Genomic DNA, 100,970 nt, shown 5'->3' on the forward strand with positions numbered 1-100,970 from the left:
TCTTCGACGCACCACCAGCCGACCTGACCCTGGTGCTGCGCGAGCAGGGCACGCTGCGGGTGCGTGCCTTGCTCCCGGATGGGTCCCTGAAGCGGGCGCCCGAACTGGAGCTCAAGGCACTCGATCCGGTGTCGAAGCAGGGGGCGTGGATCGATGCTTCCGACAAGGATGCCCGGGTGTACCGGGGCGTCGAGGCAGGACGCTACCGGGTGACGTTCGTGCATCCGGTGGGGGAGTTCTCCAAGTGGACCACCAACTCCGAGGTCACGATGGAGGCGGGTCGAACCCGCGACCTGGACATCGGCTTCAAGGGGCTGCCGGAGCGCGCGCCCCTGCGGGGCCGGCTCGTTGGCGGCGATGGCCGCCCGTTGTCGGACATCGGGATCCACGCCTTCTCGGGCGACGCGACGCAGGACGCTTTCGCGAGTGAGGCCTGGGGCAGGACCGATGCGGACGGGCGTTTCGCGCTGGAGCACCTGCTGGAGGGGCCGCTGCGAGTGGAGGTCAACGCGGGCAACGCGAAGGTTGAACTCGACGCGAGCGCGAAGGATGCGTCGCTGCGCTTCGACTTCAGACCCACGGTCGAGGGACGTGTCGTTGGGCCGGACGGGAAGCCGCTTCGCCGGTTCTCGGTGGACTGGCGAACCTTCGAGAGTCCGGAGGGACGCTACGAGGTCGCCTTGGAGGGCACCTGGCCTCGGACGCTGCCCTTCAAGGCGGAGGGATTCGCGACCACGCACATCACGGTGACGCCCAGCGCGGAGCGCACGTTGCTCCCGGATATCGTCATGGATGAGGGCCGCACGGTGCGCGGCCGAATCGTGCGAGAGGATGGAAAGACCGCCACGCCGTTGATCCCCGTGGCACTGATTGCTCTCTGGGACATGGAGGCCTTTCTTGCCGGATCCACGATCACCACCACGGCGGATGCCGATGGCCGGTTCGTGCTGGAGCATGTGCCCCGCGAGTCGATGATCCTCCATGCCAGCAACGACCTCAGTGGCACGGTGTCACGGCCATTGGGCGTGGAAGAGGACGCGGTGTCGTTGCGACTCGTGCCAGACACCACCGCCGTGGGCACGGTCGCGGACGAAACGGGACGTCCCCTGGAAGGGGTCCGCCTCAGGTCCTGGTGTAAAGGCAGTTTCGGTGGGAGTGACGAGTCCGATGCGGAAGGCCGTTTCTCCCTGCGCTCACCGGCAGGATGCGAGTGCGTCGTGAAGGTCACCCAGACTGAACGTCGCGCGGATTGGCCATTGCCACCGCGGCGGAGCTTCTGGCCGCTGCGATTCAAGGGGCGTCCCGGGGAGTCGGTCCCGGTGCATCTGCGGCTGCGCACGGGGCCGGCTTCGGTGCATGTGTCGTTCCCTGAGGCAGGGGAATGGCGCCGGGTCGTCCTCGTCCAAGGCGACGTTCCAGTGCCGTCGACGGCGGAGGCGATGAACAGGCTGGTCCTCGACGCCGTTGATCCGGAAGCAGAGTCCGCCGAGCGCAGGCCTGAGCGCCGAATGGACGACGATGACTCGATCATCTACAGCGGCATGCGCGACAACCACTTCAGCTCCTTGCCGCTGGGTCGCTACACCGTGTTCGTGGTCGAGGATCGGATGGGGCTGGCGGTGCGCCGCTACCCCCTGAACCTCACCTCTCCCGGCGTTCATGCCTTCGAGGTGAAGCGCCCCTTCGACGAGGGCGCCGTGTACCTCAGCCCCTGAAGGGGCCGCGGTTCCGTCGCAGGGCCTGCCCTACGTCGCGTCCGCGGGCAGCGTCACCACGAAGGCCGCGCCGCCACCGGGCGCGTCCTCCACCCAGACACGTCCGCCGTGCGCTTCCAGGATCTGCCGCACGATGTAGAGCCCCAACCCCAGGCCCCCCGTGCGCGCGGAGCCCTGGACCTGGGCGAAGCGCTGGAAGATGCGCTCGCGCTCCACCTCGGGGACGCCTGGACCTCCGTCCCGCACCTCCAGCCTCAGTTGATCGTCCTGCTGGCGCAGCGACACCTGCACCGGCGAGCCCTGGCCGTAGCGCAGCGCATTGGCGATGAGGTTGCTCACCACCTGCTCCATCCGGAGCCGGTCGAACCGGCCCGGCGCCGGCGCTTCCAGCCGCGCGGCCAGCTCCACCCCGGACTGCTTCGCCTCGTCCGCGAAGCGCGCCACCAGGTCCTCCGCCACGGTCGCCAGGTCGCCTGGCGCCAGGTCGAAGTCCAGCTTGCCCGTGCGGATCCGGCTGACGTCCAGCAGGTTGTCGAGCAGCGCCCCCAACCGCTTGAGCTGCCGGTCCGCCGCGTCCAGCCGCGTCGTCGCCTTCGCGGTGCCCAGCGGATCGCTCGTGGGGTTCTGGAACATGCGCCGCAGGAGATCCACCTGGAGCCGCAGCGACGTGAGCGGCGTGCGCAGCTCGTGGCTCGCCACCGACAGGAAGTCGTCGCGCGTCCGCACCGCCTCCTGCAACGCCTCCTCCGTCTCCTTCAGCGCGGTGATGTCCAGGATGGCCCCGCGCACCACCATCACCTTTCCGTTCGCGTCGCGGATGACGCGCGCACGGCTGTTCAGCCAGTGCCACGTGTCGTCCGGCCAGTGCGTGCGGAACGTGGAGGCGTACGACAGCACGTCGTTGTGGAAGATGGACGTCACCTGCGCTTCCACCGCGGGCCGGTCGTCCGGATGCAGCGACGCCAGGAACCGCTCGTGCGTCCACTCCGCCAGGGGCTGCATGTAGCCGTAGAGCCGGTCATGCCCCTCCGAGCGGAACACCTGCCCGGTGACGAGGTTCGTCTCCCAGACGGCCATCTGCGCGGATTCGAGCGCCACCTGGAAGCGCTCGCCCAACTGGCGGAAGCGCTCGTCGGTGCGCGCGGCCTCGCTCTCCGCGCGCTGGCGGCGGGTGATGTCCGTGGCCAGCACCCAGGTCTCGCCGCCCACCGGCCGGACCGACACCTCCAGCCACACCCCCGAGGGCAGCTCCGACAGGAACCGCGACGGCTCGCGCGTGGTGAGCGCGTCCAGGAGCCGCTCATGCAACGACGTGCCCGCCAGCATCGGCTGCGCTGCCCACGGCGTCATGCCCTCGCAGCGGCCGTATGGCAGGCCCAGGAGGGACGCGGCCCGGTGGTTGAGCTCATGGACGACTCCCTGCGCGTCCAGCGCCAGGAACGCCTCGGCCATCATCTCCCGCAGGACCTGCAAGCGGGTCTGCGCGGACATGCCGGCCTCGTCGGCCGGGAGCGGGGGCTGGGTCGCGTCCTTCTGCACACGCGCGGACGCCGCGTCCGGCGACGACGGCTCGTCCTTCGACGCGTGGCGAGCGGTTTCGAAAGGACCGCCGGGGAGGGGACTCATCGGGGATGCACGCTCCCGCACGCCCCCCGCGCCCGTCAAGCGAGCGCGCGGAGCGCACCGGCCGTGTGTCAGCCCAGTGGATCCATGAGGGGTTCGGGCATGACCCACAGCTCCGTGGGCCGGGCATAGGCGGCGTCGAACGCGAAGAGGATGCCGTTCCAGCGATCCCAGAAGTCCGCCCAGCTGTACTCGCACGGCCGGGGGGTGAGCGGGTTGCCGTCTCGGTCCGGTTGCGAGTTGGCGTAGTCCGCGTACGTCCAACGCACCGTGCCGAAGTCCGTCATCAGGAGCGGCGTCAGCATCTGGAGCACGCCCGCGCGGGACACCTCGTCGGTGGGCGAGCCCGTGGGCGTGAAGACCGGCTGGGCCTGGTCGCGCTGTTCACGCCACGCGACGAAGTTCGTGCCCATGGCGATGAGCGCGTCACGGCGCGCGGGCGTGGGCGCGAGGCGGGCCTCCTCGTAGACGGCGAAGGCCGCCACCAGCAGGCTCTTCCAGTGCATGCCGGGGAAGAGCAGGTCCATGCGGGTCGCGCGCGGCGTGTCCTCGGCGTGCGCGACGGCGAAGTCGTATGCCTGCCGTGCCTCCGCGGCGAAGGCATCCACGAGGGTGAACTCAGTGAGCACTCGCTCGGGGGTGATGGGGCCCGAGGCGTCGCGGCGCCAGTCCAGGTACAGCCGCGCCGAACCGCCGATGTCGTTGAAGATGGCGAGGTTGCCCTCGTGCAGCGTGCGCTCCAGCGTGATGACGACGACCTCCGTCTTGTCGAGCGGAGAGCTTCTGGGCGCGCTCCAGTACAGCGCGCCCATGCGCGCCGCGGTGGTCAGCAGGGTGCGGGGATCCGCGAGCACCTCGATGTTGAGCGAGGTCGTCATCACGCTGAGCGCGGTGGCCGCGTCCACCGTCAGGCCCTGCGCGATGAGCTGGAGCGACAGCTCCTGGAGCCGCTGCCGAGGCACGCCGTCCAGCCCCAGCCGGTCCAGCGCGTTCGTCAGTGACAGCGAGGATTGCAGCCGTGCCGCCGCCAGGAAATGCCGCGCGAGCGCCGTGCCATACATGCCCTTTCCACCGGCCTGCGAGGCATGCGGCGCGAAGGTGAACCAGTTGGGACGCGCGCTGCTGCTGCCACCGGGGAGCAGGGAGGGATCGATGATGCCGCCCAGCTCATACGCGATGTCGATGTAGCCCAACGTGATGGTGCGGTTGTCCTCCAGCGGCGTCGGCGCGGGCTGCGCCCAGGCGGCGCGGGTGGACAGGAACAGCAGCGCGCCGAGCAACACAGGGAGGCGCGTGAAGGAGGCGGGATGGGCGTCGGTGCGAGGAAGAATCGCCACGGAGAGAGTCCAGGGTGGGGGGATGACAGACCAAGCTAGGCACTCGGGCGGCGGCTCAAAACCCCGGGCTTCGAGACCGCGCCCGTGCAGCGTTGAGTGGACGACCCTCCGGGCAGAGGCGTGCGGCGGTGACGCGCGCGGTCAGCGCCCGTCAGCGGCGGGTGCCCCGGACTTTCGGGGCGAACGGCGGCGCCAGCCCTCGGCCATCACCAGCCCGAGCCACGTCGCCGCGCAGAGCCAGAGGCCCGGCTGCACGCCCGGCGCGCGGTAGCGCAGTTCGACCCGGTGGGGGCCCTGGGGCGCGGGCACGGCGCGCACCGCCACGTTCGCGGGGAGCAGGAGCGTGGGGGCGCCATCGAGCCATGCCGTCCAACCGGCTTGCCACGCGTCGTTGATGACAAGCACCGAGTCCTCGGGCGCGTCGACATCGACGACGAGGTGTTCGGGGTCATCCCGTTCGACCCGGAGGCGGCCATTCAGTGGCCCGGTCCCAGTGGAGGGCAGGCGCATGTCGCCGCATTCCACCGCGGCCTGGGGGCCGGCGCGGAAGGACGCATCGCGCAGCAGTTTGAGCGCGGCCTCCGCGTCCGCGACGCATCGGGGCCTCGCCAGCGAAAGGCGTGGGCGTGCCTCCGGGTGTTCCACCAGCAGCAGTTCGAAGACGGTGTCGCGCGCCACCACCGGTCCGGGTTTGTGTTTCAGGGCGTCGTAGTCCGCTGGCGTGTAGGCGCTGACGCGAACGCCGTAGAAAGGCAGCAGCTCGGTGAAGAGGCGGGGGTCCGCGTCCTGGAGGCGCAGCAGGCGCGGGCTCGCCGCGGGCAGATAGGCCTCCGCGGTGCCGATGCCCCACAACGCGGGGCTGTCCGGCACCAGCGTGGCGCGCGACATCAGCGCGACGCTGTCCTGGTATTCGAAGCCTTCGAAGCGCGGCAGGCGGTAGCGCTGGATGCGCGATGCCACGCGGGGCACGGGGTCTCCATTCCGGTCCGCCCACGCCCGCACGGTCTCGATGAAGGTCGGCGGGCTGTCCAGCAGCTCCTCGGAGCCGAGGAGGATGAGCGGTTCATTCGCGGTGAAGGACGTGCCCACCTGGAGCGCGAGCAGCACGGCCATGCGAGGCCATGAGTCCGCGAGCCCTGGCAGGGCGCACGCGCAAGCCAGCGCGATGCCCGCCGCGATGAAGCCCGCGGTGCTGAACGCCTGGGAGAGCGCGGCCAGCGTCTCCGCCGGAACCTGGGGCCAGCGTTCGAGCACGAACAGGTGGGACCACGCGCCCGCCGTGCGCTCCACCAGGGCCACGAGGGCGAGGACCCCGGCGAGGGCCCCGGCCGCGCGAGCGGTCCAACGCTGGCGCTCCGGAGCCTCCACCACGGCCTTCCATCCGAAGCCCGCGAGCAGCGCCAGCCCCAGCGTCAGGTGCACGACGAGCTTCTCCGGATAGCGGAACGGCCGCCACAGCGGCAGCACGCGGTAGAGCAGCGCGTAGACGGGAAGCGCGGATCCGAGCGCCAGCGTGAGCACCGCGCTCCACGCCGCGCCGAACGGGGCCCACCGGCGGAAGGGGATGAAGCGAAGGCCCGCCACCGCGAGCACCATCACGGGGACGCCGATGAACAGCGACTCCGACCACAGCGTGGAGAACCCGCCCGTTCGCAGCAGCGACTTGACGAGCTCCTCCGGCGCCGCGCGCTCCACGGTGGGGTTCGCGAGGAATGGCCCCAGCAGGAACTCCGCGAGGCGCCAGGGCTCCACCGACCAGCGCTGCGCGTCCTCGACGGAGCTCGCGCCGGGAGCGCCCCGCGCGAACACCGCCACGCCTGCGAACAGCTGGGGCGCGGACATGCCAATACCCAGCGCCACGAGTCCCAGCGCCCGCCGCAGGAGGACCGCCCGGGCCCCGGTCTCCGTCAGCGCGAGCAGCAGCACGAACGCGTTCGCGAAGGCATAGGCCCAGGTGTCACCGGCCAGCAGCACGCCCGCGAGCCCGAGCGCGGCGATGGCCCCGCGAGCGGGTGTGGCCTCCCGAAGGAAGCGCACGGCGGCCCAGAGCGCGAAGGGCAGGGTGGCCCCCGCCATCAGGTACGCGAGGCTGCTGGTGAGCGACACGAGGTAGCCGCTGTACGCGAACGCCACTCCCGCGAAGAACGCGCCCGCCCGGGGCACCGCGTACAGGCGCAGCAGCGCGTACGTGCCCAGCAGCGCCAGCGGTGGGCACAGCAGCACGGAGAGCTTCATCGCCATGCCGGTGGACAGCACCAGCCCCGCCCACTGGGAGGGATGGAACGCTGCGGAGAGCATCATCCCCGGGAACGACTGCCCCAGTCCGTCGAAGGGATACCAGCTCGGAAAGCCGCCCGCCGCCACGCGCTCCGCCCAGTAGCGGCGCAGGGGCGCGTAGACGAGCAGCATGTCGCGTCCGGTGAAGACCTGCGCGCTGAACACCGCCCGGTAGAAGAACAGGCACGTCAGCCCGAGCGCCCCGCCCACCACGGCCCAGGCCGCGCGCGGACCCGGGACTCGTGGTTCAGCGCGCGCCAGCGGTGCGGGGGGCTCCATCGGGGCGCGGATTGTTCCCCGTCGGGGGGCTCCCGTCCACCCGCGCGGTCACGCGCCCTTCGCGGGGGCGAAGTACGAGCAGAACGTCGTGACGTCCCGGTAGCCCATGCGGCGGTAGACGGGCGCGCCGGCGGCCGTGGCATGCAGCACCGTGCGCTCCAGCCCCCACGCCGCCTTCGCCTGCTCCAGCGCGTGGCGCAAGACGGTCTCCGCGGCGCCCTGGCGGCGGTGCTCGGCCAGGGTCGCCACGAGCGCGATGTAGACGACGCCCTCCACGCGCAGCGCCGCGGTGGTCGTCGTGGGGGCGCCCTCGTGGCAGCCCACGAAGGCGCGGCACTCGGGGCCGAAGATGCCCGGCGCGGCCAGCGCCTCGCGCCCGAGCACTTGCGGCATGTCGTAGCTGGCGGCGTTCACGTCCGCGATCGCGTTGTGGCCCCACGCATCCCGCACCGGCCGCAGGTCGAGCGGCGGCAGCGGGCGCACCGGTTCGAGCAGCCGGTCCGCCACCATGCCCGTCGTGACCATGCCGGGCTTGAGGCCCCGCGCCGCAAGCACGGCGTCCGCCCGCTCCCGCAACGACGGCGCCAGCCAGTCCTGCGTGAGCGTGAAGGCCCATCCATGGGGCCCTCGCGCGAAGTAGCGCGCGGCCGAGTCCACCGCGCGCTCCAGCTCCGCCTCCGTCTCCACCGGCTTCGGGAGGAACGCCATGTTCATCAGCGACCACGCCACGTGGCCCGCCGTGATGAACACCTCCGGCCGCTCCACCACCTCGCCACCGGGCAGCCCCAGCGCGAACAGCCGCCACGCTCCACGGAACTGCGCATGCGATTCGTCGATTTCGGCTCGGGACATGGGCTTGCCTCCACGGGTGGGCAAAGAAGTTGGATTCTCCGCATTCTCCGAGGTCCGCGTCTACGTGCGCGAGGGCAGGGGCCCTGCTAAAGCGAGCGCGGACGCCGGGCGCGAGGAGCCGGAAGTGATGAATCCCCCCGAAGGACAGCCCTGGCAGACGACATGTCGGGTGTGTGGCAGGCAGACCTGTCCGCGGCCAGAGGCGGTGGCCTCGTGGATGCGGACGATGTTGGATCGCGTGCATGGCGCGCAGATGCGCGGCGCGGGCCGGCGGGGGCTGCGCGAGGCCCTGGCCATGGAGGGCGTGCTCATCACCACGCACCTGGAGGTCTGGTCGCGCGCGCTGGAGGGCGTGTGCCCGGATTGCATCGCGCAGGTGGCTCCCGAAGCGGATGCGCGCCTGCAGGACCCGGAGGCGATGCATGAAGCGTCGCTCGAGCGCTGGCGCACGTCCGCGCCGGAGCTGGTCAGCGACGCGGTGGAGTCCGCGGTGGACGACGTGCTCGAAGCCGCGCGGGAAGCCGCCACCCGCAAGCCGACGACCTGAGCACGCGTCCTCCGGTGGGACTCAGGCCCAGAGCTCCTGCTCCAGCGTGTCGAGCATCGCCAGCGCGGCCTCGGGCGTGGGCAGGCCGGCCTCGGTGACGAGCGCGGCGTCGACGGGCATCGCGACCTCCGCGCGCAGCAGGGCCACGGCGTGCCGCTGGGCCTCGCGCAGCGCCTCCCGCTCCGGCGCGGACAGCCGCGAACGGACCCACCGGTCGATGTCCCAGGAGAGGCCCGCGTGCCGCGTCTCGTCCTCGGCGATGCGGACCAGGGCCTCGCGCACCTCGGCATCGCGCGCGTGCAGGGCCTGGTGGTGGGCCACCAGCGCGCCGAACGTCTCGCGCACGCAGCCCTCCACGGCGTTGTCGCGCGCCACGGCGTCCAGGGGCCGCGGCGGCACGTCCGTGACGGACGGCGGCGGAGGCGTGGCCCCGAAGCGGCGCGCGAGCCGCCCCGTCATCTCCGCATGCGCGACCTCGTCCACGGCGCTCGCGAGCGCCGCGTCCAGGAGGCCCGCGTCCGCGCCATGCAGGGCCAGCTCCTCACGCAGGCGCAGGAAGGCGTGGATGGACGCGGCCTCCAGGTGCGCGGTCGTCGCGAAGTATTGGCCCAGCGCGTCCTCGCAAGCCTCCGCGCCCGTGTCCTGGAGCCCGGCGGGCCGGCGGCCCACGGCGCAGTTGCTGCTGCCCTTCTCCAGCACGTGCTTCTCCACTTCGTGGACCTCGCCATTGGCGGACACCTTGACCACGTACTGCGTCAGGTTCGTGCCCTCTCCGCATGCGAAGCCCTTCGTGCCCACGACGTTGAAGCTCCCGTCGTCGTTCCGCCGCACCGCCCCCTTCTCGAGCGTGTCGCAGCTCAGCTGGTATCCCGCGGCGAACGTCAGCAGCGCCGCATCCTGCGCGGTGTCGACGGCGCCCAGGAGCTGCTGGAGCGCTTTCAGCGACGACCAGGTCTTCACCTCGTCGCCGCGCGTCGTCGCCAGGAAGTAATCCGAGCAGACCTGGATGCAGGCGCCGTGGAAGCCCTCCGTGGACCGCGCATCCGTCAGGGCTTGCTCACAGGCGGGCACGTCGGAGGCCGTCGCGCAGGGCTGACCCACGGAGGCCTGGTTCGAATACGTCGTCGGCGTCTCGTCGCCATTTCTCGTGATGAGGCGAAGCGCGACCGAGTCCTGCGCGGGTTGGATGCTCAGGTCCGTGATGGCGGGCTCGCCCCGCGGCGTGCACTCGATGTTGGAGTAGCCGTCCAGGACCGCCGACTGGGTGCCGCAACCCGCCAGCACCAGGGGCGTGGCGAGCGATGCCCGCAGGGCCCGAGAGAAGAGATGCCGCAACCGATTCGTGTTCATGGACGACTCCCGTAGGACGTGGTGTCCCGCGAGCAGAGCAATGGGAATGCCATCGCCGTGCCCGTCAGGAGCGCTGTCCTGGGAGGGGTCCCCGTGCTCGGAAAATTGAGGAGGCTTCAGAAAGCTGAGGCCGGGCCCTGGCCCTAGAACGACTCCTTGAAGGGCCGCAGGTCCACCTCCTGCGTCCACGCGGAACGATGCTGGCGGTGGAGCTGCCAGTACGTCTCCGCGATGGCGTCGATGTTCAGCAGTCCGTCCTCGCCGAGCGCCTTCACCCGCTCCGGGGCGAGCGTGTGCACCCGCTCGCCGTCGATGCCGCCGTCGATGAGGACATGGGCGACGTGCAGCCCCTGCGGGCCGAACTCGCGCGCCATGCCCTGGGAGATCATCCGCAGCCCCGCCTTCGCGGCGGCGAAGTGCGCGAAGCCGGCCTTGCCGCGCAGGCTGGCCGAAGCGCCGGTGAAGATCACCGTGCCCCCGCCCTGGGGCACCATCCTGCGCGCCGCCTCGCGCCCGACGAGGAACCCTCCGAAGCAGCCCACCCGCCAGAAGTCCTCGAACATCGCGGCGTCCACGTCGCGGAAGGGCATGGGGCGGTTGTTGCCCGCGTTGAACACGACCAGGTCCACCGGGGCGAAGCCACTCCCCGGCGCCATCGCCCGGTCGAAAAGCCGGGCGACGTCCGCTTCCTGGGTCGTGTCGGTGACGATGGCCTCTCCGCTGCCGCCCGCGGCCGTGAGGGTCGCGACCACTCGGGACAGCTTCTCCCGGGTACGCCCGGCGGCCAGCACATGGTGCCCTTGCGCCGCGAACTTCCGGCACAGGGCCGCGCCTAGGCCCTGTTCAACGCCGACGCCCACCACGACCGCGGTGGGCTTGAGGGGGGAGGTCATCGCCACGTCCAGGGGTTGAGAGGAATGGTCGCCAGTATCAGGCCGGCGCGGGCGCGCGGAACAGGGCCGCGCCCAACGCGGCACCGTTGACGCCACCGTCAACGTAGAGATCCTGACCATTCACGTACGACGCGTCATCCGAGGCGAGGAACAACACCGTCTTCGCGATCTCCTCGGGCTCGCCCATGCGGCCCATGGGGACGGTGGCGGAGATGCGCTTGTGCAACTGGGCATGGGCCGTCGGGTCGGGCGCGGACTTGGCCCAGATGGGCGTGCGCGTCGCGCCGGGCGATACGACGTTGACGCGGATGCCCTGGGGCGAGAACTCCGCGGCCAGCACGCTCGCCATCGCCTTCAGCGCGCCCTTGCTCGCCGCGTACGCCGAGTACCCCGGCATGCCCAGCTCGCTGTGCACCGAGCTCGTGAGGATGATGGACGCCCCCGCCTTCAAGTGCGCCGCCGCGGCCTGCACCGTGAAGAACACGCCGGTGACGTTGGTCTCCAGGATGGACGCGAACGCCTCCAGCGAGGTCTTCCCCACGAACGTCTCTCCGGCGATGCCCGCGTTCGCGAACACGATGTCCAGCCCGCCGAACCGCTCCACCGTCGCCGCCACCGCGCGCTCCAGCGCCGCCGGCTGGGTGGCGTCCGCCTGCACCGCCAGCACGTCCCCGCCCAGCTCCTTCACCACCGCGTCCAGCGTCCGCGGATTGCGCCCGGTGATGGCCACCCGCGCTCCCTCCGCCACGAACAGCCGCGCCGTCGCCAGCCCGATGCCGCTGTTGCCACCCGTGATCAGCGCCGTCTTCCCCTTGAGCCGCATCCGATTGCCTCCGGTTTAAATGGTTTCATGATGAAACCAATTGGCGGATGAATAAACGCGGTGGTTTCGTTATGCAACCCGATGCGATGAGGTCCCCGGCGACGGGGCCGGCATCTCCCCGGACGGAAGGAGGCGGCGATGAAGCGGACGAGCATGGAGGGGACGGTGTGCCCGGTGGCCCGGTCCCTGGATGTCATGGGGGACTGGTGGTCGCTGCTCATCGTTCGCGACGCGCATGCCGGGCTGCGCCGCTTTGGCGAGTTCCAGAAGAGCCTGGGCGTGGCGAAGAACATCCTCTCGCAGCGCCTGCGCCACCTGGTCTCGCACGGCATCCTGGAGGTCCGCCCCGCGTCCGACGGCAGCGCCTGGAGTGAGTACGTGTTGACGGAGAAGGGGAGGGGCCTCTTTCCCATCCTCGTCGCCCTGGGAGAGTGGGGCCACGCGCACTGCTTCGAGCCGGGCGAGGCGCGCACGCGGCTCCTCGACAAGGCCCATGGCCAGCCGCTGAAGCCGCTGGAGGTGCGCGCGGCGGATGGGCGGCTGCTCACCTCCCAGGACACGCGCCTGGGCCTGGAGGCGCCAGAAGGCAGGCCCCACAAGGCGAGCCGGGCTGATTAGGGTGAGGCCATGACGCGTCCCGTGCCTGAATCGTGGTCCCTGCCCTGGCTGGGGCTGGGGCTGAGCAGCAACCTGAGTGCGTCGGACGTGCCGCATCCGTACCGGCTGCTCGACAGCTCGCCTGGGCTCTTCGACTTCGTGGAGTACAGCGCGCCCATCGCGTTGGAGGAGGCGAGGGCGCAGGCCACGCTCTTTCCGGAGATGTGGCGTCGGCGTGAAGAGGTGCCGGTGCTCTTCCACCCGGTGCACCTGAACCTCTGGGGGCCGGAGCTGGAGCCCGCGTCCGCGCTCGCGGCACTGGACGCGCACGCGCGGGCGGTGGGCAGCCCCTGGGTGGGCAACGACGTGGGGTGGTGGCACGCGGGCGGGCAGCCCTTCCCGGGCTACCTCTATGTGACGCCGCCGTTCAGCGAGGCGGGCGTCCGGGACTGCGCGGCGCACGCGCTCCACATCCAGGCGGGGTTGAGCGTCCCGCTGGTGGTGGAGAACCCCGCGGTGCTCGCCACGCGCGGCGGGCTTCACGCGCTGGACTTCATGGCCAGGCTGCACGCTCGCACGGGCCTGCCGTTGCTCCTGGACCTGGGCCACCTCCTCAGCCACCAGCTGTCCGCGGGGCTGCCTCCGCGAACGGGGCTGGACGGCTTCCCGTTGGATCAGGTGGTGGAGATCCACCTCGCGGGCGGGGTGGTGACGCGCCGGGGGGCGCGGACCTTCTACGTGGACGACCACACGCAGCCCGTGCGCGAGGAGCTGTTCGAGCTGCTGGCGGAGGTGCTCCCGCGCTGCCCACGCCTGCGCGCCGTCACGTTCGAGGGCGACGGCCATCCGCCAGAGGTGGCGCTCGTGTCGCTGCGCCGCCTGCGGGCGCTCGTGCCGAAGGAGTCCCGTCCGGCCCTCACCCTTCCTTCGGCGAAGGGGCCCGTGCCCGCGCTCACTGGAGAGAGCCGTCCGTGGGCGCTGTTCGACGCGGGGCATGGCGTGACGCCCGCCGCGGAGGATGAGGACCCGGAGGGCACGAGCGCGGACCGGGACTTCCGGCTGGCGGTGGTGGCCGAGCAGCTGGACCGGGACTGGCCCCTGACGCGGCTGTTGCTCGCGGCGACGCCCGAGGGGCTCGAGGCCTTCACCCGCTCGCGCGAGTACCGGGGCCTCTTCGACGGCCTGGGCCGGTCGCTGCCGCACGCGTTCGCGTCCTGGGCGCGCAAGCGGGTGATGGCCGCGCCGTCGGACGGGGTGGCCGCCGCGCTGTCGCTGGAGATGATGCTCCCGCACGCCTTCCTCCAGCCGCCCGAGCCTCCCGCCCCGGGACAGGTGGCGCTGGCCGAGGACGTCCGCCTGGGCGCCTTCCCCGCGGACCTGACGGAGCTGGTGTTCGCCGCACGCGCATTGCGGCGGCACCTCACCGGCCGTGCGTGGGCCTGTGGGGCCCTGGAGACGTCTGGATTGGAGGCCCTGGCCCAGGTGGCGGCCCGGCCTGGACCGGGGCCCTGGCGCTTCGCCATCCGCCGGAAGGGGACGGGCTTCGAGGTCCTGACGCTGCCGCCGGAGGTCGCGGAGGGGCTGCGGATGCTCGCCGAAGGCCCGCGTCCGTTGGAGGACTTGCCCGCGTGGCTGCTCGCGGAAGGGCAGGGTCGAGGCCTCTTGCGGCGGGGGTGAAGGACGCCTGGCGAGGGCCCGTCAACGGATCCTTGCGCCCACCTGTCTGGTGGGATACTGCCCGCCGCATGTCGTCTCCCCTCGTCGTTGGCATCGCGGGCGGCACCGCGTCCGGTAAGACCACGGTGGCCCGCAAGGTGCGTGAGGCCCTCGCCGACTGCCGGGTCGCCTTCATTGATCAGGATTCGTACTACCGGGACCTGAAGGAGATGTCCCTGGTGGACCGGCGGGAGGTGAACTTCGACCATCCCGACGCGTTCGATACGGAGCTGCTGGTCAGCCACCTGCGCGCCCTCAAGCAGGGCCACGCCATCCAGAAGCCCGTCTACGATTTCGTCACGTCCGGCCGCCAGCAGCACACGCACCGCGTGGACCCCGGGGACATCATCCTCATCGAGGGCATCCTCGTGCTGCACATGAAGGAGGTCCGCGACGAGATGGACGTGAAGATCTACGTCGACGCGGACGACGACCTGCGCATCCTTCGCCGCCTCACGCGGGACATCAAGGACCGCGGCCGCGACTTCGACCACGTGGTGGGCCAGTACCTGCGCCACGTGCGCCCCATGCACATGGGCTTCGTGGAGCCGTCCAAGCACCACGCGGACATCATCATCCCGCACGGCGGCAACAACGACATCGCCATCGGGATGCTCGTGGGCGCGCTCCGGGCGCGGCTCGCCTCCCAGCACCAGACGCCGCGCTAGCCTCGCAGCCAGCGCAGGAAGTCCTGCACCGGCCCCTTGAGCCGGTGTGCGTCCGCCAGCAAGGTGCCGTGATCTCCCGGCCCCTGCAGCTCCACGAACCGCGCCTGCACCCCGGCCGCCGTCAGCAGGTGGTACGTGTCGCGCACGCGCCCCGCTGGCGCCAGCGCGTCCGTCGCGCCCGCGAGCAGCAGCACCCGCGCCTTGATCTTCGGGAACGCGTCCGTCAGGTCGCAGGCCGCGTAGGCCGAGCACAGCACCGACCACGCCGCCGGATCGAACGTGTCCGCGAATGACGCGGCCTCCGCCTCCAGCGCCGCCTGCGCGGTCGCGCTGTCCGGATACGCCGTGCTCAGGTGGTCGCGTCCGTAGAGCAGCTTGAGGTAGTCCAGCCGCAGCCGCGCCAGCGTCCGGTTGGGGACGCGCTCACGCAGCGGCGGGGTGTCCTCGTTGTCGGGGGCCATGCGCAGCACCTGGGACGTGAGGCCCAGCTTCTCGCGCAGGCCCTCCGGCAGCGCTCGCGCCGCGCCCAGCACGATCACGCCGTCCGCCAGCTCCGGGAACAGCGCCGCGAGCCGCAGCGCCACGAGCCCGCCCAGGCCCACGCCCACCAGCGCCCGCACGCGCGTGAGCTCCCGCGCCCGGAGCAGCGCGGACACGCCGCGCGCCATGTCCAGCACGGTGATGGGAGGCAGCGCCGCGCCCCAGACCCTCCCGCTGTTCGGCTCCGGCGTCACCGGCGACGTGGAGCCGAAGGGGCTGCCCAGCAGATTGGGCACCAGGACGGGCGTCACGTCCGGATCCAGCGCCTTGCCCGGCCCGATGAGCTCACGGCCCCAGCCCGAAGGTTGGTAGGGCCCGTTCACTTCCGTGCTCAGCGCTTGATGGGAATGCGACAGGTCGTGCAGCACCACCACCGCTTTGCCATCAGACGGTTTCCCATAGGCCTGCCAAGCGATCTGGGGGCTTCCCAGCAGATCCCCTTCCTCCAGGGGAAGGGGGACGGTGAACAGGTGGATTCCCTCGGCCTGGGGCACGATGATGCAGGCTCATATCATTGCCTGCCCGAACGCACAGGAGCCTGTCGCTTGAAGCGCTACTTCGGAATCATCGTTGTCATCGCCCTGGTGATCGTCGCCGCGGTGGCGAGCCATCGCACCGCCTCCGCCCGGGCGCAGGAGGCGGAGCGGGACGCGGACTTTCGCCGCATCCAGGCCGTCTACCTGGAGCGCGTGGGGTGGATGCGCTCCAACCCGGACGAGGCCTCCTACCGGGACGAGCTGAAGCCCTTCCTCAAGGCGTACTTCGATGACATCGACGCGCACCTGACGCGCTTCGGGGGCAACAAGAAGTTCGACGGCTACCTCGCGGAGCTGGACAAGCGCGCGGAGTCGGGCGGCGACAAGAAGGACACCCGCGCGAATGACCGCAAGGCGTTCTACGAGTACGCGCGCAAGCAGTTCGACGCCCTGCACGAGGGGCGCTACCGCCCGGTGTGGACCGCCACCGACAAGGGCATGCGCCTGGACATCGTCTCCAACGACGTGGTGATGGTGATGGGCAAGCCGCAGGTGCGCCTGCAGCTGGTGCTCTGGGGCGCGCAGCGGGTGGAGAAGGACGAGGGCAAGGTGAAGAAGATGGTCACCAGCGCCGCGTTCGACACGGTGTGGAAGCTCACCGACGCGAAGGGCAAGCTGCTGGGCGAGATGCGCGGCGGGGACCCGTCGATGAAGATCGACTACCCCGAGCGCCTCGTCACCGAGTTCCCCCCGCAGATGGTGCTGGGCCACTACGACCTGGACCTGCTGCCCGCGGACGTGTCGAAGCTGGAGATGACCATCAACGTCTCCTCGCACGCGGCCTCTGGCGGCAACGCCAACGCCACCTACGTGTGGAAGATGGAGGTGCCGTCGGAGTGGAAGCTGGGCGCCAACGAGACGTGGGAGGGCGCCACCCAGGAGGAGCGGCCGGAGGAGGACATCGACCCGGCCAAGGCCTCCGCCAAGAAGGGCGGATGAGCCCTTCGTTCTAGCGATGGGCGGATGAGCCCTTCGTTCTAGCGATGGGCGATGGGCGGATGAGCCCCGCCCGCGCTACTTCACGACGGCGAAGTGCGAGCCCAGCCGGTACGCGGACAGCGTGCCGGCGTCGTCCAGGAAGTACAGGTTGAGGCGCACGTCGGCCTGGAGCGCGACCAGCCCCGCCCCCGCGCGGACCTCCGCGAGCACCTGACCGCCGCGGGGGTCCACCGCGCGCACCACTTCTCCCGCCACCAGCGTCACGTCGCGCGCGGTGCGCGCCGGCAGCGCGGTGATCAACGGTTCGCCGGCGGCCCCCACGCGCCAGTCGACCTGCCCGGACAGCGCCACCCGGGTGGCGGCTCCGGACGCGCTCGTCACCACCACTGCGCGCGGCAGGGGTGCCAGGGCGTAGGGCCCGGGCCCCAGGTGCAGGGCGCGCTCCCAGACCTTGCGCCCGCGCGAGTCCAGGCACAGCAGGAACCCGTCGTCGTCCCGCATCCCGGCCAGGAGCGCCCGCGTGCCCACCGGCAGCGGCTTGGAGGGCTGGGTGAGGCCCGGCTCGTACGTCCACTGCGCTTCGCCGGTGTGCGCGTCCGCGAGCAGCAACGCCTGATGCGAGCCGCGCCCCAGGAGCGCCAGGAAGCGCCGGCCCCACGCCACCGGAGGCCCGTGGAAGGGCAGGGGCGAGCGCAGCCGGTAGCGCACCTGTCCATCCTCCAGGTCCAGGCCGTAGAGATAGCCCGAGTCCGTGGACAGGAGCGCCCGGTGCCCCTGCGTGGCCAGCCACCCGCGCTGCGTCCGGGGCGGGGCCAGACGCCATTGCTCGCGGCCCGTGGTCTCCGAGAAGGCCACCGCCGTGCGGTCCTCCGACAGCGTCAGGAGCAGCCCGTCCTTGCGAAGCAGCAGCGGCCCCAGGGGGATGCCGTCGTGGTCGTGCAGCCAGCGCGCGCCCGGGCCCCGGCCGGTGAAGCCGTACACGCGCGCGTCGTCCGCCGCCACCGCGTAGCCGTCCGCGGATGCCGCCACGCCCAGTGACGCGGAGCGCCGCCACAACACCGCGCCGTCCTTGCGTGAGAACGCGCCCGCGAGCCCCGGCGCGCAGTACACCGGCCCGTGGCGGCCCAGCAGCAGCCGCGCCTCCTCCGGCTCCTCCAGCCCGCGCTGCTCCCACAGCTTCTCGAAGCGCAGGCGCCGCAGCTTCCCGGACACCTTCAGGGGGCGGGACTCGCCGCGCGCCGGGGGGCTCCTGCGCTCGCGCGCCTCGCCCTCCGCCTCCGGAGGCTTGTGGGCGCCTCGCAGGTGCGACAGCCCCTCACGGCAGCGCTCCGCCAGCTCCACGAGGTACGGGTTGGAGACCTGGACCCGGTGGGCCTCCGCGAAGGCCAGCCCCAGCGCCTCCCCCAACTGGAAGAGCGCGGAGAGGAGCGCCGCCGGCTCCAGCTCGAAGTACGCCCCCGTGGGCCCGAGCTTCGCCCGCCGGCCTGGGAGGTCCAGCGTCAGGACGGGGCGCACGCCCGCGGGCTCGAACTCGAAGCGGGCCTCACCCAGCTCCACGGCCCGCGCCAGCTCCACCGCCTGCCGGGACAGCTCCAGCACCGTGAGGAAGGGCGGCCCCTGCGCGCGCCACGCCTGAGGCCGCCCGGGCAGCGCGAGCCACACCTCACCCGCGCCCAGCAGCGGCGCCAGCGCCCCAGGGGGGCCCTTCGAGGGGGCCTCGCGCGAGGCGGGGGAGATGTCCTTCAGCTCGAAGCCGAACCCCGGCACCGACACGGGCTCGATCCGGAGCGGGGTGGGGGGCGCCGGCGCGTCCTCCCTCTGCGGGGTGGCCTTTCCCAGGCCCTTGAGCGCCTCGCCCAGCTTCCGGGCGGCCGCGGCCGACAGGGCCTTGGGGGCGAGCTTCGTCACGTCCTGGAGGAAGCGTTGGCCGCTCTGGCGGGTCGCCCGGGTGAGCTCCTCGGCGTCCACCCGGATGGGCGGGCGCAGGAGGTGAGCCGGTCGGGCCAGGCTCGCCACCGAAAGTTCGATGTCCGGTCCGATGCGCCGCAGCACGAGCTCCAGGTGCGCTTCGGTGAGCGAAACCTGCGCCAACCGCCGTCGCCCCGCGTGCAGGGCCGCCACCGCCTCCACCAGAGCGGGAATGACCTCCGTCAGGGGCTCCTCCACCGCCCCGGACAACAGGTTCACGCCGTCCAGTTCCAGCGCGATGGAATCGAGCGGGGAGGCTGACGGTTCGCGCTTCCAGTGGTGTCCGATGCGTAGCCGGGTCATTGACGTTCGTTGACAAGCCAGTTTAGCGGTGGCTAGCATCCGCCGCCCATACGGACCTACATTTTTGTAACCGTTCGGAATTCTTGGGGAATACTCGATGACATTTTACGAGGCCGCGCTCAGGGTACTGGAGAGCGAAGGTCGCCCCCTGCATTTCCTTGAAATCACGGAGAAGTCCATCCAGCTGAGCCTGCTGTCCCACATCGGCAAGACCCCAGAGGTGACGATGTTGTCGCGTCTGGCTGCCATGGCGAGACGGACGCGGGATCGCAAGGTGATTGTCACGGCGAAGGATACCTTCGCGCTGACGGACTGGTCGCTCTCCGAGGATGCCGAGGCACTTGCTCAGACGGGCGTGATGGAGCCGCATCCGGAGGAGGATCTCCCTCCGCTGCGGCCCGTGGAGCGCCACCCGGAGCCGCGCACGGACAACGTGCGCGCGTCGGGGCGGGGCACGGAGCGCAAGCGCCGCAGGGACGAGGGCGACGAGGAGCGGGGTGGACGCCGCAAGCGCTTCCCGCCGCTGCCGGAGGTGGTGTTCGAGATCCTCAGCGAGGCGGACGTCGCGCTGCGCACGGATCAGCTCATCGAGCGCGCCAAGGCGAAGGAGCTGTGCGCCGAGGAGACCACGGTGGAGGCGGTGCTCACCGCCCTGCTGGAGGATAACCAGCGCCGCATCGACGCGGGCCGCCGGCCGCAGTACGCCTTCAACCAGGAGACCGGCGAGGTGTCGCTGGAGCGCGCGGGCGCGCCGAGCGAGGCGCCGCCCCTGGAGCTCCAGGCCGCCTTCGCGCAGGCGCTGGGCATTCCGCTGGAGGGGGGCCGCCCGGTGCTGGGCAAGCCCGCCCCGGGTGCCGAGCCGCTGGTCGACGAGGCCCTCATCACCACCGCGCGCACGGCCCTCAAGGACGCGCGCCGGGCGGTGGCGCGCGGGCTGCGCAAGCGGCTGGGCGACGCGGACGTGGGCACCTTCGAGAAGTCCGTGGTGAAGATGATGCACGGGCTGGGCTTCCGCGAGCTGAAGGTCGCGAAGCGCTCCAAGGAAGGCCCCCTGCTCACCGCGCGCAAGCGCGAGGGCAGCGTGGAGCTGCGCTACGCGGTGCGCATGCTCAAGGGCGTGCCGGGCATCGACCGCAAGACGGTGCAGGAGCTGCGGCGCGACCTGGGCCACTACTCCGCGCAGGTGGGCCTGCTGGTGAGCGCGGGCGAGGTGCGTGGCGACGCGCGCTCCGAAGCGCAGGCCACGGGCTCGCTCGTGATGCTGTGGTGCGGAGACGCCCTGGGCGAGAAGTTCCTGGAGGCGAAGACGGCCGTCACCGTCACCCAGGTGGAGCTGTACGACATCGACGAGCGCTTCTTCGAGGCCGCGAAGCTGGACGCCGAGGAGGCCCAGCGCCGCCGCGAGGAGCGCAAGAGCGAGAAGCAGGCCCGCGAGGAGGGCGGCGAAGTGGAGGCCGCCACCCCCGCCACGGACCGGCCGGAGCGCGCGGAGCGTCCCGAGCGCGGTGACCGGGCGGAGCGCTCCGAGCGGCGCCGCGACCGTCAGCGCGAACGGGCCGAGGCCCGCGACGCCGCCGCGTCCGGTGCCGAGGCCCCCGAGTCCAAGGCGTCTCCGGTGGCCCCCGCGCCGCCGGCCGCCGCCGGGTTCACGCCGACGTCGGAGGAGGACGAGTCCGAGGACGGTGACGACGAGGGCGAGGACGATGACCTGGAGGCCGCCAGCGCCTTCGTGGGCGGAGCGAAGGAGGGCGCCGAGGGTGGCGCCGCGACCGACGCCAACGCCTCCGAGCGCAAGCGCCGCCGCCGCCGCCGCCGGGGCCGTCGGGGCCGTGGCACGCGCGGAGCGGAGGGCACGCCCAACGGCGAGGCCGCCGCGCCCAACGGCGAGGCCGCCGCAGCTTCCGGGGAGAGCGCCGCGCCGTCCGCGGGTGGCGCTGAAGGGCCTGCCGCGCTCGCGGGCGAGGCCGTGACCCCGGAGGTGCCCGCCAGCCCTCCTCACAGTGAGGCCGCCGCCGCGCCGGAAGGCGTGGGCAATGCCTGGCAGGCGGGCGAAGCGGTGCAGGCTCCGTCTGGATCCGCGCCGGAGTCAGGCGAGGCCCGGGCCGAAGCCGCGTCCGACGCAGTGACCCCGCACGCGACCGCGGCGTTGCCCCACGAGGAGTCGTCCGCCGAGGCGACGCCCACCGGGGAGCCCGCGGAGATCCGCGAGGCCCGCGAAGTGCACGAGGCGCCGGTGTCCTCCTCCACGGAGGGTTCGTCCGAGGGCAACAAGGAGGGCTGAAGCCCGCACGGAATCGGGTGCGGTGGACGCGGGAGTGTTAGCCTGGGGGGGCCATGAAGCCGGCCCTGCTGCTTACCTCCTGCGTGCTGTTCCTCGGGGCCTGCCGCTCGCAGGCCCCGCGCTATCCGGTGGCGCCGGTGGAGCTGGCCGGGGCCACCGTGCAGGACAACGCGCTCCTGGGCTTCGGGCAGGACGGCGTGAAGGAGCTGCTCTCCGACGCGCTGGCGACCTCCGGGCGCTTCGAGCTGCTGGGCGACGAGGTCCCCAAGAAGGCCCGCCCCTGGCGGCTGACGCTGGACGTGCCCTTCACGCGAGAGGTGCTGAAGGACGGCAATCCGCACAGCTTCGCGGAGGTCGGCGCCAACCTGTCCCTGGAGCGCTTCGGCGGCAACACTCCCCAGCGCTACGAGGTCGTGGGACTGGGCGAGGCGCCCGTGGCGGAGGACTCGGTGGAGGGGCGCCAGGCCGCCATGCGCGCCGCGCTGGAGAACGTGCTGCGCCAGGTGACGGAGTCGGCGGTGCTCCAGCTGTCCGCGCTGGACAGGACGGATGACGCGCTGGTGGCGGACCTGCGGGCCGCCGACTCGCGCATCCGCGAGTTCGCCCTCCGAACGCTGGCCGAGCGCAAGCACCCCGCGGCCGCGCCGCTCCTGATTGATCGCCTCAAGGACACCAGCGACGCGGATCAGGTGCGCCGCACCATCGGCGCGCTGGCGGAGATGAAGGCGAAGAGCGCGGTACCGGCGCTCATCGATCTGGCGCGCGGCCGGGACTCCGGCTTCCTGCAGGAGATCGTCTTCGCGGTGGGAGAGATTGGCGGCCCGGAGGCGGAGGCGTACCTCTACACGGTCGCCCAGGGCCATGACACGCCGTCGGTGCAGGCCGCCGCGCAGCAGGCGCTGGACACGCTCTACGCATCACGCAACCACGCAACGTTGGAGGCGCGTGGCCAGGGCCACGCGGACCCCTGAACATGAAGCAATCGCTGTCGATGGTGGGGGGCGTGGCCCTCCTGGCCGCCACGCTCCTGGGCTCCGGCTGCGCGAAGCGCGTGGAGACGGACGCACGCCCCTCGCCCGAATCCATCGCCCAATACTACCCGCTGGCGGTGGGCAACCAGTGGACGTACCGGCTGGACGGGCGCGACGACAAGCCCGTCACGGTGGAGATCGTCAAGGAGCAGGACGGGTACTTCCTGGACAACCAGGGCGGCCAGCTCGCCGTGGACGGCTTCGGCCTGCGCGACCCCAAGCGCTACCTGCTGCGAGGCCCGCTGGAGGCCGGGCGCGGGTGGAACAACGTCGTGTCCGTGTCGTCCACGGAGCGCTATCAGCTGGTGCAGGTGGGCTTCGCGTGCAAGGTGCCCGCGGGCTCCTTCTCCAACTGCGTGAGCGTGGAGGGCCGCAACCGGGTGGACGCGCAGACGACGCTCGTCAACACGATGACCTTCGCCGCGGGCGTGGGCCTGGTCCGCGTGGACGTGGCCACGGAGCACGAGGGCAAGCGCGTGCCGCAGACGGAGCTGGAGCTCATCTCCTTCAAGGCGAACGCACCGGGCCCGAGCGCCGAGCCCGCCGCCACGCCCGCCCCGAACTGAGGTCCCGCTTCCGTGGAGACTCCCAACGAGCTCACGCAGGATGCGCGCATCCTGAACTTCCTCGCCGAGGGCGGGGAGGCCTTCATCTCCGGCGAGGCGCTGTCGAACCGCCTGGGCCTGTCGCGCACCGCCGTGTGGAAGCACGTGGAGTCCCTGCGCCTGAAGGGCTACCGCATCGAGGCCGTCCCCGCGAAGGGCTACCGGCTGGTGGGCCGGCCGGATCGGCTCTCCGCGCTGGAGGTCCATCCGCTGCTCGGCACCCGCGCGGTGGGGCGGGTGTTGCACCACCACGACTCCATCGGCTCCACCAACGCGGCGGCCTTCCGGCTGGCCCAGGACGGCGCGGTCCACGGAACGGTAGTGGTGGCCGAACAGCAGACCGCGGGCAAGGGCCGCCGGGGCCGTGCCTGGGTGTCGCCCCCAGGACTCAACCTGTACTTCTCCGCCATCCTGCGCCCGGAGCTGTCCCCGCAGCGTGCCCCGGAGCTCACGCTGGTGGCCGCGGTGGCGCTGGCGGAGACGCTGCGCGAGGCGGGCACGGACGCGGCCATCAAGTGGCCCAATGATGTCCAGCTGGGAGGGCGGAAGGTCGCGGGCATCCTCACGGAGCTGTCCGCCGAACCCGAGCGCGTCCACTTCGTCATCGTGGGCGTGGGCGTCAACCTCAACGCGGGCGAGGAGCACTTCCCGGAGGAGCTGCGCGTCACGGCCACGTCACTGGCCCAGGTCCTGGGGCGGCCGGTGGCCCGTGCCCCCTTCGCCGCGGCCCTCTGGACGCGGCTGGAGCATTGGCTGGACGCGTACCTCGCCTCTGGCTTCGACGCGGTGCGTACCCGCTGGAAGGCCCTCTCCAGCACCCTGGGGCAGCAGGTGCGGGTGCGCACGGACCGGGGCGACTGGGAGGGGTTCGCGGAGGACATCGACCCCTCGGGCGCCCTGATGGTGCGCACGGCGGACGGCCGCGTGGAGCGCGTGCTGGCGGGGGACGTGGAGCAGCTGCGTCCCCAACGCTAGAGTGCGCGCGTGATGCTCCTGGCCATCGACGTTGGCAACACGAACACCGTTCTCGGCGTGTACGAGGGCCGGCGGCTCTTGGACCACTGGCGCCTGGAGACGAGCGCGCGCCGGAGCGCGGACGAGTACGGCATCCTGGTGCGCCAGCTCTTCGGCTGGAGCGGCATCGACGCGAACCAGGTGAAGGCGGTGGTGGTGTCCAGCGTGGTGCCGCCGCTCCAGTTCAGCCTGGAGAAGATGAGCGAGCGCTACTTCAAGACGCGCCCCATGTTCGTGGGGCCGGGCGTGAAGACGGGCATGCCCATCCTCTACGACAACCCGCGGGAAGTGGGCGCGGACCGCATCGTCAACGCGGTGGCCGCCTACGAGAAGCACCACCGCGGCCTCATCGTGGTGGACTTCGGCACCGCGACGACGCTGGACGCGGTGACGCCCAAGGGCGAGTACCTGGGCGGCGCCATCTGTCCGGGCGTCAACATCTCCATGGAGGCCCTGTTCCAGAACGCCTCCAAGCTGCCGCGCGTGGAGTTCGCGCGGCCGCCGCACGTGGTGGGTCGCAACACCGTGCACTCCATGCAGTCCGGGCTCGTCCACGGCTACGTGAGCATGGTGGACGGCCTGTGCGCGCGCATGGAGGCGGAGATGGGCTTCTCCGCGAAAGTGGTGGCCACCGGGGGCCTTGCCCCGCTGGTGGCCAGTGAATCGAAGGCCATCCAGGAAGTGGATGAGTTCCTCACCCTGGAAGGGCTGCGCATCATCTACGGAAGGAATCACGCGTCATGAGCACCGCCACTGATCCCACCATTCCGGCCCCGCCCCCGGGCTGTCCCTTCAACGCAGAGTTCCTGCCGCCCAACCTGCGCAAGCACGTGGACCCCAACGCCCCCGTGCCGCTGCGGATGATGGCGGCCAAGTCGCTGGTGCCGCTCAATCCGGCGGACATGCTGGGCGCGCTCTTCATGCTCACCTTCGATCCGGAGGCGAACGTGCGCGAGACGGCCGCCAAGACGTGCGCGTCGCTGCCGGACCGCATCCTGGGCTCCGCGCTGCGCGACGAAGGCGTGCCTCCGCCCGTGCTGGGCTACTTCCTGGGCCTGCTCAAGGACAAGGAAGCCTACGCGGAGATGCTGGTCCTCAACTCCGAGACGCCGGACGACGCCGTGGCCGACGTGGCCGCCACGTGCAGTCCGAAGGTGGCGGAGATCATCTCCCAGAACCAGCTGCGCCTGCTGCGCAACGAGTCCATCGTTCGCAACCTGTGCGTGAACCCCGGCGTCCCGGCGTCGCTCGTGGACGGCGTCTGCGACTTCGCGGTGCGCAGCGGCCTCATCCTCGCGGACGTGCCGGCGATGCAGGCGGCCCGGGTGCGCATCTACGGCCCGCAGGCCGCCGCGGCGCCGCCGGATCCGGGCCCCACCGCGGAGGAGGTGCTCCAGGAGCTGGGCACGGAAGCGCAGGCGGAGGACGCCGCCCCCATGGAGGAGGGCAAGCGCCTGACGCTCGCGCAGCGCATCATGAAGATGTCCATCGCGGAGAAGATCAAGCTGGGGACGCTGGGCAACAAGGAGGCGCGCTCCGCCCTCATCCGCGACACCAACAAGCTCGTCTGCGTGGCCGTCATCCGCAGCCCGCGCATCACCGACGGCGAGGTGCTCGCGAGCGCCGCGAACCGCGCCGTCAACGAAGACGTCCTGCGCGTCATCTACAACAACCGCGAGTGGACGAAGATGCAGAAGGTGAAGCTCGCGCTGGTGAAGAACCCCAAGGTGCCGCTCACCGTCACCATGAAGTTCCTCAACACGCTGCGCGACGCGGAGCTGAAGGACCTGTCGCGCGACAAGAACGTGCCCGCCGCCGTGCAGTCCTTCGCGAAGAAGCTGCATGAAAAGAAGACCGCCCCCAAGAAGGACGGCGGCAAGTAGCCCGGGCCGTCCCCGGGCTTCGGGAGGGGAGGGCGGGTGCTTCCCGCGCCTTCCCCCGCCCGCGGGTGCTTCAGGCCGCGGCTTCCTCGTCGGCGTCGTCGCCCACGGAGGTGCCGGGCTCATCCAGCAGCTGCTGCGCGATGGCGAGCGCCTTCTTCGTCTTCTCGCGCAGCTTCTCGTCGCCCTTGATGCGCGCGTAGAGCTTCGTCACGCGCTCCTCGTTGCGCACCGCCGCCTGCTCCAGCTCGCTGATGCGCGAGCGCAGCCCGTCCGCCTCCGTGGCGGCCTGGGCGCCCTGGGCGGAGAGATCCGCCTGGGACTGCTCCAGCTGCGAGCGCAACCCTTCGGCCTCCACCTGCGCCGCCTCCACCTGGGCGCGCAGCCCTTCGGCCTCCTCGCGCGCCGCCTGGAGGTCCGCGTCCTGCTGGGACAGCTGGGCGCGAAGGGACTCGGACTCGCCCTGGAAGGCCTGGGCCTGGGCCTGGTGCTGATCCAGCTCCGCCTGGAGCGCGCCCAGCTTCGCGGTGGCGCCGCGCGCCTCTTCCTTGGCGGTGGCGAGCTGCTGGTCCACGCGCTTGCGCTCCGTGGTGAGCTGCTCGGTGCGGCTGGTGAGCGTCTTGATCTGCGCGTCGCGGCGGCTCAGCTCCTCGTCGGAGGTGCTGGCCTTCTGCTCCAGCTCCAGGTGCTGATCCTTCAGCTCGATGATCTCCTGGTCCTTCTGGTTCAGCTCCGACTTGAGGCGGAGGATCTCCTTGTCGCGCTTGTTGACGGTGTCACGCAGCGCGAAGGTGTCCTTGTCGCTCTTCCCGGCGGTGGACCGCGACGCCTCCAGCTCCGTGGTCTTCGCCTGGAGCTCGGACTCCAGCGACTGCACGCGCTCCTCGGCCTGCGACGCCTGGCCGCGCGAGTCCTCCAGCGCGCTCTGCAGCTCCGCCACCTTCGCGCGCAGGTTGCGCAGCTCCGCGACGTCCGCGGCGGACGGTCCCGTCGAGATCGGCGTCACCGCGACGGCGGCCACCGCGGGGCGGGCGGCGGCGGGCGGGGGCACCGCGCGCAGCGGCGCGGCGGGTGCGCGGGGGGGCGGGGTGGGCGCCACCACCGGCTCCGGATCCACCGGCGGCATGAAGCCGACGACGGTCTTCTCCTCCGGTTCGTCGCCCAGGTCTCCCAGCACGTCGAGCGAGTCGTCGTTGTCCGGCCCCAGCGAGTCGAGCGCCGAGATCTCCTCCAGGGCGGACGGCGTCTCCGCCTCCTCCGGCGGGGCCACCACGGGCTCCTCCTCGGGAGTGCCCGTGACGGGCTCGGACAGGTCGCCGAAGGCGTCGTCGAGCATGTCCAGGTCTTCGCCGGCCACCGCGGGCTCCTCGCCCGTGTCGACGGCGATCTCCTCGCCGAAGTCCGTCGCGGGCTCGCTGCCCAGCGAGTCGAGGGTGAGGCTCTCGTCCACCACCTCTTCGCTGACGGGCGGCTCCGGGAAGCCGATCACGCCGCCCACGCGGTCCACCAGCACGGAGGTGTCCACCGGCTTCGCCACGTATTCGTCCGCGCGCGCCTTCAGCTTGCTATGGGCCGCGAAGCCGTCCGGGCTGCCGATGATGACGATGGGCACCGTCTTCAGCTCGTCGTCCTTCTTCAGCTTGCCGCAGATGAGATAGCCGTTCTGTCCCGCGGACAGGTCCACCGCGAGCACCACGAGGTCCGGCCGCTCACGGCGGATCAGCTCCACGCTGCCCTTTCCGTCGCCCGTCGTCTGCGCCGTGAAGCCCCGGGCTTCCAGTGCCTGCTGCAGGGTGGCGGAGAGGGTGGCGTCGCTTTCGACGATCAGGATTCGCTTGGACATGAAGGGACGGCCATCCTGGGGGTGCGGCGCGCGGTGTGACACCGAGAAAACTCAGCGGTGGCGCGCGAGAGGAGAATCGCCGTCGAGGCTATCGGCCATGCATGGGACCGTCAATCTTCACACCGGGCGCAACGCCCGGTATTCAGTTGAGCAGGCGACCACCCGGCCCCCACGATGTCCGGCTACTTCAGGGCTGTAGCGAGACGGGCTGGATGCTCACGGCGGGCTTCACCTGGGCGGGACGCACCAGACCGTTGGAGCGCAGCTCCTGATCCCTCAGCATCTGCAGGATGGCGGCGTCGTCCATGTCCGTCACCAGCTCGTAGGTGATGTCCTGATCACGCCAGGTGACGACGTTGTACGCCTGGCTCGAGTCCACCGCGACGTTCTCCACCGTGGGGCCCTCGTCCTTGATCACCCGCTGGCCCGTCGCCGGATACACGAACACGCCGATGTTGCGCTTGGGCTCGTTCGCGCGGTGCGGCTGGGTCTCGTAGCTGACGTAGACGACCTCCTGGCCGTTGAGCGTGGAGAAGCGCGCGCCCACGGGCCGGGCCTGCTGGAGGCGGGGCAGGGTGATGCGGTGTTCGACCTTGTCGTTGAACCACGCTTCAATCTGCTCCGGCGTGCCCGCGACGAACTCCAGGGGCCGCTGGCGCGTGTGGCGCTGCACGGCCTCCAGGATGGTCGCCTTCTGCGCCCTCCCGGACTGGTACATCATCCAGCCGCCGCTCACCGTCACCACCACCAGGGCCATGGCCCCGGCGCGCAGCCACTGGCTCACCTGGGCGCGGCGCTGCTCGCGGTGCAGGCCGGACTGGATGCCCGCGCGCAGCGACGCCGGCGCGCGCGTGCCCTTGGACGCGACGGCGTGCTTCGCCGCGCGCCGCAGCGTCTGACGGAGCTGCATCTCCTCGTCCACGCGCGCGACACACGCGGCGCAGCCTTCGAGATGCGACTCCACATCGTGGCGTTCCTCGGGCTGGAATTCGCCGTCGAGGTACGGATACAGCAACCGCTCGAGTTCCTGGCAGGTCATGGGCGCTCGATGAGGCGGGTCGGAGAGAAGACGACGCCCCTCCAACTGCTTTTTAGCCTGCCTTCTTCCGGCGCCGGTACTCTTCCAGATCCGCGGGTACCTGGACCGGGTCTCCGTCGTGACGGAAGACACCCTGGCCCTCGGCGTACTCGCGCAGCGTCTTCTGCAGCAGCTTGCGTCCGCGGAACAGGCGGCTCATCACCGTGCCCACGGGGCACTCCAGAATCTCCGCGATCTCCTTGTAGGAGAACTCCTGGAGGTCCGCGAGGATGACCACCAGCCGGAAGTCGATGGGCAGCGAGTCGATGGCGCGCAGCACGTCGTCCGACAGGAGCCGGTCGAAGAAGTACTGCTCGGGGTTGGCCGCGAAGTCCGTCGCGTCCCGGCTCACGAAGCGCTCGTGGACCGCCTCGCGCTCCACGCCCTCCACCACCGTGCGCTCCTTCACCTTGCGGCGGTAGCGGTTGATGAAGGTGTTGGTGAGGATCTTGAAGAGCCAGGCCTTGATGTTGGTCCCGCGCTCGAACTTGTCGAAGAAGCGGTAGGCCCGCATGCAGGTGTCCTGCACCAGGTCCTCGGCGTCGCGCTCGTTCTTGGTCAACCGAAGGGCCGCCGAATAGAGCGGATCCAGGTGCGCCAGCGCCAGCTCTTCGAATTCCTGCTTCGTCCGGTTGGGTTGCCTGAAGTCCAGCATCATGCTCCCGCCTTCCAGGGGCCCGAAATGATTGGGGAATGCGTCGCCTGCCTAACGGTCAATCTATGCACCGGAACAGACGGGTCAACAACGCTTTCCCCTGCCGCGCCGCCCGCATGCCCGCTTCTGGAGTGCGGAGACGCCCGGCGGGATCATTTATTCCACAGGGTGGGAACCGGTGGGGACCCCCGGACGAGGGTCCCCGCCAGGCAACCGGCCAGCACAGGGCTGGCCGGTCGGGGGGCAGGCAGCTGCTAGCGCTTGCCGCCGAGCGCGTCCATCAGGGGCACGTAGTCGTACCCCATGTCCTTGGCGACGGCCTCGTAGGTGATGTGGCCGTTGTAGGTGTTGATGGCGCGCTGGAGGGCGCGGTCGGACTTGATGGCCTCCACCAGGCCCAGGTCCGCGATCTTCCGGGAGTAGGGGCGGGTGGTGTTGGTGAGCGCGAACGTGGACGTCTGCGGCACGGCGCCGGGCATGTTGGCCACGCAGTAGTGGACGACGTCGCTCACGGTGAACGTGGGGTTGTCGTGCGTGGTGGGCTTGCAGGTCTCGATGCAGCCGCCCTGGTCCACCGCCACGTCGACGACGACGGAGCCGGGCTCCATCTCCGCGATGAGCTCGCGCGACACCAGCTTGGGCGCCTTGCCGCCGGGGATGAGCACGCCGCCGATGACGAGGTCCGACTCGCGCACGGTGCGCGCGATGGACTCCGTGTCCGACGCCAGCGTCTGCGCGCGGCCGAGGAACACGTCGTCCAGGTAGGTGAGGCGCTCCAGGTTCACGTCCAGGATGGTCACTTCCGCGCCCATGCCGACGGCGACCTTGGCGGCGCACAGGCCCACCACGCCACCGCCGATGACGGCCACGCGGCCGCGGCGCACGCCGGGCACGCCGCCCAGCAGGATGCCCTTGCCACCGTGGGCCTTCTCCAGGCACGCGGCGCCCACCTGGATGGCCATCTTGCCGGCCACCTCGGACATGGGCTTGAGCAGCGGCAGGCTGCCGTCGTCCAGCTGGAGCGTCTCGTAGGCGACCGCCGTGACCTTCTTCTTGATGAGCGTCTTGGTGAGCTCCGGATCCACGCCCGCCAGGTGGAAGTACGTGTAGACGATCTGCCCGGGCTGCATGCGCTCGTACTCCGGCGCGATGGGCTCCTTCACCTTGACGATCATCTCCGCGCGCTTCCAGACCTCATCCGCGCTGGAGATGATCTGCGCGCCGACGCGCTGGTACTCCGAATCCGGGATGCCGGAGCCGACGCCAGCGTTCGTCTCCACCAGCACCGTGTGGCCCGCGCTGGTCAACGCGCGAACGCCCGCGGGCACCATGCCGACACGGTACTCGCGGGTTTTGATCTCCTTGGGAACTCCGACGATCACGACTGCCTCCGACGAATGGGGGACTGCGGAAAACGTGGCGGACCCATAGACCAGCGCACCTGCGCTTTCAAGGCGCGCTCCGGCGCCAGGAGTGTCGGCTGTGATGGACTTCATTCATCCATCCACATGACGCGAGGCGTTGGACGCATCGCGGTCCACCCGTGTTAGTTAACGGCCCATGACGCACGCGCCGAAATTGCTCTTCGCGGACCCCAAGGGCCGGGTGATGGAGCATCCCTACCTCATCGCCACCCTGCGCAGCGGCGAGGAACTCGTGCCACCGCAGGACAAGCCCATCGCCCTGCCGGCGGCGGGGCGCCTGGTGCACCTGCCTGGCCGCCTGCCCGTGGGGCTCAACCCGGACTCGGGTGAGCTGGAGCTGGTGCGCGAGATGAAGGCGGGGGGCAAGACGTTCGTGCCCAACGCGGTGGGCGCGCTCTTGCCGCCCGGCTACACGCGCACGTTCCTGCCCGGGGAGGTGAAGGGCAGCGGGCCCGTGTTGCCTCAGTGGGCATACACGGCGGCGGCGTGGGGCAAGGTCGGTCCGGTCGCGTGGGCCATCCACACCGACCGGCGCTCGCACTGGGAGCCGGAGGCGTACTCCACGCCTGAATTGAAGGGGCTCGTCAGCGCGCACATGGAGCGCTTCCCGGACAGCCGCGTGCTCAAGCAGTTGAAGACGTGCGCGCTCCTGTACCGGTGCTTCACGTCGCAGAACATCTTCTACGCGCGCGACGAGGGCGCCATCCCCGCGTCCGTGATGTGCAATGCGCGCTGCGTGGGCTGCATCTCGGATCAGCCCGCGGACGGCCCTCCGGCCTCGCACGAGCGCATGGATGACGGTCCCTCCGCGGAGGAGATGGCGGCCATCGGCCTGTACCACCTGGAGCACGCGCCGGGCCGCACCATGGTGAGCTTCGGCCAGGGGTGCGAGGGCGAGCCGCTCACGCGCTGGAAGTTCATCGCGGAGTCCATCCGCCTGATGCGCGCGAAGACGGACCGGGGCTCCATCAACATCAACACCAACGCCAGCCTCACGCACGGGCTCGAGGCGCTGCTGGACGCCGGGCTGGACGCCGTCCGCGTGTCGCTCAACGCCGCGACCAAGGGCCTCTACGAGGCCTACTACAAGCCGGTGAAGTACGGCTGGGAGGACGTGGAGGCGTCCATCGCGCTGGCGCGCGAGCGCGGTGCGTACCTGGCGCTCAACCTGCTCCTGTTCCCCGGCGTCACCGACCGCGAGGGCGAGGTCCAGGCGCTGGAGAACCTGGTGCGCAAGTACCGCGTGGATCAGGTGCAGACGCGCTCGCTGTGCATCGACCCGCTCCAGTACCTGGAGGTCGCGCGAGGCCAGGGCGCGGGCGGCGAGCCGGTGGGGATCCGCACGCTCCTGCAGCGGCTGAAGACGGCGCGGCCAGGGCTCATCATCGGCAACTTCGCGCGGGGCCTGGACGAGCGCGAGAACGCCGCGGGCACGCCTGGGGTTTGACCCTCCGGGAGGGGACGGCTACAGAGCCGGGCATGTCCGTCTCCTTCTCGTCCGCGTTCCGCATCGCCGTCATCTGTGTCTCCTCTGGCGCCGTCACCGTCCTCGGCGCGTGCAGCAAGGCGCCCGAGGAGCCGGAGTTCGACTACGGCTTGAAGAAGCCGCTCGTGCGCAAGCTGCGCGCGGAGCTGGAGGAGACGCCCTGCGACAAGGCGAAGGCGCAGGAGTACGCGCAGCTGCTGATGAGCGCCAACGACCTGAAGGGCGTCGCCCGGGCGTCGGACACCTTCGTCGCCGCGTGCGGCCCCAACGTCGTCCTCCTCCAGCTGTCGTACACGGCCAACGCGAGGCAGGGGGAGAAGGCGAAGGCGCTGAAGGACGCCACGGCGCTGGTGGCGGTGCAGCCGGAGAACGCCAGCTACCACGTGTGGCGGGGCCTGTCGCAGGAGGCCCTGGGCCAGAACGAAGGCGCCGCGGCGGACTTCCAGAAGGCCTTCGACCTCCAGCCCGCCCAGCGGCCCATCCTCAACGCGCTGCTCAAGACCTATGACGCGCTCAACCGGCCCTGCGACTCGCTGGCCGCGCTCCAGCGGTACGTGGAGGCGAAGCCCAGCGAGGCGAAGTCGGCGGATGTTCAGAACCAGATGAAGGCGCTGGCCCAGCAGGGCTCCTGCGCCGCGGATGCCGGGAAGCCCGAGGCGGCCAAGATGCCCTGAGGCGAGCGGGGACTACTCGGCGCCGGGGGGCATCAGCTCCTTGGCGACGAGGTTGCCCATCACGGCGTCCTTGGGGATGTAGCCGTCGGCGCCGGCCTCGCGGCAGATGCGCTGGAGCTCCTCGACGTTCTCCCCGGAGCACAGCAGCACCTTGATGCCCTTGAAGAGGCTGTTGCTCTTGATGAAGCGGCAGAACTGCTCGCCGTTCACGTTGGGCATGCGCACATCCAGGAGCACCAGGTCCGGGCGCGTCTGCTTCTTCAGGATGATCTTCGTGGCCTTGTCGGCGGTGTCCGCGACGTGGACCTCGAAGCCCTTGGACACCAGGTCCGCCTCGATGATCCGCGCCGTCATCTCGCTGTCATCCACGATGAGGATGCGCGGCTTGCGGGCGCCGGCGGCCACCGCCTTCAGGGCGCCGGCGGCGGGCGCGGCCGGGGGCGCCGCGGCGGGGGCGGCGGGGCTCGCGGCCGGGGCGGGGGAGGGGACCGCGGCGGGCACGTTCAGCGCCGGGGCGCCGATGAGTCCCATGACACCCCCCAGGACGCCTTCCAGGCCTCCACTCTTGAGGATGTAGCCGTCCGCGCCGGAGTTCTTCGTCTTCGCGTCCAGCTCCGCTTCGGAGATGTCGGAGTAGAGGACGAGCTTGGCGGTGACGCCCTTCTGGCGGCGGAGGTATTCGACGACATCGTCGCCGAACATCTCCGGCATGTTCACGTCCATGAGGATGAGCGCGAACGGGCCCTCGGTGAGCTTCTGGTCGAGCGCGGCCAGGTCCTGGGCGCCGCTGGCCTCGTAGCCGGCGGCGGTCAGGGCCCGGACGGTGAGCTCCAGAAGCATCGGGCTGTCGTCAATGACCAGTACGCGGGACATCGTCCTCCTCAGGGGCTCCCAGCCCACAACCCTACACCTTTGGTCCACGGCGGACCATCGAAACGGAGAGCAGGCGGCCGGTCCGCTTGGGACGATGGACCCTTGACCCCCTTTCTCCCCGTCCAGGATACTTCGCTGCCTTGACCCCGACCTCCACTCCCCTCCAACGCGCGCTGCGCATGGCGCCAGACCGCACGGTGGCCGCCCAGGCCCGGCCGGAGCAGGAATTCTTCTGCTTCCGCGTGGGCGAGCTGCGCTTCGGCGTCCCGAGCGAGAACGTGCTCGAGGTGCTGCGCGCCGGACTGCTCACGCCGCTGCCGCGCACGCCGTCGTTCATCCTGGGCGTCACCGGCCACCGCGGTCAGGTGCTGCCGGTGGTGGACCTGCTGCGCTTCCTCAGCAAGGGCGAGGCGCGCATCGGTCAGCGCACCCGCATCTTCGTGGGCGTCAGCGGCAGCTACGTCTCCGGCGTGGTGGCGGACACCGTGCTCGGCCTGCGCCGCGTGCCGGTGGCGGACATCCTCCCGCCGCCCCTGGGCGGTGATCAGGCCGCCGAACACCTGCTGGGCGTCGTGCAGCAGGGCACGGGCCCCCAGGACAGCCTCAACCTGCTCAACTTCTCCAAGCTCCTTCAGACGGCCCGTCAGCGCGCGGTGATGCGATGAGCGCCAACGCCTTCCTGGACGAGCCGGTGCCCGAGCTGGATCCGGACGCACCGTTGGGAGAGGTGGACATCCTCTTCTTCCAGATTGGCGACGCCGAATACGGCACGGACGCGTCGCAGGTGTTGCGCATCGACCGGGCGCTCCCGGAGGACCTCACCGTGCCCGCCCTGGGCCTGCCCCACAAGGGCCTGCGCGCGCTGGTCTTCGACACCCCCGAGGGCGAGGGCCACCTGAAGGTGGACGGCGTCAACGGGGTGCGCTCCGTGGCGCTGGGCGTGCTGCGCCGCATGCCGTCCGCGGCGGCGGCGGCTTCCTACGCGGTGGGCGTCTGCCTGGAGGGTGAGGCAGGGCGTCCGGTGTTGCTCATTGATTTGGCGGAAACCTTGAAGACGCAAGGAAGGCACTGACACACATGTCCCTGGAGAGCCCCAACGAGAAGCCCGCGGCGAAGTCCCGCGGCGCGAGGAAGTCCCCGGGCGCGAAGGCCGCCAGCGCCAACGCGGTCGTGGATCCGCTCAAGCCCTTCACCGACACGCTGATGTCGGTGCTGTCCGGCAACCTGAACGCGCGCGTGCCGCAGGATCGCGTCCAGGCGGACCCCACGGGCTTTGGCCACCTGCTCAACCAGGTGCTGGAGCAGTTCTCCTCCGCTGAACACCGCAAGCAGGTGGCGGCCCAGGAGATCGATCAGGCGCTGGATTCGCTGATCATCCTGGTGCGCGAGGGCGACCTGTCGCGCTGGAACACGTCCACCGAGGACCCCCAGCTCGGGCCCCTGCTGGAGGGCTTCGGCAAGGTCATCGAGACGCTGCGCATCTTCGTGCGGGAGATCAACGAGGCCGCCCTGCGGCTGTCGTCCTCCGCCAACCAGGTGCTGGCGGCGTCCACGCAGCACGAGACGTCCTCCACCGAGCAGGCCGCGGCCATCCACGAGACGACCGCGACCATGGAGGAGCTGAAGCACGCCTCCGCGCAGATCGCGGAGAACGCGGGCAGCGTGGCGCGCGTGGCGGAGGAGACGCTGGGCGCGGCCCGCGCGGGCCGTGGCGCCATTGGCGAGTTCATCCAGGCCATGCAGCAGATCCGCAGCGACGGGGTCGCGGTGGCGGACTCCATCTCCAAGCTGTCCAAGCGCGTGGAGCGCATTGGCACGGTGGTGGAGGTCATCGACGAGATCGCGGACCGCTCCGACCTGCTGGCGCTCAACGCGGCGCTGGAAGGCAGCCGCGCGGGCGAGGCGGGCAAGGGCTTCTCCATCGTCGCGGCGGAGATGCGCCGGCTGGCGGAGAACGTCCTGGAGTCCACCAAGGAGATCAAGAACCTCATCACGGAGATCCGCGAGGCCACGGCCGCGGCGGCGGGCGCGGCGGACGCGTCCAAGCACGCCACGGAGTCCGGTGAGAAGCTGGGCGCGGTGGCGGCGCAGGCCGTGGAGGGCATCCTCGCCGGCGTGCAGGAGACGAGCGACGCGGCCCGGGTCATCAACCTGGCGACCCAGCAGCAGCGCACGGCCACCGAGCAGGTGGTGGCCTCCATGGCGGAGATCGAGGACGTGACGCGCCAGACGACGCAGGCGTCGAAGCAGGCCACCGGGGCCGCCGCCGAGCTCACCCAGCTCGCGGGCCGGCTCGCGGAACTCATCAAGCGCTTCAAGGCCGACTAGACGTTCTCCTGAGGGGAGAAATGGGTCGACGGGCGCCTCGCGCGCCCTGACGCCCGCGACCCATGGACACCGAGGCCCTCAAGAAATCCCTCCTGAAGAAGTTCCAGGAGGTCACGGCCGACCGACTCCAGAAGATCCAACTGGGAGTCATCGACCTGGAGAAGGAGACCGCGGAGCAGGCCGCGGACGACGTCGCGCGCGAACTGCACACGATGAAGGGCGAGGCCCGCATGTTGGGCCTGGCCGCCATCGGGCAGCTCGCGCACGCGGCCGAGGACGTCCTGCGCGCCGAGCGCGAAGGCAAGACGGCCACCGAGACCGCCACGGACGTCATGCTCCGCGCATGCGACGTGCTGTCGGACCTCCTGGAGGACCTGGACGCCGCCCACACCGGCACGTCCGCCACCGAGGAGATGGTCAAGGCCCTGTCGGAGGTGTCCGGCCATCCGGTCCCCGCCCTGGGCCCGGTGCGCAAGCCCGCCGCCTCCGCCGCGCCGCCCGTGGCCCCGCCAAAGGTCGTGGCTCCGCCACCAGCGGCCACGCCCGCGGTCGCCGCGGCTTCGTCCGCGGTGGCCGCGATGCCGCCCGCGCAGGCCGCGCCCGTCGCACCGCCCTCCGCCCCGGCGCCCAGCCCCGCGCCCGCGAAGGAGGACGAGGCCCCGAACCCCGCGAAGGCCAGCTCCATCGCGGATCGCAGCATCCGCGTGAACGTGGAGGTGCTGGACTCGCTGGGCCTGCTCGCCGGCGACCTGTTGGTGGAGAGCGCCCGTGGCCGGCTTCGCAGCACGGAGACGGCGCAGCTGTTCGAGCGCTTCAGCCGCCTGGGCGACCGCTTCCTGCGGATCTCCGAGGACGTGGAAGTGCCGGACGCGGTGCGCACGGAGCTGGAGCGCGCGGAGGCCGACCTGCACATGCTGCGCGACGACGCGTTCCGCTTCGTGCGCCGCAACGGGGACGGCATCAACACCCTGCACGGCAACCTGGCGCAGCTGGCGGACCACGTGGCCGAAGCGCGCCTCGTGCCGCTGTCCACCGTCTTCGACGCGTTCCCCCGCGCGGTGCGCGACATCGCGAAGACGCAGAACAAGGAAGTGGACCTGATCATCGAGAACGCCGACATCGGCGTGGACCGGTCCATGCTGGCCGACGTGCGCGACGCGCTGGTGCACCTGCTGCGCAACGCGGTGGACCACGGCCTGGAGTCTCCGGACTTCCGCCAGCAGATGGGCAAGCCCGACACGGGCCGCATCCGCATCCGGGTGCGCGTGGACGGCGACATGCTCCACATCGAGGTGGAGGACGACGGCCGGGGCATGGACACCGACCGGCTCAAGCAGGTGGCCGTCAACAAGCGCCTCCTGTCGCCGGTGCAGGCCGCGGCGCTGTCGGAGCGCGAGGCCATCGAGCTCATCTTCCGCCCCGGCTTCTCCACCCGCGAGACGGTCAGCGAGCTGTCCGGCCGCGGCGTGGGCATGGACGTGGTGAAGCGCAAGGTGGAGACGCTGGGCGGGTCCGTGGGCGTCACGAGCCGCCAGGGCCGTGGCACCACCGTCACGCTGCGGCTGCCGCAGTCGCTCGCCCTGATGAAGGTGCTGCTGGTGCGCCTGGGCGACGACGTCTATGGCATGCCCGCAGCGGACGTGGTGGCCGTCATGCGCATCAAGCCGGATGACCGCATGGAGGTGTTCGGCACGCTGGCGGTGCGGCACCGGGGGAAGCCCACGGCGCTCGTGGCGCTGGGGCCCTTGCTGGGGCTCAACGGCGGCAACCGCTTCGACAAGCCGCCCGCGGTGGTGGTGCGTCACGGCGACGACTACGCCGCGTTGGTGGTGGACGGCTTCGTGGACGAGCGCGAGGTGGCGGTGAAGCCCTGCGGCGGTGAGTTCCTCAAGGGCGCGCCCTTCATCGCGGGCACGGCGGCGCTGGAGGACGGGCGCATCGCGGTGCTCCTGCACGTGCCGGACATCATGACGGAGGTGCGCCGCATGGCCCGCCCCGTCACCCAGGCGCCCGCCAGCCGCCGGCTGCGCGTGCTGCTGGTGGACGACTCGCCCATCGCGCGCGCGACGGAAGGCGCGCTCGTCAAGGCGCTGGGCCACTCCGTGGAGGAGGCGCAGGACGGCGAGGAGGCGTATGCGAAGGTGCAGACGAACACGTACGATCTCATCCTCACCGACGTGCAGATGCCCAAGCTGGACGGCTTCTCCCTCACGCGGCGGCTGAAGGGGACGCCCGCCGTGGCGCGCATCCCGGTCATCATCCTGTCGTCGCTCGCGTCGCCAGAAGACAAGAGGCGCGGGCTGGACGCGGGCGCGGATGCGTACCTGGTCAAGGGCGAGCTGGGCGTGGAGAGCCTGGCGCAGTCCATCGATCGGCTGACCTGAGGAGCCTCTCGTGGGCGGCGGCACGGCGGTGACGGGACTCGCGTTCCGGGTCCTCCTGGTGGGGCGGGGCCTGCGCGCGCTGGTGCGCGGGCTCTTCGACGGGGAGTCCCTGGTGGCCGTGGGGCCCCCGGAGGCGGAGTACGCGGGCGCGGAGGGCGTCGTCCGGCGCCACTTCCCGGACGTGCTCCTGGTGGACCTCCTCTCCTCGGAGGCGCTGGGCGCCATCGAGCGCGTGATGGCCGTGCGGCCCACGCCCATCCTCGCGCTGCACCCGGGCGTGCTCACCGGACAACAGGCGTTCCAGGCGCTGGCCCTGGGCGCGCTGGACGTGATGGACCGGCCCATGAGCCCGGGGCCGGACTTCTGGGCGGCCGTCGGCCGCAAGCTGGTGATGCTCGCGCAGGTGAAGGGCGTGCGCTCACCACCGGCCTCACCCCGGGCCTCCCGTGCGCAGCAGGCGCAGGAAGGACCGACAGCTCCGTTTCCCCTGGTGGCCCTGGCCGCGTCGCTGGGCGGGCCCAAGGCGGTGGCGCAGGTGCTGCGGATGATTCCGCGGGGATTCCCGGCGCCCATCGCCTACTGTCAGCACATCAGCCAGGGCTTCACGGAGGGCCTGGCGCATTGGCTGTCCACGGAGACAGCGCTGCGCGTCGTCGAGGCGACGCACGACGCGTGGATGGAGCCGGGCACGGTGTACATCGCGCCTTCGGGAGGACATCTGCTGGTGAAGTCGGATGGCCGTCTGGAACTGGATTCGGGACCCGCCCTGCGAGGCTTCCGCCCATCGTGTGACATGCTGCTCACTTCGGCCGGGGAGGCCTTCGGCTCGCGGTGCATTGGCGTCATCCTGACGGGAATGGGCCGTGATGGCGCCAGGGGCCTGAAGGAGATTCGCGAGCGGGGAGGGCGTACCATCGCGCAGGACGAGGCGACGTGCGTCGTCTACGGCATGCCTCGTGAGGCGGTGCTCCTGGGCGCGGCGCAGCAGGTGCTGCCGCTGGATGTCATCGCTCCGACGCTCGTGCAGTGGGTGGACGCGTGCTGAACGTGGGCAACAAGGTGCTCCAGCAGCTCTCCTCGCTCCTCCTGGAGCGGGCAGGGCTGAAGATCACCCTGGATGGCTATCACAGCCTCCGGCTGGCGCTGTCCACGCGCATGCCCGCGCTGGGCCTGAGCGACCCGGAGAAGTACCTGCAGAAGTTGATGAGCGCGAGCGGCGAGGAGGAGCTGCGCGCGCTCTTGCCGCTGGTGACGGTGGGGCACACGGAGTTCTTCCGCGACGCGAAGCAGTTCCGGGCGCTGGAGCAGAGCGTGCTGCCGGAGATGCTCGCGCGGGCCCGCCGTGAGATGCGCAGGGTGTCCATCTGGTCCGCGGGCTGCGCCACTGGCGAGGAGCCCTACAGCCTGGCGCTGGTGATGGCGGAGCTGGGGGCGCTCGCGGTGGAGGTGGACCTGTGGGCCACCGACCTGAACCTGGCCGCGGTGGAGGCCGCGCGGCAGGGGCGCTTCTCCACGCGGCGGGCGATGGCGATTGGTCCGGAGCGCCTGCAGCGCTTCTTCCGCTCGGTGGAGGACGGCTACGAGGCGTCGCCCATCCTGCGCGAGTACATCCGCTTCGACGGCCAGAACCTGGCCGCGCCGGTGTTCGACAAGGTGTCGCCCGCGTCGCTGGACCTCATCCTGTGCCGCAACGTCATCATCTACTTCGACCTGCCCACCATCCGCGGGCTGATGGACCGGTTCCTCGCGGCGCTGCGCCCGGGCGGGCTGTTGTTCCTGGGGTACTCGGAGAGCCTGTTCAAGGTCTATGACCGCTTCGAGATGATCGAAGTGGACGGCGCGTTCGTGTACCGGCGCCCGCTGGGGGAGCGCCCCCTGCCGCCTCCCCGCGTGTCCCTGGCCACGGAGCCGCCGCCGCGCCCGGGCAGTCCGGAGTCCTTCGCGCAGGAGCTGCGCCAGCGGCTCCAGGCCAGCGCGGAGGCCGCGGCGAAGCTGCGCGCGGCGGGCATCGCCGAGGCGTCCGGGGTCCGCTCCGGGGACGCGCCCCGCAGGCCCACCACGGAGATGCCCGCGGTGAGCCCCCTGGCGGGGCGGCGCACGGGGGAGTTCCCCGCGCTCCGGACCGAACCGCCTCGCGCCGTGGACGCGCCCCGCCGCGCGACGACGGACCGGCCCTCCGGTGCGTTCCCGGTGGTGCGGGTGGAGACCGCCGCGTCCCGCCCCGGGGTGGACGGCGGCGCCGTGCGCTCCAGCGGTTCGTGGCCGCAGCTGCTGCCGCCCGCGGAGCGCCTCAACATGGCCGTGCGGAAGATGGTGCAAGGGGACTTCGCCGGCGCCATCGATGGGGTGAAGCGCCTGCTGGTGGACGAGCCGTCCGACCTGGACGCGCTCCTCACGCTGGGCAACCTGTACTCGCTCACCGGCCACATTGGAGAAGCGCGTGACACCTTTGGCCAGGCGCTCCAGCGCGAGCCCCTGTGCGTGGAGGCGCGCGTCTTTGGCGGGGTGGCGGCGATGCAGGCGGGGAGCCTGGCCGAGGCCCGCTCCGAGCTGAGCAAGGCGCTCTTCCTGGAGCCCACGCTGGCCATTGGCCACTACCTGCTGGCGCAGGTGCAGGAGCGCACGCAGGAGTTCGAGGCGGCCCGCCGCAGCTACCGCAACGCGGTGGCGCAGCTGAAGTACCCGCAGCGCCCGCTGGCGGGGCACTACCCGGAGATGCTGGATTCGGCGGAGGCCATCTCCCGCGCGGCCCGCTATGCGCTGGCCGCGCTGGAGGAACAGCCGGGCTGAAGGGCCCGGCGGGGGGTCAGTCCTTCAGACCGCCCTTGACCTGCTCCAGGCTCTTGGCTGGATCCAGCACGGAGCCGAACTTCTTCTGCAGGTACGTCTTCGCCTGGCTGCGCAGGAGCATGCCGGGGTCGGTGCCCTCACCGGACACGGCCTTGTCGGTGATGACGAAGCTCGCATCCAGGTTGATGCCCATCACCTTGCCGGCGAGCTTCGCGCCCTCGTCGCCCTGCCAGTCCGACTTCACGCCGTACTTGCTGCCCCAGTACTGGAGGAGCTGTTCGACGCGCTTCTTGACCTCGTCCTTGGGAAGGTTGTGGGGGACTTCGAACTTCAACGTGCCCATGGCGTGACTCCTGTATCCGCGGATGAAAGAGGGTGCGTCCGAGCGGTTTAGTGACACCGGGCCGGAAAGTGAACCGCCGTCTTCGCGCGTCTGTCATCCGCCGGCCGGGCGGGGGGCCTTCTTCCGGGGGCGCCGCGCCTTCGCGGGGGCGGGGGCCGCCGCTCCGGGTGGAGCGCCCCAGCGCTCCAGGTACGGGGCCAGGTCGAACTTCTCCGCGGTGCGCAGCGAGCTCATGGGCCGCACCTTCCCCAGCACCGGGCGCTCCTGGAAGGGCCGGTCGTGCAGTCCCAGGACCCACATGAAGTTGGCGACGCTCGCCGGGTCGCGTCCGTCCACGGCGTAGGTGTCGTTGAGCCGCGCGATGCGGTCCAGGGCCTCCTGCGGCGTGGGGCTCCATTCGAGGATCTTCTTTCCCCAGAGCATGCGCAGGTAGTTGTGGATCCGGCCGCGCTCGCGCAGCTCGCGCTGGGCCGCGTTCCAGAGCGGGTCCTCGGTGCGGCCCTGGTCCAGGTCCTCGTAGGTGTAGCGGTGTGGACGCGGATCCTTCTGGTGGCGGGAGAGCGTCTCGCGCGCCCAGGCGGGCAGGGAGGCCACGCTCAGTTGCTTCGGGCCGGGCGTGTGGAAGCAGTAGTTGAAGCCCAGCTCGCGGCGCACGAGCAGCTCTTCCAGGAAGGATTGGACCGAGGGGTGGTCCTTGCCCTTCGCCGCGATGGCCGCGCGCGCCGCCTCGCCCGGGAAGAGGTTGCCCCAGTGGTAGTAGGGAGACAGGTTGGACTGCATGCCCCGCCCCGGATCATTCCTGCCGGTGTCGTAGTCCTTCAGCCGCTCGTGGAGGAAGGCGTCCAGGGCCTTCAGGCCCGCCTTGCGGCCGCCGCGCTCCGCCAGGGGCTTCACGGCGTGGTCCACCGCGAACGTGTCCAGCGCGGCCCGCGCTTCGGCCGCGTCGGAGAGGTCGAAGTCCGGCTGGAGCGACGCTCCCGAGACCCGCGCCTTGCGCTTGGGCAGGAGGTGCTCCAGGTACTCCGGCCACAGCTTGCGCAGCTTGGGCCGCAGCGCGTACGCCCCCACCTGCGCCGCGGGGATGCGCTGCATGGGCACCACGCACGACGCGTCCACGGCGATGAGCGGCACGTGCAGCGCCTTCGCCGCGCCGCGGAGGTGTCCCGGGATGATGTACGTGGGGAAGAGGTCCGACACGACAGCCGCCGCGCGCTTGCCCAGGCTCGCGAGCCGGTGCTTGTGCTCCTTCGCCGTGCGCGGCAGCTCCAGCCAGTATGGCAGCCCCCGCGCGGCGCAGCCCCGGGCCATGTCCGCCATGCCCTCCAGCGCCCACGCGTGAAGTCGCTCCGACGCATAGGGGTAATCCGGGCGGATGGCCTGGTAGACGACGACCGGCAGGCCCAGGTGGTTGCCCAGCGCGATGGCGGCGTCCAGCGCGTGGTTCTCCTCCCAGCGGTGATTGACCATGCACCAGTAGAGAACGAAGTCCCGCTGTCCTGGAGGGAAGGGGACGTCCTTCACCACCTGGATTCGAGCGGAGTCGACCGCGAGTTCGGACCACGAGATTCCTTCAGGCATGGGCTCGCGAGAATCTTTGACGCGCGGCGGAAAACCAACACCCGCCAACCGGTTGTGGTTTTCTGCCAAACGGCCGGACCCAAGGAGCCCTACGCGTGTCACACCGTCGAACCTGGAACCTCCCTGTCACCGTCCTCGCTGTCGCGCTGATGTTGCCCGGCATGGCCTTCGCGCAGGCGGGAGGGACGGGCGTGTACCCGGCGCCCCAGCCGCCGCCCGCGCCCGCGCCGCCGATGTACGCGGCGCCGCCGTCGCAAGAGGCTCCGCCGTCCCAGCCCGCGGCGCCGTCCGACGACGCCTACGGACGGCCCTCGTCGAGCCCGGACGCGGATGGGTCCGCGCGGCCGACGGACCCCTTCGACACAGGCGCTCCCGCGAGCGACGCGCCCCGCCTGCCGCCGGAGCCGGACCGCCTGCGCACCGAGCCGCAGGCCCCGCTGACCGAGCGGCCGTTGAGCGTGCACCAGGAGTCCACGTCCGACGCGGAGGCCGCGGCCGCCCGCATCCGCCCGCCGCCGGAGAACAGCGGCATGTACCTGGACGGCCAGCGGCGTCGGGGGCCCTTCCTCTCCGGTCCCGGAAGCCTGCGGTTCGTGCTGCACCACACCGCGATGGGCGCGCTGGGCGGCTTCTTCACCCAGGCCTTCGCCAAGGACTTCAGCTTCGACCGCAGCTCGCGCGAGTCGATGCTCGCGGGCACCCTCATCGGCGCGGGCCTGGGCTTTGGCGCGTCCGCGTGGTGGCAGTTCAACAACTGGGTGGACACGCCCATGGCGAACTTCAGCATCGCCAACTCGCTGGTGGGCGGCATGTTCTTCGCGGGCTTCATGGACCTGATCACGCAGGACCCGGGCGTGCTCACCTGGTCCGCCTTCCTGGGCGCGGAGCTGGGCGCGTGGCTGACGGCGGGCATTGGCGGCGGACAGCTTCCGCTCGCGGACGGACTGCTGGTGGCCTCCGGCGCGGGCTGGGCGGCGGCGTACAGCGCGCTGCTGCTGGCCATCGTCCACTTCTCCGGCACGTCCATCTCCGGCAAGACGTGGAAGGACATGCTGCTCATCTCGCCGGGCGTGGGCGCGGGCGTGCTGGCGCTGGCGACCATGCGCTACAACCCGACGCCGTCCCAAATCCTGCGCGCGGACTTCTTCGGCGCGGGCGTGGGCGCGGCGGTGCTGCTCCTCTCCGGGGTGGTGCTGGGCGGCTTCAACCAGTCCACGCCCTACGTGCTGTCCTTCCTGGGCTCCGCGGGCGCCATCACCACCGTGAGCCTGCTGTGGGAGGAGAGCGTGGACCGGTCCGCGCTGCGAAGCGGGCACTCCGCCAAGGACCGGCCCTACAAGAACGTCTGGTGGTAGACGGCCTGGAGGACGGGCGAGCAGGCGTCCTGGCGCGTGGGGAGGGGCGGCACCACCTTTCCCCGGTATGGCGCGCGTCCTCCCGTTCTCGGCCCTCCTGGCCTCGCTGGACTCCTCCCTGGAGCCCGGTGACGGTCCTCCTCGCGGAAACGCGGCCCCGCTGCCCACGCACGTGCGGCCCCTGCTGGAGGCCGCGAACCCGAGCGCGGAGCTGCGCCGCCTGCGCGACGCCGGTGGCCTGCTGAAGGATGCCCGTCCGGCGCTCTACGTCGTGGAGCTGCACGGGCCCGCGGGCCGGTTCTCCGGTCCCCCGGTGCGATACCTGCTGTGCGCGCTGACACCGGACGCGGTGCCGTCGCTGGAGCAGGACCCCTACCGGCCGCGCGCGTGGGAGGTGGAGCCCGCCGTCACCCTGGTGGCGGATGACCATGGCGCCCTGCGCGCGTTGCTGGCCGAGGCCGCCGAGCGCGGCATCTCCGTCTGGAAGGGGCAGTACGACGGCAGCCCGGTGTCGCTCCTGCGCATCGAACCCTCGCCGGTGTCCAAGCGGCTTCAGGCGGTGTTGGATCAAGCGCCCATGCGGCCCCTGGCGGCGCTGAGTGAGAAGGGCGCGTCCCTGGCGGCGGTGGTGCCGCTGTCCGAGCCGGGCCTGGAGCTGTGCCCCATCCACCGCGCGCTCAAGGGGGTGGAGACCTTCCAGGAGGACACGTTCCTCACGCTGGTGTCGGCCTATGCGCGCGTGATGGAGCTGGACGCGCCGCTCACCACGCCGCAGGGTCTGGCGGCCGCGCGGGAGCGGTTGGCCACGCTGGTGCCGGGTCAGCACGCGGTGCTGCTGGTGTTGCCGGGAGGGCGGGGCCGCATCCTGCGCTTCCGTCAGGGGTTGGATCTGGCGCACCTGAAGGGCGCGCCCCGGAACCCCACGCTGCGCAGCCTGGATCTGGCGCTGCTCAACGCGCTGGTGCTGCGCACGGTGCTGGGCATCCAGGAGCCGGAGTCCTCCGGACATCCGCAGGTGTATCCGGTGCATGGGCTGGAGGCGCTGGTGCGAGGGGTGGAGGCCGGCACGTTCCAGGCGGGCTTCGCGCTCAACCCGCCGCCCGTGTGGGAGGTGCGGGCGGTGATGGAGGCTCAGGCCACGCTGCCGCCGCGCACCCTGCGGGTGGAGCCGCGCGTGCCAGCGGGGTTGCTCTTCATGGATCCCGAAGTCTGACGGCCACGTGCGGGCGCTGACGGGAACCCCGGAGGACTGGCCCCGCCGGGTGCGGCTGCGGTTGGAGCCGGGGCCGGGGGAGACGCTCGACGCCATCTGCGGCGGTGAGGTGCAGGTGCTCCAGCGCCGGCTGGGCTACCGCTTCACGTTGGATCCAGTGCTGCTGGCGCACTTCGCCGTGTTCGAGGCGGGCGCGCACCGGGGGCGGCTGCTCGACCTGGGCACGGGGTGCGGCATCATCCCGCTGGTGCTGGCGCGGCGGTTCGGGCGCTCGGAGCTCACCGCGCTGGAGTTGCAGCCGGGGCTGTTCTCCCTGGCCGAGCGCAACGTGTACCTGAACCGCAGCGAGGGCGCGGTGTCACTGGTGCAGGGCGACCTGCGGCAGGTGCCGGAGATGTTCCCCGCGAGCAGCTTCGGTCACGTGGTGTGCAATCCGCCCTACCGCGCGCGCACCGCGGGCCGCAGCAACCTGTCCCTGGAGAAGGCGCTCGCGCGGCATGAGATCGCCTGCGAGCTGCCGGACGTGGTGCGCGCCGCGGCCTACCTGCTGGTGCCCCGGGGAGGGCTGTGCATGGTGTACCCCGCGTCGCGGTTCAGCGAGCTGGTGTCGGTGCTGCGCACGCTCCAATTGGAGCCACGCACGGTGCGCATGGTGCACCCGAGGATGGATCGGCCCGCGAAGCTGGTGCTGCTCCACGCGGTGAAGGGCGGCCGGCCGGACCTCACCGTGCTGCCGCCGCTCCTCGTCCACGCGGACGAGGACCCGGCCTTCAGCGACGAGGTGAACGCCATGGTCGGCTGAGCGGCCGGGCGCCCCAGCTCCAACTGTCTTGGGGAAAACAGGCATCTCTCCAGACGGCCGGGCAGGGTAGAGTCCCCGCCCTGGGGCCTGGACCGGAGGCCCCGTCTCGCGAAGGCAGGGTGCGATGCGCGTGGACCTCCACTGCGCGGTGCGATGGCGAATCCAGGCCTGGAGCGGCTGGGTCGCGGCCGTGCTGGTTCTCTTCGGTGGCCGTGCCCTGGCGCAGACACAGGCCGACCGGCTCTATGTGGGCTTCAGCCTCATGGGCGGCGGCGCGCTGGAGGCCGGCCGGACGCGCGTGGAAGAGCGGCGGCTGCTGGAGCTGCGGGTGCCCCTGCCTCCGCTCGTCCTGGGCGGCACCTGTTGCCCTCGGTCGGCTACGAGACGCGGCGGATGGGCGCGAACGTGCCTCGGCCTGGAGGCGCGGGCGAGGATGAGGTGGATCGCCGGTTCCATCGCATCCAGCTGGGGCTCACGCTCGTGCGGCCCGTGGCGCCGCGCTGGATGCTCATCGCCGGGGTGCAGGGCAGCACCCGCACGGACTTCGAGTCGTCCTTCGACCTCGCGCTCGACACGTCCTGGGTGACGTACGTGATGGCCAGCCATCAGTTGGGGGACACACCCGGCTTCGCGGTGTCGTTCGGGCTGGTCGCGCTGTGGCCCTTCGATGGCCTTCCCGTGATTCCCCTCGCGAACGTGACCTATCGCCGGGGCCCCTATGTCGTGGAGGTGGGCCTGCCCCGGCTCACGCTGCTGCGAAAGCTGGGGGACACGGTGGAGCTGGGGATCGTGGGCGCCCTCGACGTCCAGGTGCTCCGCACCCGGTTCGCGCCTGAAATGCAGGCGCTGGACGCGCACTACCTGCGCGAGCTGCAGGTCCGGGCGGGGCCCACCGTCAACGTCCACCTGGGCAGCGACCTCTGGTTGAGCTCCACGGTGGGCCTGTCGCTGATCAACGACTACGCGCTGCTCGACCGCCAGCGCGACAACCTGAACATCCCAGGGCTCAAGATGGGGCCCACGCCGTACGCTCGCATGATGCTGGGCTGGCGTCCTTCGCCGGCTCGGGAGAAGGCGCGGATGTCGCGCCCGGCCCCCTGACTCCGGGGCCGGGAGGTGCCATTGCCGGAGGGCCGTGGCCTACTTGGTCGCCGGGGTGTCGTCCGCCAGGGGCTCCGGGCCCGCTTGCGTCCCCGTGGGGGCCGCCTCCACTCCCACGCGGTCCATGAACGATGGCTGCATCTGGGACAGGTAGCGCTCCAGGTCCTCCCGAGCCGCGTCGGCGCGAGGGTCCGCCCGCCGCGCGTAGCACTCGGCCCTCGCCAGGAGCAGGGCGTGGTTCCAGGGCACGTGCGGCTCCAGGGGCGCGAGTCCATCCGCGCACAGCTCCGCGCCGCCCGCGGCGACCGCGATCTGGGCCCGGGTCAGCTCCCGCAGGCTGGTGGCAGCGCTGACGGCGAAGGGCTGCTCGAGTGCCGTGTAGAGCCGCCGCCCCAGCTCCGGTGAGCGCTGGGCCACCCGCAGCGCCATATCCAGCGCCGCATCCGTCAGGGGCCGCACGGGCCAGGGATCCTCGCGCAGGGCCGTGAAGGCGCGCTCCAGGAGCGTCACCGCGCGCGCATCCTGTCCCTGCGACTCCAGCGACAGGGCCTCCAGCATGTCCGCGTCGACCGGGAGCCGGGCCCTCAGCGACTGCACGGCCGCGTGCGCGTCCGGATGCCTCGTCATCACCAGGGCGCGGGCCAGCGAGTACAGCTCGCGCGGACCCTGGGGCTGCCGCTTCATCTGTCGCCACAGGGTCAGCACCTGGGCGTCGTTGCCCGCGAGCGCCGCGGAGACGAAGGCCTTGTAGGGGAGGACGGGCTCGGGAATCTGTTCGAGCACGGTGGAGCCCAACCAGATCCTCAGCTCCTCCACGCGGGTCCAGTTCGGAGTCCCGCCCGCGAACTCCATGCGGTCCAGGTGGAGCCGACCTGCCACCCGGCGCAGGTCCGCCATGGAGAAGCCGGTGGCGCGGCCGACGTTGCGCGCGAAGGCGAACTCCATGGAGGACAGGTCGTCCGTGTTGATCATCTCCGAGCCGCCCTTCGCGACCGCCCGCCCGAACCCCGCGTTGCCGATGAAGTGCGCGAGCACTCCCTCGAGCTCGTCGGTCCGCCACACGGAGTAGAGGGCGCGGCGATAGGGCTCCTCGGTGATGCGTACGCGAAGCTTCGCCAGATCGTGCGGGACCGGCTTCTCGGACGCGACGAGCAGCAGGTCGCCGCTGTGGGTCTGCCACGTCTCCACGGACGCGAACTCCGAGGAGAGGGTGGCGTAGGCGCTTTGGATGGTGAGGGCGTCGACCTCGTAGGCCTGGAGCCACTGGAGGAAGAGTCCGCCCTCCGCGAGGCGCTGCTTGGCGGCCTGGTAGAACTCGCGGGTGAAGAGGCTGGAGATGCCAGCGCGGTAGGGGTTGGAGGGCTCGGAGAAGATGATGTCGTAGCGCTGGGGCGTGGTGAGGAGCACCTCGCGCGCGTCGCCGATGGAGGTGTGGACCTTGGGGTTGTCGAGGACGTTCTCGTTGACGGCGTGGCAGCGGCGAGCGACCTCGAGGATGGCGGGTTCGATCTCCACGACGTCGACGCGCTCCATCGAAGGGATGCGGCCGAGCCAGCCCGCGGTGCTGCCGGTGCCCAGGCCGATGACGAGCGCGGCGCGGGGATCCGGATGGAGGAGCGCGCCGAGGAGGCCCGACATGATCTGCGTCGGCGCGTCGCCGATGGCGTTGCCGTCCACCTTGCCGTTGACGATGAAGTTGAGCCCGTTGTCATCCGCGAGCGCGACGCTGCTCTCCACACCCTCGTGCTCCCAGGCGATGTCCGCGCGGAAGGAGGACAGGAACCGGTCGATCTGCTGGATGTCAGGGTCGCGGAGGCCCGAGCGGCCCGCGCCGATACCGGAATGGCGCCAGGCGGCGGTGGGGCCCTGGGCGGTGAGCAGGAGGATGGCGAGGGAGGTGGCGAGGGCAGGGAGAATCAAGGCGCCGCGCTGTCGCTCGCGAAGGAAGGAGAGGACCGCGGCGGCAAGGCCGAGTGCCGCGAGCAGACCGGCGACGGCCTGCCACGTGACGGGCGCGGAGAGGAGGGGAATCACGCCGAAGCCACCCGCGAGGGAGCCGACGATGGAGCCGCCCGTGTTCCACGCGTATACCTGCCCCACCTGGCGTCCTGCGTCCTGCCGCCCGCGACCGATGAGCGCGAGCAGCAGGGGGAACTGCACGCCAGAGACGAACGCGGCGGGCAGCACGACGATGGACGTGATGAACGTCCATCCGAGCGCCATGCCGCTCAGCCCCAGGCCTCCCAGCGGGCGGAGGAGTGCGGCGAGGATGGCGAGCCTGTCGCCGAGGGCGAAGGGGACGGCCATGAGGACGGCTTCGGCGGCGCAGGTAAGCGCGAAGCCCTGGAGGGTGGCGGGGCGGTGGCGGAAGAAGACGGTGTAGGCGGTGCCGCCAAGGCCAATACCGAGGAGCGCGAGGGCGAGGATGAGGCCGAAGGTGAAGGTGGTGCCGCCGAGCAGAGGCCCGAGCATGCGGTACCAGACGAGCTCCATGAGGAGGAAGGCGAAGCCGACAACGGCGGCGGAGACGAGGACGAAGGCCTGGGGTGGGAGGCCTTGCGCGGTGCCGACGAGCGCCGTGGGCGGGGTGACGGAGGCCGAAGCAGCAGGCGGCGCGGCGGCCTCCGCCGGAGGCGAGGAGGCGGGGCTCGCCTCCATGGAGCGGCTGACGGAGCGCGCGGTGATGGCGACGAGGGCGTTGAGGAGGCAAGCACTCCAGAGGGTCGTGCGATTGCCGAGCACTTCGAGGAGCAGGAACGTGGACGCGACGGCGCCCGTGACGGCGCCCAAGGTGTTGATGCCGTAGAGGAGCGCGAGGTCGCGGCGGTGAGGGTCCTCGTCGGAGAGGACGGCGCGGGCGGCGGCGGGGAGGGTGCCGCCCATGAGGATGGTGGGGACGGCGAGGACGAGCAGCGACAGCAGCAGGCGCACGACGGTGCCGAGGCCCAGGCCCAGGACGGGTGTGCCCCCGAGCGCGATGTAGAGGAAGCGAACGGCCTCGACGAGGAAGGGGCTGAGGGCGGCGCTGGCGGCGATGAGCAGCTCGAGGTTGGCGTAGAAGTCGAGCGGACGCGGCTGGCGGTCCGCGCGAGCGCCGAGCAGCGCGCTTCCCAGCCCGAGGCCCGCCATGAAGATGGCGAGGACCGCGGCCGAGGCGGCGGTGGAGGCCCCGAAGATGAGGCGGAACTCTCGCAACCACACTGTCTGGTAGACCAGCGCGCAAAGCCCCGAACCGAAGAGGAGGGGAGCCACCTTCGCGACACGTGCGTTCATTACGGCCCTCGAGGAGCGCGCGCCCGTCCCGGTCGTGGCGGGTCACGTCTCCCTGTCGGGCCGCAGTATTCCGCGACAGGTGTCCTGGGGAAAACAGGCATCTGGCCCGTTTTCCCCAGGCCCTGCGTCTACGGGGCCGCCTGCTTGCGTTCGGCGGCCTGACGCTCCTCGCGGCACCAGGCGAACTGCTCCTGGAGGGCGGAGAGGGGGACCGCCAGCTCCAGCTTGAAGGACGTGCCGTCTGGCCGCACCTTCGCGAAGTCCAGCAGCTGCGCCAGGTCCTCCTTGCCCTCCGTCTGCGCCTTCATCCGCGCCATGGACAGCGCGCCCCCCAGTGACTTGCTCAGGTCGGTCATCTGGTCCTCGTCCATGCCGCGCACGTTCGCCACCATGGCCACGTCACCGCTGGTGTCCAGGTGCAGCTCCACGTTCTGCGCCACGTCCATCAGCCGCCGCGCCAGCTCCGGCTGGTTCGGTCCCATCAGCTTCGCCAGCTGCTCCACCGCCAACACCCCGTACATCTCCCCGTAGGTGCTGTTCTCATCGAGCAACGGCGGTCCTTCATCCACCTGTCGTCCGTCCATGCGGTCCAACACCGTCTTCACCGAATCCGGAGACCGGCCCACCACCAGCATCTGGTTGTTCCAGGTGCCCACCGCGCTGTCCATCCGCCCGCGCTGCGTGCCGCCATCCGGCAGGCTGAACGTCGTGTCACCCGGCTCGTACACGCGCGCGCCCGGTCCATGGTCCGACGACACGCGGTCGCCCAGCAGCTCCTGATAGTGCGCGTTGCTGAAGTCGCCCGAGAGGATGATGCCTTCGTCGGTGATGACCAGCCGGTCCAGGTCCTTGAGCGGATCCACGCCACTCATCGCCTTGAACTGCTCCAGGTTCTTGCCGCCGTCGCGCAAGAGGCAGTCCATCAGCAGCTCGCCCACGGGCGAGTAGCGCAGCGCGTTCGCCTCGATGACCACCGCCGTGTGCCCCGGGCCCCGAGGCAGCGCCGCGAGCAGCGGATCGCGGGGCTTCGTGGGCGCGGCCACGCCCGCGTCCACCCCCGTGGGCATCACCCAGGTGCGCCGCTTCTCCGCGCGCTCCAGGTCCGCCCCTCGCATGCGCGAGGGGAAGGCCACCTCCGGCGTCTTCGCCGGCATGGGATCGCCCTGACCCGTGAACATCAGGACCGCGGCCACGGCGAACAGCATCAGCGCCCCCAGCAGCCAGACCTTCCTGCGCCCCCGCGAATCCATCCTCAGCAGTCCTTTCCCTCGAAGTGCCAGAAGCCCACCGTGAGCGCTCCCAGACCGAACACCAGCACGCCGCCCAACAGCATTCCCAGCGAACCCTTCTCCAACGGCGTCGAGCTGGCCAGATCCGCCGCGCGCACCGCCAGCGCGGACAGCCGGGGCAGCACCAGCGTCACCGCGTCGAACGCCTGGCGGCCGAAGCCGGACTCCAGATAGCGCGACACGTCCGCGCGGAACCCCGCCAGGATGCCCCCCACCAGCAGCACGAAGCCCGCCGCGGAGCACAGCGCCGCGCTGCGCACCACCGTCGCCGTGGTGAGCATCACCGCATAGACCGCCGCGAACCCCACGCACGCCAGCCCCCCCGCGACCAGCGGCCCCACCGTCCAATACCCCGTCTTCACCCCGAAGATGAGCGTCAGCCCCCCCGCGGCGTACACCGTGCCGCCCAGGGCCAGCGTCATCACCCCCAGGAACGTGCCCGCCAGCAGGTGCCAGCGCTGCAAGGGGAGGGCGAGCAGGTGCTCGATGCGGCCGGGCGACAGCAGGCCCGGCGCGAAGTCCGAACACGCCACGATCCCGAAGAGGATGCCTCCGTAGAACACGATGTAGGCGGACGCGCGGAAGACGGGCCGCAGCGCCACGTCCACGGCGGTGATGCTGGCGTGCACCACGTCGCCAAACAGCCGCGTCGCCGCGAGCGCCCCGTCCACCACCTCCAGCTTGAGGCTGAGCGCCACCGTGGCCAGCACCAGCGTGAGCCCGACCATGAAGGCCAGGATGAACTTGCGCGACGCCGCCTCGCGCAGCACGTACCCCGCGATGACGAAGACCGGGCTCCTCATGCCGCCACCCCCGGCCCGCCGACCGCGCCCAGGAGCACCGCCTCCAGGTCCGCGCCCTCGCGCTTGAGCTCCATCAGCAGCGCGCCCGAAGCTCGCGCCCGGTCCAGCGCCGCGTTGAGCACCGTCACGTCCGCCGCCTCCACCGCGTACACCCCTTCCTCGCGTCCAACCGCCCCCCGCGCCTCCACGGGGGCGGAACCGCCACGGACCTCCGGGCCCGCTCCTCCCGAAGGCGTGAAGCCCGCCGCCGCCAGCGCCGCGGGATCCGCGCCGGGGGCGAAGCGCACGCGCCAGCGGGCCCCCGCCTTCGCCAGGTCCTCCAGCCGGCCTTCGCGCAGCACGCGCCCGTCCGCGAGGATGGCCACCCGGTCACACACCCGCTCCGTCTCCGCCAGCAGGTGCGAGTTGAGGAACAAGGTCACGCCCCGGCGGACCTCCTCCTGGAGGATGCGGCGCACCTCCAGCCGGCCCATGGGGTCGATGCCGTCCGTGGGCTCGTCCAACACCAGCAGCGCGGGGTCTCCCAGCAGCGCCGCCGCCAGCCCCAGCCGTTGCCGCATGCCCTTCGAGTAGCCCCCGATCCGGCGCTCCAGCGCCTCCGCCAACCCCACGCGCTCCAGCAGCCGCGTGTGCGCGCCGCCATCCGGCTTCAGCCCCTTGAGCCGCGCCACCGTCGCCAGGAACGCGGGCGCCTTCCAGGTGCCCGGCAGGTGCAGCCGCTCCGGCAGGTAGCCGATGCGCGCGCGGATGGCCGGATCCTCCGGCGAACCGCCCAGCACGCGCACCGCGCCCGCCGACGGGCGGACGATGCCGAGCACGCTCTTGATGAAGGTCGTCTTGCCGGCGCCGTTGGGGCCAATCAGCCCGAACGCGCTGCCCGCGGGGACGTGGAGGTCCATGCCCTTGAGGGCCTCGTGGCCTCCTCGGCCAAACGCCCGGCGATACGTCTTACGCAGGCCCTGCACTTCGAGGGCGGGTGGGGGTGTCGTCACGGTTACGACTGTAGACGACCCAGCGGGGCGATGATTGCACCCTCCCACCCCGGGGAGGAACGGACGGCCCTGCATCCTCCCGTGCCCACCGCGTTCCCGCATTCGCGCCGCTGGGAAACGCCTTGCGCACCCGCCGCGCGCGTGCCGCGACGCGATACCTCGTTGTTCCGGGGCGTTGCGTTCCTGGGGGTTCCAACGGTGCCCTTGGTCCAGGGCCTGCAATGCCCGAGGGGGACACGCGGCGGGACACCGCCGCCGACACACGCGACACCTCTTCAACAGGAGACATGGGCATGACGTGGGCAGACGGGGCCGAGCAGCAGCTTCAGGACGCGCGCCGCGAGCTGGAGGCGGCCGAGCGGGAGCTGGGCAGCGGGACCGAAGCGGCGAAGGTGCGCTACGCGCGGGCGCTGTACGAGGCGGACCTCGCCGGGCGGCGGGCCGACCGCATGGCGCGCGACAGCCGCCGCCAGCAGCGCACCTGGCGCCCTGTCGCAGGCTGAGCAGGCGGGTTCGGAACGCGGAAGGGGTGAAGCGCGGGGCCGGGCGGTTTATACCGGCGACCCATGGCCCACCCCGTCCACCGCCCCCGCCGGCTGCGCCGCTCCGCGGCCCTCCGTGACATGGTGAGAGAGACGCGTCTCTCGCCCACGGACTTCATCTACCCGCTGTTCGTGGTCGAGGGCCGGGACATCCGCCGGCCCATCTCCTCCATGCCGGGCATCTTCAACCTCTCGGTGGAGCACGCCGTGCAGGAGGCGAAGCACGCGAAGTCCCTGGGCGTGCCGTCCGTCATCCTCTTCGGCATCCCGGACCACAAGGACGCGCAGGGCACGCAGGCGTACGCGCGCGACGGCATCGTTCAGCGCGCCATCCAGGAGATCAAGGCGGCCGTCCCCGACCTCCAGGTCATCGCGGACGTGTGCCTGTGCGAGTACACCGACCACGGCCACTGCGGCGTCCTGGACGGCAACCACGTGGCCAACGACGCCACGCTGCCCCTCCTGGCCCAGATGGCCGTCACGTGCGCGCAGGCGGGCGCGGACATCATCGCCCCGTCGGACATGATGGACGGCCGCATCGGCGCCATCCGCAAGGCCCTGGATGAGGTGAAGCACCAGGACACGCCCATCATGGCGTACTCGGCGAAGTACGCCTCCGGCTTCTACGGCCCCTTCCGCGAGGCCGCCCAGAGCACGCCGCAGTTCGGCGACCGGCGCGGCTACCAGATGGACCCGGGCAACGTGCGCGAGGCCCTGCGCGAGACGGCGCTGGACGTGGAGGAGGGCGCGGACTTCATCATGGTGAAGCCGGCGCTCTCGTACCTGGACGTCATCCGCGCCCTGCGGGAGAACTTCGACCTGCCGCTCGCCGCCTACAACGTCTCCGGTGAGTACGCGATGCTCAAGGCCGCCGGTCAGAACGGCTGGGTGGACTATGAGCGCGTGATGATGGAGGTCCTCACCTCCATCAAGCGCGCCGGGGCGGACCTGATCCTCACCTACCACGCCCTGGAAGCGGCCAAACTCCTCTAGGCGACACCCCGGGCGCACGCGCGCGGCGGAGGGCTTGATCGCCTCCGCCCGTTGCGCCCAAATGGTCCCCACACGATGCCCACCCCCAAGAAGCGGCCCGGACGCAGAACCGCGAAGCCTCCGCCCAGACGCGGCGCCGTCTCCCAGACGGCCCGGGCGGGCAAGAAGCCCCGCACGTCCCCAGCCTCCCGAGCGGGCCAACGCCCCGGTCGAGGCCACGCTCCAGTCATCCGCGAACCCGGCCCGTTGCAGTACAAAGTGGTGGAGCTGTCCACGGTGGACGAGGGCGCGCTGGAGCGCACCTTGAACGAGTGGACCGCGAAGGGCTGGAACCTGGACGGCGTGCAGTTCGCGATGCGCGAGTCCTCCAAGCGTCCGGCGATGGCGTTCGTCTTCTTCACCCGGGAGGGCGAGGCCGCGCAGCACGACGAGGACGGCGCGCGCGAGCGGCTGTTGCGGATGTCGGAAGGGGGCAGCCTCACGGCGCACCTCGCGGCGGAGCAGGCGGGCGAGGCGTCGCAGACGGTGGTGCCCTTCGTCCACCCGCTGTCCGCGCACGAGCGGCTGGCGAAGCTGGCGGGGCTGGACGAGCCGGAGCCCACCGAAGAGGGCCTCACGCTGGAGCCCGAGGAGTGAGCGCCGCCCCTGAACGCAGCTTGATGGCCACGGGGCGGGGCTCGGGCCGGGTGCTGCGGCTGGTGCAGGAGGACGCGGAGCCGGATTCGCCCTACCCGAAGGCGTCGCTGCTCTTGCGCCTGGGCGCCCGGGTGGTGGACTGCGCGGTGGCCTGGGGCCTGTATGTGGTGTGTGGCGCGGCGGGCGCGGTGGTGGCGCTCCTGTTCCTGCTGCTCGCGGACGGGATGCTCCAGGGCCAGAGCGTGGGCAAGCGCCTCTGCGGCGTGAAGGTGATGCACCTGCCCACGCGCTCCGCCGCCCGGCACCGGGACAGCACGCTGCGCAACGCGCCGCTCGCGCTGGTGGTGCTCCTGGGGATGATGCCCGCGCCGCACGGCGTGGTGGCCGCCCTGGCGGGCTTCGTGGTGATTGGCGGCGTGGAGGCGTGGCGTGTGCTGCGCGACCCGCTGGGCCTGCGGCTGGGGGATACCTGGGCGCAGACGCAGGTGGTGGACGGGAAGGTTGTCGCGGGCGCGACGGTTGCAGCCCGCACACCGGTGGCCGCGACGCGCGCCCCCGGACGGTTGATGTCCGCGGCGAAGGTGCGCCGTGGCAAGGCATTCAGGAAAGGGAGACGGGGTAAGCCATGCGCATCGCGCTGACCTACAACCTGCGGCTTTCGGACTCGGAAGAAGAGGCGGAGTTCGACACGCAGGAGACGGTGAACACGCTGGCGGGAGCCATCGAACGGCTGGGCCACCGCCTGGAGCGCTTCGAGGTGAGCGGGCCCGCGTCGCGCACCGTCGCCCGTCTGGAGGCGTACAGCCCGGACCTCATCTTCAACACGGCGGAGGGCCGCCGTGGCCGCTTCCGCGAGGCCTTCTATCCGGCGCTCTTCGACGAGCTGGGCTTCGCGTACACGGGCTCGGACGCGTACGCGCTGGCGCTCACGCTGGACAAGCAGCTCACCAAGCTCATCCTGTCCAAGCACGGCATCCGCACCCCGGGCTGGCAGTACGTGGAGAAGCTCAGCGAGCTGACGGCGGAGAACCTGCGCTTCCCCGTCATCGTGAAGCCCAACTTCGAAGGCTCCTCCAAGGGCATCACCCAGGACTCCGTCGCGGAGACGCTGGAGCAGGTGCGGGAGAAGGTGGCGAAGGCGCTGGAGAAGTACCCGGCGGGCGTGCTGGTGGAGGAGTACATCAGCGGGCGCGACCTCACGGTGCCGTTCCTGGCCGCGGTGGACAACGACTTCGACGGCGTGCTCGCGCCGGTGGAGTACGTCATCGACCCGGAGGCCGCCGCGGGCCGCAAGTACGCCATCTACGACTACGAGCTGAAGACCCGCCGCGAGAAGGCGGTGACGGTCCGCGCTCCCGCGAACATCCCGGCGAAGATGGCCGAGGACGTGCGCACGATGGCGCAGAAGATCCTCCAGGTGCTGGACTGCCGCGACCTGGGCCGGTTGGACTTCCGCATCTCCGACGCGGGCGTGCCGTACTTCCTGGAGATCAACGCGCTGCCCAGCCTGGAGCCGGGCGCGGGCATCTACGCCGCGGCGGAGCTGGAGGGCCTGCACCTGGACGGGGTCATCAACTCCATCATCCAGAGCGCCGGCAAGCGCTACAAGATCCGCGACTCCGCGCGCCGCCAGGGCAAGCCCGCGCGCAAGTCCGGGCCGCTGCGGGTGGGCTTCAGCTTCAACGTGAAGCGCGTGAAGCCCAGCGCCACCGCGGAGACGGTGCAGGAGGACAGCGAGGCGGAGTACGACTCGCCCAACACGCTCCAGGCCATCCGCGAGGCCATCGCGTCGTGGGGCCATGAGGTCATCGACCTGGAGGCCACGGCGGAGCTGCCCACGGTGCTCTCCAGCACGCCGCTGGACATCGTCTTCAACATCGCCGAGGGCTTCAAGGGCCGCAATCGCGAGAGCCAGGTGCCCGCGATGCTGGAGCTGCTGGACATCCCGTACACGGGCAGCGACCCCGCGACGCTGTCGCTCGCGCTGGACAAGGCGCTGGCGAAGAAGATCGTCCGCCAGGCGGGCATCCTCACGCCCAACTTCCAGTTGATGGTCACGGGCAAGGAGCGCCTCAACAAGGAGTTCACCTCCTTCCCGCTCATCGTGAAGCCGGTGGCGGAGGGCAGCTCCAAGGGCGTCGTCACCAAGAGCGTCTGCTACTCCGAGGCGGAGCTGCGCGACGTGGTGAAGGAGATCGCCGGCAAGTACCAGCAGCCCGCGCTGATCGAGGAGTACATCGGCGGCCGGGAGTTCACGGTGGGCCTGCTCGGGGAGCGCCGTCCGCGCGTCCTGCCGCCCATGGAGATCGTCTTCCTGGACAAGGCGGAGAAGAACCCCGTCTACAGCTTCCAGCACAAGCTCGATTGGACGGACCGCATCCGCTACGACGCGCCCGCGAAGCTCGAGCCCGCGCTGCTGGAGAAGCTGCGCACGGCGGCGCGCAATTCGTTCATGGCGCTGGGCTGCCGCGACGTGGCGCGCATCGACTTCCGCATGGACGACAAGGGGCGCATCTACTTCATCGAGTGCAACCCGCTGCCCGGCCTCACGCCCGGCTGGAGCGACCTGGTGCTCATCGCGGCGGGCGCGGGCATGGACTACCGGACGCTGATTGGCGAGATCATGGCGCCCGCGATCCGCCGCTACAAGGAGCGCGAGGCTCGCCGGGCCCAGACCGAGAACCCGCCCGGCCCCACGCCGCCGCTCAACAAGGTGGTGCAGCGCATCGAGGAGCAGTCCGCCCAGGCCGCCGCCGCCGCTGCTGCCTCCGCCGCGCCCGCGGATGCCACGCCCGGGGTCGTCGTGCCGCGCGTGGAGCTCAAGTCCTGAGCCACCGCTGACGGTGCGGGGCAGGGGACGGTGCGCGAGCGCCGTCCCCTTCTTCGTCTCAGCGCGCGAGCCGTGCCGCGATGCCGTCGAGCACGCAGTCCAGGCCGCCATCGAACATGACGTCGAACGACGGGTGGCGGGCGTCCTTCACCACCTTCGCGATGGTCGGAAAGCGGCCGGTGGCGATCATCCGCTGGATGTACGGCCACGTGGCCGTCTGCCACTGGGACTTGTTCATGCCGCTCGCGCGCTCCAGGTTCAGCTCGTTGGCCTCGGTCCGGGTGGCGCCAATCACGTAGGCGTTGACGGTGCCCACGGCCTGCATGACCGCGTCGATGTCCTCGAAGCCTGGGAGGCCGCTCAGCGCCGCGAGTGACGCCTCCAGGTGCGCGAGCGCATGGGGGCCCAGGTGCGGTCGGCCCACCAGCAGGTCCACCAGCCACGGGTGCGCGCGCGCGGCCCGCCGGGTGCGCTGGGCGATGGTCCGCAGGGCCTCACGCCACTCACCGTGGATGGGCCCCTCGGACACCATCTCCGCGTACACGGCGTCCACCATCAGCTCGAGCAGCTCCTCCTTGGTGGACAGGTAGCCGTAGAGCCGCATGGGCCCGGCACCGAGCGCGGCCCCGACCTTTCGCAGCGACACGGACTCCAGTCCCTCCGCGTCAGCGAGCGCGAGGGCGGCGTGGACGATCCGCTCGCGGCTCAGCGGCCCGGGTGATGGACGGCTGGGGGGCTCCGGGCGCTCCCAGATGAGGGCGGAGTCCAGGTCGGGAGGCTTCTGGGTCATCGCGGGCCGTCTTGCCCCAGGGGGATTCGGTTGACAACGCGGCCTCGAATATACACTGTATCGACAAGATACGGTGTATTTAAAGGGTGGTCGCGCGAATGGAAACGACTCCGGTTCTGGTGGTGGGTGGCGGCCTGGTGGGCTTGTCCGCCTCGTTGTTCCTGGCCTGGCGGGGCATCCCGACGGTGCTCGTCGAGCGGCACCCTGGCAGCTCGCCGCATCCACGGGCCATCGGCTACACGCCGAGGACCCTGGAGCTGCTGCGCGCGGTCGGCGTGGCGGGCCGCGTCCCCCCCATCCCGCCGGGCTTCCGGCTGCGCAGGGCCCGGGTGGAGAGCCTCGCCGGCAAGTGGTTCGAGGAGTCTCCGTGGACTCCGGAGAACGCGCGCAAGTCCACGCTGGAGTACTCGCCGTGCACGGGGGCCGCGGTGGCGCAGGACCGGCTGGAGCCGCTGCTGCGGGACCGGGCGCTCGAACTGGGCGCGGACATCCGGCTGGAGACCGAGCTGATCCGCTTGGAGCAGGACGCGGAAGGGGGCACGGCCTGGCTGCGCCGTCGAGATGGCGCTGAGTCCACGCTGCGTGCGGCCTACGTCATCGCGGCGGACGGGCACCGAAGCCCCATCCGCGAGGCGCTGGGCATCGGACGCACGGGCCGGGGCCACATGCGCACGGTGCGCAGCGTCCTGTTCCGCGCGCCGCTCGACGCGTATCTCGAAGCAGGGGTCACCCAGTTCCAGATTGAGCAGGAGGGCTTCAGCGCGTTCCTCACCACGTACGGGGACGGACGCTGGGTGCTCATCTTCTCGGATGATCAGCAGCGGGACGAGGCCACGCTGCGGGCCATGGTGGGCAAGGCGATTGGCAGGACGGACCTGCCGGTGGAGCTCATCACCACGGGCCGCTGGGAGCTGAGCGCGCTGATCGCGGACCGGTTCTCCTCCGGCAGGGTGTTCCTGGCCGGGGACGCCGCGCACACGCTGCCGCCCAGCCGGGGTGGCTACGGCGCCAACACCGGCATCGAGGACGCCCACAACCTCGCGTGGAAGCTGGCGGAGGTCCTCGCCGGAACCTCGACGCCCGCGCTGCTGGACACGTACGACGCGGAGCGGCGCCCCATCGCGTGGCTCCGCCACCAGCAGATCTTCGCGCGCAATGACTACAAGGCCGAAGCGGCCGGGGCCTCCGAGGGCGTGCGCATCCTCGATGACGACGCCATGGAGTTCGGCCAGCTCTATCGCTCCGCCGCGGTGCTGGGGGCGGGGGACGACCTTCCGCCCGCGGCGCGGCCCGAGGAGTGGGCCGGTCAGCCCGGCGCGCGCGCGCCGCATGCGTGGGTGGACCGAGGAGGCGAGCGGCTGTCCACGCTGGACCTGTTCCAGCGTGGCTGGGTGCTGATCGCGGAGGACGAGCGGTGGCTCCCCGCAGCGAAGCACCTGGGCATCGAAGCGGTGCGCATCGGCGTGGACGTGCTGCCCTCCGAGCCGGAGTCGCTCCGGAAGGCCCTCGGTCTGGAGCAGGGCGGCGCCTCGCTCATCCGCCCCGATGGGTACGTGGGCTGGCGCTCCGTGGACCTGCCCGAGGATCCGCGCGGCGCGCTCACGGATGCGCTGGCGGCCCTCCGGCGTTGAGGTCCGGGGAGGCGACCCGTGGGGCTACTTCGCGGGCGCGAAGCCGCCGTGGAAGGTGGGCGGCAGCGCGTGGTCGAAGTGGCAGCGCGCGACGGGGCCCGCCTCCATGTGGCGCGCGTCCAGCACGGCGACGTGGGACGTGTCTGACTTCACGTCGTAGACCTGCGTGAGCACCCAGCCGTCGTCCTCCGCTTGGGCTCCGGGGCGGGGGACGAAGACAGGCTCGGAGGGGTAGGTGCCCTCGCCGAGCGGAGCCACCGTCAAGCGGCCGGTCTCCAGCTCCACGCGCGCCACGCCGTCGAAGAGGCCGCGCCGGGACGCATCGCGCTGGTGCACGCCCAGGTAGACGGACTGGGGCGCCCGTCCCACCACGCCGGGGGCCACGCGGGGGAACTCGCAGCTCATGTCCAGCCGGCGCTCGGTGCGGAAGGTGCCGGCCTTCACGTCCACCACCGCGCGGTGGAGCTGGCCCTGCGCGTCGGTGGAGGTGGTGCCGCGCACCAGCTCACCCAGCCACTGGTTCGTCGTGAAGTCGGGGTAGTGCACGTAGTCCACCACCAGCGTGTCGCCCGCTTCGTACGCGTTGGCGAAGTGCCAGACGTAGAACGCGTCCGTGGAGATGCGCACCGGGTGTTCCACGTCATCGATGGGCACCACCAGCACCTCCGTGCCCGCGTCCGGACGCCACCGCAGGTTCTCCGAGTACGAGCCCATCCGCAGCAGCATGCGGAAGAGGTTGAGCCGCAGCGGAGACAGGAAGAAGACGAGGTAGCGGTCCGTGGCGATGAAGTCGTGCACCATCGTCGCGCCGGGCAGCTTCACCGCGCCCAGCCGCTGGGCCTTCTGTCCGTCAGGCAGCGCGTACAGCTCCGCGGTCGTCTCCCGGCCGTAGCGGATGCCGAAGTTGTAGGACGCCTTGCGCGACGGCACGCGGTGCGGGTGCGCGGAGAAGCTCTCCACCACCACGCCATCCAAGTCCGTCTCACCCAGGGTGCTCAGGTCCTCCTGGGACACCTCCACCGGGAGGCTCGCCTCGAAGAGCGCGTACAGCTTGCCGTTCCACGCCATCACCGACGTGTTCGCGGAGTTCTTGCGCACGTTGCGCAGCTTGTGCAGCAGCGGAGTGGGGGTGCCGTACGCGCCGAAGCGCTGCCCGTGCGCCCGCCGCTCCGTGACGATGGTGGGCGAGTCCACCATGCGCGCCGCGCCTCGCACCCCGTCCGCGCCGAAGCGCACGCCCAGCATCCCGCCGTCCCCGTCGAACCAGTGCTGATACGGCCGGCCGTGCACGTCGAACGTCCACGGCCCCACCCGGTACAGCGAACCCCGCAGCCCCTCCGGCACCTGGCCCTCCACCCGCAGAGGTTCGAAGCCGTGCTGGCGGGGGAGCGTGCGGAACGCTCGCAGCCAGCCCGGCGCGGAGGAGGACATCGTCTGCTTCGTCGCGGTCGTCATGCGAATCCCTTTCCTGGCCCACGCGGGGCGCGGGAATCCCCCGTGCCTCGCCTCTTGTAGACACTGTAAACATCGTATGTTGTCGGCGTCAACATCCATGTTGACGCTGGAAACTTCAGGCCGTGGATGGTCAAGTCGCGCGGTCGACGGAAGGCACTTCGAGGAGGCAGGGACGGTGGCGACCCGGGGCAGGCGGAAGCAGGCGGAGGCTCCAGCGGACAAGGAGCGCTATCACCACGGGGACCTCCGTCAGGCGCTGGTGGACGCCGCGGTGGCGCTGATCGCCGAGGAGGGCTTCGGCGCGCTGTCGCTGCGGGAGGTGGCCCGGCGGGCGGGCGTCACCCACGCGGCGCCCTACCGGCACTTCGCGGACAAGGAGGCGCTGCTGGAGGCGGTGGCGCACGAGGGGTATCGCGCCATGGCGCGCGAGATGCGCGAGCGGATGGCGACGGCGGACGGCCCCCTGGAGCGGCTTCACGCGGCGGGCGTCGCCTATGTGCTGTTCGCGGTGCGCCACCCGCCGCACTTCCGGGTGATGTTCGGGCCGCACTTCACCCGCCCGCTGAAGCCGCTGCCCGCGGTGGAAGGGGAAGCGGACGCGTTCCAGTTGCTGGTGGACGCCATCGAATCCGGACAGGCCGCGGGCCTGCTTCGTCAGGGCGAGTCGCGTCCGCTGACGCTCACCGCGTGGTCCCTGGTGCACGGACTCGCGTCACTGTTCGTGGACCGGCAGCTCAACGAGTCCGTGCAGGGGCAGGAGGTCGCGGAGGCGCTCGCCCGTGTGCAGACGCGGCTGCTCATCGAAGGCCTGGCGCTGCCCACGCGCCTCCAGGATGCGTGACAGTTGGTAGGGAAGCAGGGTTGACCGTCGGAGATTGTCGGGTACGGTCGGCGCCATGGTGCGGATACCGGAAGAGACAGGGCCGAGGGTCCGGGCGCGGGAGCTGGGGCTTCCGCTGGGGCGCTTCAAGACGGGGAAGTACAACGCGATCACCGACGTGGAGGGCGTGCTGGTAGGCCACACCACGATCATCCAGGGCCAGGGGCCCCTGAGGCCCGGCTTCGGGCCGGTGCGCACGGGCGTCACGGCCATCCTGCCCAACATGGGCAACATCTTCATGGAGCGGATGAGCGGGGGCGGCTTCGTGCTCAACGGCGCGGGCGAGGTCTCCGGCATGACGCAGCTCATGGAGTGGGGCCTCATCGAGACGCCCATCCTGCTCACCAACACCATGGCCGTGGGCGCGGTGTCCGACGGCGTGGCCAACTACCTGGTCCAGCGCTACCCGGGCATCGGCGACGAGCACGACGTCATCATCCCCGTGGTGGGCGAGTGCGACGACTCGTGGCTCAACGACATCTCCGGGCGCCACGTGCGCCAGGAGCACGTCGTCGCGGCCATCGACAGCGCGAAGTCCGGCCCGGTGCAAGAGGGCAACGTCGGCGGTGGCACGGGCATGGTGACGTGCGACTTCAAGGGCGGCATCGGCACGTCGTCGCGCAAGCTGCCGGAGGTGCTGGGCGGCTACACGCTGGGCGTGCTCGTCATGTCCAACTTCGGGAAGATGCACAACCTGCGCGTGGGCGGCCTCCCGGTGGGCGAGGTGCTGGTGGAGAAGTTCAAGAACACCCCCCACCGCGGCAAGTCCTACGGCTCCATCATCGCCGTGGTCGCCACCGACGCGCCCCTCTTGAGCCATCAGATCAACCGCCTGTGCAAGCGCGTGGGCCTGGGCATCGGGCGGGTGGGCAGCTACGCGGCGCACGGCTCCGGTGAGATCGTCGTGGGCTTCTCCACCGCGAACATCATCCCCAGGCGCACCCAGAAGATGGTCTACAAGATGAAGATCCTCCTGGATCAGCGTCTGGACCCCCTCTACGAGGCCGTGATGGAGGCCACCGAGGAGGCCATCCTCAACGCCATGTGCATGGCCACGCCCATGACGGGCGTGAACGACAACTACTCGCCCGCGCTGCCCCTGGACGAGGTCCGCCGCTTCGTGGACGCCTGCCGCCCCATCTTCGCCTCGGTGAAGAAGCGCCCCCACCAGACGAGCGTGCCTGCCTCCAAGGAGCGCCCCAGCGACGAGGACCGGGAGGGGGACGTGACCCTGGGCTCGGCCCTGCCCACCCAGGTGCGCAGCGCGGAGGGCATTCCCTTCCCGACCCGGCCCGCCCCCAACGAGCCCCCCGTGGACGGGGAGGCCGAAGCCCGCCCGGAAGCGCCCCCGCCCCCCACCTCCGGCGAGGACCCCGAGGGTTCCTCTTCCGGGAGCCCGTAGGGTTCTGATAGGTAAGCCCCCCTTTGCTCCATTCCGGAGACCAGGAGCCACCCACATGGCCAACAGCAAGTCCAAGCACCGCCGCGTGCAGATGAAGATCCGTCAGCACTGGAAGAAGCGGATCAAGAAGCAGAAGGAAGCCGCGAAGGCCGCCGCCGCCGAAGGCAAGAAGAAGTAGTTTTCGCCCTGGCGCCGCTCCCGGCGGCCCTGGCTCACCGCCGGGTCGCCGTGAAGGGGCGCGTCACCGTGCACTGGAGGCTGCCGGAGCCCTGGATGCGCGAGAAGTTTCCGGAGAAGGTCCCCGTCAGGCTCCCCCCGTCCGACGCGCCTCCGGTGAAGGTCGCGGACACGCTGATGAAGAGGGTGAGCCCGCCATCGCTGCTGGGCGGTGGGGCGCCGGACACGGTCAGGTCCCCCGTCGGGAACACCTGGCCCCGCAGGGCCACCCCCTCCAGGCTGCCGCCCAGGGCGCCGCCGTCGCGCGTGAGCGTGAGGTCCTTGCCGTCGGGCAAGGGGGGCGCGTTGAGGTTGGCGCACTCGGGGGGCAGGCCCGCATCCGGCTGGAAGACCAGCGGATAGACGCCCTCCACCGGCGCGCAGGACTCGCCGCAGTCCGCGTTGCCCTTGGTTCCGCAGGCGGGCGCGAGCAGCAGGAGGGTGCTGGACACCATGGCCGTCGTGACGGCCGCCAGGGGAACGAAACGTCCAGTAGTCATGGGTGGCGAACTCCGGGAGGGAGGCACGGGCTTCCAGGTGGGAAGTGCCGTTCCTACGTTGCGTGCAGCGGTTCTGGGGGACGGGGTGGGGCGGTGACGGCGGGCGATTCGAAGCGGTGGTCCAATTTCATTTTCGCGGGGCTGTTCGCGCTCGCGCTGATTCTCTTCTCGCGCATCTTGTTGCCGTTCCTGATGCCGGTGCTGCTGGGCGGCTTCCTGGTCGTCCTGTTCATGCCCATCCAGGATTCCTTGGACCGTCGGCTCCGGAGCCGCAAGCCCCTGGCGGCCGGACTGTCCACCCTCGCGGTGTTCCTGCTCATCCTGGCGCCCCTGGCGCTGGTGGGCTGGATGGTGGCCCGCGAAGTGCTCCAGTTCGTGGGGCAGGCGCAGGACCTGCTGGACCAGGTGGACCTGCGCCACCACGTCCTCGACAGCCTGCCGCGGGGCCTCGCGCGCTACGTGCGCTTCGACCCGGAGAGCTCGGAGGCGGAGCGGCTGCTGATGACGGCGGTGTCGGGCGGCGCGGGGCTGCTCGCGGACCTGGTGAGCGCCGGCACGGAGCTGGTCGTCGACATGTTCCTGATGACCGTGGCCATGTACTACTTCTTCCTGGACGGGCGTCGGCTGGTGAACGAGGTGGCCCGGCTCATCCCGCTGGAGCGTCGGTACTTCGACGCCTTCTCGCACGAGTTCACCGACGTCGCGTACGCCATCATCTACGGCAACACCGTCACCGCGCTGGTGCAGGGCGCGGTGGGCTTCGTGGGCCTGCTCATCGCGGGGGTGCCGCACGCCGGCGTGTGGGGCGCGGCCATGGTGTTGGTGGCGCTGGTGCCGGTGGGCGGCACGGCGCTCGTGTGGGGACCCATTGGCGTGGTGCTCATCGCGGCGAACCGGGTGAGCGAGGGCGTGTTCCTGCTCGCGTGGGGGACGTTCCTGGTGGGCAGCATCGACAACGTCATCCGTCCCCGGCTGTGTGGCTCGCGCATGGCGCTGCACCCGCTGCTCGTCTTCCTGTCCATGTTCGGCGGGCTGGCGGTGTTCGGGATGATGGGCCTGCTGGTGGGCCCGCTCATCGCGTCCATCTTCATGGCCATGGTGCGCATCTACCGGCGCGACTTCCTGGGGCGTCCGCGGACGGAGGCGCCGCCTGAACCCGGGGTGTCGGAGGACGGGTCGCTCAGCCCCCGGCCCGCGCCAGTGCCTTCCGCGGCCAGCGTGGGTCACGTGATGAACGCCTGAGCGCCCAGCCTGGACTTCGCCGCCGCGCTGGGTGAACCTGACCGGCGCATGACGACCACCGGAAGCGCGAGGGTCCCTTCGGGGCTGCTGCGGACCCTGGCCCTCGTCGGAGCCCTGGTGGCTCCGGCCGCGGCGGCCTCTGACGCGGCCCCTGACGCCCTGGCGGCGCCGGCCTTCCACGGCCTCCGCGCAGTCCCCGCATGGCTGTCGCTGCGGCTGGGCTCGGGAACACCGGGGAAGTCCCGGGCGGAGCCGGAGGTGGGGGCGCCCACCTGGGTGCGGCTCAACCTGGCGCTGACGGCGACGTGGCGGCGGTACTGCGCGCGGCCCGGCGTGTCCGGGTGTGGCCAGTTCGACCGGCTCCCGGAGGAGGACCGGCTGGGCGACACGTTCGACTTCTCCTCGTCCCACCCGTACCTGGGGCTGGCGGTCGAGGCGGAGGTGCTGCCGCTGGCGCGGCACCCGTCGTCGGCGCTGCGCGGGCTGGGGCTCCAACTGGGCGTGCAGCGGGGCTTCTCCACGTCCGACGTGACCATCACCGGAGATGGCGGCAAGACGCCGGTGCGCGAGATCTCCGCCACGGACACCGCGTTCACCGCGCAGGCGCTGTATCGCTTCTACTTCCGCTTCGGCACGACGCGGCCCCAGCAGGGCTACGTGGGCGCGCGCGCCGGGGTGCAGACGCGCGCGTTCGACGTGGAGGCGACCGCGGACAATCCGCTGTCGGGCACGCACCGGGTGTTTCCGTCGGTGGCGTTGGATCTGTCCGTGCCGTTGTTCAGCTCCGTGCGGCTGGACGTGTCGAGCGGACTCCTGCTGTCGCCGACGCCGGGGCACTCGCCGGAGGCGGACGGTGGGCGCAGGGCGCTGGAGGTCCGCGACTTCGGCACGTCCGTGTCCAGCTTCGGTTGGAGCGCGGAGCTGGGCGTGTCGGGGGACATCTGGGGACCGTTCGGCTACGACGTGGGCTTTCGCCTGGCGCACTTCCGGGATCGCTTCTCCGGGGCAGGCACGCGCACCGGGTGGAGCGACGGCGGAGCCGCCGAGGAGACGTACTCCAGCCTGCATGCCGGCTTGATCGCCACGTACTGAGGCGGAGACCGTCGCGCTGTCCACCCCGTGACAGCCCCTGGGGGCGTGGGTGCTTTGCGCGGCAACAGTGCCTACCCCTTGCCCCCGCGGCTGGCTTCCCGCCGTGACCCACAAGGGGGTGTCTCACGGTGCGAGTGACTCGAGCGTGGACGCAGGGACTGGTGGGCCTGATGTGCGTGGGCCTGGTGGCGTGCGGTGCCGGGAATCACCCCCTGCCTCCGCCTTCCTCCGGCGACCCATCTGATTCCGCGTTCGACGCGGGCTCGCGTCCCCCAGCCGAGGTCGTGGACGCGGGTCGAGGTGTCGGCGACCCGGGCACGGCGGACGCTGGGGCGGATGCCGGGACGGATGCTGGAGCGGATGGCGGGGCGGACGCGGGCGAGGTGGGGCCGGTGTGCATGCCCACCGCGGGGGAGACGCGCTGGGTGCTGGAGGGGGAGTTCTTCAGCGCGCGGGTGGTCTGCGCGACGGGCTACACCTCGCCGGGGCTGCGCTTCGGGGTGAGCAACCTGCCGCTGGGCGCCACGTTCGACGAGTCCACCGCCACGCTGCACTGGATGCCCGCGTTGAATCAGGGCGCGGTGTGGATGCTCACGTTGGTGGAGTACACCACCGACGAGACGGGCACGCTGAAGGTGGGCGTGGCCAACAACGACGCGGCGCCGGGCCGGGTCGACATCGTGGACCCTGTCACCTACACGGAGGAGTACGGCCTGCCGGTGGTGCACCTCTTCTTCGACCCCAGCGTGGGGCTGACGTCCGGCGGCTACCGGCCGGTTGGGGTGGTGTACCGGGGCCACCGCTACACCGCCGAAGCGAAGTACCGCGGCGCCACGTCCAGCGTGTTCCCCAAGCGCAGCCTGACGTTCAAGTTCGCGGAGGACGACCTGTTCTCCGAGCCCGTCTTCGGCGGCGGCTTCACGGACCGCAAGCGTCTGGTGTTGATCTCCCCGTTCAATGACAACTCGTACCTGCGCTCGCGGCTCGCGTTCGACCTGTGGAACCGCCTGTCCCCGGACGCCGTGCGCATCCGCAACTTCAGCGTGGTCGTCTACGCGAACAACAAGTTCCAGGGCATCTACACGGCGGCGGATCACCTGGACAAACAACTGCTGACGGCGAGCGGCATCGGCAAGGACGCGGACCTCTTCAAGGCGGTGGATGCGGACGCCAACTTCTCCCGCCTCCGGCGCAGCGGCCAGACGAAGGCGAACCTCCACATGGGCTTCGAGAAGGACGAAGGCACACCCGAAGAGGGCCAGCCCCACGCCTACGACACGCTGGACGCGTTCGTCGCCTGGGTCGCGGACTCCAGCGCGGACACCTTCCGCCAGGAGCTCGGCACGAAGCTGAGGGCTCGCGACTACGAGGACTGGTGGATCTTCAACACGCTCATCCTGGGCAATGACTCACAGGCGAAGAACGCCTACCACGCGTTCAATCCGAAGACGGGCGGGCCGTGGCGCTTCATCCCGTGGGACCTGGATGCGAGCTTCGGGCAGGAGTACGACACCACCCGCTCCAGCCCCCTGGCGCGGCCCACCTACGCGTCGGACAACCACATCTTCCAGCGGATGCTGGCGGACCCCACCCTCGCGGGCCCGCTGCGCGAACGCTACCGGCAGGCGCTCCAGAACGAGCTGAGCGAGGCCACGGTGCAGGCGATGATCGACGGGTATGAACGCGAGCTGGGCCCCAACGCGCTCCGCGACGAGGCGCGCTGGTCCGCCGAGTACCGGACCTTCGCGCGGCCGGACACCGTCGGCTACCTGAACTTCCCGGAGTGGCACCTGCGCCAGGACTTCAAGACGCACGCGGAGGAGGTGGAGTACGTCCGGCAGTGGGTGCACACGCGCTGGACGGCGCTCCAGTCACAGCTGCCCTGAAGGTTGGCGGCGCGGCGAGGGGGAGGACCTCGCCGCGCCCGCCGGCACTACCACTGCGCGGGATCGGCGTCGGCGAACGTCGTGCCTGCGGCGATCTCGTCGAACCAGATGCTGCGCGTCCCCTGGCTGCCCTGCATGGCGCCGCTGTCGTGCCAGCCGTTCGCGTAGAGCCCCACGCGGAACTGGAAGAAGCGATCATCCGCGACGGTGGTGGCCAGGTTGTACTGCTCCAGGACCTTCACGCCGTCGAACCAGAGCTTGATGTAGCCCGTGCTGTCGCTGGCCCACTTCGCCTGGATGATGACCTTGTGCCATTCCCCCGCGCTGACCGTCGCGAGGTTGGGGAAGGTGACGGTCTTCTGGCTGCAGACCGTGCCCTGCTTGACGCGCGTGTAGAGCTGGTTGCCCGACAGCCACACCATCGTGGACGGCATGTAGTCATCGCAGCCGGTGTCGCCGAAGTCCGCGATGAACTGCGCGATGTTGTAGGACTGCGGCTGGAACTGCCAGTCCTGCTGCAGCCGGAACGTGAAGCCGTAGAAGCCCGTGTCGCCACGGCGGTACACGTTGTTCTTCACCACCTCCGAATGGTAGCGGCCGGTGTAGTTGGGGTCGTAGATCTGCGTCACCTTGATGGCGGTGGGGCCCTCGTAGGTGACGTTGGTGACTTCATTCACCGTCCCGTTGTGCTCCCGGTTGATGGCGTTCCAACCCGAGAGCGTGCCCGTGTTGCGGAAGATCTCCGCGGCTTCGGCGACCAGTCCGAACGTGAACAGGGTCACTCCCGCGGCGACGGCGAGATGCTGGGACTTCATGGCGTGGGCCTTCCTGGAATTTTACGGCTTTGTTGATTTATCATGTTATTCCAGTTTAGCGGCCTTGAGGTCGTTTGTCCCGTGGAAGCGGAGTACCGCGCGGGGCCCGAGGCGGTTATGTTCGCGCCGCGTGCGAAGGCCCAGGGTGGGACTTCGAGCCCGGACGAGGTGCGCCGTACCCGGTCACGACAAGACGACGCCTGAACGGGAGTCGTGTGTCATGACGTCGTCGTGGATCCTCCTCATCCTCGCGGGGCTGCTGGAAGTGGCCTGGACCCTGGGCCTGAAGTACACGCAGGGCTTCACCCGGCCGCTCGCCAGCGTGCTCACGGTGGCGGCCATCGTCGCGAGCATGGGCCTCTTGTCCCTCGCGGTGAAGCAGCTGCCCATCGGCACGGCCTACGCGGTCTGGGTCGGCATTGGCGCGTTCGGCGCGGCGGTGCTGGGCATGGTGCTCTTCCATGAGCCCGCGACGCCCGCGCGGCTCTTCTTCCTCGGCTTGTTGCTGGTCGCCATCGTGGGCTTGAAGGTCACGGGCGGCTCGCACTGAGGTTGGGCGCGCGCTGGAAAGAGGCCGGGAGGGACGCCGGACTGTGGGGGAGTGAATCCTCCCGCGGCGCGGGCCCTTCCGGCCTACCTGCCTCGCCAGCGAAGGATGCGTCCGGGCTTTCTCGGGCGAGGTCACGACGATGCGCGACGCGAAGTTCGAGCTGTATTACTGGCCCGGCATTCCCGGCCGGGGCGAGTTCGTGCGGCTGGTGTTGGAGGAGGCGGGGGCGGACTGGGTGGACGTCGGCCTCCTCCCTGAATCCAAGGGGGGCGGGAGCAGGGCCGTGATGGAGATGCTGGGCCGGGGGCCCGTGCCCGCGTACGCGCCGCCGGTCCTCAAGGCGGGCGACGTCGTCTTCTCCCAGGCGGCGAACATCTGCTCCTACCTGGGCGAGCGCTTCGGCCTGGTGCCCACCGACGAGGCCGCGCGCCTGCACGCCCGTCAATTCCAGCTCACCGTCGCGGACGTGGTGGCGGAGGCGCACGACGCGCATCACCCCATCGCCGCGATGAAGTACTACGAGGAGCAGAAGGACGCCGCGAAGGCCCGCGCCGAGGACTTCCGCGCCCAGCGCATCCCGAAGTACCTGGGCTACTTCGAGCGCGTGCTCCAGGCGAACGCGCGGGCCCGAGGGGAGCACCTGCTGGGCGGCGACTTCACCTATCCGGAGCTGGCGCTGTACCAGCTGGTGGAGGGCCTGCTGTATGCCTTCCCCAACGCCATGCGCCGCATCGCGCCCCAGGTGCCCGGCGTGATGGCGCTGCGCCAGCGTGTCGCGGAGCGCCCCCGCATCGCGGCGTACAAGCGGTCCCCGCGCGCCCAGCCCTTCAACACGCAGGGCATCTTCCGCCACTACCCGGAGCTGGACGACCCGAACGCCACCAGGTGACCCTGGGGGGCCGCGACGAGCTCCTGGGTGAAGAACAGGTCCTCGCCCACGCCATGCACGCGCACCTGGATGAGCGGGTCCGCGGGGTACTGCGTGGGCGGGTCGTCGAACACCAGCGCCACGACGGTGCCCACCCGGCCGAGGAAGCGCTCGGACACCAGGTCGTCCGGCTCGGTGCGGATGATCATCACCGCCGCGCCAATGCGCACCGGTGCGCCGTCCACGTCTTCCTTCAGGATGAGCGAAGGGTCTTGCTTCATGGTGCGTAGGTCCGGGGTTTGAGTCGTTTCGACAGCGCCCAGGTCGTGAGCGACAGGAGCGCCCACGCGCTCAGGTGATACGCAGCCACATGTTCCGCGCCTCGTTCGCAGGCCAGCTCGCCCACGAACGCCCCCACCGTGCCCACCGCGAGCCCCGCCACGGCCGCCCGCAGCGGATCGAACGCCGCCGAGCGCAGCGCCACCACCGCGACGGTCAACGGCGCCAGCGCCAGCGCCAGATGGCTCGCGGTGCAAACCCACTCCGGCAGGACGGCGGGACCGTGCGGCGCCGCCCGCGTGAGCACCAGCAGCGCGGCGCTCACCCACGCCATTCCCAGGCCGGCCTGGCGCACCCGGCGCCCGCGCGGCGTCAGCGCCCCCCACGAACACACCGCCCCCGTGGCCAGCAGCATCGCGAGCATCGGCGCGCGGCCCAGCAGCATCGCTCCCGTGGTGCGTCCCAGCGCCAGCAGCACCCCGGCCACCGCGAGCGCCATGCCCGCGGACGCGGCGAACAGCCCCAGCGCCTGCGAGCGCCAGCCGCGCACCGGCCTCCCCAGGGCCAGCTCCGCGCGCGACGCCGCGAGCGCGCGCTCCAGCGCCTTGGGATCCAGGCGGGGAGGGGGGGCGCGCAGCGGGTCGGAAGGAGGCGGCATCACGCTTCCACCTGCCCGCCGAGCAGCTCGCGCAGCCTCTCGTAGCCCCGGTGCGCCCTCAGCCGGGCCGCGCCCGCGCGGATGCCGCGCAGCTCGGCGATCTCCTCGAAGGACCAACCCTCCAGCTTGCTCAGCACCACCGCCTCGCGCTGCTCGACGGGCAGCTGCTGGAGCGCGTCCTCGATGCGCTGGCGCATCACCGGATCGCCGTCCGGCGCCGGCACCGACGTGGGGCCCTCCGGCGGGGCGTGCACGTGCGCGTCCACGTGCTGCTGGTGCCGGAGCGCGTCCCGGGCCGCGTTCGCCGCGATGGTGAGCAGCCAGGGCGTGAACCGCGTGCCCTTCTCGTAGCGTCCCCTCGCGCGGATGACGGACAGGAAGGTCGTCTGCATGAGGTCCTCCGCCAGCGGCCCGTCCCTCACCATGCGCGCGAGAAAGCCGTGCACCCGCCCGGCGTGTCGGGCGAACAGCGCCTCGAACGCCGAGTGATCTCCCTGGCAGAACAGGTCCATGAGCGCTTCGTCCGTGACACTCCCCATTTCTTCGCTCACGGACGGCCCTGCCGGAAAATCGTTTCCAAGGCCGGTCGGTTGGGGAGTTGGACGCTTCAAGGCATTGAAACCACTGGACTCCGGGGCCGGAAAACCAGGGGGCTCCCTTCCAGGGGATGAACGGGTAGTGTCGCGAGCCTTACCGGTTTAAACGACTTTACCCACTTCGAGCGCACATGGCCCCGGCCGAGGTCGTCATCCAGTCCACGCTGTTCGAATCGCTCGTGCGCTGCGTGAGGCTGGACGCGTCGCTGCGGGAGCGCCTGGCGGCGGCGGGCTACGATCCAGACAGGCCCCGGGCCAGCTATCCGGCGTCGGTGTTCCTGAGGTGCCAGAACCTGGTGCTCTCGTATGGCTACTCGGACCGGGAGCCCCGGGACGCCCTGCGGCAGATGGGCCGGGACCTGGTGCGGGGCTACTTCGAGACGCTGGTGGGCAAGGTGGTGCACGTGGCCCTGAAGATCGCGGGCCCGGACCGGGCGATGAAGCGGGTGGCGTTGAGCTTCCGCTCGGTGATGGAGCCGGTGGAGATCACCTCGCTGGAGCTGGCACCCCGGGACTGGCGGGTGATGTTCCAGGGCTACCCCTTTCCGGCGGAGGCCGCGGCGGGGTGCTGCGAGGAGGCCCTGCGGCAGGCCGGGGCGGCGAACTCCAGCGCGGTGCTGGAGAGCGACGACGGACGCGGCCGCTTCGAGCTGCGCATGCGTTGGTAGGACGTCCGTGTGCACGCGGTAACGGTGGGCATCATCCTTCCACCGCGACATGAGTGAATGCGCTATGAGGGCCCCATGAAAATCGGCAAGGACAGCGTTGTCTCCATTGATTACAAGCTGCACCTCGGAGACGGAAAGATCGTGGACGAGAGCGAGGCGGGCGAGCCGCTCGTCTACCTGCACGGCTACGAGGAGATCGTCCCCGGCCTGGAGAAGGCGCTGGAGGGCAAGTCCGCGGGCGAGTCCCTGAAGACGACCGTCTCCGCGGCGGACGGCTACGGCGACTACGATCCGGAAGGCGTCGAGGAGGTTCCCCGCACGGAGTTCCCCGAGGACCTGGAGATCAAGGCGGGCGGCATCCTCAGCGCCACGGATCCGGACGGGGACGAAGTGGACTTCCTGGTCAAGGAAGTGCGCAAGGACACCGTGCTGGTGGACTTCAACCACCCGTTCGCGGGCAAGGAGCTGCACTTCGAGGTCACCATCAAGGAAGTGCGCGCGGCGACGCCCGAGGAGCTCGAGCACGGCCACGCGCACGGTCCCGACGACGACCACGATCACTGACGTTCAGGGCCCTTCGGCCGGCCCTTGCCGTGCGACCGGGCATGCCGCCCGGGCGCCGCGTCCGGGGGCCGGGTGGAGCGCCCGTGGTCGGGCTGGCGCGGCCCCGGGTCGCGCTGCTTCGCCTGGAACGCCTCCATCTCCCGCCGGAAGAGCGGATCCGAGCGCGGCACCTCCGCGCGGGGCAGCTCCTGGCGGATGATGCTCTCGATGTCCCGGAGCGTGCGGCGCTCCACCTCCAGCGCGAACAGCGATGCGCGCCCGCTGGCCGCCGCGCGAGCGGTGCGGCCAATGCGGTGCACGTAGTCCTCCGGCCCGTGCGGCACGTCCATGCTGATGACGTGCCCGATGTCGTCCACGTCCAGGCCGCGCGCGGCGAGGTCGGTGGCCACGAGGCAGCGGTACTGGCCCCGGCGGAAGCCCTCCAGCGCCTGACGCCGCTGGGCCTGCGTGCGGCCCGCGTGCAGGGCGGCGGACTTGTGGCCCGCGGCGGCGAGCAGCTCCTTCATCTTGTCCGCGCGCTGCTGGGTGCGCACGAACACGAGCGCGCTCGCCTGATCCTGCGCGAGGAGCGTGAGCAGCAGCGGCCACTTCTCCTCGGGCTTGACGATGTAGAGGTGCTGTTCGGCGCGCGGCGCGGGGGTCCCGCTGGGGGTCACCTCCACGCGCACGGGCTTGTGCAGGGCGCGCTGGCCGAAGCGCGCCACGTCCGCGCCCAGCGTCGCGGAGAACAGCAGGGTCTGGCGCTCGCGGGGCAGCGCGTGGAGCACCTGGTTGATCTGCGGCAGGAAGCCCATGTCCAGCATCCGGTCCGCCTCATCCAGGACGAGGGTGCGGATGCGCGACAGGTTCACGGCCTTCACGCCCAGCAGGTCCACGAGCCGGCCCGGGGTGGCGACGATGAGGGTGGGCCGCTCGCGCAGCGCGTCCACCTGCGCGTTCATGTCCTCGCCGCCGATGATGATGGTCGGCAGGACGCCTCGGGGCTCGCCGAAGAAGCGGGCCTGTTCGGCCACCTGCTGCACCAGCTCGCGCGTGGGGGCGAGGATGAGGCCCAGCGTGCCGCGCTCCCCGGCGAAGCGTTCGATCATGGGGAGCAGGTAGGCGGCCGTCTTGCCGGTGCCGGTGGCGGCGCAGCCAATGACGTCGCGGCCGGACAGCGCGGGCGGGATGGCTTGCGCCTGGATGGGCGTGGGGGCACCGAAGCGGGCACGCTTCACCGCGCCCAGCGTTTCGGGGGACAGGCCCAGGGACTTGAAGGAGGCGCTCATGTCCCCACGCCTCCCACGTCCGGGCCGGGGAGGGAAGGGGATTGAGGTCGGAGCGGGCCCCCCGGGGCGGGAACAGCCCCCAGGGGAGGCGCCTCGCCAGGACGCCAGGGGCGAGCGCAGGCGCCCCGGGCAGGTGGAGCCCCGGGGCGCGAAGCCGCGTCGTCAGGCCGCGTTCAAGGCCGCGCCGTGGTGGCGCAGGTGGTCCTCCATGAACGTGGAGATGAAGTAGTAGCCGTGGTCGTACCCCTCCTGCATGCGCAGCGTGAGGGGCTGGCCCGCCGCCGCGCATGCGTCCTTGAGGTAGTGCGGGAGGAGCTGATCCGGCAGGAACTTGTCCTTCGTCCCCTGGTCCACGAGCAGCGCGGGGACGCGCCGGCCGGACTTCAAGAGCTCCGTGGCGTCGTACTCGCGCCACGCGCGCTCATCCGGGCCCAGGTAGCCCCCGAAGGCCTTCTTTCCCCACGGGCTCTGGATGGGCGCCACGATGGGCGCGAACGCGGACACGGAGCGGTAGCGGCCCGGGTCGCGCAGCGCGGTGACGAGCGCGCCGTGCCCGCCCATGGAGTGGCCGAAGATGCCCTCGCGGTCCATGCGCGCGGGGAAGTGCGCGCCGAGGATGCCGGGCAGCTCCTTCGTGATGTACGTGCCCATCCGGTAGCGCGCCCTCCACGGCTCCTGCGTGGCGTCCAGGTAGAAGCCCGCGCCGGTGCCGAAGTCCCAGTCCGCGTCCTCGCCCGGGATGTTGGCGCCGCGCGGACTGGTGTCCGGCGACACGAGCATCAACCCCAGCTCGGCCGCCACGCGCTGCGCGCCGCCCTTGGTGGGGAAGGTCTCCTCGGTGCAGGTGAGGCCGGCCAGGTAGTAGAGCACGGGCACCGGGCCCTGCTTCGCCTGGGGCGGGGTGAAGACGCTGAAGCGCATCTCGCCGCCGCAGGCCTCGGACGGGTGCTTCCAGAAGGACTGCGTCCCCCCGAAGCACGCGTGCTCGCTGACGAGCGTCGGAGCGACGGCGCTCATGCGTACTTCACCACGCTGCGGATGGACTCACCCTTGTGCATCAACTCGAAGCCGTGGTTGATGTCCTCCAGCTTCAGCGTGTGGGTGATGAGCGGGTCGACCTGGATCTTCCCGTCCATGTACCAGTCGACGATCTTCGGCACGTCGGTGCGGCCCCGGGCGCCACCGAACGCGCTGCCCTTCCACACGCGTCCCGTCACCAGCTGGAACGGCCGGGTGCTGATCTCCTGCCCCGCGCCCGCCACGCCGATGATGATGCTCTCGCCCCAGCCGCGGTGGCAGCACTCGAGCGCCTGGCGCATCGTCTTCACGTTGCCGATGCACTCGAAGCTGTAGTCCGCGCCACCGCCGGTGAGGTTCACCAGGTACGGCACGAGGTCGCCCTCCACCTCCTTCGGGTTGACGAAGTGGGTCATGCCGAACTTCTCCGCGATGGCCCTGCGCGCGGGGTTCAGGTCCACGCCGACGATCATGTCGGCGCCCACCATGCGCGCGGCCTGCACCACGTTGAGGCCGATGCCGCCCAGGCCGAACACCACCACCTTCGCGCCCGCCTCCACCTTCGCGGTGTAGACGACGGCGCCCACGCCCGTGGTGACGCCGCAGCCGATGTAGCAGACCTTCTCGAAGGGGGCGTCCTCGCGGATCTTCGCGACGGCGATCTCCGGCAGCACCGTGTAGTTCGCGAACGTGGAGCAGCCCATGTAGTGGTGGATCAGCTGCTTGCCCAGGCGGAAGCGGCTGGTGCCATCCGGCATCAGGCCCTTGCCCTGCGTCGCGCGGATCGCCGTGCACAGGTTCGTCTTCTGGGACAGGCACGACTTACAGCCCCGGCACTCGGGGGTGTACAGCGGGATGACGTGGTCGCCCTTCTTGACGCTGGTGACGCCCGGGCCCACGTCCACGACGACGCCCGCGCCCTCGTGGCCGAAGATGGCGGGGAACAGACCTTCCGGGTCCGCGCCGGAGCGGGTGAACTCGTCGGTGTGGCACAGGCCGGTGGCCTTCAGCTCGATGAGCACCTCGCCGGCCTTGGGGCCCTCCAGGTGCACGGTTTCGATGCTCAGGGGCTTGCCGGCCTCGAAGGCGACGGCGGCGCGGACGTCCATGGTGCGGCTCCAGTCAGAGGGGGAACGAAGACCCCCCACTGTAGAAGCCGCGCACCGCGTCGGCCGCGAAAAAGGTGGGGCCCCACACAATGGGTCCACCGCTACACGGAGATGAGGCCCTTTCGGATGCCCTCGGTGACGGCCTCCACGCGGTTCGTCACCTCGAGTTTCCGGTAGATGTGCTCCAGGTGCGTGCGGATGGTGGCCTTGGAGAGGGACAAGAGCCGCGCCGCCTCGCTGTTGGACACGCCCTTGGCGATGAGCTGGAGGATCTCCCGTTCGCGATCCGACAGGGGCTTGAGCAGCGGCTCCTGCGCGGAGGCGTCCTCGGCGCCCGGCGCGGACGCGGAAGGGGCGGGGGGCTCCGCGGCGGACGGGGCCACGGCCAGGGGCTCGGTGGGCACGGGCGTGGTGTCCGGCTCCACGCGGAAGTGGCGCAGGAGGCGCCGCGCGAGGTTCGGCTGGATGACGGTGCCGCCCGCGCGCACCTCCTTGATGGCCTCCACGATCTTGTCCACCGTGGCGCCCTTGAGCAGGTAGCCGGAGGCGCCGGCCTTCACCGCCTCCAGGACCTTGTCCTCCTCGTCGAAGATGGTGAAGATCAGGATCTCCATCTTCGGGAAGCGCGCCTTCACCTCGCGCGTGACGTCGATGCCGCTCATGCGCGGCAGCCCCAGGTCCAGCAGCAGCACGTCCGGCTTCGCGCGCGCCACCTCCTCCAGCGCCGCCTCGCCCGACAGCGCGGTGCCTACGATGTCGATGTCCGGGTGGCCCTCGAAGAGGCGCAGCTGGTTCTTCAGGATCTTGGTCTGGTCCTCCACGACGAACACGCGGATGGGCAGGGCAGGGGCGGTCGGGTTCGCGTCCACGGTTCAGGCTCCGGTGCGTGTCAGGCGGAAAGGCAGGGAAGGGAGAAGGCCACCTGGGCGCCGGCGCCGGGCGCCGAGTCCACCACGATGGAGCCCCCGAGCTTCATGGCCCGCTCGCGCATGTTGAGCAGGCCGTAGTGGCCACGCGGCGTCCGGCCCGGGTCGAAGCCCTTGCCGTTGTCGCGCACGACCAGGTGCACGCCCTCGGTGCTGAAGTCCAGGCGCACCTGGACCTCCTTCGCCTCGGCGTGCTTCGCGGCGTTGGCCAGGCACTCCTGGAGGATGCGGAACAGCGCCAGCTGCGCGTCCGGGGGCAGCTTGCGCGCGTGGCCGGTGCGCTCGAAGCGGATGTCCTGGCCGGTGCGGTCGCGGAACGTCTTGACGTAGTCCTCCAGCCCCTGCGCCAGCTCGAAGTCGTCGCGCATCATCCGCAGGTTGCGGCGCAGCTCCTCGATGGACTCCTCCGCGGTGGCCTTCATCTCGCGGATCTCCGCGCGCAGCCCGTCCTCGCGCGCGAGGTTCAGGATGTACTCCGCCTGGATGATCATCGACGACAGCGACGCGCCCAGGCCGTCGTGGATCTCCCTCGCCAGCCGGTTGCGCTCCTCCACCACCGCCAGCTCCTTCAGGTCGCCCTGCAGGGACACCACCTCGCGGTGCGCGGTGGCCTCGCGTTCGTTCAGGTACACGAGCACGTAGACGATGATGAAGTTGAGGCCCAGGTACCAGAGCAGCGTGAGCAGCTCCACCGCCGTCACGGAGCGGTTGAGGAGCAGGTCCAGGCGCGTGGTGATGGGCAGCGCCAGCAGCGGGGGCAGGATGGCCAGCGGCTTGGGGAAGAGGATGGCGAAGAGCGTGGTGAACAACAGCTGCGTCGCCAGCAGCGGGCTCTGGAGGCCGCCGCCCACCAGGGGCCGCGCGATGAGCACCACGGTGATGAGCAGGTCGCAGCACAGCGACAGGTACGTCACCCACCGGCCCGCCTTCGGGTGGTCGATGACGAGCAGGTTCGCGACGCTGTACATCAGCATCGCGAAGTAGCCCAGGAAGGAGACGGGGCCGTCGAAGCCGAAGTAGCCGCTCCACGCGGGCACCGCGAGGATGAGCAGGCCCAGCGTGAGGAACATCATCCGCGCGTAGAACAGCGCGCGGGCCCGGGCGACGAAGCGGTCCTGCTCCCAGGAGGCCGCGGCCTGCTCCGCGGACACGTTGTCCGTGAGGTTGCGGCGCTCCAAGACGGCGCGGACGCGGGCCTTCAAGTCATGGGCCGGGTGCTCGTCGCCGGGTCGCAGGTCGCTGTCCATTCGGCCGGCAGCTTACGGGAGCTTCCCCAGGGAGCGGAATTCCCAGCAAGCTGCCAGGTCGGCGGCCGGGCGGGTGCGGACGGGCGAGGGGGCTACTTCGGGGCGCCCGCGTCGACGCACGCCTTCTTCGCCTCGGGCTGGCGCGAGAGGACGAAGTCCAGGCGGTCGTGGCTCTCGCCGGTGCGCTCGTCGAAGAGGGGCGAGCCGCCCGCGTACATGGTGCCCTTGGGGCTGCCGAACCGGTCCAGGTTGTGGGACTTGAGCCAGCCGTCCACGCACGACTCCAGGGCCAGCCGGTCGCTGGCGCCGGAGTCGTAGCTGGGGTCGGACGTGCCGGCCTCGGCGGTGGCCGTCGGGGCGGCGGCCTCACGGCCCGACTGGAGCTCCCCCTGGACGGTGCCCGTCTGGGTGGCCGCGTCGGGGCTCTCCCCGGTGTTCTTGTGGCAGCCGATAGCCAGGGACAGCAGGGTGGAAAACACGAGCGCGCCGGTCAGGTTTTTCATATGTCCTGGCTGGTGAGGGCCGCTTGTGAAGGCGGCGGTGGCGACAACGGGAGTGAAGGCTTCGGGACCGTCCTGGAGTCCGGACGTTCAGTCGCCGCACCATATTCGTTTCGTTCCTCGCGGAGCACCAGTCCCATGCACGGTTCCCCGGACACCGACCACCACGCACGCATTCCCCACGCGACCCGCATCGAGCGCGCGCGGGTGCTCGTCGTGGGGGCGGGCGGCCTGGGCTGTCCCGCGTCACTCGCGCTGGCGCAGGGCGGAGTGGGCCACCTGACGCTGGTGGATCCGGACCGGGTGGACGTGACGAACCTGCCCCGCCAGCTCTGGCACCGCACCGCGGACGTGGGCCGCTCCAAGGCCGAGTCCGCCGCGGCCGGCCTCCTGCGCGCCTTTCCCGGCTTGAGCGTGGAGGCCCTGCCCGAGCGGCTGGACGCGGGCAACGCGGAGGGCCTCTTCCGGGCGCACGACCTGGTGGTGGACGCGACGGACGGCGTGGCCACCAAGTTCTTCCTGTCGGATGTGGCGGTGCTCACCGGCGTGCCCCTGGTGTACGGCGGCGTGCTGCGGATGCAGGGGCAGGCCCTGCGCATCGACCCCGGAGGCCCCTGCCTCAGGTGCCTCTACGAGGACGTTCCGCCCCCGGACGCGGTGCCCACCTGCGCGCAGGCGGGCGTGTTGGGCGCGATGGCGGGGCTCATCGGCGCGGTGCAGGCGCTGCTCGCGCTGGAGCTGCTCGCCGGCGCCGCGAGCGGGCCGCGCGGCCAGTCCACGCTGCACGTGCTCGACGGCGAGACGCTGGAGGGGCGCGCCGTGACGGTGACGCGAGCGCCGGACTGCCCCGGGTGCGCCATCCAGTCCCTACCCCCGTTCCCTTCGTCCCAGGAGGACACCGCATGCCCGACGTGACGGCGACGTTGGACATCACCCGCGAGGTGTGTCCGATGACCTACGTGCGCACCAAGCTGAAGCTGGAGTCGCTGCCCCCGGACGCGCTGCTGGAGGTGCTACTCAAGGGCGAGGAGCCCCTGAAGAACGTGCCCCGCAGCGCCGCGGACGAGGGGCACGACGTGGTGTCGCTCGCGCCGCGCGGCGACGGCACGCACCGGCTGGTGTTGCGGAAGCGGGGGAGGTGAGCCATGGCCACGATTCGCGTTCCCACCCCCATGCGGACGCTCACGCGCAACCAGGCCGAGGTCCAGGCCACCGGCGCCACCGTCGGGGACGTGCTGCGCGACCTGGACGCGCGCTACCCCGGCATGGGCGCGCGCCTCTTCGATGAGAAGGGCGCGGTGCGCCGCTACGTGAACATCTTCCTCAACGACGAGGACGTGCGCGCGCTGAGGGCCCTGGAGACGCCGGTGAAGGACGCGGACCGGATCACCCTCATCCCCGCGATGGCGGGAGGCTGAAGGCGTCATGGCGCTGCGTGAGGATCAGATTCTCCGCTACTCCCGGCAGATCCTCCTGCGGGACGTGGGCGGCCGCGGACAGGAGGCCCTGCTGTCGGGAGGCGCGCGCGTGGACGGCCTGGGCGCGTCCGGCCTCACGGCGGCGGCGTATCTCGCGGGCGGCGGCACCCCGGTGACGGGCGTGGGCGCCCTGACGATGGGGCCCTGGTCCCCGGGGTTCCTCGCCTCGGCGCACGACGTGGGCCGGCCCGTGCCGGAGGTGCTGGCGCGCGTGGTGCCAGAGGTGAACCCGGACGCGGTAGGCACCCCGGGAGGCGGGCTGCTCGCGGAGCTGCCGGCGGCATGGAGCGGCGAGGGGCCCTGGGTCGCGCTGGGCGGTGACGGCGCGCGCGGCGCGGTGGTGTTCCGGGGCGCGGACGGCTGCGTCTGGTGCTTCGGCGAGACGGTGCGCCACCTGGGCACGCCGCCAGACGGGGCGTTGGGCGTGGCGCTGGGGGCCCTGGGCGCGCTGGTCTTCCAGCGGCTGCGGTTGGGCCTGGGCCCGGCGCTGGGTGGAAAGTGGCTGGGCGCGCCCGGCGCGATGTCGGACCTGGAACCGCGCCGGTGCTCGCGCTGCGCGGCGGCGGACCCGAAGCCCTGATCCCCGCCTTCCCACCGGAGGTCGTCGCGCGGATGGTCCGCCACCTGGAGGCGACGTGGCCTCACGAGGGCTGCGGCGTGATCCTCCAGGAAGGGGCGGGGCAGGGCGGCGCCTGGCGGGTCGTCCTGCTGCCCAACGCCTCCCCCACGCCACGCGTCGCCTACGCCTTCGCCCCGGAGGCGTGGCTCCAGGTCTGCCTGGACGCGGAGGCCCGCGGTGAGACGGTGGCGTGCGTCTTCCACTCCCACGTGGACGCCGCCGCCGTCTTCTCCGCCGAGGACCGCCGACAGGCCGCGCCGGAGGGCGTCCCACTCCTGCCGCACGTGTCGTATGTGGTGATCGCCATACATCGCGGACGGGTGGACTCGGCCTCCCAGTCCAAGTGGCTCGGGGACGGTTTTCAGACTGTTCCGCTTACAGTGCCGGATTTCAGGTTTGAAAAACCTGTGTAAGGGCAGGGACTTGCCTGACCGGCACCCCCACCTGCGGAAAGGTGGGTCCGAATTGTCAAGTCACTGGGTTTTCGTCTATAAAGCGGGGGTCTACTGGATCTGCCGCGTCCCACGCCGCGTGCAAGAAGCGCTCCGGACGCAGGGAGTTTGAACCCTTATGGCCCCCAACACTGGATTCACCCTCTGGCTGACCGGCATGTCCGGGACCGGGAAGAGCACGACGGCCGCCTACATCGCGGCCCGCCTCCGGCAGGTCGGACGCAACGTGGAGGTCCTCGACGAGGGCGAACTCCAGAACGACCTGTGGGCTGGCATCGGCGACACCAAGGATGAGCGCAACATGGTGGTGCGCCGCCTGGGCTTCGTCGCGGGCCTGCTCGCCCGCAACGGCGTGGCGGTGCTGGTCCCCTCGGTGAGCCCCTACAAGTCGAGCCGCGAGGAGGTGCGCCGCTCGGTGGGCAAGTACGTGGAGGTCTACGTCGACTGCCCCACGGAGAAGCTCATCGAGCGCGACACCACCGGCAAGTACAAGAAGGCGCTCAACGGTGAGATCCCGAACTTCATCGGCATCACGGAGCCGTACGAGCCGCCCACCTCGCCCGAGGTGACCATCTACTCCGACACGGAGTCGGTGGAGGACGGCGGGACGAAGATCTTCCAGGCGCTGCTGGACCTGGGGCTGATGTCCACGGACGAGCTGAAGACCATCACCGGCAAGAAGATGAAGGCCAACCCGCTGCCGCCGAAGAAGGCCCGCCGCGACGAGGAGGCCCCTCCGGCCCGCGTCCTCGCCAAGGCCCCCAAGGCGGACAAGGGTTCCAAGGGCGCCAAGGCGCGTCCGGCCACCCGCGCCGCCCGCGTGGGCAAGCCGGCCCCGGCGGCGAAGAAGGCCGCCAAGCGCAAGGCCCGGTAAGGCCCCACCGCTGACCTTCTTTCGTTGAAGGGCTCCAGGTTGCACGTGCGATGCGCGTGCAATCCGGGGCCCTTTCGTTTTAGGAGTCCCCCATGCTGAGCCCCGAGCGGATTGAGGCCCTGTGTGAAGCGTCCCTCCCCAAGCTGGAGGCGATGCGCGAAGCCCTGCGCGCGCAGGGCAGCGCCCTGGTGGCGTTCTCTGGCGGCGTGGACTCCACGTTCGTGCTCAAGGTCGCCGTGGAGGTCCTGGGCGAGCGGGCCCTGGCCCTGACCGCGCTCTCGGCGTCCGTCGCGCCGGAAGAAGAGCGCGAGGCGCGTGAGCTGGCGGCCCGCCTGGGCGCCCGGCACGTCGTCGTCTCCAGCAACGAGCTGGCGAACCCCAACTACGCCGCCAACCCCACCAACCGCTGCTACTTCTGCAAGACGGAGCTGTACGACCTCTGCGAGGCGAAGCGCGCGGAGCTGGACCTCACGGTGGTGCTGGACGGCTTCAACGCGGACGACTTCAAGGATCACCGCCCCGGCCACAAGGCCGCGAAGGAGCACCGGGTGGTGTCCCCCCTGGCGCAGGCCGGGCTGACCAAGGACGAGATCCGCGCCTGGAGCCGCAAGCTGGGGCTGCCCACCTGGGACAAGCCGCAGATGGCGTGCCTCGCGTCGCGCATCCCCTACGGCACGTCCGTCACGCGCGACCGGCTGTTGCAGATCGCCGCCGCGGAGTCGGAGCTGCGCGCCCTGGACTTCAAGCAGTTCCGCGTGCGCTACCACCAGGACGTGGCGCGCATCGAGCTGGCCAGCGAGGAGTACCCGCGCTTCTTCGAGGCCAGCGTGCGCGAGCGGATCAACGGCGCCTTCAAGTCCCTGGGCTTCAAGTTCGTGGCCCTCGATCTGGAGCCCTTCCGCTCCGGCCGCCTCAACGAGGCCGCCGGCATCGCCCCCGCCGCCGGGGCAGGGCAGGGGCGTCCCGAGGGCTTCCCGCTCCCGGTGGTGGGGTGAGCCGACTCGCGGCGGTCGTCCTGATCCTCGCCGGGGTGCCCGCCGCCGCCGCGGAGTTCGTGGATGACGGGCCCTATGCGCGCCGCCGCTCGCTGATCCTCAGCGTCGGGCCGGGGGCCACGTACACGGAGCGGATCAGCGGCGACTCCGCCGTGTCCGGCCTGGCCGGGCAGCTGGATCTGGGGGCGGCGCTCACCGTCGGCTACGCGGAGGATCAGGTGTTCCTCCTCGTGCGCGGCAGCACCGGCAGGCCCGGCGAGGAGCTGGCGCTGATCGGCGGGTACCGGAGCGTCTTCGGATCCGAGTCCTGGAGGACCTTTTTCGAACTCGGCGCTTCCGTGCGTCCGATTTCTGGGCCGTGGCTGGGGCCTCGCATAGGGTTCGGCGCCAGTCACACCCTCTCGGATCATTTCGCGCTGTACGGCGGGCTCGGATTCACCTTCGGGTTCGGCTCCGGACTGCGCGCGGACACCGAGCTCTTCACCGGGTTGCAGTGGATCATCCCGGTGGGCTCGGCCTCGTAAGGAGTTTTCTTGCGACTGTCCGACACTGTGAGAGGGTGTGTGCATCTGTCGGAGGCCACGCACTTGGACATGAATCCCCGCCTCACCTCGGTCGTGTTTCGTCTCAACCGCGAGAAGCTGGACGCCCTGAAGGAGCTGTCGCGCACGACGCGCATCCGTCAGAGCGAGTACCTCCGGGAGGCCATCTCGGATCTGCTGGCGAAGTACGAAGCGCGCTTCGTGGACTGAACGCCGCGCGTCAGTCCGGCGGACCTTCCGTGAAGGGAGGCACGTCGGGCAGACCGGGCGGGTGGAGGCGCTCGCCGGGCCCGAAGGGGTCCACCGCGGAAGGATAGCGGACCTCCCACAGCATCAGCCCATGCGCCGGGGCCTTGAAGCCGGCCAGGGCGGTGCCCGCATCCAGCGCCGCGTGCCATTGCTCCTCGGACAGGAGCCCCGCGGCCACCTTCAGCGCGCTGCCCACCAGGTACCGCACCTGGTAGCGCGCGAAGCCATCCCCCGTCAGCCGCGCCTCGAAGAGTCCTTCCCCCCTGTCCTTCAGGGTGGCGGACGCGAGGGTGCGCGCCTTCTGGGGACTGGAGCGCTCGTGGAACGCGGTGAAGTCCCGCGTGCCCACGGCGCGGGCCAGCAGGGCCTCCAGCTTCTCCGGCGTCACCCGGCGCCCCGACTGGAGCGCCGCCTCCGCCGCCACGTCCAGCGCGTAGGGGCTCCACGCCTCGGATGGGGCCGCGCCCAGCGTCAGCCGGTACCGGTAGGCCTTGCCGCTCGCGCTCCACTGCGAATGGAAGGCGCCCGGCGGCCGCTTCGCGATGCTGATGCCCACGTCCGGAGACAGGCGCGGCGCGAGCCGTCCGGGCAGTGCCTCCAACGACACGTCCTCATTGAGGCGCAGGCTGATGACCTGCATCCGCGCATGGACGCCCCGGTCCGTACGGCCCGACGGCATCACCGTCGCGGGACAGCCCGCCTCATGCAGGGCCCCCTCCAGGGCGTCCTGGACGGTCGGGCCCTCCACCTGGCGCTGGAAGCCGCGGAAGTTTCCGCCGCGATACCAAGTCCACAGTACGGCGGGAATTCGTTTGACGGAGGGTCTAGCCACGGCGTTGCGATGGCGCGGGGAGACACACGATACTCCGCGCGAATGCTGGCCGGACAAGAACTCGCGGTGGACAGTGATGAGCAGTGGCTTTTCCGACAGGGCGACCTGGTGCTGGGGCCCATCACCGCGTCCCAGGTGGTGGAGAAGCTCTACACGGGGGAGCTGACGCCGGACAGCCCGGTGGCCCCCGCCGGTGAGAGGGAGTTCCGGAATCTCCGGGACACCGCCGCCTTCCAGGTGCACATCGCGCGGTACGAGGCCCAGGGCCGCGTCGCGCAGACGATGCGCGTGGAGCAGGCGCGCAACCAGCGCCGCGTGAAGGTGTTGGGCGGGGTCGCCGCGGGCGTGGCGATCGTGCTGGGCATCGCCGGCTGGTACCTGGCGCGCAACGCGGCGGTGTACGGCCTGTTCGGCGCGGGCGAGGAGGGCGACGGCATCACCATGGACCCGCCCACCATCCGGCTCGCCCAGGCCCGCGTGGACGACGAGGACCTCGTCGCCTATCCCACCAATGATCCGCGCCGCCCGGATCGCCCCGCGGGGCAGGCGGGTGTTCCTGGCAAGACACCGGGCACGGCGGTGGCCAGCGCCGCCAGCCGGCCGCCCCGCACGGGCAACGTCACCACGGACCCCGACGGCCTGGAGATGGCCCAGCAGTTCGACCAGGGCGCCATCAACCGCGTCGTCGCCGGCAACCAGTCCAAGCTCTTCCGCTGCTTCAAGGAGGAAGCCGAGCGCACGCCCGGCCTGGCCGCGAAGATTCCCATGGAGTTCGTCATCGGCAACGACGGCCGCGTGGCGAAGCTGTGGGTGGACAACCCCCAGTTCAAGCAGGGCCCACTCTTCGAGTGCCTCTTCGCGGAGCTGAAGAAGTGGCCCTTCAAGGCCTACGACGGCGAGCGCGCCACCGTGGGGCTGTCGTTCAACATCGGCAAGCGAGGGTAGGGCGACTTTCTTGCCCACCTTCCGGACGTGCCCGATAGAAAGGGCATGTCCGCCGCATCCGTCGCCGAAGTCGAGATCTCGAAGAAGGCCATGAGCGTCCCTCCGGGGACGTTCCGTCACACCGTCCTGCTTGCCGCCAAGCGCTTCAAGTCCACCTGGGCGGAGCTGGGCAAGCTGCTCGTCCAGGTCCGGGACGAAGCGAAGTACGAGGAGTGGGGCCACGCCTCCTTCGAGGCCTATTGCCTCAAGGAGCTCCACATCAAGAAGCAGACCGCGCTCAAGCTCACGCGCTCGTTCAGCTTCCTGGCCAAGCACGAGGCCCCCGAGGAGCTTCAGCAGCAGGAGTTCCCGGAGAAGGCCCCCGCCTTCGAGGTCGTGGAAGTCCTGGCCGACGCCGAGGAGCGCGGCCAGCTGTCCCCCACGGAGTACAAGTCGCTGCGCGACAGCATCTGGAGCCCGGAGAAGTCGCCCACGGAGCTGAAGAAGGAGTTCACCGAGCGCTTCCCCCGTCCCCCGCCGGAGCCGCCCCCGGAGAGCCTCCAGGTGCGGAAGCTGGCGCAGCTCGCGCGCAAGCTCGCCTCGGAGCTCGCGGGGAGCCGTCGGGTGCCGAACGCTGTCGCTGAGCGGGCGGCCGCCCTGGCGGACGATGTCGAAGAGCTCGCGTCGAGCGTGACGGACGCCTGAGTCGCTGTTATCCAAGACCGACCCGTTGACCGGGGCTGAACGCTCCTGGGAAAGGTCCCCCCGCCGGGCTTCCTGCCCGGAGGGGAGGGCCCTATAGTGGGTTCAGGGCCTGTAGCAGGTGGGCTGGGAGCCGTCGAAAGACGTGGGCGGCTTCGCGGGTGTTGGAGTGCGGTGGTCGGCGGAGAAGGTCCCGAACCGGGGCCGGCGAACTCGGAGGCGGCAGTGAAGAAGGAGCACCACGTCAACCTGTCCTGCTCGTTCTGCGGCAAGTCGCAGCGCGAGGTCCGGAAGCTTATCGCCGGGCCCACGGTCTACATCTGCGACGAGTGCATCAAGCTGTGTAACGACATCATCGCGGACGAGAACGAACGCGAGGAGGGCAAGCCGCAGGTCAGCCTGCCCACGCCGCTGGAGATCAAGGCGTTCCTCGACGACTACGTCATCGGTCAGGACCAGGCGAAGAAGGTCCTCTCGGTCGCGGTCTACAACCACTACAAGCGCATCTACCAGAAGAAGCCGACCTCCCGGCCGCGCCCCGGCGTGAAGAGCCCCGGCGGCGAGGACGTGGAGCTGCAGAAGAGCAACATCCTGCTCATCGGCCCCACCGGCTCTGGCAAGACGCTGCTCGCGCAGTCCCTGGCGCGCTTCCTCAACGTCCCCTTCACCATCGCGGACGCCACCAGCCTCACCGAGGCCGGCTACGTGGGTGAGGACGTCGAGAACATCATCCAGAACCTCCTCCACAACGCCGACTACGACGTGGAGAAGGCGGCGCGCGGCATCGTCTACATCGACGAAATCGACAAGATCGCCCGCAAGGGTGACATGCCCAGCGCCACCCGCGACGTGGGCGGCGAGGGCGTGCAGCAGGCGCTCCTGAAGATCATCGAAGGCACCCGCGCCAACGTCACGCCGCGCGGCGGCAAGAAGTACAACCAGCAGGAGTACGTCCAGGTCGACACGACCAACATCCTCTTCATCTGCGGCGGTGCCTTCCACGGCATCGACGGCGTGATCAAGCGCCGCGTGGGGGAGAAGGGCCTGGGCTTCGGCGCGAAGATCACCCACAAGGAAGAGCGCAGCGTGGGTGAGCTGCTGGCGATGACGGAGCCGGAAGACCTGATGAAGTTCGGGATGATCCCGGAGTTCATCGGCCGTCTGCCGATGATCGCCACGCTCAACGACCTGAAGGAGGATGACCTCGTCACCATCCTCACGATCCCGAAGAACGCCCTGGTGAAGCAGTACCAGAAGATGTTCGAGATCGAGAAGGTGAAGCTCACCTTCACCAAGGAAGCGCTGCGCGCCATCGCCCGCGAGGCGATGCGCCGTCACTCCGGAGCGCGCGGCCTGCGCGCCATCATGGAGGACGCGATGCTGGAGATCATGTACGACGTGCCGTTCCGCGAGGGCGTCAAGGAGTGCAAGATCACCGAACAGGTGATCACCAAGCACGAGCCCCCGCAGATCGTCATGGAGAAGGAAAAGAAGACCGCCTGAGGTTTCCCCCGGCGGTCCGTTGTCCCCACCCGGCGCCCCTCGCCTCCAGCAGGCAGGGGCGCCGCGGTGTTTCTAGCTCTGGGTGACGCGCACCGTGGTCTTCATCTCGCGGCCGGTGCCGGGGTCCTTCGCGCGCATGGTGAGGATGCCCTCCACGCTCACGTCGAAGATGATCTCCACGTTCACCGTGCCGGCCTTCGCGGGGACGATGCCGGAGAAGGTGAACTCCCCTAGCAGGTCGTTGCGCGCCACCGCGTCGTGGTCGCCCTGGTAGATGCGCATGGCGAGCTCGGTCTGGTTGTCGATGCTCGTCGTGGCCAGCAGCTGCTTGGCGTTGGGGATGGACGCGTTGCGCGGGAAGACGACGTGGAAGCCGCCGTCGCCGCGCTCCAGGCCGATGGCCATGGGGATCACGTCCAGCAGCTGGATGCGCAGGTTGGTGTCGTCCTGGAGCGAGTGCGCGTAGAGCGCGGCGCCGATGGCCACGGCCTCGTCCGGGTGGACGCCCTTGCTGGGCGGCTTGCCGAAGAACTTGGTGAGCCGGTCCTGCACGACGGGCATGCGCGTCTGGCCGCCCACCAGCATCACCTCGTCGATGTCCTTGGTGGACAGCCCCGAGTCCACCAGCACGCGCGCCACCATCTGGAGGGTGCGGTCCACCAGCTGGTTGGTCAGCTGCTCCAGCATCTTGCGCGTGAACTTCATCTCGATGTTCAACGGCTGGCCCTGCGCCGTCATCGTGATGAAGGGGATGTTGAAGGGCACCTCCTCGCGCGCGGACAGGTCGATCTTGGTGCGCTCGGCCAGGTCCTTGATGCGCTGCATGGCCACCGGATCCGTGGCCAGGTCGATGCCCGTCTTGGCCGCGAAGTCCTTGAGGACGTGGTGGATGATGGCGTTGTCGAAGTCGATGCCGCCCAGGAACACGTCGCCGCCGGTGGACTTCACCTCGAAGACGCGGTCGCGGATCTCGATGATGGAGACGTCGAAGGTGCCGCCGCCCAGGTCGTAGATGACGACCTTTTCCGCCAGCCCCTTGCCCACGCCGTAGGCGAGCGCCGCCGCGGTGGGCTCGTTGATGATCCGCACCACCTCCAGGTCGATGAGCTTGCCGGCATCCTTCACCGACTGGCGCTGCCGGTCGTTGAAGTACGCGGGCACCGTCACCACCGCGCGCTTGATGGGCATCTTCAGGTAGTTGGAGGCGACCTCGCGGATCTTCCCCAGGATCTTGGCGCTGATCTCCTGGAGGGTGAACTCCTTCTTGCCCACGTCCAGGGTGACGTCGTTCTTCGCGCCGGGGCGCATGTTGTACGCCACGACCTTCTTCATCGTGTCGACGACTTCGCTGCCGAAGGTGCGTCCGACGAGGCGCTTGGCGCCGTAGACGGTGTTGCGCGGGTTGAGCTGCCACTGGCGCTTCGCCTCGAAACCGATGAGCTCATTGCCCTTGTCATCGATGGCGAAGATGGAGGGGATGGTGTACTCGCCGCCCTTGTAGGGGATGAGCTTGACGTTCCCGCTGTCCTCGACGATCGCCGCGCACGAGTTCGTCGTGCCGAGGTCGATGCCGATGATGGGCTCCTTGTGCATCCGTGTGGGCTCCGGGTGAGGCGTTGCGGCTAGAAGGTGAGGCTTCCCGGCACCGTATCTCACCCGTCCCGGGTGCGCGAATCGCCAGCCATCCGTCATCCGACGGACGACACCTTGCCCCCTCCCGCCGCCGGACGCCCGTCTGGCAGGGTGGGACACGGCCAGCGCCAAGCGCGCGGCCCCCAACACACCGGCCCCGGGAGAGGGGGCGCTCGCTTTACATCCCGGGGGCCGGGAACGAAGGTCTTCCCCTGGGGTTCACATGCGACGGCGCAGGGCCGTGGCTACATCCGAGGGATTCACTCACCTACCAGAGGGGAGCCGCCGTGGAAGCGAAGGGCTATCTGCAGGAGGTGGGCGCGCAGGTCAGCGCCGACTTCGTCAAGAACCGGTCCATCCTGTCCTTCGAGGAGTACCTGTCGCTCTTCTTCGCGGACCCGAGAGGGCAGTCACGCAACGCGGCGCAGTATCTGCGGGACGTGATGGACCACTACGGCACGGAGCAGGTGCCACACCCCACGGGCACCATCCGGCGCTTCAAGGTCTTCGACGCGCCGTCCACGGACCACGACGGACGGGTCGCCGGGCAGGAGGAGGTGCAGAACGCCCTCTACCGCCTGCTGGGAAACTTCGTGCGCGCCGGCCGCATCAACAAGCTGATCATGCTGCACGGCCCCAACGGCAGCGCGAAGTCCAGCCTGGTGAACGCGCTGAAGCTGGGCATGGAGGACTACTCCCGCCAGCCGCAGGGCGCGCTGTACCGCATCGCCTGGGTGTTCCCGTCGGAGAAGCTGATCAAGGGCTCCATCGGCTTCGGCGAGCGCCCGGGTGCGCAGTCCGGCGACGGGGAGCTCACCTCGTACGCCCACCTGGACGCGGAGGCCCTGGACCTGCGCATGCCGTGCGAGCTGCGCGACCACCCGCTGTTCGCGGTCCCCCCTTCAGAGCGCAGGGGCCTGCTGGAGGGCGCGCTCAAGAAGAAGGGCCTGGGCACCGGCGACGGGGCGACGGGGGACTTCCTCCTGTCCGACTACGTGCGCGACGGCGAGCTGTGCGCCAAGTGCCGCCGCATCTACACCGCGCTGCTCAACGCCTACGGCGGGGACTACCTCAAGGTCCTGAGGCACGTGCAGGTGGAGCGCTTCTACGTGTCGCGCCGCTACCAGGTGGGGACGGTGACGGTGGAGCCCCAGATGAGCGTGGACGCCGCCGCGCAGCAGATCTCCGCGGACCGCACGCAGCTCAACCTGCCCGCGGCCCTGCACAGCACGGTGCTCTTCGAGCCGCACGGCCCGCTGGTGCACGCCAACCGGGGCCTCATCGAATACGCGGACCTGCTCAAGCGCCCGCTGGAGGCCTTCAAGTACCTGCTGGGCTTCAGTGAGACCAGCGAGGTTCCCCTGGAGCCGTTCGTGCTCCAGCTGGACGAGGTGCTCATCGCGTCCTCCAACGAGAAGCACCTGTCCGCCTTCAAGGAGCTGCCGGACTTCGCCTCGTTCAAGGGCCGCATCGAGCTGGTGCGCGTGCCGTACCTGCGCCGCTACAAGGTCGAGCAGGAGATCTACGACGCGCAGATCACCGGCACCAGCGTGGGCAAGCACGTCGCGCCCCACGCGACGGAGGTGGCCGCGATGTGGGCGGTGCTCACGCGCCTGAAGAAGCCCATCCCGGACCGCTACCCGGCCAACGTGAAGCCGCTGGTGGATCAGGTGGCCCCGGCGGAGAAGCTGCACTTGTACCAGGAGGGCGGGGCGCCCGGGCGGCTGTCGTCCACGAACACCAAGGAGCTGCTCAAGCTGCGCGAGGAGATGTACGAGGAGTCGGACGCGTACCCCAACTACGAGGGCCGCTCCGGCGCGAGCGCGAGGGAGATCAAGACCGCGCTCTTCAACGCCGCGCAGAACCCGGACTACAAGTGCCTGCACGCGCTGGCCGTGCTGGAGGAGCTGCATGCGCTCTGCAAGGACAAGAGCGTCTACGAGTTCCTCCTCCAGGAGGTGATGGACGGCTACCACGACCACGAGACGTTCGTGCGGGTGGTGGAGACCGAGTACCTGGACCGGGTGGACTCGGAGGTGCGCGACTCCATGGGGCTGGTGTCGGAGGGCCAGTACCGGGAGCTGGTGGAGCGCTACATCCAGAGCGTCAGCCACTGGGTGCGCGGGGAGAAGATGCGCAACCGCGTGACGGGCGAGTCGGAGAAGCCGGACGAGGCGCGCATGGCGGAGGTGGAGGCCATCGTGATGCCGCAGGGCGAGGCGCCCGCGGACTTCCGCCGGGGCCTCATCGCGTCCATCGGCGCGCACCGGCTGGACAACCCGGACGGCGCCATGGACTACCCGCGCATCTTCCCGGACATGTTCAAGCGCCTGCGCGACCACTACTTCGAGGAGCGCAAGCGCGTGCTGCGCAAGAACAAGGAGAACATCCTCAAGTACCTCTCCGAGGACCGCAACCAGCTCTCCGCGCGCGAGCAGTCCCAGGTGCAGGACACGCTGAAGACGATGGCGGAGCGCTACGGCTACTGCGAGTTCTGCGCGAAGGACGCCATCCTGTTCCTCATGCGTCAGCGCTACACCTGACGGCCGCGCCGGGCAGGCACTGGAAGCCGATGCCTGCCCGCCTGCTTTCAAAGCCGGGCCGGGGCTCGGGATGATGGGGCGTCGCACCAAGTCGCGCGTGTGTCGTCGTCTCGCGTCCCTCCTCTTCTTGCGCCTGGAGTGTTGATGAACCGGTTGTTGTCGGGCACGCCCCTGCTGTGGGCCCTCGTGTCGTGTGCCAGTGCCCCGTCGCCGTCCGCCGAAGCCCCCTCGGCCGCGGCGCCTCCGCGGGCCCCGCCGCGGGTGGAGCGGGCGCTCGCGAGGTCCGAGCCCACGCCGCGGCCGACGCGCAAGGCGATGGTGCGGCGCATCCTCCCGCTCAACGTGCGGCTGGTGACGACGGTTGGCGGCAAGGTGCGCGGCTCGGCGTCGGGCGTCGTCATCGGGACGGAGGCCGGGGCGTCGGGGCCCGTCAGCTACGTGCTCACCAACGCGCACGCGGTGGAGCAGGGCGACCTGGAGAACCCCGTGCTCAAGGCCGTGATGGATCTCCGCGCGGAGACGCACGAGTACGCCGCGGAGGTGGTGGCCACGGGGGAGGTCCCGGACCTGGATCTGGCGCTCTTGCGCGTGCCGGGCGTGACGTGGCCCGCGGCGGAGCTGGCCGGGGACGACGAGCTGGAGCCGGGCGAGGACGTGGTGGTGGCGGCGTCCCCCTACGGCCGCGCGCTGTCCATCTCCGGGGGCATGGTGTCCCAGGTGGAGTGGGACCCTCGGACGAAGCTCCCACGCATGCTGAAGACGGACGCGCCCATTGGTTATGGGGCCTCTGGCGGCGGCATCTTCAGCCTGGAGACGGGGCGGCTGCTCGCCATCGTGGAGGGCTACCGCACCGCGAAGGTGGATTTCGAGGTGGCCACCCAGAACTACAGCTTCGACGTCCCCATGCCCGGCGAGACGTTCGCCGCGCCCAGCGCCAAGGTGCGCGGCTTCCTCCAGGCCAAGGGCTTCGGCTGGCTGCTGGAGCGCGCGGCCGACGCGGAGGGTGCGGGAGCGCGGAAGACCGCGAGTCGCTGAGCCTCCGGGGGCTTTTCCGTTTAGTTGGTCCGGACTTGAAGCGGCGTTAGAGCTGCGGGCTCATCCTCCGGAGGTTTCACGCGCATGTCCGCTCGGGGCAATTGGGATCAGTACTTCATGGACATCGCCCTGCAGGTGGCCACCCGCGCCACCTGCGACAGGAAGCACGTGGGCGCCGTGCTGGTGCGCGACAAGACCATCCTGTCCACCGGCTACAACGGCGCCATCCGCGGCCTGCCCCACTGCGACGAGGTGGGCCACATGATGGAGAACGGCCACTGCGTGGCCACCGTCCACGCGGAGGCCAACGCCATCATCCAGGCGGCGAAGAACGGCGTCCGCATCGACGGGGCGACCATCTACACCACCGCCAGCCCCTGCTGGCCGTGCTTCAAGCTGATCGCCAACAGCGGCTGCACCCGCATCGTCTTTGGCGAGTTCTACCGGGATCCGCGCATCTTCGAGTACGCGGCCCGCCTGGGCCTCCAGCTCGTCGGCCTGGGGGCCGCCGCGCAGCCGCCAGCCGCTCCCGCCAGCGGTACCGGCACCTGAAGCCGAACGCGATGTCCAGGGGTGGACAGACCCTGGACGCGCGGATCGCCTGGTCCCGGGTCGACGTTGGTTGAGTGACACTTGCGAGGCCACGTAAGTGGTTGTCTCTACACGGGAATTCTAGAACTCCGGCAAGAATTACCGCCCCAGGGTTGACGATCCCAGGGGTGCTCCCTAAATCCTGACTTCGGCAGGGCGGCGGCGGGGGTGGGGCGACGAAAATTCCTAGGAGTTCCAGGTGGTTAGCTCATCAGCGATGGCCAGCAGTGTGCCTTCTGTCCAGGAAGTGTCGGACCCCGTGGTGGGCGCGGCCCGCTACGACGCCGTACCGCCGTTGATGGACAGCCTGCTGCACGACGTTCGCAACCCGCTCAACGCGCTGGCCATCCACCTGGAGGTCCTCTCCGAGAAGCTCAAGGGCGACTCCGGTCAGGTGCCCGCGACGCAGGAGAAGAACCTCAAGGCCATGCGCGAGCAGATCGCGCGCGTGGACAGCCTGCTGAAGCTCTTCTCGGACTTCATCGTGTTTCGCGGGGCGGGCCCTTCCGGGGACGCGCCGCTGTCGGACGCCACCGCCAAGGCCCTGGACGTGCTGGGCCACGAGAGCCGCCGGCGCCGGGTGCAGGTGCAGCGGGTCCTCGAACCGGACGTGCAGGCGCGTCTGGAGGACACCACCGAGCTGGGCTTCTTCGTGGTGCAGGTGCTGATGCGCGCCTTCAACCGCGCGGATCCGGGCGGCACCGTGGTCGTGGCGGTTCGCGCGGAGGGCCCCCACGCCGTGCTGGAGGTGGAGGACGGCTCCCCGGCGCCCGAGCAGGCCACCGACACGGTGGCCGCGCTGACGCTCCGCGCGGCCCAGCTGGGCATCCAGTTCACCGTCCGGGCGGGCTCCTGCCGCCTGGTCTTCCCGCGCGCCTGATTCCCCCGTCGGGCGCTGACGCTCTTCTCGCGGCTTCATCACGCTTCATCGCAGTGGAGGTTTTCACCTTGGGCAGCGCACGAATCCTGGCCGTGGATGACGAACGTGAGACCTGCGAGGCCCTGGCGGAGATGCTGTCCGCCTGGGGGCACAAGGTCGAGACCGCGTTCGACGGGCATGACGCCCTCCGCAAGGCCGGTGAGTTCCGGCCCGACGTCGTCCTGTCGGATCTCGCCATGCCGGAGACGGATGGTCTGTGGCTGCTGCGAAACCTGCGCGAGGAGCTGCCGGACTGCCCGGTGGTGTTCCTCACTGGCCGCGGCACCATCGACACCGCGGTGGAGGCCATCCGCGAGGGCGCCTACGACTTCATCGTGAAGCCGCTGGACACCGCGCGGCTCAAGGTCTGCATCGACCGCGCGCTGGAGAAGAAGGAGACCCTGCGCGAGGTGCAGACGCTCCGCCGCCGCCTCAAGCAGCTGGGCTCCACGGACCTCATCGCCGGCTCCACGGGGATGCGCAAGGTCATCGAGATGATCGAGAAGGTGGCCCCCTCCAAGGCCAGCGTCTCCATCAGCGGCGAGTCCGGCACGGGCAAGGAGGTCGTCGCCCGCACAGTGCACAACCTGTCCCTGCGCCGGGACAAGCCCTTCATCGCCATCAACTGCGCGTCCATCCCCGCGACCCTGATCGAGTCGGAGCTCTTCGGCCATGAGCGCGGCGCCTTCACCGGCGCGGATCAGCGCCGTCCGGGCGTCTTCGAGATGGCCCACGGCGGCACGCTCTTCCTGGACGAGCTGGGAGAGATCCCCATCGACCTGCAGGCCAAGCTCTTGCGCGTGCTGGAGGAGGGCCGCCTGCGCCGCCTGGGCGGCAAGGTGGAGATCGAAGTGGACGTGCGCGTGCTGTCCGCCACGAACCGCGACCTGAAGCAGGAGATCAAGAACCAGCGCTTCCGCGAGGACCTCTACTTCCGCCTCAACGTGTTCCAGCTCCACCTGCCGCCGCTGCGCGAGCGCCGGGACGACGTGCCCATCCTGGTCCAGCACTTCGTGGACAAGTTCCGCGGGGACTCCGCCAAGCGCGTCTCCGGCGTGCACCCGGAGGCCATGGAGGTGCTCAAGAACCACGACTGGCCGGGCAACATCCGCGAGCTGCGCAACGCCGTGGAGCGCGCCGTCATCCTCTGCGACGGGGAGCTGATCACCCGCGAACACCTGCCGCCCGACATGGCCGGCAAGAGCCCGGAGCGCCACACGTTCAAGCTGCCGTTCGGCCTGAGCCTGGACGCCGTGGAGCGCGAGTACATCCTGGGCAGCCTCCAGCGCAACGGGAACAACAAGGCCCGCACGGCGGAGGTGCTGGGGGTGAGCGAGAAGACGCTCTACAACAAGCTCAACCGCTACGCGGCGGAGAGCCGGGCCCAGGGCTCCCCGGGCGGCGGCAGTCCCCTGGGCGGGCAGGGCAACGACGGTCCCCTGGGCGCCAGCAGCTTCCTCACCCGCTGATCGGACCCAGGGGGGGCCAACGTCTACCGTCCGCTGACCTGTCAGGTAGGTGGACGGCCCGGGATTCCGGACCCCTGGCGGGGCTCCCGCAAGGGCCCGGGCGGGGCCTTCGGGGGCGGTTTAAATGGGTGGGGGAGGTCTCGAAAACCCCTGTCAATTCTTGACTTTTCACCCCTGGACGGGGGATCCTCCGGAACTCTCCCACCCGTTGGTGAGGGCCCGGCCGGTACGTTTCATATCGGGCCACTTCCGCCCCCACGGGCGCGGTCGTCCGACGTGAGTGATCTGGGGTGCCGCCGGGGGGGCACAAGGAAGGCCACAACGCAATGAGCGACGCGCGAGTTCTTCACTTCTTCGGCGGCAAGGGCGGGGTCGGCAAGACCACGCTCGCGGCAGCGTACGCGGTGAGGCTCTCCGAAGAAGCGCCCAAGCACCGGGTGCTGGTCGTCTCGTTGGATCAGGTCCAGTCCCTGTCGGACCTCGTGAAGAAGAAGCTTCCGGCGAAGCCGACGAAGCTCCAGGCGGGCAAGGGCGAAGGCGGCCTGTGGGGCGCGGAGCTGAACCCGTCCGCGCTGCTCAAGCCGTTCTTGGCGGAGTACCTCCCGGCGCTGGCCAAGGCGGCGGTGAAGGGCACGCACCTGTCGGACGAGGAGCTGGGCAAGCTCTACCAGCAGGCGGTCCCGGGGCTGGAGGAGCTGGTGGCGCTCTTCCACGTGGTGGACCTGCTGGAGTCGGACGAGTTCGACCGCATCGTGGTGGACACGGCGCCCACCAGCCACACGCTGCGCCTGTTCGACCTGCCCACCCAGCTGCGCAAGTTCCTGGGCTTCGTGAAGGCCGGCCAGGACCGCGTGCCGGCCTCCGGGGGCAAGGGCAAGAAGGCGGAGGCCGCGCAGGCCTCCCAGGGCGGCTTCCTGGAGCAGGTGGGCCAGAAGGCGGAGAAGCTGCTGGCGCTGCTGAAGGATCCGGCGCGCACGGCGTTCCACCTGGTGGCGCTGGCGGAGCCGGTCCCCGAGTCGCAGACGCGCATGTACTTCACCCAGCTGCGCGAGCGCGGGCTGCCGGTGACGGAGGTGGTGGTCAACCAGGTGGAGGATCACCAGGGCTGTCCTGCGTGCCAGGGCCGCCGCGGCCTCCAGGCGCCGCACGTGCGCAAGTACCAGGCGCTGGACAAGACCGTGCCCGTGAACCTGCTGGGCCGCCGCGAGGTGGCGCCCCGGGGGCTGGACGGGCTGAAGGAGTTCGCCAAGGAGTGGGCGGCGGGCAAGGAGACCAAGGCGCTGGAGTTCAGCGCGGCCGAGGGACCTCCGGCGCTGGTGCGCGCCCCGTCCATGCCGCCCATCGCGGCGCCGCCGCTGCCGCCCACGCGGCTCATCTTCTTCGTGGGGCAGGGCGGGGTGGGCAAGTCCTCCTGCGCCGCCGCCGCGGCGGTCACGCTGACGGAGAAGGAGGGGCCGGTGCTCCTCATCTCCACGGATCCGGCGCACTCGCTGTCGGACGTGCTGCAGAGCCGGCTCACCGACACCGAGACCCAGGTGAAGGGCACCAAGGGCCTGTACGCGCGCGAGCTGGACATGGCGGGGTGGTTCAATGCCCTGCGCAAGCGGCTCAAGGAGAAGGCGGAGAAGGCCTTCGAGGGCGCGCCCAAGGCGGGCAACGACGTCCCGACGGATCTGCTCTACCTGCGCAACCTGCTGGAGTGCGCGCCCCCGGGCATCGACGAGCTGGCGGCGATGTCCGTGCTGACGGACGCGCTGGTGCAGGAGCGGTTCAAGCGCATCGTGGTGGACTCGTCGCCGCAGGTGACGTCCGTGCGCGTGGTGGAGCTGGCGGACACCGCGAAGACGTGGCTGGGCGCGCTGCACGCCATCCTCAACAAGCACCGCGCCAAGGGCCTGGGCGAGCTGGCGGATGACCTGGCGGCGATGATCAAGCACGTGAAGCGCTTCGAGGACGCGCTGGCGTCGCCCAGCGAGTCCCGCTTCGTGGTCGTCACGCGCGGCGAGGAGCTGGCGGCGTCCCGCACGGAGCGGCTGGTGGAGTACCTGAAGGAGCGCAAGCTCCAGGTGGAGCGGGTGCTCGTCAACCGCGTGGGCCCCAAGTCCACCTGTGAGAAGTGCGAGAACCGCCGCAAGCTGGAGCTGAACGCGGCCAAGGCCATCGAGAAGAAGATCGGCCTGCCCGTGACGATGGCGCCCGCGCTGGGCCGTCACCCCGCGGGGCTGCGCGAGCTCAAGGCGTTCCGCACCGCGTGGTACGCGCTGTCCGCGCCGCCGGCGAAGATCAAGGCGGCCTGAGGTGACGGGCCGGGCGCCCCTAGGCCGTGTCTGATGGATGCAGGTGGCGCAGGTAGGAGAAGATGAGCGCCACCTGCACCAGGGCCAGGTAGTTGA

Annotated in this window: 93 protein-coding genes and 1 riboswitch; of the genes, 58 read left to right on the forward strand and 35 right to left on the reverse strand. The window is 70.7% G+C overall.

All coding sequences use genetic code 11. The annotated features are described in order from the left end of the window. The first annotated feature begins 32 nt into the window (after positions 1 to 32). On the forward strand, positions 33 to 1,715 hold the full coding sequence (locus tag FOF48_RS33765; protein ID WP_143908678.1) for a hypothetical protein: 1,683 nt from the start codon (positions 33 to 35) through the stop codon (positions 1,713 to 1,715). A 30-nt stretch (positions 1,716 to 1,745) separates the two neighbouring features. Here FOF48_RS33765 and FOF48_RS33770 read toward each other — a convergent pair whose 3' ends face one another. From FOF48_RS33770 to FOF48_RS33785, 4 genes are all read right to left on the reverse strand, one after another. Then, positions 1,746 to 3,341: an ATP-binding protein gene (locus tag FOF48_RS33770; protein WP_235685818.1), complete on the reverse strand. Its 1,596-nt coding sequence runs from the start codon at positions 3,339 to 3,341 to the stop codon at positions 1,746 to 1,748. 68 nt (positions 3,342 to 3,409) lie between these two features. Beyond that, positions 3,410 to 4,675, reverse strand: coding sequence for a hypothetical protein (locus tag FOF48_RS33775; RefSeq protein WP_255442969.1), 1,266 nt, complete (start codon positions 4,673 to 4,675; stop codon positions 3,410 to 3,412). 141 nt (positions 4,676 to 4,816) lie between these two features. Beyond that, on the reverse strand, positions 4,817 to 7,231 hold the full coding sequence (locus FOF48_RS33780) for a YfhO family protein (RefSeq protein WP_143908680.1): 2,415 nt from the start codon (positions 7,229 to 7,231) through the stop codon (positions 4,817 to 4,819). A 48-nt stretch (positions 7,232 to 7,279) separates the two neighbouring features. Continuing rightward, on the reverse strand, positions 7,280 to 8,083 hold the full coding sequence (locus FOF48_RS33785; protein ID WP_143908682.1) for a GNAT family N-acetyltransferase: 804 nt from the start codon (positions 8,081 to 8,083) through the stop codon (positions 7,280 to 7,282). Positions 8,084 to 8,309: 226 nt separating this feature from the next. Here FOF48_RS33785 and FOF48_RS33790 point away from each other — a divergent pair, with 226 nt between their 5' ends. After that, complete coding sequence (locus FOF48_RS33790; RefSeq protein ID WP_143908684.1) at positions 8,310 to 8,630, forward strand: hypothetical protein; 321 nt, start codon at positions 8,310 to 8,312, stop codon at positions 8,628 to 8,630. Between the two features lie 21 nt (positions 8,631 to 8,651). Here FOF48_RS33790 and FOF48_RS33795 read toward each other — a convergent pair whose 3' ends face one another. The 3 genes from FOF48_RS33795 to FOF48_RS33805 all read right to left on the reverse strand — a co-directional run bounded on the left by FOF48_RS33795 (position 8,652) and on the right by FOF48_RS33805 (position 11,696). Then, the gene (locus tag FOF48_RS33795; RefSeq protein ID WP_143908686.1) at positions 8,652 to 9,980 is read right to left on the reverse strand and encodes a ferritin-like domain-containing protein; all 1,329 of its coding nucleotides are present in this window, start codon (positions 9,978 to 9,980) and stop codon (positions 8,652 to 8,654) included. Positions 9,981 to 10,123: 143 nt separating this feature from the next. Further along, the gene (locus tag FOF48_RS33800) at positions 10,124 to 10,873 is read right to left on the reverse strand and encodes an SDR family NAD(P)-dependent oxidoreductase (protein WP_143908688.1); all 750 of its coding nucleotides are present in this window, start codon (positions 10,871 to 10,873) and stop codon (positions 10,124 to 10,126) included. 37 nt (positions 10,874 to 10,910) lie between these two features. Continuing rightward, complete coding sequence (locus FOF48_RS33805) at positions 10,911 to 11,696, reverse strand: SDR family NAD(P)-dependent oxidoreductase (RefSeq protein ID WP_143908690.1); 786 nt, start codon at positions 11,694 to 11,696, stop codon at positions 10,911 to 10,913. Between the two features lie 138 nt (positions 11,697 to 11,834). Here FOF48_RS33805 and FOF48_RS33810 point away from each other — a divergent pair, with 138 nt between their 5' ends. The 3 genes from FOF48_RS33810 (at position 11,835) to udk (ending at position 14,677) form a co-directional block, all read left to right on the forward strand. Continuing rightward, positions 11,835 to 12,314 (forward strand): helix-turn-helix domain-containing protein, encoded by a 480-nt coding sequence (locus FOF48_RS33810; RefSeq protein ID WP_143908692.1) that lies wholly within the window; start codon positions 11,835 to 11,837, stop codon positions 12,312 to 12,314. Positions 12,315 to 12,323: 9 nt separating this feature from the next. Beyond that, a complete protein-coding gene (locus FOF48_RS33815; RefSeq protein WP_143908694.1) occupies positions 12,324 to 13,970 on the forward strand; it encodes a DUF692 family multinuclear iron-containing protein in 1,647 nt (548 codons plus the stop codon). A 68-nt stretch (positions 13,971 to 14,038) separates the two neighbouring features. Beyond that, positions 14,039 to 14,677: a uridine kinase gene (udk, locus tag FOF48_RS33820; protein ID WP_143908696.1), complete on the forward strand. Its 639-nt coding sequence runs from the start codon at positions 14,039 to 14,041 to the stop codon at positions 14,675 to 14,677. On the opposite strand, the gene FOF48_RS33825 is transcribed toward udk, so the two are convergent. Beyond that, positions 14,674 to 15,711 carry an alpha/beta fold hydrolase gene (locus tag FOF48_RS33825; RefSeq protein ID WP_143908698.1) on the reverse strand — a complete coding sequence of 346 codons (1,038 nt, stop codon included), beginning with the start codon at positions 15,709 to 15,711 and terminating at the stop codon, positions 14,674 to 14,676. The two genes, udk and FOF48_RS33825, sit on opposite strands and share 4 nt — an antisense overlap. Positions 15,712 to 15,762: 51 nt before the next feature. Here FOF48_RS33825 and FOF48_RS33830 point away from each other — a divergent pair, with 51 nt between their 5' ends. After that, positions 15,763 to 16,692, forward strand: coding sequence for a hypothetical protein (locus tag FOF48_RS33830; protein ID WP_186002183.1), 930 nt, complete (start codon positions 15,763 to 15,765; stop codon positions 16,690 to 16,692). Positions 16,693 to 16,767: 75 nt separating this feature from the next. Here the strand turns inward: FOF48_RS33830 and FOF48_RS33835 are convergent, their stop codons facing one another. Further along, the gene (locus tag FOF48_RS33835) at positions 16,768 to 18,963 is read right to left on the reverse strand and encodes a PQQ-binding-like beta-propeller repeat protein (protein ID WP_143908700.1); all 2,196 of its coding nucleotides are present in this window, start codon (positions 18,961 to 18,963) and stop codon (positions 16,768 to 16,770) included. A 97-nt stretch (positions 18,964 to 19,060) separates the two neighbouring features. Between FOF48_RS33835 and FOF48_RS33840 the strand changes: the two genes are divergently transcribed. The 6 genes from FOF48_RS33840 to FOF48_RS33865 are packed head-to-tail and all read left to right on the forward strand — an operon-like array spanning position 19,061 to position 25,777. Further along, entirely contained in the window at positions 19,061 to 21,244 is a 2,184-nt protein-coding gene (locus FOF48_RS33840) for an HTH domain-containing protein (RefSeq protein ID WP_255442972.1), read from the forward strand. Positions 21,245 to 21,297: 53 nt separating this feature from the next. Continuing rightward, positions 21,298 to 22,215 (forward strand): HEAT repeat domain-containing protein, encoded by a 918-nt coding sequence (locus FOF48_RS33845; RefSeq protein WP_143908702.1) that lies wholly within the window; start codon positions 21,298 to 21,300, stop codon positions 22,213 to 22,215. A 2-nt stretch (positions 22,216 to 22,217) separates the two neighbouring features. Next, positions 22,218 to 22,841: a hypothetical protein gene (locus tag FOF48_RS33850; protein ID WP_143908704.1), complete on the forward strand. Its 624-nt coding sequence runs from the start codon at positions 22,218 to 22,220 to the stop codon at positions 22,839 to 22,841. A gap of 12 nt (positions 22,842 to 22,853) precedes the next feature. Further along, positions 22,854 to 23,855 carry a biotin--[acetyl-CoA-carboxylase] ligase gene (locus FOF48_RS33855; RefSeq protein ID WP_143908706.1) on the forward strand — a complete coding sequence of 334 codons (1,002 nt, stop codon included), beginning with the start codon at positions 22,854 to 22,856 and terminating at the stop codon, positions 23,853 to 23,855. Between the two features lie 12 nt (positions 23,856 to 23,867). Continuing rightward, positions 23,868 to 24,638, forward strand: coding sequence for a type III pantothenate kinase (locus FOF48_RS33860; protein WP_143908839.1), 771 nt, complete (start codon positions 23,868 to 23,870; stop codon positions 24,636 to 24,638). After that, positions 24,635 to 25,777 (forward strand): hypothetical protein, encoded by a 1,143-nt coding sequence (locus FOF48_RS33865; protein WP_143908708.1) that lies wholly within the window; start codon positions 24,635 to 24,637, stop codon positions 25,775 to 25,777. Before FOF48_RS33860 ends, FOF48_RS33865 begins: the two co-directional genes overlap by 4 nt. A 70-nt stretch (positions 25,778 to 25,847) precedes the next feature. Here FOF48_RS33865 and FOF48_RS33870 read toward each other — a convergent pair whose 3' ends face one another. The 4 genes from FOF48_RS33870 to ald all read right to left on the reverse strand — a co-directional run bounded on the left by FOF48_RS33870 (position 25,848) and on the right by ald (position 30,732). After that, on the reverse strand, positions 25,848 to 27,617 hold the full coding sequence (locus tag FOF48_RS33870; protein ID WP_143908710.1) for a response regulator: 1,770 nt from the start codon (positions 27,615 to 27,617) through the stop codon (positions 25,848 to 25,850). Between the two features lie 187 nt (positions 27,618 to 27,804). Continuing rightward, on the reverse strand, positions 27,805 to 28,656 hold the full coding sequence (locus tag FOF48_RS33875; protein WP_143908712.1) for an anti-sigma factor: 852 nt from the start codon (positions 28,654 to 28,656) through the stop codon (positions 27,805 to 27,807). Between the two features lie 52 nt (positions 28,657 to 28,708). Beyond that, positions 28,709 to 29,350: a sigma-70 family RNA polymerase sigma factor gene (locus tag FOF48_RS33880; protein ID WP_143908841.1), complete on the reverse strand. Its 642-nt coding sequence runs from the start codon at positions 29,348 to 29,350 to the stop codon at positions 28,709 to 28,711. 254 nt (positions 29,351 to 29,604) lie between these two features. Next, entirely contained in the window at positions 29,605 to 30,732 is a 1,128-nt protein-coding gene (gene ald, locus FOF48_RS33885; RefSeq protein ID WP_143908714.1) for an alanine dehydrogenase, read from the reverse strand. A gap of 178 nt (positions 30,733 to 30,910) precedes the next feature. Between ald and FOF48_RS33890 the strand changes: the two genes are divergently transcribed. Then, entirely contained in the window at positions 30,911 to 32,221 is a 1,311-nt protein-coding gene (locus FOF48_RS33890; RefSeq protein ID WP_143908716.1) for a radical SAM protein, read from the forward strand. Positions 32,222 to 32,253: 32 nt separating this feature from the next. Further along, positions 32,254 to 32,934 (forward strand): hypothetical protein, encoded by a 681-nt coding sequence (locus FOF48_RS33895; protein ID WP_143908718.1) that lies wholly within the window; start codon positions 32,254 to 32,256, stop codon positions 32,932 to 32,934. A gap of 12 nt (positions 32,935 to 32,946) precedes the next feature. On the opposite strand, the gene FOF48_RS33900 is transcribed toward FOF48_RS33895, so the two are convergent. Then, on the reverse strand, positions 32,947 to 33,807 hold the full coding sequence (locus FOF48_RS33900) for a response regulator (RefSeq protein WP_143908720.1): 861 nt from the start codon (positions 33,805 to 33,807) through the stop codon (positions 32,947 to 32,949). Between the two features lie 179 nt (positions 33,808 to 33,986). Here FOF48_RS33900 and FOF48_RS33905 point away from each other — a divergent pair, with 179 nt between their 5' ends. The 6 genes from FOF48_RS33905 (at position 33,987) to FOF48_RS33930 (ending at position 41,309) form a co-directional block, all read left to right on the forward strand. After that, positions 33,987 to 34,472, forward strand: a complete 486-nt coding sequence (locus FOF48_RS33905; RefSeq protein ID WP_143908843.1) for a chemotaxis protein CheW — start codon at positions 33,987 to 33,989, stop codon at positions 34,470 to 34,472. Then, on the forward strand, positions 34,469 to 34,879 hold the full coding sequence (locus tag FOF48_RS33910) for a Frizzy aggregation protein FrzB (RefSeq protein WP_235685820.1): 411 nt from the start codon (positions 34,469 to 34,471) through the stop codon (positions 34,877 to 34,879). Before FOF48_RS33905 ends, FOF48_RS33910 begins: the two co-directional genes overlap by 4 nt. Positions 34,880 to 34,884: 5 nt before the next feature. Continuing rightward, positions 34,885 to 36,135 (forward strand): methyl-accepting chemotaxis protein, encoded by a 1,251-nt coding sequence (locus FOF48_RS33915; protein WP_143908722.1) that lies wholly within the window; start codon positions 34,885 to 34,887, stop codon positions 36,133 to 36,135. Between the two features lie 62 nt (positions 36,136 to 36,197). After that, on the forward strand, positions 36,198 to 38,519 hold the full coding sequence (locus tag FOF48_RS33920; protein WP_143908724.1) for a hybrid sensor histidine kinase/response regulator: 2,322 nt from the start codon (positions 36,198 to 36,200) through the stop codon (positions 38,517 to 38,519). Positions 38,520 to 38,529: 10 nt separating this feature from the next. Then, positions 38,530 to 39,564, forward strand: coding sequence for a chemotaxis protein CheB (locus tag FOF48_RS33925; RefSeq protein ID WP_143908726.1), 1,035 nt, complete (start codon positions 38,530 to 38,532; stop codon positions 39,562 to 39,564). Continuing rightward, the gene (locus FOF48_RS33930; RefSeq protein WP_143908728.1) at positions 39,558 to 41,309 is read left to right on the forward strand and encodes a protein-glutamate O-methyltransferase; all 1,752 of its coding nucleotides are present in this window, start codon (positions 39,558 to 39,560) and stop codon (positions 41,307 to 41,309) included. Before FOF48_RS33925 ends, FOF48_RS33930 begins: the two co-directional genes overlap by 7 nt. Before the next feature lie 16 nt (positions 41,310 to 41,325). Here the strand turns inward: FOF48_RS33930 and FOF48_RS33935 are convergent, their stop codons facing one another. Both FOF48_RS33935 and FOF48_RS33940 read right to left on the reverse strand, forming a co-directional pair. Beyond that, on the reverse strand, positions 41,326 to 41,652 hold the full coding sequence (locus FOF48_RS33935) for a polyhydroxyalkanoic acid system family protein (protein WP_143908730.1): 327 nt from the start codon (positions 41,650 to 41,652) through the stop codon (positions 41,326 to 41,328). 93 nt (positions 41,653 to 41,745) lie between these two features. Continuing rightward, entirely contained in the window at positions 41,746 to 43,230 is a 1,485-nt protein-coding gene (locus FOF48_RS33940; protein ID WP_235685821.1) for a deoxyribodipyrimidine photo-lyase, read from the reverse strand. A 95-nt stretch (positions 43,231 to 43,325) separates the two neighbouring features. Between FOF48_RS33940 and FOF48_RS33945 the strand changes: the two genes are divergently transcribed. The 4 genes from FOF48_RS33945 to FOF48_RS33960 all read left to right on the forward strand — a co-directional run bounded on the left by FOF48_RS33945 (position 43,326) and on the right by FOF48_RS33960 (position 47,701). Beyond that, positions 43,326 to 44,585: a hypothetical protein gene (locus FOF48_RS33945; RefSeq protein ID WP_186002184.1), complete on the forward strand. Its 1,260-nt coding sequence runs from the start codon at positions 43,326 to 43,328 to the stop codon at positions 44,583 to 44,585. 67 nt (positions 44,586 to 44,652) lie between these two features. Then, entirely contained in the window at positions 44,653 to 45,798 is a 1,146-nt protein-coding gene (locus tag FOF48_RS33950; RefSeq protein ID WP_143908732.1) for a DUF1015 family protein, read from the forward strand. A gap of 7 nt (positions 45,799 to 45,805) precedes the next feature. After that, complete coding sequence (locus FOF48_RS33955) at positions 45,806 to 46,600, forward strand: tRNA1(Val) (adenine(37)-N6)-methyltransferase (RefSeq protein WP_143908734.1); 795 nt, start codon at positions 45,806 to 45,808, stop codon at positions 46,598 to 46,600. A 363-nt stretch (positions 46,601 to 46,963) separates the two neighbouring features. Next, positions 46,964 to 47,701 (forward strand): DUF6268 family outer membrane beta-barrel protein, encoded by a 738-nt coding sequence (locus FOF48_RS33960; RefSeq protein WP_143908736.1) that lies wholly within the window; start codon positions 46,964 to 46,966, stop codon positions 47,699 to 47,701. A 39-nt stretch (positions 47,702 to 47,740) separates the two neighbouring features. Here the strand turns inward: FOF48_RS33960 and FOF48_RS33965 are convergent, their stop codons facing one another. The 4 genes from FOF48_RS33965 to FOF48_RS33980 form a co-directional block, all read right to left on the reverse strand. Beyond that, positions 47,741 to 50,974, reverse strand: coding sequence for a fused MFS/spermidine synthase (locus FOF48_RS33965; protein ID WP_143908739.1), 3,234 nt, complete (start codon positions 50,972 to 50,974; stop codon positions 47,741 to 47,743). A 128-nt stretch (positions 50,975 to 51,102) separates the two neighbouring features. Beyond that, positions 51,103 to 52,224: a hypothetical protein gene (locus FOF48_RS33970; RefSeq protein ID WP_143908741.1), complete on the reverse strand. Its 1,122-nt coding sequence runs from the start codon at positions 52,222 to 52,224 to the stop codon at positions 51,103 to 51,105. Between the two features lie 2 nt (positions 52,225 to 52,226). Next, complete coding sequence (locus FOF48_RS33975) at positions 52,227 to 53,066, reverse strand: hypothetical protein (RefSeq protein WP_143908743.1); 840 nt, start codon at positions 53,064 to 53,066, stop codon at positions 52,227 to 52,229. Then, entirely contained in the window at positions 53,063 to 53,965 is a 903-nt protein-coding gene (locus FOF48_RS33980) for an ABC transporter ATP-binding protein (RefSeq protein ID WP_255442979.1), read from the reverse strand. Before FOF48_RS33980 ends, FOF48_RS33975 begins: the two co-directional genes overlap by 4 nt. Positions 53,966 to 54,351: 386 nt before the next feature. Between FOF48_RS33980 and FOF48_RS33985 the strand changes: the two genes are divergently transcribed. The 5 genes from FOF48_RS33985 to FOF48_RS34005 all read left to right on the forward strand — a co-directional run bounded on the left by FOF48_RS33985 (position 54,352) and on the right by FOF48_RS34005 (position 59,059). Beyond that, entirely contained in the window at positions 54,352 to 54,561 is a 210-nt protein-coding gene (locus tag FOF48_RS33985) for a hypothetical protein (RefSeq protein WP_143908745.1), read from the forward strand. A 63-nt stretch (positions 54,562 to 54,624) separates the two neighbouring features. Then, positions 54,625 to 55,593 carry a porphobilinogen synthase gene (hemB, locus tag FOF48_RS33990; RefSeq protein ID WP_143908747.1) on the forward strand — a complete coding sequence of 323 codons (969 nt, stop codon included), beginning with the start codon at positions 54,625 to 54,627 and terminating at the stop codon, positions 55,591 to 55,593. A 246-nt stretch (positions 55,594 to 55,839) separates the two neighbouring features. Continuing rightward, entirely contained in the window at positions 55,840 to 56,229 is a 390-nt protein-coding gene (locus FOF48_RS33995; protein ID WP_235685823.1) for a hypothetical protein, read from the forward strand. Positions 56,230 to 56,252: 23 nt separating this feature from the next. Beyond that, positions 56,253 to 56,870, forward strand: coding sequence for an RDD family protein (locus FOF48_RS34000; protein ID WP_143908851.1), 618 nt, complete (start codon positions 56,253 to 56,255; stop codon positions 56,868 to 56,870). Next, on the forward strand, positions 56,855 to 59,059 hold the full coding sequence (locus tag FOF48_RS34005) for an ATP-grasp domain-containing protein (RefSeq protein ID WP_143908751.1): 2,205 nt from the start codon (positions 56,855 to 56,857) through the stop codon (positions 59,057 to 59,059). The genes FOF48_RS34000 and FOF48_RS34005 overlap by 16 nt, the downstream gene beginning before the upstream one ends. 58 nt (positions 59,060 to 59,117) lie before the next feature. Here the strand turns inward: FOF48_RS34005 and FOF48_RS34010 are convergent, their stop codons facing one another. After that, positions 59,118 to 59,849 (reverse strand): TetR/AcrR family transcriptional regulator, encoded by a 732-nt coding sequence (locus FOF48_RS34010; RefSeq protein ID WP_143908753.1) that lies wholly within the window; start codon positions 59,847 to 59,849, stop codon positions 59,118 to 59,120. 98 nt (positions 59,850 to 59,947) lie between these two features. Between FOF48_RS34010 and FOF48_RS34015 the strand changes: the two genes are divergently transcribed. Beyond that, positions 59,948 to 61,480, forward strand: a complete 1,533-nt coding sequence (locus tag FOF48_RS34015) for an FAD-dependent monooxygenase (protein WP_143908755.1) — start codon at positions 59,948 to 59,950, stop codon at positions 61,478 to 61,480. A 24-nt stretch (positions 61,481 to 61,504) separates the two neighbouring features. Here the strand turns inward: FOF48_RS34015 and FOF48_RS34020 are convergent, their stop codons facing one another. Continuing rightward, positions 61,505 to 62,935, reverse strand: coding sequence for a carotenoid oxygenase family protein (locus FOF48_RS34020; protein ID WP_143908757.1), 1,431 nt, complete (start codon positions 62,933 to 62,935; stop codon positions 61,505 to 61,507). Positions 62,936 to 63,110: 175 nt separating this feature from the next. Here FOF48_RS34020 and FOF48_RS34025 point away from each other — a divergent pair, with 175 nt between their 5' ends. The 3 genes from FOF48_RS34025 to FOF48_RS34035 are packed head-to-tail and all read left to right on the forward strand — an operon-like array spanning position 63,111 to position 65,395. Further along, positions 63,111 to 63,776: a TetR/AcrR family transcriptional regulator gene (locus FOF48_RS34025; RefSeq protein WP_143908759.1), complete on the forward strand. Its 666-nt coding sequence runs from the start codon at positions 63,111 to 63,113 to the stop codon at positions 63,774 to 63,776. A gap of 55 nt (positions 63,777 to 63,831) precedes the next feature. Next, the gene (locus FOF48_RS34030; RefSeq protein WP_143908853.1) at positions 63,832 to 65,217 is read left to right on the forward strand and encodes a P1 family peptidase; all 1,386 of its coding nucleotides are present in this window, start codon (positions 63,832 to 63,834) and stop codon (positions 65,215 to 65,217) included. 55 nt (positions 65,218 to 65,272) lie between these two features. Next, positions 65,273 to 65,395 (forward strand): hypothetical protein, encoded by a 123-nt coding sequence (locus tag FOF48_RS34035; protein WP_014396669.1) that lies wholly within the window; start codon positions 65,273 to 65,275, stop codon positions 65,393 to 65,395. Between the two features lie 34 nt (positions 65,396 to 65,429). Here FOF48_RS34035 and FOF48_RS34040 read toward each other — a convergent pair whose 3' ends face one another. Then, entirely contained in the window at positions 65,430 to 65,933 is a 504-nt protein-coding gene (locus FOF48_RS34040) for a hypothetical protein (RefSeq protein WP_143908761.1), read from the reverse strand. Between the two features lie 93 nt (positions 65,934 to 66,026). On the opposite strand from FOF48_RS34040, the gene FOF48_RS34045 reads away from it, so the two are divergent. The 3 genes from FOF48_RS34045 to FOF48_RS34055 all read left to right on the forward strand — a co-directional run bounded on the left by FOF48_RS34045 (position 66,027) and on the right by FOF48_RS34055 (position 70,153). Beyond that, positions 66,027 to 67,175: an AI-2E family transporter gene (locus tag FOF48_RS34045; RefSeq protein WP_143908763.1), complete on the forward strand. Its 1,149-nt coding sequence runs from the start codon at positions 66,027 to 66,029 to the stop codon at positions 67,173 to 67,175. Between the two features lie 48 nt (positions 67,176 to 67,223). After that, a complete protein-coding gene (locus FOF48_RS34050) occupies positions 67,224 to 68,267 on the forward strand; it encodes a hypothetical protein (protein ID WP_143908765.1) in 1,044 nt (347 codons plus the stop codon). A gap of 128 nt (positions 68,268 to 68,395) precedes the next feature. After that, complete coding sequence (locus tag FOF48_RS34055) at positions 68,396 to 70,153, forward strand: CotH kinase family protein (RefSeq protein ID WP_370456620.1); 1,758 nt, start codon at positions 68,396 to 68,398, stop codon at positions 70,151 to 70,153. Between the two features lie 47 nt (positions 70,154 to 70,200). Here the strand turns inward: FOF48_RS34055 and FOF48_RS34060 are convergent, their stop codons facing one another. Next, complete coding sequence (locus tag FOF48_RS34060; RefSeq protein ID WP_143908768.1) at positions 70,201 to 70,968, reverse strand: polysaccharide lyase; 768 nt, start codon at positions 70,966 to 70,968, stop codon at positions 70,201 to 70,203. Between the two features lie 132 nt (positions 70,969 to 71,100). Then, positions 71,101 to 71,171: riboswitch (guanidine-III (ykkC-III) riboswitch) on the forward strand. A 17-nt stretch (positions 71,172 to 71,188) separates the two neighbouring features. On the opposite strand from FOF48_RS34060, the gene sugE reads away from it, so the two are divergent. After that, on the forward strand, positions 71,189 to 71,518 hold the full coding sequence (gene sugE, locus FOF48_RS34065; RefSeq protein ID WP_143908770.1) for a quaternary ammonium compound efflux SMR transporter SugE: 330 nt from the start codon (positions 71,189 to 71,191) through the stop codon (positions 71,516 to 71,518). A 139-nt stretch (positions 71,519 to 71,657) separates the two neighbouring features. Further along, positions 71,658 to 72,407: a glutathione S-transferase gene (locus FOF48_RS34070; protein WP_143908772.1), complete on the forward strand. Its 750-nt coding sequence runs from the start codon at positions 71,658 to 71,660 to the stop codon at positions 72,405 to 72,407. Here FOF48_RS34070 and FOF48_RS34075 read toward each other — a convergent pair. The 3 genes from FOF48_RS34075 to FOF48_RS34085 are packed head-to-tail and all read right to left on the reverse strand — an operon-like array spanning position 72,371 to position 73,862. Next, a complete protein-coding gene (locus tag FOF48_RS34075; protein ID WP_143908775.1) occupies positions 72,371 to 72,667 on the reverse strand; it encodes a Carotenogenesis protein CarS in 297 nt (98 codons plus the stop codon). The genes FOF48_RS34070 and FOF48_RS34075 overlap by 37 nt on opposite strands. Further along, positions 72,664 to 73,323, reverse strand: a complete 660-nt coding sequence (locus FOF48_RS34080) for a DUF1109 domain-containing protein (RefSeq protein WP_143908777.1) — start codon at positions 73,321 to 73,323, stop codon at positions 72,664 to 72,666. The genes FOF48_RS34075 and FOF48_RS34080 overlap by 4 nt, the downstream gene beginning before the upstream one ends. Next, complete coding sequence (locus tag FOF48_RS34085) at positions 73,323 to 73,862, reverse strand: RNA polymerase sigma factor (protein WP_143908857.1); 540 nt, start codon at positions 73,860 to 73,862, stop codon at positions 73,323 to 73,325. Before FOF48_RS34085 ends, FOF48_RS34080 begins: the two co-directional genes overlap by 1 nt. 188 nt (positions 73,863 to 74,050) lie before the next feature. Here FOF48_RS34085 and FOF48_RS34090 point away from each other — a divergent pair, with 188 nt between their 5' ends. Further along, positions 74,051 to 74,587: a DUF2378 family protein gene (locus FOF48_RS34090; protein ID WP_143908779.1), complete on the forward strand. Its 537-nt coding sequence runs from the start codon at positions 74,051 to 74,053 to the stop codon at positions 74,585 to 74,587. A gap of 75 nt (positions 74,588 to 74,662) precedes the next feature. Next, a complete protein-coding gene (locus FOF48_RS34095; RefSeq protein ID WP_143908781.1) occupies positions 74,663 to 75,151 on the forward strand; it encodes a peptidylprolyl isomerase in 489 nt (162 codons plus the stop codon). Here FOF48_RS34095 and FOF48_RS34100 read toward each other — a convergent pair. The 6 genes from FOF48_RS34100 to FOF48_RS34125 all read right to left on the reverse strand — a co-directional run bounded on the left by FOF48_RS34100 (position 75,145) and on the right by FOF48_RS34125 (position 81,221). Continuing rightward, on the reverse strand, positions 75,145 to 76,419 hold the full coding sequence (locus FOF48_RS34100) for a DEAD/DEAH box helicase (RefSeq protein WP_143908783.1): 1,275 nt from the start codon (positions 76,417 to 76,419) through the stop codon (positions 75,145 to 75,147). The genes FOF48_RS34095 and FOF48_RS34100 overlap by 7 nt on opposite strands. Positions 76,420 to 76,581: 162 nt before the next feature. Then, positions 76,582 to 77,436: an S-formylglutathione hydrolase gene (gene fghA, locus FOF48_RS34105; protein ID WP_143908785.1), complete on the reverse strand. Its 855-nt coding sequence runs from the start codon at positions 77,434 to 77,436 to the stop codon at positions 76,582 to 76,584. After that, positions 77,433 to 78,545 (reverse strand): S-(hydroxymethyl)glutathione dehydrogenase/class III alcohol dehydrogenase, encoded by a 1,113-nt coding sequence (locus FOF48_RS34110; RefSeq protein ID WP_143908787.1) that lies wholly within the window; start codon positions 78,543 to 78,545, stop codon positions 77,433 to 77,435. Before FOF48_RS34110 ends, fghA begins: the two co-directional genes overlap by 4 nt. 101 nt (positions 78,546 to 78,646) lie before the next feature. Continuing rightward, complete coding sequence (locus FOF48_RS34115) at positions 78,647 to 79,414, reverse strand: response regulator transcription factor (RefSeq protein ID WP_143908789.1); 768 nt, start codon at positions 79,412 to 79,414, stop codon at positions 78,647 to 78,649. Positions 79,415 to 79,434: 20 nt separating this feature from the next. Beyond that, positions 79,435 to 80,718, reverse strand: a complete 1,284-nt coding sequence (locus tag FOF48_RS34120) for a sensor histidine kinase (protein ID WP_143908791.1) — start codon at positions 80,716 to 80,718, stop codon at positions 79,435 to 79,437. 92 nt (positions 80,719 to 80,810) lie between these two features. Beyond that, positions 80,811 to 81,221, reverse strand: coding sequence for a hypothetical protein (locus tag FOF48_RS34125; RefSeq protein ID WP_143908793.1), 411 nt, complete (start codon positions 81,219 to 81,221; stop codon positions 80,811 to 80,813). 135 nt (positions 81,222 to 81,356) lie between these two features. On the opposite strand from FOF48_RS34125, the gene FOF48_RS34130 reads away from it, so the two are divergent. From FOF48_RS34130 to FOF48_RS34170, 9 genes are all read left to right on the forward strand, one after another. After that, the gene (locus FOF48_RS34130; protein WP_143908795.1) at positions 81,357 to 82,133 is read left to right on the forward strand and encodes a HesA/MoeB/ThiF family protein; all 777 of its coding nucleotides are present in this window, start codon (positions 81,357 to 81,359) and stop codon (positions 82,131 to 82,133) included. Next, positions 82,121 to 82,360 carry a sulfurtransferase TusA family protein gene (locus FOF48_RS34135; protein WP_143908798.1) on the forward strand — a complete coding sequence of 80 codons (240 nt, stop codon included), beginning with the start codon at positions 82,121 to 82,123 and terminating at the stop codon, positions 82,358 to 82,360. The genes FOF48_RS34130 and FOF48_RS34135 overlap by 13 nt, the downstream gene beginning before the upstream one ends. Before the next feature lie 3 nt (positions 82,361 to 82,363). Then, on the forward strand, positions 82,364 to 82,636 hold the full coding sequence (locus tag FOF48_RS34140; protein WP_143908800.1) for a ubiquitin-like small modifier protein 1: 273 nt from the start codon (positions 82,364 to 82,366) through the stop codon (positions 82,634 to 82,636). Positions 82,637 to 82,643: 7 nt separating this feature from the next. Then, positions 82,644 to 83,276, forward strand: coding sequence for a ThiF family adenylyltransferase (locus FOF48_RS34145; protein ID WP_143908802.1), 633 nt, complete (start codon positions 82,644 to 82,646; stop codon positions 83,274 to 83,276). Beyond that, positions 83,240 to 83,728 carry a Mov34/MPN/PAD-1 family protein gene (locus FOF48_RS34150; RefSeq protein WP_255442982.1) on the forward strand — a complete coding sequence of 163 codons (489 nt, stop codon included), beginning with the start codon at positions 83,240 to 83,242 and terminating at the stop codon, positions 83,726 to 83,728. Before FOF48_RS34145 ends, FOF48_RS34150 begins: the two co-directional genes overlap by 37 nt. A 157-nt stretch (positions 83,729 to 83,885) precedes the next feature. Further along, positions 83,886 to 84,641 (forward strand): adenylyl-sulfate kinase, encoded by a 756-nt coding sequence (gene cysC / locus FOF48_RS34155; protein ID WP_143908804.1) that lies wholly within the window; start codon positions 83,886 to 83,888, stop codon positions 84,639 to 84,641. 92 nt (positions 84,642 to 84,733) lie between these two features. Continuing rightward, on the forward strand, positions 84,734 to 85,636 hold the full coding sequence (larE, locus tag FOF48_RS34160; protein WP_143908806.1) for an ATP-dependent sacrificial sulfur transferase LarE: 903 nt from the start codon (positions 84,734 to 84,736) through the stop codon (positions 85,634 to 85,636). Then, entirely contained in the window at positions 85,633 to 86,160 is a 528-nt protein-coding gene (locus FOF48_RS34165; protein WP_143908809.1) for a hypothetical protein, read from the forward strand. Before larE ends, FOF48_RS34165 begins: the two co-directional genes overlap by 4 nt. A 63-nt stretch (positions 86,161 to 86,223) precedes the next feature. Further along, complete coding sequence (locus tag FOF48_RS34170; protein ID WP_014396701.1) at positions 86,224 to 86,388, forward strand: ribbon-helix-helix domain-containing protein; 165 nt, start codon at positions 86,224 to 86,226, stop codon at positions 86,386 to 86,388. 10 nt (positions 86,389 to 86,398) lie between these two features. On the opposite strand, the gene FOF48_RS34175 is transcribed toward FOF48_RS34170, so the two are convergent. Beyond that, the gene (locus FOF48_RS34175; protein ID WP_143908811.1) at positions 86,399 to 87,259 is read right to left on the reverse strand and encodes a tRNA pseudouridine(38-40) synthase TruA; all 861 of its coding nucleotides are present in this window, start codon (positions 87,257 to 87,259) and stop codon (positions 86,399 to 86,401) included. 42 nt (positions 87,260 to 87,301) lie between these two features. On the opposite strand from FOF48_RS34175, the gene FOF48_RS34180 reads away from it, so the two are divergent. The 3 genes from FOF48_RS34180 (at position 87,302) to clpX (ending at position 90,388) form a co-directional block, all read left to right on the forward strand. Further along, entirely contained in the window at positions 87,302 to 88,204 is a 903-nt protein-coding gene (locus FOF48_RS34180; RefSeq protein WP_186002186.1) for an AgmX/PglI C-terminal domain-containing protein, read from the forward strand. 45 nt (positions 88,205 to 88,249) lie between these two features. Next, a complete protein-coding gene (locus FOF48_RS34185) occupies positions 88,250 to 88,888 on the forward strand; it encodes a hypothetical protein (protein WP_143908815.1) in 639 nt (212 codons plus the stop codon). 222 nt (positions 88,889 to 89,110) lie between these two features. After that, positions 89,111 to 90,388, forward strand: coding sequence for an ATP-dependent Clp protease ATP-binding subunit ClpX (gene clpX, locus FOF48_RS34190; protein ID WP_143908817.1), 1,278 nt, complete (start codon positions 89,111 to 89,113; stop codon positions 90,386 to 90,388). 72 nt (positions 90,389 to 90,460) lie between these two features. Here the strand turns inward: clpX and FOF48_RS34195 are convergent, their stop codons facing one another. Next, complete coding sequence (locus tag FOF48_RS34195) at positions 90,461 to 91,981, reverse strand: Hsp70 family protein (RefSeq protein WP_143908819.1); 1,521 nt, start codon at positions 91,979 to 91,981, stop codon at positions 90,461 to 90,463. A gap of 326 nt (positions 91,982 to 92,307) precedes the next feature. On the opposite strand from FOF48_RS34195, the gene FOF48_RS34200 reads away from it, so the two are divergent. From FOF48_RS34200 to FOF48_RS34225, 6 genes are all read left to right on the forward strand, one after another. Next, entirely contained in the window at positions 92,308 to 94,563 is a 2,256-nt protein-coding gene (locus FOF48_RS34200; protein ID WP_143908821.1) for a PrkA family serine protein kinase, read from the forward strand. Between the two features lie 144 nt (positions 94,564 to 94,707). Next, entirely contained in the window at positions 94,708 to 95,598 is an 891-nt protein-coding gene (locus FOF48_RS34205) for a serine protease (RefSeq protein WP_143908823.1), read from the forward strand. 84 nt (positions 95,599 to 95,682) lie between these two features. After that, positions 95,683 to 96,150 (forward strand): dCMP deaminase family protein, encoded by a 468-nt coding sequence (locus tag FOF48_RS34210; protein ID WP_143908825.1) that lies wholly within the window; start codon positions 95,683 to 95,685, stop codon positions 96,148 to 96,150. 256 nt (positions 96,151 to 96,406) lie between these two features. Further along, complete coding sequence (locus FOF48_RS34215; protein ID WP_186002188.1) at positions 96,407 to 97,069, forward strand: histidine kinase dimerization/phospho-acceptor domain-containing protein; 663 nt, start codon at positions 96,407 to 96,409, stop codon at positions 97,067 to 97,069. 68 nt (positions 97,070 to 97,137) lie between these two features. Next, positions 97,138 to 98,577, forward strand: a complete 1,440-nt coding sequence (gene nla6 / locus FOF48_RS34220; RefSeq protein ID WP_143908829.1) for an enhancer binding protein Nla6 — start codon at positions 97,138 to 97,140, stop codon at positions 98,575 to 98,577. A gap of 326 nt (positions 98,578 to 98,903) precedes the next feature. Beyond that, positions 98,904 to 100,874, forward strand: coding sequence for an ArsA family ATPase (locus FOF48_RS34225; protein ID WP_143908831.1), 1,971 nt, complete (start codon positions 98,904 to 98,906; stop codon positions 100,872 to 100,874). The last annotated feature ends 96 nt before the right edge of the window (positions 100,875 to 100,970 follow it).

This window comes from Corallococcus sp. Z5C101001, assembly GCF_007352635.1.
Lineage (GTDB): Bacteria > Myxococcota > Myxococcia > Myxococcales > Myxococcaceae > Corallococcus > Corallococcus silvisoli.

What these genes read in the sequence shown, in the direction of transcription:
- FOF48_RS33770 (WP_235685818.1), bottom strand. Translation starts at nt 3,341, where the DNA reads ATGAGTCCCCTCCCCGGCGGTCCTTTCGAAACCGCTCGCCACGCGTCG.
- FOF48_RS33780 (WP_143908680.1), bottom strand. Translation starts at nt 7,231, where the DNA reads ATGGAGCCCCCCGCACCGCTGGCGCGCGCTGAACCACGAGTCCCGGGT.
- FOF48_RS33785 (WP_143908682.1), bottom strand. Translation starts at nt 8,083, where the DNA reads ATGTCCCGAGCCGAAATCGACGAATCGCATGCGCAGTTCCGTGGAGCG.
- FOF48_RS33790 (WP_143908684.1), top strand. Translation starts at nt 8,310, where the DNA reads ATGTTGGATCGCGTGCATGGCGCGCAGATGCGCGGCGCGGGCCGGCGG.
- FOF48_RS33795 (WP_143908686.1), bottom strand. Translation starts at nt 9,980, where the DNA reads ATGAACACGAATCGGTTGCGGCATCTCTTCTCTCGGGCCCTGCGGGCA.
- FOF48_RS33800 (WP_143908688.1), bottom strand. Translation starts at nt 10,873, where the DNA reads ATGACCTCCCCCCTCAAGCCCACCGCGGTCGTGGTGGGCGTCGGCGTT.
- FOF48_RS33805 (WP_143908690.1), bottom strand. Translation starts at nt 11,696, where the DNA reads ATGCGGCTCAAGGGGAAGACGGCGCTGATCACGGGTGGCAACAGCGGC.
- FOF48_RS33810 (WP_143908692.1), top strand. Translation starts at nt 11,835, where the DNA reads ATGAAGCGGACGAGCATGGAGGGGACGGTGTGCCCGGTGGCCCGGTCC.
- FOF48_RS33815 (WP_143908694.1), top strand. Translation starts at nt 12,324, where the DNA reads ATGACGCGTCCCGTGCCTGAATCGTGGTCCCTGCCCTGGCTGGGGCTG.
- udk (WP_143908696.1), top strand. Translation starts at nt 14,039, where the DNA reads ATGTCGTCTCCCCTCGTCGTTGGCATCGCGGGCGGCACCGCGTCCGGT.
- FOF48_RS33835 (WP_143908700.1), bottom strand. Translation starts at nt 18,963, where the DNA reads ATGACCCGGCTACGCATCGGACACCACTGGAAGCGCGAACCGTCAGCC.
- FOF48_RS33840 (WP_255442972.1), top strand. Translation starts at nt 19,061, where the DNA reads ATGACATTTTACGAGGCCGCGCTCAGGGTACTGGAGAGCGAAGGTCGC.
- FOF48_RS33845 (WP_143908702.1), top strand. Translation starts at nt 21,298, where the DNA reads ATGAAGCCGGCCCTGCTGCTTACCTCCTGCGTGCTGTTCCTCGGGGCC.
- FOF48_RS33850 (WP_143908704.1), top strand. Translation starts at nt 22,218, where the DNA reads ATGAAGCAATCGCTGTCGATGGTGGGGGGCGTGGCCCTCCTGGCCGCC.
- FOF48_RS33860 (WP_143908839.1), top strand. Translation starts at nt 23,868, where the DNA reads ATGCTCCTGGCCATCGACGTTGGCAACACGAACACCGTTCTCGGCGTG.
- FOF48_RS33865 (WP_143908708.1), top strand. Translation starts at nt 24,635, where the DNA reads ATGAGCACCGCCACTGATCCCACCATTCCGGCCCCGCCCCCGGGCTGT.
- FOF48_RS33870 (WP_143908710.1), bottom strand. Translation starts at nt 27,617, where the DNA reads ATGTCCAAGCGAATCCTGATCGTCGAAAGCGACGCCACCCTCTCCGCC.
- FOF48_RS33875 (WP_143908712.1), bottom strand. Translation starts at nt 28,656, where the DNA reads ATGACCTGCCAGGAACTCGAGCGGTTGCTGTATCCGTACCTCGACGGC.
- FOF48_RS33880 (WP_143908841.1), bottom strand. Translation starts at nt 29,350, where the DNA reads ATGCTGGACTTCAGGCAACCCAACCGGACGAAGCAGGAATTCGAAGAG.
- FOF48_RS33890 (WP_143908716.1), top strand. Translation starts at nt 30,911, where the DNA reads ATGACGCACGCGCCGAAATTGCTCTTCGCGGACCCCAAGGGCCGGGTG.
- FOF48_RS33895 (WP_143908718.1), top strand. Translation starts at nt 32,254, where the DNA reads ATGTCCGTCTCCTTCTCGTCCGCGTTCCGCATCGCCGTCATCTGTGTC.
- FOF48_RS33900 (WP_143908720.1), bottom strand. Translation starts at nt 33,807, where the DNA reads ATGTCCCGCGTACTGGTCATTGACGACAGCCCGATGCTTCTGGAGCTC.
- FOF48_RS33905 (WP_143908843.1), top strand. Translation starts at nt 33,987, where the DNA reads ATGGCGCCAGACCGCACGGTGGCCGCCCAGGCCCGGCCGGAGCAGGAA.
- FOF48_RS33910 (WP_235685820.1), top strand. Translation starts at nt 34,469, where the DNA reads ATGAGCGCCAACGCCTTCCTGGACGAGCCGGTGCCCGAGCTGGATCCG.
- FOF48_RS33915 (WP_143908722.1), top strand. Translation starts at nt 34,885, where the DNA reads ATGTCCCTGGAGAGCCCCAACGAGAAGCCCGCGGCGAAGTCCCGCGGC.
- FOF48_RS33920 (WP_143908724.1), top strand. Translation starts at nt 36,198, where the DNA reads ATGGACACCGAGGCCCTCAAGAAATCCCTCCTGAAGAAGTTCCAGGAG.
- FOF48_RS33935 (WP_143908730.1), bottom strand. Translation starts at nt 41,652, where the DNA reads ATGGGCACGTTGAAGTTCGAAGTCCCCCACAACCTTCCCAAGGACGAG.
- FOF48_RS33940 (WP_235685821.1), bottom strand. Translation starts at nt 43,230, where the DNA reads ATGCCTGAAGGAATCTCGTGGTCCGAACTCGCGGTCGACTCCGCTCGA.
- FOF48_RS33950 (WP_143908732.1), top strand. Translation starts at nt 44,653, where the DNA reads ATGGCGCGCGTCCTCCCGTTCTCGGCCCTCCTGGCCTCGCTGGACTCC.
- FOF48_RS33965 (WP_143908739.1), bottom strand. Translation starts at nt 50,974, where the DNA reads ATGAACGCACGTGTCGCGAAGGTGGCTCCCCTCCTCTTCGGTTCGGGG.
- FOF48_RS33970 (WP_143908741.1), bottom strand. Translation starts at nt 52,224, where the DNA reads ATGGATTCGCGGGGGCGCAGGAAGGTCTGGCTGCTGGGGGCGCTGATG.
- FOF48_RS33975 (WP_143908743.1), bottom strand. Translation starts at nt 53,066, where the DNA reads ATGAGGAGCCCGGTCTTCGTCATCGCGGGGTACGTGCTGCGCGAGGCG.
- FOF48_RS33980 (WP_255442979.1), bottom strand. Translation starts at nt 53,965, where the DNA reads ATGGACCTCCACGTCCCCGCGGGCAGCGCGTTCGGGCTGATTGGCCCC.
- FOF48_RS33985 (WP_143908745.1), top strand. Translation starts at nt 54,352, where the DNA reads ATGACGTGGGCAGACGGGGCCGAGCAGCAGCTTCAGGACGCGCGCCGC.
- hemB (WP_143908747.1), top strand. Translation starts at nt 54,625, where the DNA reads ATGGCCCACCCCGTCCACCGCCCCCGCCGGCTGCGCCGCTCCGCGGCC.
- FOF48_RS34000 (WP_143908851.1), top strand. Translation starts at nt 56,253, where the DNA reads ATGGCCACGGGGCGGGGCTCGGGCCGGGTGCTGCGGCTGGTGCAGGAG.
- FOF48_RS34005 (WP_143908751.1), top strand. Translation starts at nt 56,855, where the DNA reads ATGCGCATCGCGCTGACCTACAACCTGCGGCTTTCGGACTCGGAAGAA.
- FOF48_RS34010 (WP_143908753.1), bottom strand. Translation starts at nt 59,849, where the DNA reads ATGACCCAGAAGCCTCCCGACCTGGACTCCGCCCTCATCTGGGAGCGC.
- FOF48_RS34015 (WP_143908755.1), top strand. Translation starts at nt 59,948, where the DNA reads ATGGAAACGACTCCGGTTCTGGTGGTGGGTGGCGGCCTGGTGGGCTTG.
- FOF48_RS34020 (WP_143908757.1), bottom strand. Translation starts at nt 62,935, where the DNA reads ATGACGACCGCGACGAAGCAGACGATGTCCTCCTCCGCGCCGGGCTGG.
- FOF48_RS34030 (WP_143908853.1), top strand. Translation starts at nt 63,832, where the DNA reads ATGGTGCGGATACCGGAAGAGACAGGGCCGAGGGTCCGGGCGCGGGAG.
- FOF48_RS34035 (WP_014396669.1), top strand. Translation starts at nt 65,273, where the DNA reads ATGGCCAACAGCAAGTCCAAGCACCGCCGCGTGCAGATGAAGATCCGT.
- FOF48_RS34040 (WP_143908761.1), bottom strand. Translation starts at nt 65,933, where the DNA reads ATGACTACTGGACGTTTCGTTCCCCTGGCGGCCGTCACGACGGCCATG.
- FOF48_RS34050 (WP_143908765.1), top strand. Translation starts at nt 67,224, where the DNA reads ATGACGACCACCGGAAGCGCGAGGGTCCCTTCGGGGCTGCTGCGGACC.
- FOF48_RS34060 (WP_143908768.1), bottom strand. Translation starts at nt 70,968, where the DNA reads ATGAAGTCCCAGCATCTCGCCGTCGCCGCGGGAGTGACCCTGTTCACG.
- sugE (WP_143908770.1), top strand. Translation starts at nt 71,189, where the DNA reads ATGACGTCGTCGTGGATCCTCCTCATCCTCGCGGGGCTGCTGGAAGTG.
- FOF48_RS34070 (WP_143908772.1), top strand. Translation starts at nt 71,658, where the DNA reads ATGCGCGACGCGAAGTTCGAGCTGTATTACTGGCCCGGCATTCCCGGC.
- FOF48_RS34075 (WP_143908775.1), bottom strand. Translation starts at nt 72,667, where the DNA reads ATGAAGCAAGACCCTTCGCTCATCCTGAAGGAAGACGTGGACGGCGCA.
- FOF48_RS34080 (WP_143908777.1), bottom strand. Translation starts at nt 73,323, where the DNA reads ATGCCGCCTCCTTCCGACCCGCTGCGCGCCCCCCCTCCCCGCCTGGAT.
- FOF48_RS34085 (WP_143908857.1), bottom strand. Translation starts at nt 73,862, where the DNA reads ATGGGGAGTGTCACGGACGAAGCGCTCATGGACCTGTTCTGCCAGGGA.
- FOF48_RS34090 (WP_143908779.1), top strand. Translation starts at nt 74,051, where the DNA reads ATGGCCCCGGCCGAGGTCGTCATCCAGTCCACGCTGTTCGAATCGCTC.
- FOF48_RS34095 (WP_143908781.1), top strand. Translation starts at nt 74,663, where the DNA reads ATGAAAATCGGCAAGGACAGCGTTGTCTCCATTGATTACAAGCTGCAC.
- FOF48_RS34100 (WP_143908783.1), bottom strand. Translation starts at nt 76,419, where the DNA reads ATGAGCGCCTCCTTCAAGTCCCTGGGCCTGTCCCCCGAAACGCTGGGC.
- fghA (WP_143908785.1), bottom strand. Translation starts at nt 77,436, where the DNA reads ATGAGCGCCGTCGCTCCGACGCTCGTCAGCGAGCACGCGTGCTTCGGG.
- FOF48_RS34110 (WP_143908787.1), bottom strand. Translation starts at nt 78,545, where the DNA reads ATGGACGTCCGCGCCGCCGTCGCCTTCGAGGCCGGCAAGCCCCTGAGC.
- FOF48_RS34120 (WP_143908791.1), bottom strand. Translation starts at nt 80,718, where the DNA reads ATGGACAGCGACCTGCGACCCGGCGACGAGCACCCGGCCCATGACTTG.
- FOF48_RS34125 (WP_143908793.1), bottom strand. Translation starts at nt 81,221, where the DNA reads ATGAAAAACCTGACCGGCGCGCTCGTGTTTTCCACCCTGCTGTCCCTG.
- FOF48_RS34130 (WP_143908795.1), top strand. Translation starts at nt 81,357, where the DNA reads ATGCACGGTTCCCCGGACACCGACCACCACGCACGCATTCCCCACGCG.
- FOF48_RS34135 (WP_143908798.1), top strand. Translation starts at nt 82,121, where the DNA reads ATGCCCGACGTGACGGCGACGTTGGACATCACCCGCGAGGTGTGTCCG.
- FOF48_RS34140 (WP_143908800.1), top strand. Translation starts at nt 82,364, where the DNA reads ATGGCCACGATTCGCGTTCCCACCCCCATGCGGACGCTCACGCGCAAC.
- FOF48_RS34145 (WP_143908802.1), top strand. Translation starts at nt 82,644, where the DNA reads ATGGCGCTGCGTGAGGATCAGATTCTCCGCTACTCCCGGCAGATCCTC.
- cysC (WP_143908804.1), top strand. Translation starts at nt 83,886, where the DNA reads ATGGCCCCCAACACTGGATTCACCCTCTGGCTGACCGGCATGTCCGGG.
- larE (WP_143908806.1), top strand. Translation starts at nt 84,734, where the DNA reads ATGCTGAGCCCCGAGCGGATTGAGGCCCTGTGTGAAGCGTCCCTCCCC.
- FOF48_RS34180 (WP_186002186.1), top strand. Translation starts at nt 87,302, where the DNA reads ATGCTGGCCGGACAAGAACTCGCGGTGGACAGTGATGAGCAGTGGCTT.
- FOF48_RS34185 (WP_143908815.1), top strand. Translation starts at nt 88,250, where the DNA reads ATGTCCGCCGCATCCGTCGCCGAAGTCGAGATCTCGAAGAAGGCCATG.
- FOF48_RS34195 (WP_143908819.1), bottom strand. Translation starts at nt 91,981, where the DNA reads ATGCACAAGGAGCCCATCATCGGCATCGACCTCGGCACGACGAACTCG.
- FOF48_RS34205 (WP_143908823.1), top strand. Translation starts at nt 94,708, where the DNA reads ATGAACCGGTTGTTGTCGGGCACGCCCCTGCTGTGGGCCCTCGTGTCG.
- FOF48_RS34210 (WP_143908825.1), top strand. Translation starts at nt 95,683, where the DNA reads ATGTCCGCTCGGGGCAATTGGGATCAGTACTTCATGGACATCGCCCTG.
- FOF48_RS34215 (WP_186002188.1), top strand. Translation starts at nt 96,407, where the DNA reads ATGGCCAGCAGTGTGCCTTCTGTCCAGGAAGTGTCGGACCCCGTGGTG.
- FOF48_RS34225 (WP_143908831.1), top strand. Translation starts at nt 98,904, where the DNA reads ATGAGCGACGCGCGAGTTCTTCACTTCTTCGGCGGCAAGGGCGGGGTC.